This window comes from Streptomyces sp. NPDC058637, assembly GCF_042717325.1.
In the GTDB taxonomy this organism is placed as follows: domain Bacteria; phylum Actinomycetota; class Actinomycetes; order Streptomycetales; family Streptomycetaceae; genus Streptomyces.
Genome location: NZ_JBHXRD010000009.1, coordinates 57,672 through 168,496 on the forward strand (window position 1 = coordinate 57,672; position 110,825 = coordinate 168,496).

101 protein-coding genes, 6 pseudogenes and 1 riboswitch (2 of these 108 cut by a window edge) are annotated in these 110,825 nt (G+C 71.2%); of the genes and pseudogenes, 59 read left to right on the plus strand and 48 right to left on the minus strand.

Annotation, left to right across the window (positions count from 1 at the left end; translation table 11 throughout):
• Together ACFWVP_RS11190 and ACFWVP_RS11195 are read left to right on the plus strand one after the other, a co-directional pair.
• On the plus strand, nt 1-1,123 hold the 3' portion of the coding sequence (locus ACFWVP_RS11190; RefSeq protein ID WP_384495593.1) for a DUF2252 domain-containing protein. Its footprint begins 308 nt before the window's first position; the window shows 1,123 of its 1,431 coding nt (coding positions 309-1,431); the start codon falls outside the window, past its left edge; its stop codon occupies nt 1,121-1,123.
• A 191-nt stretch (nt 1,124-1,314) separates the two neighbouring features.
• Nucleotides 1,315-2,649: a chloride channel protein gene (locus ACFWVP_RS11195; protein WP_384495595.1), complete on the plus strand. Its 1,335-nt coding sequence runs from the start codon at nt 1,315-1,317 to the stop codon at nt 2,647-2,649.
• On the opposite strand, the gene ACFWVP_RS11200 is transcribed toward ACFWVP_RS11195, so the two are convergent.
• Nucleotides 2,603-3,034: a hypothetical protein gene (locus ACFWVP_RS11200; RefSeq protein ID WP_384495597.1), complete on the minus strand. Its 432-nt coding sequence runs from the start codon at nt 3,032-3,034 to the stop codon at nt 2,603-2,605. The genes ACFWVP_RS11195 and ACFWVP_RS11200 overlap by 47 nt on opposite strands.
• 151 nt (nt 3,035-3,185) lie before the next feature.
• Here ACFWVP_RS11200 and ACFWVP_RS11205 point away from each other — a divergent pair, with 151 nt between their 5' ends.
• The 3 genes from ACFWVP_RS11205 to ACFWVP_RS11215 are packed head-to-tail and all read left to right on the plus strand — an operon-like array spanning nt 3,186 to nt 4,851.
• Nucleotides 3,186-3,761, plus strand: a complete 576-nt coding sequence (locus ACFWVP_RS11205; RefSeq protein WP_384495599.1) for a helix-turn-helix domain-containing protein — start codon at nt 3,186-3,188, stop codon at nt 3,759-3,761.
• A gap of 23 nt (nt 3,762-3,784) precedes the next feature.
• Nucleotides 3,785-4,327, plus strand: coding sequence for a GNAT family N-acetyltransferase (locus ACFWVP_RS11210; RefSeq protein ID WP_384495601.1), 543 nt, complete (start codon nt 3,785-3,787; stop codon nt 4,325-4,327).
• A 32-nt stretch (nt 4,328-4,359) separates the two neighbouring features.
• Complete coding sequence (locus ACFWVP_RS11215; RefSeq protein WP_384495603.1) at nt 4,360-4,851, plus strand: glutathione peroxidase; 492 nt, start codon at nt 4,360-4,362, stop codon at nt 4,849-4,851.
• A 48-nt stretch (nt 4,852-4,899) separates the two neighbouring features.
• Here the strand turns inward: ACFWVP_RS11215 and ACFWVP_RS11220 are convergent, their stop codons facing one another.
• A complete protein-coding gene (locus tag ACFWVP_RS11220) occupies nt 4,900-6,126 on the minus strand; it encodes an acyl-CoA dehydrogenase family protein (protein ID WP_384495605.1) in 1,227 nt (408 codons plus the stop codon).
• 176 nt (nt 6,127-6,302) lie between these two features.
• Here ACFWVP_RS11220 and ACFWVP_RS11225 point away from each other — a divergent pair, with 176 nt between their 5' ends.
• On the plus strand, nt 6,303-6,953 hold the full coding sequence (locus ACFWVP_RS11225) for a TetR family transcriptional regulator (protein WP_384495607.1): 651 nt from the start codon (nt 6,303-6,305) through the stop codon (nt 6,951-6,953).
• A gap of 67 nt (nt 6,954-7,020) precedes the next feature.
• Here the strand turns inward: ACFWVP_RS11225 and def are convergent, their stop codons facing one another.
• Nucleotides 7,021-7,566 carry a peptide deformylase gene (gene def, locus ACFWVP_RS11230; RefSeq protein ID WP_384495609.1) on the minus strand — a complete coding sequence of 182 codons (546 nt, stop codon included), beginning with the start codon at nt 7,564-7,566 and terminating at the stop codon, nt 7,021-7,023.
• A gap of 113 nt (nt 7,567-7,679) precedes the next feature.
• Here def and ACFWVP_RS11235 point away from each other — a divergent pair, with 113 nt between their 5' ends.
• From ACFWVP_RS11235 to ACFWVP_RS11265, 7 genes are all read left to right on the plus strand, one after another.
• The gene (locus tag ACFWVP_RS11235) at nt 7,680-8,918 is read left to right on the plus strand and encodes a MurT ligase domain-containing protein (protein WP_384495611.1); all 1,239 of its coding nucleotides are present in this window, start codon (nt 7,680-7,682) and stop codon (nt 8,916-8,918) included.
• Between the two features lie 34 nt (nt 8,919-8,952).
• Complete coding sequence (locus tag ACFWVP_RS11240; RefSeq protein WP_384495613.1) at nt 8,953-9,681, plus strand: type 1 glutamine amidotransferase; 729 nt, start codon at nt 8,953-8,955, stop codon at nt 9,679-9,681.
• A gap of 203 nt (nt 9,682-9,884) precedes the next feature.
• Nucleotides 9,885-10,910, plus strand: a complete 1,026-nt coding sequence (locus ACFWVP_RS11245; protein WP_384495614.1) for a 6-phosphofructokinase — start codon at nt 9,885-9,887, stop codon at nt 10,908-10,910.
• Between the two features lie 111 nt (nt 10,911-11,021).
• Complete coding sequence (locus ACFWVP_RS11250) at nt 11,022-11,972, plus strand: cytochrome c oxidase assembly protein (protein WP_384495615.1); 951 nt, start codon at nt 11,022-11,024, stop codon at nt 11,970-11,972.
• 66 nt (nt 11,973-12,038) lie between these two features.
• Nucleotides 12,039-12,197, plus strand: a complete 159-nt coding sequence (locus tag ACFWVP_RS11255; RefSeq protein ID WP_014157621.1) for a hypothetical protein — start codon at nt 12,039-12,041, stop codon at nt 12,195-12,197.
• A 517-nt stretch (nt 12,198-12,714) separates the two neighbouring features.
• The gene (locus ACFWVP_RS11260; protein WP_384495617.1) at nt 12,715-13,428 is read left to right on the plus strand and encodes a lysophospholipid acyltransferase family protein; all 714 of its coding nucleotides are present in this window, start codon (nt 12,715-12,717) and stop codon (nt 13,426-13,428) included.
• A gap of 65 nt (nt 13,429-13,493) precedes the next feature.
• Complete coding sequence (locus ACFWVP_RS11265) at nt 13,494-14,543, plus strand: NAD-dependent epimerase/dehydratase family protein (RefSeq protein ID WP_384495619.1); 1,050 nt, start codon at nt 13,494-13,496, stop codon at nt 14,541-14,543.
• Between the two features lie 97 nt (nt 14,544-14,640).
• On the opposite strand, the gene ACFWVP_RS11270 is transcribed toward ACFWVP_RS11265, so the two are convergent.
• The 8 genes from ACFWVP_RS11270 to ACFWVP_RS11305 all read right to left on the minus strand — a co-directional run bounded on the left by ACFWVP_RS11270 (nt 14,641) and on the right by ACFWVP_RS11305 (nt 21,732).
• Complete coding sequence (locus tag ACFWVP_RS11270) at nt 14,641-16,218, minus strand: alpha/beta hydrolase (protein WP_384495620.1); 1,578 nt, start codon at nt 16,216-16,218, stop codon at nt 14,641-14,643.
• A gap of 152 nt (nt 16,219-16,370) precedes the next feature.
• Nucleotides 16,371-17,168: an urease accessory protein UreD gene (locus tag ACFWVP_RS11275; protein ID WP_384495622.1), complete on the minus strand. Its 798-nt coding sequence runs from the start codon at nt 17,166-17,168 to the stop codon at nt 16,371-16,373.
• Complete coding sequence (gene ureG / locus ACFWVP_RS11280) at nt 17,165-17,842, minus strand: urease accessory protein UreG (RefSeq protein ID WP_384495624.1); 678 nt, start codon at nt 17,840-17,842, stop codon at nt 17,165-17,167. The genes ACFWVP_RS11275 and ureG overlap by 4 nt, the downstream gene beginning before the upstream one ends.
• Nucleotides 17,843-17,891: 49 nt before the next feature.
• Nucleotides 17,892-18,557, minus strand: a complete 666-nt coding sequence (locus ACFWVP_RS11285) for an urease accessory protein UreF (protein ID WP_384495625.1) — start codon at nt 18,555-18,557, stop codon at nt 17,892-17,894.
• Between the two features lie 76 nt (nt 18,558-18,633).
• Complete coding sequence (locus ACFWVP_RS11290) at nt 18,634-20,355, minus strand: urease subunit alpha (RefSeq protein ID WP_384495627.1); 1,722 nt, start codon at nt 20,353-20,355, stop codon at nt 18,634-18,636.
• On the minus strand, nt 20,348-20,659 hold the full coding sequence (locus ACFWVP_RS11295) for an urease subunit beta (RefSeq protein WP_384495629.1): 312 nt from the start codon (nt 20,657-20,659) through the stop codon (nt 20,348-20,350). The genes ACFWVP_RS11290 and ACFWVP_RS11295 overlap by 8 nt, the downstream gene beginning before the upstream one ends.
• A 12-nt stretch (nt 20,660-20,671) precedes the next feature.
• Nucleotides 20,672-20,974, minus strand: a complete 303-nt coding sequence (locus ACFWVP_RS11300; protein WP_384495631.1) for an urease subunit gamma — start codon at nt 20,972-20,974, stop codon at nt 20,672-20,674.
• A gap of 137 nt (nt 20,975-21,111) precedes the next feature.
• On the minus strand, nt 21,112-21,732 hold the full coding sequence (locus tag ACFWVP_RS11305; protein WP_384495632.1) for a TetR/AcrR family transcriptional regulator: 621 nt from the start codon (nt 21,730-21,732) through the stop codon (nt 21,112-21,114).
• A gap of 140 nt (nt 21,733-21,872) precedes the next feature.
• On the opposite strand from ACFWVP_RS11305, the gene ACFWVP_RS11310 reads away from it, so the two are divergent.
• From ACFWVP_RS11310 to ACFWVP_RS11325, 4 genes and pseudogenes are all read left to right on the plus strand, one after another.
• On the plus strand, nt 21,873-22,868 hold the full coding sequence (locus ACFWVP_RS11310) for an ABC transporter permease (RefSeq protein ID WP_384495634.1): 996 nt from the start codon (nt 21,873-21,875) through the stop codon (nt 22,866-22,868).
• Nucleotides 22,757-23,368: an ATP-dependent Clp protease proteolytic subunit gene (locus ACFWVP_RS11315; protein ID WP_384495873.1), complete on the plus strand. Its 612-nt coding sequence runs from the start codon at nt 22,757-22,759 to the stop codon at nt 23,366-23,368. The genes ACFWVP_RS11310 and ACFWVP_RS11315 overlap by 112 nt, the downstream gene beginning before the upstream one ends.
• 27 nt (nt 23,369-23,395) lie before the next feature.
• Nucleotides 23,396-23,709, plus strand: a pseudogene (locus tag ACFWVP_RS11320) (hypothetical protein).
• Nucleotides 23,710-24,049: 340 nt separating this feature from the next.
• Nucleotides 24,050-24,246, plus strand: a riboswitch (cyclic di-AMP (ydaO/yuaA leader).
• A 3-nt stretch (nt 24,247-24,249) separates the two neighbouring features.
• Entirely contained in the window at nt 24,250-24,720 is a 471-nt protein-coding gene (locus tag ACFWVP_RS11325; protein ID WP_384495635.1) for a C40 family peptidase, read from the plus strand.
• Between the two features lie 18 nt (nt 24,721-24,738).
• Here the strand turns inward: ACFWVP_RS11325 and ACFWVP_RS11330 are convergent, their stop codons facing one another.
• Nucleotides 24,739-25,386 (minus strand): LysE family translocator, encoded by a 648-nt coding sequence (locus ACFWVP_RS11330; protein WP_384495637.1) that lies wholly within the window; start codon nt 25,384-25,386, stop codon nt 24,739-24,741.
• Between the two features lie 72 nt (nt 25,387-25,458).
• On the opposite strand from ACFWVP_RS11330, the gene ACFWVP_RS11335 reads away from it, so the two are divergent.
• A complete protein-coding gene (locus tag ACFWVP_RS11335; protein ID WP_384495638.1) occupies nt 25,459-26,376 on the plus strand; it encodes a LysR family transcriptional regulator in 918 nt (305 codons plus the stop codon).
• 62 nt (nt 26,377-26,438) lie between these two features.
• Here ACFWVP_RS11335 and ACFWVP_RS11340 read toward each other — a convergent pair whose 3' ends face one another.
• On the minus strand, nt 26,439-26,870 hold the full coding sequence (locus ACFWVP_RS11340; protein WP_384495640.1) for an ATP-binding protein: 432 nt from the start codon (nt 26,868-26,870) through the stop codon (nt 26,439-26,441).
• Between the two features lie 230 nt (nt 26,871-27,100).
• On the opposite strand from ACFWVP_RS11340, the gene ACFWVP_RS11345 reads away from it, so the two are divergent.
• Both ACFWVP_RS11345 and ACFWVP_RS11350 read left to right on the plus strand, forming a co-directional pair.
• A complete protein-coding gene (locus ACFWVP_RS11345) occupies nt 27,101-27,958 on the plus strand; it encodes a helix-turn-helix domain-containing protein (protein ID WP_384495641.1) in 858 nt (285 codons plus the stop codon).
• Between the two features lie 31 nt (nt 27,959-27,989).
• Nucleotides 27,990-28,223: a DUF397 domain-containing protein gene (locus ACFWVP_RS11350; protein WP_384495643.1), complete on the plus strand. Its 234-nt coding sequence runs from the start codon at nt 27,990-27,992 to the stop codon at nt 28,221-28,223.
• Nucleotides 28,224-28,229: 6 nt separating this feature from the next.
• On the opposite strand, the gene ACFWVP_RS11355 is transcribed toward ACFWVP_RS11350, so the two are convergent.
• Nucleotides 28,230-29,378 (minus strand): 8-amino-7-oxononanoate synthase, encoded by a 1,149-nt coding sequence (locus ACFWVP_RS11355; protein WP_384495645.1) that lies wholly within the window; start codon nt 29,376-29,378, stop codon nt 28,230-28,232.
• Between the two features lie 143 nt (nt 29,379-29,521).
• Between ACFWVP_RS11355 and bioB the strand changes: the two genes are divergently transcribed.
• The 4 genes from bioB to ACFWVP_RS11375 all read left to right on the plus strand — a co-directional run bounded on the left by bioB (nt 29,522) and on the right by ACFWVP_RS11375 (nt 33,467).
• Nucleotides 29,522-30,733 (plus strand): biotin synthase BioB, encoded by a 1,212-nt coding sequence (bioB, locus tag ACFWVP_RS11360; RefSeq protein WP_384495647.1) that lies wholly within the window; start codon nt 29,522-29,524, stop codon nt 30,731-30,733.
• Nucleotides 30,726-32,030 (plus strand): adenosylmethionine--8-amino-7-oxononanoate transaminase, encoded by a 1,305-nt coding sequence (locus ACFWVP_RS11365; protein WP_384495648.1) that lies wholly within the window; start codon nt 30,726-30,728, stop codon nt 32,028-32,030. Before bioB ends, ACFWVP_RS11365 begins: the two co-directional genes overlap by 8 nt.
• Before the next feature lies 1 nt (nt 32,031).
• Nucleotides 32,032-32,721 (plus strand): dethiobiotin synthase, encoded by a 690-nt coding sequence (gene bioD, locus ACFWVP_RS11370; RefSeq protein ID WP_384495650.1) that lies wholly within the window; start codon nt 32,032-32,034, stop codon nt 32,719-32,721.
• Between the two features lie 68 nt (nt 32,722-32,789).
• On the plus strand, nt 32,790-33,467 hold the full coding sequence (locus tag ACFWVP_RS11375) for a class I SAM-dependent methyltransferase (RefSeq protein WP_384495652.1): 678 nt from the start codon (nt 32,790-32,792) through the stop codon (nt 33,465-33,467).
• 70 nt (nt 33,468-33,537) lie between these two features.
• Here ACFWVP_RS11375 and ACFWVP_RS11380 read toward each other — a convergent pair whose 3' ends face one another.
• Both ACFWVP_RS11380 and ACFWVP_RS11385 read right to left on the minus strand, forming a co-directional pair.
• The gene (locus tag ACFWVP_RS11380; RefSeq protein ID WP_384495654.1) at nt 33,538-33,909 is read right to left on the minus strand and encodes a fic family toxin-antitoxin system, toxin component; all 372 of its coding nucleotides are present in this window, start codon (nt 33,907-33,909) and stop codon (nt 33,538-33,540) included.
• Nucleotides 33,906-34,133, minus strand: coding sequence for a hypothetical protein (locus ACFWVP_RS11385; RefSeq protein WP_014157595.1), 228 nt, complete (start codon nt 34,131-34,133; stop codon nt 33,906-33,908). Before ACFWVP_RS11385 ends, ACFWVP_RS11380 begins: the two co-directional genes overlap by 4 nt.
• 242 nt (nt 34,134-34,375) lie before the next feature.
• Here ACFWVP_RS11385 and ACFWVP_RS11390 point away from each other — a divergent pair, with 242 nt between their 5' ends.
• The 5 genes from ACFWVP_RS11390 (at nt 34,376) to purB (ending at nt 40,099) form a co-directional block, all read left to right on the plus strand.
• Nucleotides 34,376-34,810, plus strand: a complete 435-nt coding sequence (locus ACFWVP_RS11390; RefSeq protein WP_384495655.1) for a GNAT family N-acetyltransferase — start codon at nt 34,376-34,378, stop codon at nt 34,808-34,810.
• Nucleotides 34,811-35,060: 250 nt separating this feature from the next.
• Nucleotides 35,061-36,398 (plus strand): hemolysin family protein, encoded by a 1,338-nt coding sequence (locus tag ACFWVP_RS11395; protein ID WP_384495657.1) that lies wholly within the window; start codon nt 35,061-35,063, stop codon nt 36,396-36,398.
• Nucleotides 36,395-37,414, plus strand: coding sequence for a hemolysin family protein (locus ACFWVP_RS11400; protein WP_384495658.1), 1,020 nt, complete (start codon nt 36,395-36,397; stop codon nt 37,412-37,414). Before ACFWVP_RS11395 ends, ACFWVP_RS11400 begins: the two co-directional genes overlap by 4 nt.
• A 103-nt stretch (nt 37,415-37,517) precedes the next feature.
• Nucleotides 37,518-38,354 carry an SGNH/GDSL hydrolase family protein gene (locus tag ACFWVP_RS11405; RefSeq protein WP_384495660.1) on the plus strand — a complete coding sequence of 279 codons (837 nt, stop codon included), beginning with the start codon at nt 37,518-37,520 and terminating at the stop codon, nt 38,352-38,354.
• 302 nt (nt 38,355-38,656) lie between these two features.
• The gene (gene purB / locus ACFWVP_RS11410; protein ID WP_384495662.1) at nt 38,657-40,099 is read left to right on the plus strand and encodes an adenylosuccinate lyase; all 1,443 of its coding nucleotides are present in this window, start codon (nt 38,657-38,659) and stop codon (nt 40,097-40,099) included.
• 487 nt (nt 40,100-40,586) lie between these two features.
• Here purB and ACFWVP_RS11415 read toward each other — a convergent pair whose 3' ends face one another.
• Nucleotides 40,587-41,330, minus strand: a complete 744-nt coding sequence (locus tag ACFWVP_RS11415; RefSeq protein ID WP_384495664.1) for an ABC transporter permease — start codon at nt 41,328-41,330, stop codon at nt 40,587-40,589.
• Nucleotides 41,331-41,335: 5 nt separating this feature from the next.
• Complete coding sequence (locus ACFWVP_RS11420; RefSeq protein WP_384495666.1) at nt 41,336-42,271, minus strand: ATP-binding cassette domain-containing protein; 936 nt, start codon at nt 42,269-42,271, stop codon at nt 41,336-41,338.
• A gap of 107 nt (nt 42,272-42,378) precedes the next feature.
• Here ACFWVP_RS11420 and ACFWVP_RS11425 point away from each other — a divergent pair, with 107 nt between their 5' ends.
• The 3 genes from ACFWVP_RS11425 (at nt 42,379) to ACFWVP_RS11435 (ending at nt 45,464) form a co-directional block, all read left to right on the plus strand.
• Nucleotides 42,379-43,551, plus strand: coding sequence for a sensor histidine kinase (locus tag ACFWVP_RS11425; RefSeq protein WP_384495668.1), 1,173 nt, complete (start codon nt 42,379-42,381; stop codon nt 43,549-43,551).
• A 4-nt stretch (nt 43,552-43,555) separates the two neighbouring features.
• On the plus strand, nt 43,556-44,206 hold the full coding sequence (locus ACFWVP_RS11430) for a response regulator (protein WP_384495670.1): 651 nt from the start codon (nt 43,556-43,558) through the stop codon (nt 44,204-44,206).
• 100 nt (nt 44,207-44,306) lie between these two features.
• Nucleotides 44,307-45,464, plus strand: coding sequence for an ROK family protein (locus ACFWVP_RS11435; protein WP_384495672.1), 1,158 nt, complete (start codon nt 44,307-44,309; stop codon nt 45,462-45,464).
• An 85-nt stretch (nt 45,465-45,549) separates the two neighbouring features.
• Here ACFWVP_RS11435 and ACFWVP_RS11440 read toward each other — a convergent pair whose 3' ends face one another.
• A complete protein-coding gene (locus tag ACFWVP_RS11440; RefSeq protein ID WP_384495674.1) occupies nt 45,550-46,323 on the minus strand; it encodes a GntR family transcriptional regulator in 774 nt (257 codons plus the stop codon).
• Between the two features lie 343 nt (nt 46,324-46,666).
• Nucleotides 46,667-47,551, minus strand: a complete 885-nt coding sequence (locus ACFWVP_RS11445) for an RNA polymerase sigma-70 factor (protein WP_384495676.1) — start codon at nt 47,549-47,551, stop codon at nt 46,667-46,669.
• Between the two features lie 144 nt (nt 47,552-47,695).
• On the opposite strand from ACFWVP_RS11445, the pseudogene ACFWVP_RS11450 reads away from it, so the two are divergent.
• From ACFWVP_RS11450 to ACFWVP_RS11475, 6 genes and pseudogenes are all read left to right on the plus strand, one after another.
• A pseudogene (locus tag ACFWVP_RS11450) lies at nt 47,696-48,525 on the plus strand (alpha/beta fold hydrolase).
• A gap of 155 nt (nt 48,526-48,680) precedes the next feature.
• Nucleotides 48,681-50,073: pseudogene (locus ACFWVP_RS11455) on the plus strand (PLP-dependent aminotransferase family protein).
• Nucleotides 50,074-50,270: 197 nt separating this feature from the next.
• On the plus strand, nt 50,271-51,863 hold the full coding sequence (locus ACFWVP_RS11460) for an alkaline phosphatase D family protein (protein WP_384495678.1): 1,593 nt from the start codon (nt 50,271-50,273) through the stop codon (nt 51,861-51,863).
• A gap of 72 nt (nt 51,864-51,935) precedes the next feature.
• On the plus strand, nt 51,936-53,309 hold the full coding sequence (locus tag ACFWVP_RS11465) for an SWIM zinc finger family protein (protein WP_384495680.1): 1,374 nt from the start codon (nt 51,936-51,938) through the stop codon (nt 53,307-53,309).
• Entirely contained in the window at nt 53,306-56,170 is a 2,865-nt protein-coding gene (locus tag ACFWVP_RS11470) for a DUF6493 family protein (protein WP_384495682.1), read from the plus strand. Before ACFWVP_RS11465 ends, ACFWVP_RS11470 begins: the two co-directional genes overlap by 4 nt.
• A 65-nt stretch (nt 56,171-56,235) precedes the next feature.
• Nucleotides 56,236-57,633 carry a GNAT family N-acetyltransferase gene (locus tag ACFWVP_RS11475; protein WP_384495874.1) on the plus strand — a complete coding sequence of 466 codons (1,398 nt, stop codon included), beginning with the start codon at nt 56,236-56,238 and terminating at the stop codon, nt 57,631-57,633.
• Here the strand turns inward: ACFWVP_RS11475 and ACFWVP_RS11480 are convergent.
• Nucleotides 57,551-58,783 (minus strand): trans-sulfuration enzyme family protein, encoded by a 1,233-nt coding sequence (locus tag ACFWVP_RS11480; RefSeq protein ID WP_384495684.1) that lies wholly within the window; start codon nt 58,781-58,783, stop codon nt 57,551-57,553. The two genes, ACFWVP_RS11475 and ACFWVP_RS11480, sit on opposite strands and share 83 nt — an antisense overlap.
• A 59-nt stretch (nt 58,784-58,842) precedes the next feature.
• Here ACFWVP_RS11480 and ACFWVP_RS11485 point away from each other — a divergent pair, with 59 nt between their 5' ends.
• The 3 genes from ACFWVP_RS11485 (at nt 58,843) to ACFWVP_RS11495 (ending at nt 62,238) form a co-directional block, all read left to right on the plus strand.
• Nucleotides 58,843-59,400, plus strand: a complete 558-nt coding sequence (locus ACFWVP_RS11485; protein ID WP_384495686.1) for an Lrp/AsnC family transcriptional regulator — start codon at nt 58,843-58,845, stop codon at nt 59,398-59,400.
• 160 nt (nt 59,401-59,560) lie between these two features.
• Nucleotides 59,561-61,246 (plus strand): DUF885 domain-containing protein, encoded by a 1,686-nt coding sequence (locus tag ACFWVP_RS11490; RefSeq protein ID WP_384495688.1) that lies wholly within the window; start codon nt 59,561-59,563, stop codon nt 61,244-61,246.
• A gap of 122 nt (nt 61,247-61,368) precedes the next feature.
• Entirely contained in the window at nt 61,369-62,238 is an 870-nt protein-coding gene (locus ACFWVP_RS11495) for an ATP-grasp domain-containing protein (protein WP_384495690.1), read from the plus strand.
• A 61-nt stretch (nt 62,239-62,299) separates the two neighbouring features.
• Here the strand turns inward: ACFWVP_RS11495 and ACFWVP_RS11500 are convergent, their stop codons facing one another.
• The gene (locus ACFWVP_RS11500; RefSeq protein WP_384495692.1) at nt 62,300-62,785 is read right to left on the minus strand and encodes a rhodanese-like domain-containing protein; all 486 of its coding nucleotides are present in this window, start codon (nt 62,783-62,785) and stop codon (nt 62,300-62,302) included.
• 93 nt (nt 62,786-62,878) lie between these two features.
• Here ACFWVP_RS11500 and ACFWVP_RS11505 point away from each other — a divergent pair, with 93 nt between their 5' ends.
• Nucleotides 62,879-63,325 carry an Lrp/AsnC family transcriptional regulator gene (locus ACFWVP_RS11505; RefSeq protein ID WP_384495694.1) on the plus strand — a complete coding sequence of 149 codons (447 nt, stop codon included), beginning with the start codon at nt 62,879-62,881 and terminating at the stop codon, nt 63,323-63,325.
• A gap of 38 nt (nt 63,326-63,363) precedes the next feature.
• Here ACFWVP_RS11505 and ACFWVP_RS11510 read toward each other — a convergent pair whose 3' ends face one another.
• The 3 genes from ACFWVP_RS11510 to ACFWVP_RS11520 all read right to left on the minus strand — a co-directional run bounded on the left by ACFWVP_RS11510 (nt 63,364) and on the right by ACFWVP_RS11520 (nt 68,392).
• Entirely contained in the window at nt 63,364-66,444 is a 3,081-nt protein-coding gene (locus ACFWVP_RS11510) for an AAA family ATPase (RefSeq protein ID WP_384495696.1), read from the minus strand.
• Entirely contained in the window at nt 66,441-67,607 is a 1,167-nt protein-coding gene (locus ACFWVP_RS11515; protein ID WP_384495698.1) for an exonuclease SbcCD subunit D, read from the minus strand. Before ACFWVP_RS11515 ends, ACFWVP_RS11510 begins: the two co-directional genes overlap by 4 nt.
• Before the next feature lie 149 nt (nt 67,608-67,756).
• Nucleotides 67,757-68,392 carry a YigZ family protein gene (locus ACFWVP_RS11520; RefSeq protein WP_384495700.1) on the minus strand — a complete coding sequence of 212 codons (636 nt, stop codon included), beginning with the start codon at nt 68,390-68,392 and terminating at the stop codon, nt 67,757-67,759.
• 82 nt (nt 68,393-68,474) lie between these two features.
• Here ACFWVP_RS11520 and ACFWVP_RS11525 point away from each other — a divergent pair, with 82 nt between their 5' ends.
• Complete coding sequence (locus ACFWVP_RS11525; RefSeq protein ID WP_384495701.1) at nt 68,475-68,891, plus strand: CoA-binding protein; 417 nt, start codon at nt 68,475-68,477, stop codon at nt 68,889-68,891.
• A 36-nt stretch (nt 68,892-68,927) separates the two neighbouring features.
• Nucleotides 68,928-69,737, plus strand: a complete 810-nt coding sequence (locus tag ACFWVP_RS11530) for an aminoglycoside N(3)-acetyltransferase (protein WP_384495703.1) — start codon at nt 68,928-68,930, stop codon at nt 69,735-69,737.
• A gap of 141 nt (nt 69,738-69,878) precedes the next feature.
• On the opposite strand, the gene ACFWVP_RS11535 is transcribed toward ACFWVP_RS11530, so the two are convergent.
• Nucleotides 69,879-70,433, minus strand: a complete 555-nt coding sequence (locus ACFWVP_RS11535) for a YbaK/EbsC family protein (protein WP_384495705.1) — start codon at nt 70,431-70,433, stop codon at nt 69,879-69,881.
• 31 nt (nt 70,434-70,464) lie between these two features.
• Nucleotides 70,465-71,049, minus strand: coding sequence for a helix-turn-helix domain-containing protein (locus ACFWVP_RS11540; RefSeq protein WP_384495707.1), 585 nt, complete (start codon nt 71,047-71,049; stop codon nt 70,465-70,467).
• Between the two features lie 93 nt (nt 71,050-71,142).
• Between ACFWVP_RS11540 and ACFWVP_RS11545 the strand changes: the two genes are divergently transcribed.
• Nucleotides 71,143-72,009, plus strand: a complete 867-nt coding sequence (locus ACFWVP_RS11545; protein WP_384495709.1) for an EamA family transporter — start codon at nt 71,143-71,145, stop codon at nt 72,007-72,009.
• Between the two features lie 7 nt (nt 72,010-72,016).
• On the opposite strand, the gene ACFWVP_RS11550 is transcribed toward ACFWVP_RS11545, so the two are convergent.
• Nucleotides 72,017-72,769 carry an acyltransferase gene (locus ACFWVP_RS11550; RefSeq protein ID WP_384495876.1) on the minus strand — a complete coding sequence of 251 codons (753 nt, stop codon included), beginning with the start codon at nt 72,767-72,769 and terminating at the stop codon, nt 72,017-72,019.
• Between the two features lie 155 nt (nt 72,770-72,924).
• On the opposite strand from ACFWVP_RS11550, the gene ACFWVP_RS11555 reads away from it, so the two are divergent.
• Nucleotides 72,925-73,455: a gamma carbonic anhydrase family protein gene (locus ACFWVP_RS11555; RefSeq protein WP_384495710.1), complete on the plus strand. Its 531-nt coding sequence runs from the start codon at nt 72,925-72,927 to the stop codon at nt 73,453-73,455.
• Between the two features lie 286 nt (nt 73,456-73,741).
• Here ACFWVP_RS11555 and ACFWVP_RS11560 read toward each other — a convergent pair whose 3' ends face one another.
• The gene (locus ACFWVP_RS11560) at nt 73,742-74,179 is read right to left on the minus strand and encodes a DUF4442 domain-containing protein (protein WP_384495878.1); all 438 of its coding nucleotides are present in this window, start codon (nt 74,177-74,179) and stop codon (nt 73,742-73,744) included.
• A 109-nt stretch (nt 74,180-74,288) separates the two neighbouring features.
• Between ACFWVP_RS11560 and ACFWVP_RS11565 the strand changes: the two genes are divergently transcribed.
• Entirely contained in the window at nt 74,289-75,323 is a 1,035-nt protein-coding gene (locus ACFWVP_RS11565) for a hypothetical protein (protein WP_384495712.1), read from the plus strand.
• A 48-nt stretch (nt 75,324-75,371) separates the two neighbouring features.
• On the plus strand, nt 75,372-76,766 hold the full coding sequence (locus ACFWVP_RS11570) for an MFS transporter (protein ID WP_384495714.1): 1,395 nt from the start codon (nt 75,372-75,374) through the stop codon (nt 76,764-76,766).
• Here ACFWVP_RS11570 and ACFWVP_RS11575 read toward each other — a convergent pair.
• From ACFWVP_RS11575 to ACFWVP_RS11585, 3 genes are all read right to left on the minus strand, one after another.
• Complete coding sequence (locus ACFWVP_RS11575) at nt 76,728-77,573, minus strand: spermidine synthase (RefSeq protein WP_384495716.1); 846 nt, start codon at nt 77,571-77,573, stop codon at nt 76,728-76,730. The genes ACFWVP_RS11570 and ACFWVP_RS11575 overlap by 39 nt on opposite strands.
• Before the next feature lie 89 nt (nt 77,574-77,662).
• The gene (tuf, locus tag ACFWVP_RS11580) at nt 77,663-78,832 is read right to left on the minus strand and encodes an elongation factor Tu (protein ID WP_384495718.1); all 1,170 of its coding nucleotides are present in this window, start codon (nt 78,830-78,832) and stop codon (nt 77,663-77,665) included.
• A 368-nt stretch (nt 78,833-79,200) separates the two neighbouring features.
• Nucleotides 79,201-79,920 (minus strand): DNA alkylation repair protein, encoded by a 720-nt coding sequence (locus ACFWVP_RS11585; protein WP_384495720.1) that lies wholly within the window; start codon nt 79,918-79,920, stop codon nt 79,201-79,203.
• A 78-nt stretch (nt 79,921-79,998) separates the two neighbouring features.
• Here ACFWVP_RS11585 and ACFWVP_RS11590 point away from each other — a divergent pair, with 78 nt between their 5' ends.
• Complete coding sequence (locus ACFWVP_RS11590; RefSeq protein WP_384495722.1) at nt 79,999-80,721, plus strand: TVP38/TMEM64 family protein; 723 nt, start codon at nt 79,999-80,001, stop codon at nt 80,719-80,721.
• 171 nt (nt 80,722-80,892) lie between these two features.
• Nucleotides 80,893-81,765: an undecaprenyl-diphosphate phosphatase gene (locus ACFWVP_RS11595; RefSeq protein WP_384495724.1), complete on the plus strand. Its 873-nt coding sequence runs from the start codon at nt 80,893-80,895 to the stop codon at nt 81,763-81,765.
• Here the strand turns inward: ACFWVP_RS11595 and ACFWVP_RS11600 are convergent.
• Both ACFWVP_RS11600 and ACFWVP_RS11605 read right to left on the minus strand, forming a co-directional pair.
• A complete protein-coding gene (locus tag ACFWVP_RS11600) occupies nt 81,762-82,127 on the minus strand; it encodes a VOC family protein (protein WP_384495725.1) in 366 nt (121 codons plus the stop codon). The genes ACFWVP_RS11595 and ACFWVP_RS11600 overlap by 4 nt on opposite strands.
• Before the next feature lie 127 nt (nt 82,128-82,254).
• Nucleotides 82,255-86,423: pseudogene (locus ACFWVP_RS11605) on the minus strand (molybdopterin-dependent oxidoreductase).
• Between the two features lie 249 nt (nt 86,424-86,672).
• Between ACFWVP_RS11605 and ACFWVP_RS11610 the strand changes: the two are divergent.
• From ACFWVP_RS11610 to lnt, 3 genes are all read left to right on the plus strand, one after another.
• Nucleotides 86,673-87,536, plus strand: coding sequence for a universal stress protein (locus tag ACFWVP_RS11610; RefSeq protein WP_384495727.1), 864 nt, complete (start codon nt 86,673-86,675; stop codon nt 87,534-87,536).
• A gap of 111 nt (nt 87,537-87,647) precedes the next feature.
• Entirely contained in the window at nt 87,648-88,121 is a 474-nt protein-coding gene (locus ACFWVP_RS11615; protein ID WP_384495729.1) for a nuclear transport factor 2 family protein, read from the plus strand.
• Between the two features lie 92 nt (nt 88,122-88,213).
• Nucleotides 88,214-89,806, plus strand: a complete 1,593-nt coding sequence (lnt, locus tag ACFWVP_RS11620; protein ID WP_384495731.1) for an apolipoprotein N-acyltransferase — start codon at nt 88,214-88,216, stop codon at nt 89,804-89,806.
• Here lnt and ACFWVP_RS11625 read toward each other — a convergent pair.
• Entirely contained in the window at nt 89,778-90,683 is a 906-nt protein-coding gene (locus ACFWVP_RS11625; protein WP_384495733.1) for a Gfo/Idh/MocA family protein, read from the minus strand. The genes lnt and ACFWVP_RS11625 overlap by 29 nt on opposite strands.
• A 33-nt stretch (nt 90,684-90,716) precedes the next feature.
• Entirely contained in the window at nt 90,717-91,928 is a 1,212-nt protein-coding gene (locus ACFWVP_RS11630) for an FAD-dependent monooxygenase (RefSeq protein ID WP_384495735.1), read from the minus strand.
• 79 nt (nt 91,929-92,007) lie between these two features.
• Between ACFWVP_RS11630 and ACFWVP_RS11635 the strand changes: the two genes are divergently transcribed.
• The 3 genes and pseudogenes from ACFWVP_RS11635 (at nt 92,008) to ACFWVP_RS11645 (ending at nt 93,760) form a co-directional block, all read left to right on the plus strand.
• A complete protein-coding gene (locus ACFWVP_RS11635; protein ID WP_384495737.1) occupies nt 92,008-92,667 on the plus strand; it encodes a TetR/AcrR family transcriptional regulator in 660 nt (219 codons plus the stop codon).
• A gap of 306 nt (nt 92,668-92,973) precedes the next feature.
• A pseudogene (locus ACFWVP_RS11640) lies at nt 92,974-93,129 on the plus strand (Mini-circle protein); the annotation flags it as partial.
• A gap of 184 nt (nt 93,130-93,313) precedes the next feature.
• The gene (locus ACFWVP_RS11645) at nt 93,314-93,760 is read left to right on the plus strand and encodes a hypothetical protein (RefSeq protein ID WP_384495739.1); all 447 of its coding nucleotides are present in this window, start codon (nt 93,314-93,316) and stop codon (nt 93,758-93,760) included.
• 47 nt (nt 93,761-93,807) lie between these two features.
• Here ACFWVP_RS11645 and ACFWVP_RS11650 read toward each other — a convergent pair whose 3' ends face one another.
• The 7 genes from ACFWVP_RS11650 to ACFWVP_RS11680 form a co-directional block, all read right to left on the minus strand.
• Nucleotides 93,808-94,233, minus strand: a complete 426-nt coding sequence (locus ACFWVP_RS11650; protein WP_384495880.1) for a hypothetical protein — start codon at nt 94,231-94,233, stop codon at nt 93,808-93,810.
• Nucleotides 94,234-94,495: 262 nt separating this feature from the next.
• Nucleotides 94,496-95,179: a uracil-DNA glycosylase gene (locus ACFWVP_RS11655; RefSeq protein ID WP_384495740.1), complete on the minus strand. Its 684-nt coding sequence runs from the start codon at nt 95,177-95,179 to the stop codon at nt 94,496-94,498.
• An 81-nt stretch (nt 95,180-95,260) separates the two neighbouring features.
• Nucleotides 95,261-96,841, minus strand: a complete 1,581-nt coding sequence (locus tag ACFWVP_RS11660; protein ID WP_384495741.1) for an ABC transporter substrate-binding protein — start codon at nt 96,839-96,841, stop codon at nt 95,261-95,263.
• 117 nt (nt 96,842-96,958) lie between these two features.
• On the minus strand, nt 96,959-97,714 hold the full coding sequence (locus tag ACFWVP_RS11665) for an SDR family oxidoreductase (RefSeq protein WP_384495743.1): 756 nt from the start codon (nt 97,712-97,714) through the stop codon (nt 96,959-96,961).
• Between the two features lie 22 nt (nt 97,715-97,736).
• The gene (gene fabG, locus ACFWVP_RS11670; protein ID WP_384495745.1) at nt 97,737-98,498 is read right to left on the minus strand and encodes a 3-oxoacyl-ACP reductase FabG; all 762 of its coding nucleotides are present in this window, start codon (nt 98,496-98,498) and stop codon (nt 97,737-97,739) included.
• A 202-nt stretch (nt 98,499-98,700) separates the two neighbouring features.
• Nucleotides 98,701-99,084, minus strand: coding sequence for a DUF3037 domain-containing protein (locus ACFWVP_RS11675; protein ID WP_384495746.1), 384 nt, complete (start codon nt 99,082-99,084; stop codon nt 98,701-98,703).
• Nucleotides 99,081-99,932, minus strand: a complete 852-nt coding sequence (locus ACFWVP_RS11680; RefSeq protein ID WP_384495748.1) for a HipA family kinase — start codon at nt 99,930-99,932, stop codon at nt 99,081-99,083. Before ACFWVP_RS11680 ends, ACFWVP_RS11675 begins: the two co-directional genes overlap by 4 nt.
• A gap of 295 nt (nt 99,933-100,227) precedes the next feature.
• On the opposite strand from ACFWVP_RS11680, the pseudogene ACFWVP_RS11685 reads away from it, so the two are divergent.
• Nucleotides 100,228-100,641, plus strand: a pseudogene (locus ACFWVP_RS11685) (transposase); the annotation flags it as partial.
• 14 nt (nt 100,642-100,655) lie between these two features.
• On the opposite strand, the gene ACFWVP_RS11690 reads toward ACFWVP_RS11685, so the two are convergent.
• Both ACFWVP_RS11690 and ACFWVP_RS11695 read right to left on the minus strand, forming a co-directional pair.
• On the minus strand, nt 100,656-100,841 hold the full coding sequence (locus ACFWVP_RS11690; RefSeq protein ID WP_384495750.1) for a hypothetical protein: 186 nt from the start codon (nt 100,839-100,841) through the stop codon (nt 100,656-100,658).
• Nucleotides 100,842-100,950: 109 nt separating this feature from the next.
• A complete protein-coding gene (locus ACFWVP_RS11695; RefSeq protein ID WP_384495751.1) occupies nt 100,951-102,417 on the minus strand; it encodes a non-reducing end alpha-L-arabinofuranosidase family hydrolase in 1,467 nt (488 codons plus the stop codon).
• Nucleotides 102,418-102,981: 564 nt separating this feature from the next.
• Between ACFWVP_RS11695 and ACFWVP_RS11700 the strand changes: the two genes are divergently transcribed.
• Both ACFWVP_RS11700 and ACFWVP_RS11705 read left to right on the plus strand, forming a co-directional pair.
• Nucleotides 102,982-104,415 (plus strand): endo-1,4-beta-xylanase, encoded by a 1,434-nt coding sequence (locus ACFWVP_RS11700; protein WP_384495753.1) that lies wholly within the window; start codon nt 102,982-102,984, stop codon nt 104,413-104,415.
• A 743-nt stretch (nt 104,416-105,158) separates the two neighbouring features.
• Complete coding sequence (locus ACFWVP_RS11705) at nt 105,159-106,094, plus strand: DUF3048 domain-containing protein (protein ID WP_384495754.1); 936 nt, start codon at nt 105,159-105,161, stop codon at nt 106,092-106,094.
• Between the two features lie 559 nt (nt 106,095-106,653).
• On the opposite strand, the gene ACFWVP_RS11710 is transcribed toward ACFWVP_RS11705, so the two are convergent.
• The 3 genes from ACFWVP_RS11710 to ACFWVP_RS11720 all read right to left on the minus strand — a co-directional run.
• Nucleotides 106,654-108,930: a catalase gene (locus ACFWVP_RS11710; protein ID WP_384495756.1), complete on the minus strand. Its 2,277-nt coding sequence runs from the start codon at nt 108,928-108,930 to the stop codon at nt 106,654-106,656.
• Nucleotides 108,931-109,249: 319 nt separating this feature from the next.
• Nucleotides 109,250-110,434, minus strand: a complete 1,185-nt coding sequence (locus ACFWVP_RS11715; protein WP_384495757.1) for a zinc-dependent alcohol dehydrogenase — start codon at nt 110,432-110,434, stop codon at nt 109,250-109,252.
• Between the two features lie 76 nt (nt 110,435-110,510).
• Nucleotides 110,511-110,825, minus strand: the final stretch of a protein-coding gene (locus tag ACFWVP_RS11720) for a DUF6766 family protein (RefSeq protein WP_384495758.1). The gene runs 573 nt beyond the window's last position; the window shows 315 of its 888 coding nt (coding positions 574-888); the start codon falls outside the window, past its right edge — the gene reads right to left on this strand; the stop codon is at nt 110,511-110,513.

A 110,825-nucleotide genomic window follows, 5' to 3' on the forward strand; every position in this document is an offset into this window, starting at 1 on the left:
CGGCGACGCCCATCTGATGAACTTCAGGCTGCTCGCCTCCCCCGAGCGCCATCTGCTGTTCGACATCAACGACTTCGACGAGACGCTGCCCGGGCCCTGGGAGTGGGACGTCAAGCGGCTGGCGGCGAGCCTCGTCATCGCGGGGCGGGCGAACGACTTCTCGGACCGGGAGCGGGCGGACATCGTGCGGGCCACGGTGCGTTCGTACCGGGAGTCGATGACCCGGTTCGCCGGCATGCGCAATCTCGAGGTCTGGTACACCCGGACCGACGCGGACCTCCTGCACGGCCTGGCGGCGGAGAAGCTGGCCGCGCGCGGCCGCAGGCGGCTGGCCGAGCTGACCGCGAAGGCCCGCACCCGGGACAGCCTGCAGGCCTTCGCCAGACTCACCGAGACCGCCGAGGGGCGACTCCGCATCGCCCCTGACCCGCCCCTGCTCGTACCGCTGACGGACCTGCTCCCCGAGGCGGAGCGTGGCGCGCTGGAGCAGCGGGTCCACAAGCTGCTGCGGCGCTACGGCCGCAGCCTCCCCCCGGACCGCCGGGCCCTGCTCGCGGACTTCCGCCCGGCGGACATGGCCCGCAAGGTCGTGGGCGTGGGCAGCGTCGGGACCCGTTGCTGGATCATCCTGCTGCTGGGCAGGGACGGCGCGGACCCGCTCTTCCTCCAGGCGAAGGAGGCCGACACCTCGGCGCTCGCCCCGTACGCCGGGCCGAGCGCGTACCGGAACCAGGGCGAGCGGGTGGTCGCGGGCCAGCGCATGATGCAGGCCGCCGGGGACATCTTCCTCGGCTGGGAACGGGTGGACGGTATCGACGGCAGGCGGCGCGACTTCTACGTGCGCCAGCTGCGCGACTGGAAGGGCATCGTCGAGCCGGAGCTGATGGTGCCGCGCGGGATGCGGGCGTTCGGCGAGCTGTGCGGGGCGACCCTGGCCCGCGCCCACGCGCGGTCCGGTGACCGGATCGCCATCGCGGCGTACCTGGGGCGCGGCGACGTGTTCGACCGGGCGCTGGCGACGTTCGCCGAACGGTACGCCGACCGCAACGAGCGGGACCACCGGGCGCTGACCGACGCGGTGGCCACGGGCCGGCTTCCCGCGGCCGGGCAGGACGACCGGTAGGCGGCCGGAACTCCGCACCTCACCGGTAGGCGGCCGGAACTCCGCACCTCGGCAACTGCCGACGCCGCAGGACTCGCCACACCCCAACAGCCAGGACATCGCGGACAGAACACCACATCGTGGTATCACCGTGTGGACCCCGTCGGGACAGCGCGTTCCGGCCGGGGCCCGACACCGAGGAGACCATGACCATGTCGGCCGAACCGGTCGGAACACCCGGCACGGAGTCCCCCGACCCGATGAAGGTCGTCCGCACCCGGGGATACGCGGTTCTCCTGATCATGGTGGCGATCCTCGGAGTCCCCATTTCCGCCGCGGCGTTCGGCTTCCTGGCCCTCGTCCACGAACTGCAGTCGCTGACCTACGAGGACCTGCCCCGGGGCCTGGGCTTCGACGGGACGCCGTCGTGGTGGCCGGTGCCGCTGCTCGCCGTGGCCGGCCTCCTGACCGGGCTGACCATCCGCCACCTGCCGGGCCTGGGCGGACACAGGCCCGCCGAGGGCATGGTGAACACGGGCCCGGCGACCGCGGCGGAGCTCCCGGGGATCACACTGGCCGCGCTGGCCTCCCTCGGGCTCGGCGCGGTGCTCGGCCCGGAGGCTCCGCTGATCGCCCTCGGCGGCGGCCTGGCCGTGTACGCGGTACGCCTGGTCAAACCCGGAATCGAGCCCGGCGGGCGCGCCCTGGTCGCGGCAGCCGGGAGCTTCGCGGCCGTCAGCGCCCTGCTGGGCTCGCCGCTCCTCGGCGCGTTCCTGCTGATGGAGGCGTCAGGCATCGCCGGGACGATGCTCGGCGTGGCGCTCGTGCCGGGGCTGCTCGCCTCGGGCATCGGCTCGCTCATCTTCATCGGACTGGGCTCGTGGACGGGGCTGGGTACGTACTCCCTGACCCTTCCCCACGTGCCGCACACGGGGCAGCCGGGGTTCGCGGAGTTCGGCTGGGCGGTCGCGCTGGGCCTCGCGGCCGCTCTCGTGGGCACGGGGATCAAGCGGCTCTCGCTGTACCTGCAGGAGCGGGTCGAGCGGCGCAGGGTGGCCGCCACCGTGGGAATGGGTGTGATCGTCGGCGTACTCGCGCTCCTGTACGCCGAGAGCACCGGGGAGGATGCCTCCGAGGTGCTCTACTCCGGCCAGGACGCCCTGGGCGGGCTGCTCGGCGACAACGCCGCGTACTCCGCCGGTACGCTCCTGGTGCTCATCGCCTGCAAGGCGCTTGCCTACTGCGCGTCGTTGAGCAGCTTCCGGGGTGGTCCCATCTTCCCCGCGATGTTCGTGGGGGCGGCGGGCGGACTGGCCCTGTCGCATCTGCCGGGACTCGACGTGACGTCCGGTTTCGCGATGGGGATCGGCGCCATGTGTGTGGCGATGCTGAAGCTGCCGATGACATCGGTACTGCTCGCCACACTGCTGCTGGGCTCCGAGGGCATCACGGTGATGCCGCTCGTGATCGTCTCGGTGGTGGTCTCCTACGTCCTGGTGCTCAGACTCGAGCGTCCCGCTGCGGTCCCGCACACAGCGCCCAGATGACGATAATGTTGATGGCGATGAGCACGAGGGACCAGAACGGGTAGTACGGCAGCCACAGGAAGTGGGCGACCACACCGAGTCCGGCGAGCACGACGCCGACGGCACGCGCCCACAGGGCTCCTGTGAACAGGGCGCAGCCGGCCAGGAGGATGACGATGCCCAGAATGAGGTGGATCCATCCCCAGCCGGTCAGGTTGAACTGGAACACGTAGTTGCGGGTGGCGACGAACACGTCGTCCTTGGCGATGGCGGCGATCCCCTCGAGGATCGCCATGGCCCCGCCGAAGATCATCAGCACGGCCGCGAAGACCGTCCAGCCGGACGCGGATGAGCGCGAGCCCACGGTGTCGTGATCCGCTCGCGCACCGCTCACATTTCTGGCCATGTGGGCCTCCTCGGTTCTCCAGCCGCCACCGGCCCGAATGAACCGGTATGCGGCTTATCTTTCGCTTATCAGCCTGACACGGCATCACCCACTCGGCACACCGACCCGGAGGCTCACCCCCATGTCTCTCCTCAGGGATAAGATCCTGGATATGAGAGATAACGACGAGCCGGACTCCGTCGGCGCCCGGCTCGCGGTCCGGCTGGGCCGGCTCCGCACCGAACACGGGTGGTCGCTGGACGAGCTGTCGCGGCGCACCGAGGTGAGCCGTTCGACCCTGTCGCGGCTGGAGCGCGGCGAGCTGAGTCCCACCGCCACCGTGCTGGGACGGCTGTGCACGGCGTACGGGCGGACGATGTCGCGGCTGCTGATGGAGGTGGAGGCCGCACCACCGGCCCTGGTGCCCGCCGACCGGCAGCCGGTGTGGCGGGACGAGCGGTCCGGGTTCGTACGCCGCTCCGTCTCACCGCCGCACAGCGGCCTGCGCGCGGAGATCGTCGAGGGCACGCTCGACGCCGGCGCCGCCCTCTCGTACGAGGAACCACCGGTGCCCGGTGTGGAACAGCACATCTGGGTACTGGAGGGCACGGTCGAGATCACCGTCGACGACACCGTGCACACCGTGCGCCGCGGTGACTGCCTGCGCTTCCGGCTGCGCGGCCCCTCGCGCTTCCACTGCCCGGGCCCGGACCGGGCCCGCTACGCCCTGCTGATCGTCCTGCCGTGAACTCCGTGAGAGGACCCCGCCCCATGACCGAGATCGTCCCCGTGACCGGCCCCGAGCTCGTCACGTACGCCGACGAGCTGGCCGCCCTGCTGATCGAGACCGTGGAGGGCGGCGCCTCGGTGGGATTCCTGAGGCCGCTGGACCGGGCGTCCGCCGCCACCTGGTGGCGGGAGCGGGCCGTCGCGGTCGAGGCGGGGCACCACCAGGTCTGGATCGCCCGCGACGGGGAACGGCTGGCCGGCACGATCGGCCTTGTCATGCCCGCCCTGCCGAACGCCCGCCACCGCGCGGAGGTCGCCAAGCTGATGGTTCGCCCCTCGGCCCGGGGCCGGGGGGTCGGCCGGGCCCTGCTGGCAGCCGTCGAGCGGTCCGCGGCTGCCGAGGGGCTGGCACTGCTGGTCCTGGACACCGAGACGGGCAGTCCGGCCGAACGGCTCTACAGGGCGGCGGGCTGGACGGAGTGCGGATCGATTCCCGCGTACGCGGGCGACCCGGCCGGCGTACTGAGGGCGACCACCTTCTACTACAAGGCGGTCGGCCCCGCGAATCCACTGGCGGCACAATGAACAGCGACGCCACGCAACAGAGGAGACCTTCCATGACGCTGCACGACATCCCGCTCCGCACCCTTACCGGCGAGCCCACCACGCTGGGGGCCTACGAGGGCTCCGCGGTCCTGCTGGTGAACGTCGCGTCGAAGTGCGGCCTCACCCCGCAGTACGCCGGTCTGGAGCGGCTCCAGAAGGAGTACGGGGACCGCGGCTTCACCGTGCTCGGCGTGCCCTGCAACCAGTTCGCGGGCCAGGAGCCGGGCTCCGCGGAGGAGATCCAGACATTCTGCTCGACGACGTACGGGGTCAGTTTCCCGCTCCTGGAGAAGGTCGACGTCAACGGCGAGGACAGGCATCCGTTGTATGCGGAACTGACGAAGCTGGCCGACGCCGAGGGTGCGGCCGGTGACGTCCAGTGGAACTTCGAGAAATTCCTGATCTCCCCGGCCGGCGAGCCGGTCGCCCGGATCCGGCCCCGGACCGAGCCGGAGGCCCCCGAGGTCCTCACCGCCATCGAGGCACACCTGCCGAAGAAGTAGAACGGCCCCGGGGGCCGGGCCGTCGTGCGGTCCGGCCCCTAATGTCCGTCAGCGGATGGGCATCCCCGACAGTGTGCGGGCGATCACCAGGCGCTGGATCTCGCTCGTGCCCTCGAAGATCGTGTAGATCGCGGCGTCCCGGTGCATGCGCTCCACCGGGTACTCCCGGGTGAAGCCGTTGCCGCCGAGGATCTGGACGGCCTGGGCCGTGACCGACTTGGCCGTCTCGCTCGCGTAGAGCTTCGACATCGAGCCCTCGGCCGCGTCGAACGGCTTCCCCGCGCTCGCCATCCAGGAGGCCCGCCAGACCAGCAGCCGGGCGGCGTCGATCTGCGTGCGCATGTCGGCCAGCTGGAACGCGATGCCCTGGTTGTCGATGATGGGGCGGCCGAACTGGGTCCGGGTCTTCGCGTAGTCGAGGGCGACCTCGTAGGCGGCGCGGGCGGTGCCGACCGCCATGGCGCCGACGGCCGGTCGGGACGCCTCGAAGGTGGCCATCGCGGCGTTCTTGACGCGCTCACCGCCGGACCGGGCGCGTTCACGGGCCCGGGCGAGGCGCTCGTCGAGCTTCTCCTTGCCGCCGAGCAGGCAGTGCCCGGGCACCCGGGCGTCCTCCAGGACCACTTCGGCGGTGTGCGAGGCGCGGATGCCGTGCTTCTTGAACTTCTGCCCCTGGGACAGGCCCGGGGTGGCGGGCGGGACGATGAAGGAGGCATGGCCCTTCGAGCCCAGCTCCGGATCGACGACGGCGACGACGACGTGGACGTTGGCGATGCCGCCGTTGGTCGCCCAGGTCTTCGTGCCGTTGAGTATCCACTCGTCCTTGGCCTCGTCGTACACCGCGCGGGTGCGCATCGAGGCGACGTCGGAACCGGCGTCCGGCTCGGAGGAGCAGAAGGCGGCGAGTTTCACGTCGTCGGCGTCGCCGTACATCTGCGGGATCCAGGTGCCGATCTGTTCCTCGGTGCCGTTGGCGAGGACACCGACGGCCGCCAGGCCCGTGCCGACGATCGACAGGGCGATACCCGCGTCACCCCAGAACAGCTCCTCCATGGCCACCGGGATGCCGAGGCCCGTAGGGTCGAAGAACTGCTGGGCGTAGAAGTCGAGGGAGTAGATTCCGACCTTGGCGGCCTCCTGGATGACGGGCCAGGGCGTCTCCTCACGCTCGTCCCACTCCGAAGCGGCCGGTCGGATCACATCCGCGGCGAAGCCGTGAAGCCAGTCACGGACCTGCTTCTGGTCGTCGTTGAGTTCGAGCGTGAACTCGGCCATGTTCCCTCCAAGCACTGCCGGACAACGGTACGTTACTCACGGTAACACCAGTCTGTTACCAGCAAGTAGTCACTGTCAACCGCTCAACCGCGGATCCGCGCACCGCAGGGCATGGTGTTACGTTGCCCGGGCGTCAAGAGATCGCGGGACAGCTTGCGGGGGCGGGGAGAGACGACATGGAGACCACACGAGGGGCCGAGCGACAGCGGACGGCGGCCGAGCGCCGCCGCCGGGAGCTGCTGGAGGCCGCGGACCGCGTGGTCCTCCGGGAAGGCCCGCAGGCGTCGATGAACGCGATCGCCGCGGAGGCCGGGATCACCAAACCCATCCTCTACCGCCACTTCGGCGACAAGGGCGGCCTCTACCGCGCCCTCGCCAAGCGCCACACCGACGCCCTGCTCAGCGCCCTGCGCGCCGCGCTCGACGCCCCGTCCGAGCGCCGCGAGCGGGTCGAGGCGACCCTGGACACGTATCTCGCGGCGATCGAGGCCCGTCCGCAGGTCTACCGCTTCCTGATGCACCCGTCCGACGACGCGGCACCCTCTCCCGAACAGGGCTTCGACGTCGGCCGGCACTCCGCCCCGTTGCTGCGCAGGCTCGGCGAGGAGCTCGGCATGGTGATCTCCGAACGGGTCGATCTCGGACCCGACGGCGATCAGATGGCCCGGATCTGGGGCCACGGCATCGTGGGCATGATGCACGCGGCCGGCGACTGGTGGCTGGGCGACCGCCCCTGCTCGCGCGAGCAGTTGGTACGCAGCCTCGCCGACCTGCTCTGGGGCAGGCTGGCCGAGGCGGGCGACCTGCCGGGCGGCCCCGGCTTCTGAACCGCCGGCCCTCCGGGGGCCGGTCCGCACGCCGGTCCGCACGCCGGGACCGGTCCGTACGCCGGGATCAGTCCGTACGCCTCCACGGCGCCCGCCGGGCCGCGCGCAGCACTCTGGCCCGGCGAAGACCGGTCAGCCGGTCCGTGTAGACCCGGCCGTCGAGGTGGTCGCACTCGTGCTGCAGACACCGGGCGAACCAGCCGGTGCCGGTGACGCGCACCGGTTCACCCGTGACGGTGCGGCCCTCGACCACCGCGCGGTCGAAGCGCGGGGTGCCCGCTTCGAGGCCGGGAAGTGAGAGGCACCCCTCCGGTCCGCGTACGGTGATCCCGTCCGCCTCGACGAGTACCGGATTGACGAGATGGCCGAGATGCCTGACCTCGTCGTCGTCCGGGCAGTCGTAGACGAACACCTTGAGCGGAACCCCGACCTGGTTGGCGGCCAGCCCCACACCCTGCGCCGCGTACATGGTGGCGAAGAGGTCCTCGACCAGCCTCGCGAGCGAGGGCCCGAAGTCGGTGACGTCCTCGCAGGGACTGTGGAGCACCGGGTCGCCGAGCACACTCATGGCGCGGACGAGTCCGGAACTGCCGGGGATCGGGCGGTTTCGCATGGGGAGAAGGGTACGTTCCGGGTGACCTCCACGTTCCGCCCGGTGCCGACGTGCGGTTGCGGTGCCGGACATCGATAGGCTGGGCGCGGACTATGCAAGGAGGATCTAGGACGATGGCAGGCAACACGGAGCCGTTGTCGCCGCGGGCCAAGCTCGCCGTGACGGCGGGCAAAGCCGCGGCGGCGGTGTCGCGCGCTGCGGGGCGCGGCAGCGGATCGGTGATCGGCGGCCGGGTGGCGCTCAAGCTCGACCCCGACCTGCTGGGGCGGCTGGCGCAGCACTTGGACGTGATCCTCGTGTCCGCGACGAACGGCAAGACGACGACCACCAGACTGATCGCCGAGGCCCTGCGGGCCGCCGGCCCGGTCGTGTCGAACGCGCTCGGCGCCAACATGCCCGCGGGGATCACCTCCGCGCTGGCCGGCGGCTCGGACGCGAAGTACGGCGTGATCGAGGTCGACGAGAAGTACCTCGCCGGCGTCGCACGCGACACGACGCCGAAGGTGATCGCGCTGCTCAACCTCTCCCGCGACCAGCTCGACCGCGCGGCGGAGACCCGGATGCTGGCCGAGAAGTGGCGTGAGGGCCTCTCCGGCTCGAAGGCCGTGATCGTGGCCAACGCGGACGACCCGCTGATCGTCTGGGCGGCGTCCTCCTCCCCCAACGTGGTGTGGGTGGCCGCGGGACAGGCGTGGAAGGACGACGCCTGGTCCTGCCCGTCCTGCGGCGGTGTGATGCAGCGCCCCGGCGACGACTGGTTCTGCGGTCAGTGCGGTTTCCGCCGCCCCGCCCCCAGCTGGGCGCTGAACGGCGACTACGTACTGGATCCGCACGGTTCCGCGTGGCCGATCCACCTCCAGCTGCCGGGCCGCGCCAACAAGGCGAACGCCACCAGCTCGGCCGCCGTCGCCGCGGTGTTCGGTGTGCCGCCCCAGGTCGCCCTGGAGCGCATGTACCAGGTGCAGGCCGTGGCGGGCCGCTACGACGTCGTCACCTTCCTCGGCCGTGAGCTGCGGCTCCTGCTGGCGAAGAACCCGGCTGGCTGGCTCGAGACCTTCTCCCTGATCGATCCGCCGCCCACCCCGGTGATCCTCTCCGTGAACGCCCGCGGCGCGGACGGCACGGACACCTCGTGGCTCTGGGACGTCGACTACACCCAGCTCTACGGCCACCCGATCTTCGTGCTCGGTGACCGCAAGCTGGACCTCGCGGTCCGCCTGGAGGTCGCCGGGCTGGACTTCCGTGTCTGCGAGACCCTGGACGAGGCCGTCCAGATGTCTCCGCCCGGCCGCATCGAGGTCATCGCCAACTACACCGCCTTCCAGGATCTGCGCCGTCGTGTCGGCAACTGACCCCGGCGCGGGCCACCCCCGGAGAGGACGAAGCATGAGCAACAACGGCCTGCGGCTGGTGTGGGTCTACCCGGACCTCCTCAGCACCTACGGCGATCAGGGCAACGCCCTCGTGGTGGAGCGCCGGGCACGGCAGCGCGGTCTTGACGTGTCGCGCGTCGACGTGCGCAGCGACCAGCCCATCCCGACCTCGGGCGACATCTACCTGATCGGCGGGGGCGAGGACCGGCCGCAGCGGCTGGCGGCGGAGCGGCTGCGCCGCGACGGCGGGCTGAGCCGGGCCGCTTCCAACGGCGCGATCATCTTCTCGGTCTGCGCGGGCTACCAGATCCTCGGCCACGAGTTCATCAACGACCTCGGCGAGCGCGAGCCCGGCCTCGGGCTGCTCGACGTGATCTCCACGCGGGGTGAGGGTGCCCGGTGCGTCGGTGACGTGCTCGGGGACATCGATCCCAACCTGGGGCTGCCGCCGCTGACCGGATTCGAGAACCACCAGGGCATCACCCACCTCGGCCCGACGGCCAGGCCGTTCGCCCGTACCCGGATCGGGCGGGGCAACGGCACGGGTGACGGCACCGAGGGCGCGTACAACGACACGGTGTTCGGTACGTACATGCACGGTCCGGTGCTGGCACGCAATCCGCTGATCGCCGACCACCTGCTGAAGCTGGCCCTCGATGTGAACGCGCTGCCGCCGTGCGACGACCGCTGGTACGAGGCGCTGCGCGCCGAGCGGATCGCCTCGGCGACGACGCCCGCCTGACGTCCTCCGGCCTGCACGGCCTTCCGTGCGGACACGCCCTCTTGACGGGCCGTCCGCGATCGTGGGGTTTCGTGTACGGCTGGTGTACGTCCAGCAGTCGGACAGTGGGTTCGGTCCCGCCACCTTGCGCCGGTAGGGTGGCGGGGATCCAACCGGACGACGTGGTCCGGTCGTCGGCCCACGTTGCAAAGGTTTCCCGGGCAATGCGAATTGGTGTGCTCACCTCCGGCGGCGACTGCCCCGGCCTCAACGCCGTCATCCGTTCCGTCGTGCACCGCGCGGTGGTCGACCACGGTGACGAGGTCATCGGCTTCCACGACGGTTGGCGGGGCCTCCTCGAGTGCGACTACCGCAAGCTGGACCTCGACGCGGTGGCCGGCATCCTCGCCCGGGGCGGCACGATCCTCGGTTCGTCCCGGGTCCAGCCCGCGCACCTGCGTGACGGTGTGGAGCGGGCCAGGGGCCATGTCGCCGATCTCGGTCTGGACGCGATCATCCCGATCGGCGGTGAAGGCACGCTGAAGGCGGCCAATCTGCTGTCCGAGGCGGGGCTGCCCATCGTCGGTGTGCCCAAGACCATCGACAACGACATCGCCTCCACCGACGTGACCTTCGGGTTCGACACGGCCGTGGGCGTCGCGACAGAGGCCCTCGACCGGCTGAAGACCACGGCCGAGTCGCACCAGCGGGTGCTGATCGTCGAGGTCATGGGCCGGCACACCGGCTGGATCGCCCTGCACTCGGGCATGGCGGCGGGCGCGCACGCGATCGTCGTCCCCGAGCGGCCCTTCGACATCGACGAGCTGACCGCGCTCGTCGGCCGCCGTTTCTCGGACGGCAAGAAGTTCGCGATCGTCGTCGTCGCGGAGGGCGCCAAGCCGCGCGAGGGCTCGATGGACTTCACCCAGGGCACCAAGGACGTCTACGGTCACGAGCGGTTCGCCGGAGTGGCGACGCAGCTCTCGGGCGAGCTGGAGCAGCGCCTCGGCAAGGAGGCCCGCCCGGTGATCCTGGGGCACGTCCAGCGCGGCGGCACACCGACCGCGTACGACCGTGTCCTGGCCACCCGCTTCGGCTGGCACGCGGTGGAGGCCGCTCACCGCGGTGAGTTCGGCATGATGACGGCCCTGCGCGGCACCGACATCACGATGGTTCCGCTGGCGGCGGCCGTGGAGACCCTGAAGACGGTCCCGGCGGAGCGCTACGCCGAGGCCCAGTGCGTGCTCTGATCCGTACGGCGTCCTGTGGACCGCCCCCGGCCGCGACCGCGGCCGGGGGCGGTTCTACTCTGGAGCGGACAACCGGCACGAAACGGGGACGTCCCCAGCGGGAGTGAACAGATGGATCACAGCGGGCACGGCATGAACATGGATCTGCCGCCGTTCACGCTGGGACGTGGGCTCGAATTCTCCGCGGACCCGTTCTTCCTGACCGGCTGCGTCGCGGCGCTCGTCCTGTACGGGTACGCGGTGCTGCGGCTGCGCGGGCGGGGTGACAGCTGGCCGGTCAACCGGATCGCGTTCTTCGTCGTAGGTGTGCTGACCATCGCCCTGGTGACGTGCACCGGACTCAACGACTACGGCATGGTCATGTTCAGCGTCCACATGGTGCAGCACATGGTGATCAGCATGCTGTCGCCGATCCTGCTGCTGCTCGGTGCGCCCGTGACGCTGGCGCTGCGGGCGCTGCCGGTGGCCGGACGAGGCCGCACCGGCCCGCGCGAGGTGCTGCTCATGCTCCTCCACAGCCGCTACATGAAGATCATCACGCATCCCGTGTTCACGATCCCGCTCTTCATCGCGAGCCTGTACGGGCTCTACTTCACCCCGCTGTTCGACTTCCTGATGGGCTCGACGGTCGGCCATCTCGCGATGATGCTGCACTTCCTCGCGGTCGGCCTGGTGTTCTTCTGGCCGATCATGGGGGTGGACCCGGGGCCGCACCGGCCGGGCTACGTGATGCGGATGCTGGAGCTCTTCGCGGGCATGCCGTTCCACGCGTTCTTCGGCATCGCGCTGATGATGGCGAGCCAGCCGATGGTGGAGACGTACACGAACCCTCCGGCCTCGCTCGGGATCGACGCCCTGGGTGACCAGTCCGCCGCGGGCGGTATCGCCTGGGCCTTCAGCGAGATCCCCTCCGTGCTGGTGCTGATCGCGCTGGTCTTCCAGTGGTACCGCTCCGAACAGCGTACGGCCAAGCGTGCCGACCGGGCCGCGGACCGTGACGGTGACAAGGAGCTGAACGCGTACAACGCCTATCTGGCCTCTTTGCAGGCGCGCGGACAGTAGCGCCCGGCACACCTCCGGGGTGACCATGGCTTCAACGGCCGTGCGGCCGGTGAGGAGCGTGCGCCCATGCCCGGATCCACGAAGACCATGGGAGTGCTGACCGTCGGGACGCTGGTCGCGGTGACCGCGTACACGGTGGCGTTGGGGAGCAACGGCTGGCTCTGGTTCGGCTGGGTGGTCCTGGGACTGGCCACTCTGGGAATGCTGGCCACCCGGGACACCTGAGCGCGGGGCGCCGGGCCGGACGGCCGTGCCGCGCGGGCGGCGGGTGGCATCTCGCGGCGTACCGCGGCGGAGGAGGAGCGGGGGACGGTACTTCCACGTGAGGTGGAGGATGCCGCGGCGGCGGCCTCGCCGCTGACCGGTCGGGGCGCTCGGCCTCGTGCGCGGGGCGGCCGCTTCGGCCACGGCGGCCGGCATCCGGGACGCGACCGACGCTCCTGCGGCCGACCGGCCATGTTCGTGCGCCGCGATCGCGCACACCACCCTGGCGGCTCGGGCCATTGGAAACGCCACCGGATCGGCGCCGAGCGGTATTGCGCGCTCGCAGGTCCGTTCAGGGACGTCGGCATCGGGGTACCCGACCGGGAGTGAATGACCGACCGGCCCGGCCCAGGAGAGCGCTCCCGTCCGGACCGGGCGGTGGGCACGGTCGGCGCACGCGGAGTTCGGCGATGTGCGAGGTTGTGTCACGTGACCTGGTGGAACACGGTCACCGGCCGATCTGGAGTGGGGAGAGACAGTGTTCTATTACGTCCTGAAATATGTCGTGCTGGGACCACTGCTGAGGCTGGTGTTCCGGCCCCGTATCGAAGGACTGGAGAACATTCCGGACGACGGCGCCGCCATCGTGGCGGGGAACCACCTGTCGTTCTCCGACCATTTCCTGATGCCCGCGATCATCAAGCGGCGTATCACGTTCCTCGCGAAGGCCGAGTACTTCACCGGTCCGGGCATCAAGGGAAGGCTGACCGCCGCCTTCTTCCACAGCGCCGGGCAGATTCCGGTGGACCGGTCGGGCAAGGACGCGGGGCAGGCTGCGATCCGCGAGGGGCTGGGGGTGCTCGGCAAGGGCGAGCTGCTGGGGATCTACCCGGAAGGGACCCGCTCGCACGACGGACGCCTGTACAAGGGCAAGGTCGGGGTCGCCGTGATGGCGATCAAGGCGGGCGTCCCGGTCGTTCCGTGCGCGATGGTCGGCACCTTTGAGATCCAGCCGCCCGGGAAGGTCGTGCCCCGGATCAAGCGGGTCACGATCCGTTTCGGCGAGCCGCTGGACTTCTCCCGCTACGCGGGTCTGGAGGACCAGAAGGCGGCGATCCGGGCGGTGACCGACGAGATCATGTACGCCGTACTCGGCCTCTCCGGACAGGAGTACGTCGACGAGTACGCGGCCAAGGTGAAGGAGGCGGCACAGGCCGAGCAGCCCAGGAAGTTCCCCCGGCGCCGGAGCTGAGGGCGGAATCTGCTCCTGGCAGACAGCCCTGGCCCGGCGGTGTCGGGGCGCCTAGCGTTTCCCGTATGAGCAGAGGACGAGCGTTCGTACTGGGCGCCACGGGGCAGATCGGCAGGGGCGCGGTGCTGGCTCTGGCCGAGGACGGCTGGGACGTGACTGCGGCGTCGCGTGGGGGCGGCCGGGCCGACGGCTGGCCGGCCGATGTCCGCTGTGTGGCGCTCGACCGTGAGGCGGAGGGCGCGACGGCCGCCGCGCTGGGCGACGGCTGTGACGTCCTGGTCGACATGGTGGCGTTCGACGGGGCCCACGCCCGGCAGCTGACGGGGCTGGCCGGCCGGATCGGATCGGCTGTCGTGATATCCAGCGGCGCGGTCTACGAGGACACCGAGGGGCGCAGCTTCGACACGCAGGAGAAGCCCGGTGGTGCTCCCCGCTATCCGCTGCCGATCCCCGAATCGCAGCGCACCGTCGCGCCCGGGGACACGACGTACGCCACGCGGAAGATCCGGCTGGAGCGGGAGCTGCTCGCGGCCGGTGACACGCTGCCGGTGACGCTGCTGCGGGCGGGGGCGATCCACGGGCCCCACTGCCGCACGCCGCGCGAGCTGTACTTCGTGAAGCGGCTGCTGGACGGACGCGCACGCCGGGTGCTCGCGTACGACGGGGAGTCCCGCTTCCATCCCGTCCATGTCTCCAACCTCGCGGAGCTGATTCGGCTCGCCGCCCTGCGGCCCGCTTCGCGGGTGCTCAACGCCGGGGACCCGCAGGCACCGACGGTCGCCGAGATCGGCGCGGCCGTCGACTGCGTGCTCGGCCGGACGACCGAGACGGTGCTGGTGGCGGGCGCCCCTCCCGGGGGAGGCGTCGGCGAGACACCGTGGACCGCCGCTCATCCCATCGTCTACGACATGACGGCCGCCGGTCGGGAGCTCGGCTACGAGCCGGTGACGGGCTATGCGGAGTCGCTCCCGGAGACCGTCGAGTGGCTCGCCTCCCGGTTGCACGGGCGGCAGTGGACGGAGGCCTTCCCGAAGATGCTGCGGAACTACGGCGAGGGCCTCTTCGACTACGCGGCGGAGGACGCCTGGCTGGAGCGGTACGACCGTACGGTCTGAGGCCGGTGGGACGGGCCGCCGGCCGGGTGGAATCCCGGCCGCCGGCCCGTCACCCGGACCGGGTGGTGCCTACGGCTTCGGCGCGGCGGGAGCAGCGCTACGGCTTCGGCGCGGCGTGCGGTGCGCACGTCACATCGCGGCGGTCGGTCCTCCCCGTGAGCAGGTAGGTGTCCACCCGCTCGTTGACGCAGGGGTTGACCAGGCCGGTGACTCCGTGGGAGCCGGCGTCCTTCTCGGTGATGAGCCGGGATCCCTTGAACCGCTTGTGCAGCTCGACGGCGCCCTCGTAGGGAGTGGCGGCGTCACGCGTGGACTGCACGATCAGCACCGGGGGCAGGCCCTTGCCGGTCCTGACGTCCAGCGGGGTCTGCTGCTCGGCCGACCAGGTCGCACAGGGCAGGTTCAGCCAGGCGTTGGCCCAGGTCATGAACGGGTACTCCTGATGCAGCCGGGTGTTGTCCCGGTCCCACTTCCTCCAGCTGGTGGGCCACTTGGCGTCGGCGCACTCGACGGCCGTGTACACGGCGTTGCTGTTCTCCGAACGGGCGTTGCCCGCGGTGTCCGACAGGTCGGGAGCAGCGGCGTCGATCAGCGCCTGCGTGTCGCCGGCCAGATAGTCGCTCCAGATCCGGGCGGTGGGTGCCCAGGCGGAGTCGTAGTACGGCGCGCCCTGGAAGAACCCGATGAGCTCGGCCGGGCCGAGGACGCCGCCGATCGGGCTCTTCCTGGCCGCCGCGCGCAGGGTCAGCCACGCCTGCTCGACCTCCTCGGGTGTGTCGCCGATGTGGTAGGCGGCGTCGTTCTCCGCGACCCACGCCTTCCAGTCGTCCCAGCGGGTCTGGAAGGCGACGTCCTGGTTGAGGTTGGCCTCGTACCAGATGTTGTCCTGCGCCGGGTTGACCACGCTGTCGACCACCATGCGGCGCACGTGGGTCGGGAAGAGGGTGCCGTAGACCGCGCCCAGGTAGGTGCCGTAGGAGACACCCAGGAAGTTGAGCTTCTTCTCACCGAGTGCGGCGCGGATGACGTCCAGGTCGCGTGCGGTGTTGGGCGTGGTCATGTGCGGCAGCATGTCGCCGCTGCGTTCGACGCAGCCGTCCGCGTACTCGGCGGCCAGCTTGCGCTGCGCGCGTTTGTCGGCCTCGCTGTCGGGCACCGGGTCGGCCTTCGGCGCCTTGACGAACTCCTGCGGGTCGACGCAGGAGATGGGCGCCGAGTGGCCGACACCGCGCGGGTCGAAGCCGACGAAGTCGTAGGCCTTGGCGGTGTTCGCCCAGAGCGGGTTCTTCGTGACGACGCGCTTCGGGAACGCCATGCCCGAACCGCCGGGACCGCCGGGGTTGTAGAGCAGGGCGCCCTGGCGCTCGGCCTTCGTGCCGGTGCTGACGTGCCGGTCGACGGCGAGTTCGATCTGCTTGCCGTGCGGCTCGGCGTAGTCGAGCGGTACGGTCACCCATCCGCACTGGATGGGTACGGCGATCGCCCACTCGGCCGGACAGTCAGCCCAGTCGATGCCCGCCTTCGCCGCCTTAGCGGCGGCGATCTGGACGCCACGCGCCTCGGTACCACCGTGGTGCCGGCCGTCGGCACCGGCGGCCGGCACGGCTATCGCGCCCGCTATGAGCGTGCCCGCGATCAGAGTGCCGGCCGAACCGAGCACTGTTGTGCGTCTCAAGTGGAACCTCCCCCTGTGTGTGGCGCCGCCGGGGCGGCGCACGAGTTCCCGCGTCCAGCGGATCCTTTCGTCTGTGCGGTTGCTGAGGACAGGGCGTGCGCGTGTTTCTTTACCGAACCAATAGCCGGTGCGTACTGTCCCGCTGAGCGGACTCAGGCCCCGCGAGCTGTCCTCAGCCTCTCCGACAGCCCGTCCAGCAGCCCTTCCAACGCGTCGTCCAGGACGACGCGCAGGAGCCGGGCGTCCGGGGCCAGCGCCGTCACCAGAACGGCCGGTCCGGCCAGTGGTGTGAGCACGGCGGTGGGACCGAGCCCCCGGGGTGCGGGCGGAGCGGCCTCGAACGCCGGGTCGACGACGAGCAGTTGCCCGACGGCCCGGTGGCCGCCCAGGACAGCGGCACCGTCCCATCCGCCGGGGGCACCTGGTCCGTACGCCAGCTGCTGGTCGAGCAGCGGACGGCCGGCCCGCCGGACGGTCAGGCGGGTGGTGAGACTGCCGGTGTCCTCGCCGTGCCGGCCCAGGATCTGCTCCTCGCGCAACACCAGCCGTGCGGTGGGCGCGAGTTCGACCCGGGTGGTCTGGTCGAGCTCGCTGCCGCACGCGGAGATGAGCTGCTCGGGGAGCCAGCGGAGCTCGGCGCCCTCCCCCGCGCTCAGGCGCAGGTCGTACGAGGCGCGGCCCGCGTCAGGTCCCGCGCCGGGGAGCGCCACGGTGGCGGCGACGGAGTCCACGGTGAGCAGCGCGCCGTCCTCGGCCCGGGCTTCGATGGCGAGCCGGTCTCCGCCCAGGGGCGCACTCATCGCGCCGACCACGGTGACCCGGGCGTATCCGGGCTCCGGCGATCTCGTGCGGCGCAGGGCGAGCGGCCCTTCGCTCTCCAGCACGGGGAGGGCGGTGCCGCCGCGGCCGTCGGGGACCGCGGTCATCCGCGCGGTGGCCTTGACGCTCATGCGGCCCAGGCGGCGAGCTGCGCCCGTACCCAGTCGGCGACGGGCGCGACCCCCTCGGCGGAGGTGAGGGAGGTGAACACGACGGGGAGGTGGCCGCGTTGCTCTGCGGCGTCGCGGGCCATCCGGTCCAGGTCGGAGCCCACGTACGGGGCGAGGTCGGTCTTGTTGATGACGAGGAGGTCGGCGGTGGTGACTCCCGGGCCTCCCTTGCGCGGGATGTCGTCGCCGCCGGCGACGTCGATGACGAAGACCTGTGCGTCGACGAGCCCCTTGGAGAAGGTGGCCGTGAGGTTGTCGCCGCCGGACTCGACGAGGATGAGGTCGAGGGGCCCCACGGAGTCCTCCAGGTCCTCCACCGCCTCCAGGTTGGCGGAGATGTCGTCGCGGATGGCGGTGTGCGGACAGGCACCGGTCTCGACGGCCTGGATGCGTTCGGGCGGCAGGACGGCGTTGCGGAGGAGGAAGGCGGCGTCCTCACGGGTGTAGATGTCGTTGGTGACGACGGCGATGGACAGCCGGTCGCGCAGGGTGCGGCACAGGGCGGCGACGGTGGCGGTCTTCCCCGAGCCGACCGGTCCGCCGAGACCGATGCGCAGGGCGCGACGGGTCCCGTCGGGACGTGCGGCGTCGGCACTGACGGCTGCGGGCCCGTGGTGGGTGTGGTCGAGGTGCATGGGTGCGGCTCCTGGCGGTGTCGGGGCGGTGGGGGCGGTCTGGCGGGGTTCAGGAGGCGAACAGGCGGACCGGCCAGGCCGCGTGTCCTTCGGCGGTGATGTCGAGCAACGGGGCGGAGGCGGCGGGTAGTGCGTCGATGCCGTCCCGTGCGGCCGCTGCGGCCTGTTCGGCGACCTGGTCGAGCGCGGGTGCGAGGCGGGCGAGGACTGCGGTGGCCTCGAAGGGGTCGAGGGAGAGCAGCCTGACGACCGCGGTGGCCGGACCGCTCACCGCTTCGTAGGCGACGCAGTGTGCGGCGTCCTGCGGGGTCAGGCCGGCGGCGCGTGCGGTGAGGCCGAGGACGACGGGGTGGTGGGCGCCGCGCGGCCGGGCTTCGGCGAGCGCGGCCAGTTCGGGGCTGGGCCAGGTGGCCCGTGCCGCCCGCATGAGCTGGCGACCGAGCTTGCGCCCGACGGCCCGCAGCGCGGGTGACGGGGTGCGGGCGTCGGCGGCCTCGTCGAGCGTGAGCGGGTCGAGGCCGTGGGCCGCAGCCGCGGCGAGGGCTGCGGAGGTGAGGCCGGTGGTGTGGAGTCTGCCCAGGCAGAAGCCGGCCAGGTCCTGGGCGTCGCGGATGTGTCCCGCCTTGACGGCCGGCTCGGCGCCACCGGAGTGGGCGTGGCCACCGGCGGGGAACCGGCCGTCGGCGAGGACGAGCAGGGCGGCGCGCGTGGTCATGGGTGCAGTCCTGCCCTCGGTGAACTCGGTGAACTCGGTGGATGGTGGGGCTGGTGGGGCTGGCGGGATCGAGCGGTCAGAAGAGGAAGTAGCGCTGTGCCATGGGCAGTTCTGCGGCCGGCGCGGGTTCGACCCGCTCACCGTCGATGGTGACGTCGAAGCTGTCGGGATCGACCCGGACGCGGGGCAGGGCGTCGTTCTCCCGCATGTCCGCCTTGGTGACTCCGCGCGTGCTGGTGATCGGCACGAACCGCTTCCCGAGCCCCAGCCGTTCCGGCAGCCCGTCCTCGATGGCCGCCCCGGACACGAAGTTGAGGGAGTTGGCCGCGGGGGCCCGGCCCACGGCGCCGAACATCGGGCGGGGCATGACCGGTTGCGGGGTGGGGATCGAGGCGTTGGCGTCGCCCATCTGCGCGTACGCGATCTGGCCGCCCTTGATCACGGTCTGCGGCTTGACGCCGAAGAAGGCCGGGTCCCACAGCACGAGGTCGGCGAGCTTCCCGGTCTCGACCGAGCCGATCTCACGGTCGAGCCCCTGGGCGACCGCCGGGTTGATGGTGTATTTGGCGACATAGCGACGAGCTCGGTGGTTGTCGGCCGGACCGTCACCGGGCAGGGAGCCCCGTCGCCGCTTCATCACATGGGCGGTCTGCCAGGTGCGCAGGATCACTTCGCCGATGCGCCCCATCGCCTGTGAGTCCGAGGAGATGATCGAGATGGCACCCAGGTCGTGCAGGATGTCCTCGGCCGCGATGGTCGAGGGCCGGATCCGGGACTCCGCGAAGGCGAGGTCCTCCGGCACCGCGGGATTGAGGTGGTGACAGACCATCAGCATGTCGAGGTGTTCCTCGATGGTGTTGACGGTGTGCGGCCGGGTCGGATTGGTGGAGCTGGGAAGGACATAGGGCTCCGAGACCACGCTGATGATGTCGGGGGCGTGCCCACCGCCCGCACCTTCGGTGTGGTAAGCGTGGATGGAGCGCCCGGCGATGGCGGCCAGCGTGTCGGCGACGAAACCGGCCTCGTTGAGTGTGTCCGTGTGGATGGCCAGCTGTGCGCCGGTCTCCTCGCAGACGCCGAGGCAGGCGTCGATGACGGCGGGGGTGGCACCCCAGTCCTCATGGATCTTGAATCCCAGTGCCCCGGCCCGCAGTTGGGAGTGCATGGCCTCACGGGACATGGTGTTGCCCTTGCCGAGCAGGCCTATGTTGACGGGGTAGGCCTCCAGTGCCTCGAACATCCGGGCGAGGTGCCAGGGTCCCGGGGTGATGGTGGTGGCCTTGGTGCCCTCGGCCGGTCCCGTGCCGCCGCCGACGAGCGTGGTGATACCCGACGAGAGCGCCTGGTCGACCAGGGTCGGCGAGATAAAGTGGACATGCGCGTCGATGGCGCCCGCGGTGATGAACTTGCCGTTGCCCGCGATGATCTCGGTCTCGGGCCCGATGACCAGATCGGGGTGGACGCCGTCCATCGTGTCCGGGTTCCCGGCCTTGCCGATGCCGGTGATCCGACCGTCACGGATGCCTATGTCCGCCTTGACCACGCCCCAGTGGTCGATGATGACGGCGCCGGTGACCACGGTGTCGGGTGCGCCCTCGGCGCGGGTGGTGCGCGCCTGCCCCATCGACTCGCGGATCACCTTCCCGCCGCCGAACACGGCCTCGTCACCGGCCCTCCCGGGACCGCCGCAGCGGTCCTCCTCGATCTGGACGACGAGATCGGTGTCGGCGAGCCGGATGCGGTCGCCGGTGGTGGGCCCGAACAGGTCGGCGTACACGGGGCGGCTGAGCTCAGGCATCGAGGGGACCTCCGGTGTCGCCGCGCAGGCCGGGGACGATGCGCAGGCCTGCGATCGGGACGAGTTCGACGTCGACGGGAATGCCGGGTTCGAAGCGCACCGCGGTCCCTGCGGCGATGTTCAGCCGCAGCCCGTGGGCAGCCCCGCGGTCGAAGTCCAGACCGGGGTTGGCCTCGGCGAAGTGGTAGTGCGAGCCGACCTGGACGGGCCGGTCCGCCGCGTTGAGGACGGTGAGGCGGGTGACGGGGCGCCCCTCGTTGAGCGGCACCGGGCCGTCCGCGTACAGGATCTCTCCGGGGATCATCGGCCGCCCCCGTCAGACGATCGGATCGTGGACGGTGACGAGCTTGGTGCCGTCCGGGAAGGTGGCCTCGACCTGTACGTCGTGGATCATCTCCGGGATGCCGTCCATGACGTCCAGGCGGGTGAGCACCTTCCTGCCGGAGGCCATGAGTTCGGCGACGGTCCGGCCGTCGCGCGCTCCTTCCAGGAGGTGCGAGGTGATCAGGGCGATCGCTTCGGGATGATTCAGCCGCAGCCCGCGCGCCCTGCGCCTCTCGGCGACGTCGGCCGCCACGTGGATGAGCAGGCGTTCCTGTTCGTGCGGAGTCAGTTGCACGCTTCCACCTCTTCGTCTTCCGCCCGGTACCGGCCCCGGGCGCAGCGGGACCCTATCCGCCTTCAACGGTCTGTTGAATGACGAACCGGGCCCCGCGGCCAGGTATTGCACGTTAGGGCGGAAGTTTTTCCGGCGCGTTAACTGATCTTTTGCGGATCCATGGACATCAGGCCGCGCAGCCCGTTCTCCAGCACCTCGGGCTCCGTCCCGCCGAACAGCGCTTCCTGCGCCATGAACCCCTGAGCGGTGGCGATCATCGTGCGGGCGACGTCGTCGGCGGGCACGTCGGCGTGCATGAGGCCGGCCGCACGGTAGGCCTCCACCAGCTTCGCCCAGGTGGCACGCATACCCGTGAAGCCGTCCTCGAGGGTCTTCGCCAACCGATCGTCGCGCAGGGTCTCGGCCCACACCTGGACGATGAGCGCGGCACACGCGCGGCGCTCCATCCCGTACACCTGCCCGGTGATCACACGGCGCAGCACCCTGCCCAGCAGCACGTCGGGAGTGGGCGGCGGGGTGAGATCGGCCGCCTCCTCGAACGCCTGCCGGATGCCGCGGAAGGCCTCGTCGGCGATGGCCGCGATCAGGTCCTCCTTGCCCGCGAAGTAGCGGTAGACGGCACCCGCCGACAGCCCGACCTCTTTCAGCACGTCCTGCATCGAGGTGCCGTGGAAGCCGTTGCCCGCGAAGCAGCGCGCGGCCCCGGCGAGGATCTGCCGACGGCGGGCGTCGAGGTGCTCCTGCGATACGCGTGCCATGACCCAAACCTAAAACGAACGTTCCTTCTTGACAAGTGTCACGACGACAGGACAGTGGACTCCGTAAAACGAACGATCCTTCTCTTTAAATATCCCCTGATCGCCCTGAATCACCCCCTCTTCGAATTGAGGCGCTCGCCATGCCGTCTGCACCGAACCACCGTGCGGTGGCGGTCATCCTGCTCGTCCCCCTGATGGTGGCGCTCGCCCTCTGGGCCTTCTCGTGGCCCGCCGCGCGGATCGCGCCGCGCGACCTGCCCGTGGGCGTCGCCGGTTCCGCGGCCGCGGCCGATCAGCTGCACGAGCAGCTCGAACGGCATGAGGGGGCCTTCGAGATCCACCGCTACGACGACGCGTCCGCCGCTCGCGCCGCGATCGAGGACCGGGTCGTATACGGCGCGGTCGTGGCCGGGGACAAGGGGCCGCAACTGCTCACCGCGTCGGCGGCGAGCCCCGTCGTCTCCCAACTGCTGACCGAGGCGGTCGCGGGCGCGGCGCCCGCCGGGACCGCCGTACCGGTGACCGATGTCGTGGCGGCGCCGGCCGCGGACCCCCGCGGCAGCGCGCTCGGCGCGAGCATCCTGCCGCTGGCGCTCGCCGGAGTCGCCTCCGGGGCGGTCGTGACCCTGATGAAGCTGCGCGGCGCCCGGGCAGCGGTGACCCTGGCCGTCACAGCGGCTCTGGTGGGCATCGTGGCGACCGCGGTCGCCCACAGCTGGCTCGGCGTGATCACGGGCGGCTGGTGGGCCGAGGCCGGCGTCATGGGGCTGACCGTGCTGGCGATCGGCTCGGCCGTGGCCGGGCTCGCCGTCCTGATCGGCACGCCGGGCATAGGCCTGGGCGCGCTGCTGATGGTGCTGCTGGGCAATCCGTTCTCCGGCGCCACCAGCGCGCCCGAACTGCTCCCCGAGCCGGTCGGCGTGATCGGGCAGTGGCTGCCGCCGGGCGCGGGCGGCTCACTGCTCCGTTCGGTGGCGTTCTTCGACGGCAGCGCCGCGGGCGGTGCCGCGTCGGTCCTGGCGGCCTGGGCGGCGCTCGGCCTGGTCGCGGTCCTGATCGGCGGGCGCAGGCGCCCGGAGCGGACCGACGGCGCCGATCCCTCCGTACACAGGCCCGATCCAGTCCCGGTGGGCTGAGCGGTCTCGCACCGGAACAGGCCGTGCGTCCTCCGCCGTGTCAGGCGGTTGCTGCACGGCTTTCCGCTGCTCCGGCCTCGTCGACATCGACCCGGGCCATGCCGTACCGGCACGCACGCGCCTCCCGACTCGCCGTGAAGGCGATCTACGACACCATGCCGTACCTCACCTGTGAGGTGGAAGCCTTCTGTCTCGGCCAGGCGGGATCCAGTGCCGCCGTGCTGCTCGCGCCCGGACGCCGACACGCCCTGCCCGGCGCCCGGGCAGTCGTTCGGCAGCCCGCCCCGGACGAACCGGTGCGGGGCCGGCTCTCCGATCTCGGGATCGAGGCACGTGAGTCGGTGCGCGTGCGCGTGCGCGAGACGCTCACCGCCATGCCGGCCCGTCACACGGGGCGTTCCGCACAGGACATCGGTGCCGACATCGAGCGGGACACCATCCTCGACGCACCGGCCGCCCTGGCGTACGGAATCGTGGACCACGTCGTTGAGAATCGCTAGCCGTACCGGCCCACCACTCCCCGCGAGGTGAATCCCCCACGCGCTCGCCCCGGTTTTCGCCCGCTCCCCGCACCGACCCGCACCGAGGCGGAGTTCATCGACCGGTACCTGGAAGCGCTCGGCCAGGTGGGCCGGATCTGGCCGACCCGTATGCGTACGGGGCGCTGCGGGCTGCGCAGGCGCCGGCCTAGCGGGCCGCGGCCTTCCGCGACGCGCTCGCACTCGTGCACGAGCGGGGCGAGGCGTCGATCCACGCGTCCCCACCGGCACGCGCGCCGCGGCTGCCGGACGGGGAGCGGTGCGCCGGGCGGGTCACCATGCCTCCCCGGCCAGCGAGTTGACCGGCGCCCCGCCCGACTCCTGCACGCCACCGGCCTTTCGGCGCCCGTTCACGACACGCCCGACGGGTCGATCGAATTTCCTCGCTCGTTCGGCGTAGACGGCCCCCCGCACGAGGGACAGCTCAACTTGCGCAATCCGCGCGGACACTGAACGGAATACGTCGTTCCGCCGCTGGTACGGGGCTGGTCGACCGACGACGCCGAGGGCCCGGATCCGCCCCGTCCACCCGAATGGATCAGTCGTGATGACTCTCACATAACGCCATTTCAGCTCGGAAATCCGGCGGTGCGTGAGTAAAGATCCCTGAGACGACAAGCCCCCGCCACCGCGGCGGGGCGGTCCGGGCGGACGCCGAGTCCTGCCACTGTCCGGATGCCTGGTCGACAGAAGTGGATCGGCAGGAGTGGAGGACCCGAGCACAACGGGCCGACCGGACACCCGGGCGGTCCTCGGGGTGAAGCCGCCTTGTGCGGCCGGGCAACTTCGCCAGCCCGAACCCGACAGGTCATCCTTCACAGGCGGCTGACGAAGGGTTGCGCATGACTGCGCAGGTTCATGTCCCGTCTCTGATCGCCCGAGCCGGAACGGCCTCGGTTCTCACCATCGCTCTGGGCACCACCATGCTGGCCCCCGGCCTCGTCGACGAAGCCGAGGCCGCGACCCATTCGACGAAGGCGCTCAAGATCGCCGCCTCGAAGAAGGGGTCGCCGTACGGTTACGGCGCCACAGGCCCCCACCGGTTCGACTGCTCGGGCCTCACGCTCTACTCGTTCAAGAAGGCGGGCAAGAAACTCCCCCGCACGGCCCAGCAGCAGTACAACAAGACCCGCCACCTCACCAGGTCGCAGCGGCAACGCGGCGACCTGGTCTTCTTCCACGCGGGCCGGAGTGTCTACCACGTGGGCATCTATGCCGGCGCTGGGAAGATCTGGCACTCGCCGAAGTCCGGGGCCGTGGTCCGGCTGGAGAAGATCTGGTCGAAGAGCGTCTGGTACGGGAGGGTCCGCTGACGGTCGTAGCGATTCGGATCAGTGCAGCAGGGGCCCGCCCACCAGGACGAGCCCCAGCGCGGTGAGCGCCGCGCCGCTGCCGCCCTCGATGGCGCGGGCGGTACGCGGCCGGCGCAGCCACCGGCCGAGCCGGTCCACGAGCAGGGCCACGGCCGGGAACCAGACGAGCGCCAGGAGTACGACCACCGAGGCCAGCAGCAGGGTCCTCGGGAGGGGCGGCTGCCCCTCGGGGACGAACTGGGGCAGCAGACTCAGGAAGAGTACGGGCGCCTTGGGATTCAGGGCGTTGGTGAGGAATCCCTGGCGCAGTGAGCGTCCGGGGCTCATCGGCGCCCTGTACCCGGCCTCGTCCGGCTTCTGGGCCCGTTCGCCCGCCGCTCGCCGGCGCCGTATCGCGTACAGGGCGCTGAGCCCCAGATAGAGCACATAGGCGCCACCGAGCAACTGCACGGCGCGAAAGAGTACGGGCATCGTCACGAGCACCGCGGCGAGTCCGGCGACTGCCAGCGCGGTGTGCACCAGCAGGCCCGCGGCGACGCCGACCGCCGTGGCGACCCCCGATCCGCGCGAGGCGAGCGCGTTGCGTACGACCACGGTGAAGTCGGCGCCGGGCAGCGCGACCATCCCGGCGGCCACCCCGATGAAGGCGAGCAGTTGTGCGTCCATGAGTACACCCTGACCCGGCCGGCCCTTTAGCGTGTACTTGCAATCTTCTGGGTCCACCAAAAGGAACGCTTAATGTACGACCCGACACGCCTGGCCGCGCTGGTGGCGGTGGCCGAGGCCGGTTCGATCACGCGGGCCGCCGCTCGGCTCGGCTACACCGCGCCCGCACTCTCCCAGCAGCTGGCCAAGCTGGAGCGGGAGGCCGGTGCGGCGCTACTGGTGCGCCACCATCGCGGGGCACGGCTGACGGCGGCCGGGGAGCTGCTGGCGGGACGGGCCAGGAGGGTGCTGGACGAGATGGACCAGGCGCGGCACGAGCTGGCCCGGCTCGCGGGGCTGTCGGGAGGGCGGCTGCGCGTCGGTACGTTCACGACGGCCGGGATCCATCTGCTGCCCCCCGTACTCAGCGCGTTCCGGCGCGCGCACCCCGATGTGGAGCTGACCGTCACCGACTACGAGCCGCCCTTCGGAGTCGCCGCCGTGGCCGCCGGCGACGTGGATCTCGCTCTGACCCATGCGTACGAGCCCGCTGCCGCCGATCCGATGCCGGCCGGTGTGTCCGCGGATCCATTGCTCGTGGAGGAGCTGGTACTGGTCACCGCGGTCGGCCATGTGCTGTCGGAGGGCAGCGGCCCGCTGCCCGTGGCCGAGCTGGCGGGCCGCCCGCTGATCAGCAGCGCACCCGCCCATCCGCCTCGCCGTGGGGTGGAACGTGCACTCGCCGAGGCGGGGGCGACTCCCGCCGTGGTGTGCGAATCCCCCGGCTACGCGCTGGTGTGCGCGCTGGTGAGCGCCGGTCTCGGGGTCGCGGTGGTGCCGGAGATGGTCGCGTCGATGTCCTCCACCCCACTCGCCGTACGCCGGCTGGAGCCCGTGGCCTTCCGGCGGACGATCTCCGTGGTGCACCGGGGCGACCGGAACACCGCCGCGGCGACCACTCTGAGGGCCTTGCTCCGAAGCGGTTTCGGCCGGGCGGCGGGTACACAGTGACCGCCGGCGCGTGCCCGGTGCCGGGCATCGGATCCGCGCGGGCATCAGGTCCGTACCGGACGTCAGCTCTGCGCGGGCCCGGACCAGGGAAGGGCGATCGACACGGTCTTGCCGCCGTCCGCGGTGGGGCTGACGCCGAGCCGCCCGCCGCACTCCTTGGCCAGGGCCCGGATGATCACCATGCCGCGGCCGTTGTCCTGCTGCACCGCAGCCGGCAGCCGCTGGGGCCAGCGCGGGTGACTGTCCGTCACGCCGAGGTAGAGCTCCACGTCCCGGTCTAGGCGGAGATCCACCGTGAAGGTGGGTGACTGCCCGAAGGTGTGCAGGACGGCGTTGGTGGCGAGTTCCGAGACGATCAGCCGGATGACGTCGGCGGCTTCGGTGTCATCGGGCAGACCCCATTCGGTGAGCACCCTGGCCACGTGTCTCCGGGCCGCGGACACCGAGGCCGGATCGCTCGGCAGAGTGACGGTTGCTTCCTGATGGTCCGCCATGGCGACGCCGTCCCTTCCCGCCCGGACCGACCCGCGATCGGCCTGGATTGTGCTTCGCGTCAGACTGCCACTGATGCTGCCCTCTGTAACGGCGATCCACCAAGATATGCATATATCTGTCGCTCAATACGGTGAACTCTGCCCCGTAAGCCCCATACGGGCGCAACACTGGCCCCTTTCCGAGCCGTCCCGGTACGGGCCGGCTCTCCGTACAGCGGAAGGAGGCCGGCATGAGGCACGGCCCTGTCGTACGTCGTCGAAAGCTCGGCGAGGAACTGCGCGGTCTGCGTCACAGCTCGGGACTGACGAGCCGTGACGCGGCCCGGCTGCTGGGCTGGCACCAGTCCAAGGTGAGCCGGATCGAGACGGGTGCGAGCGGGGTGAGGCCGGCCGACGTGACCCGGTTACTGGACGCCTACGGGGTGGACGACACGCAGCTCCGCTCCCTGCTGCAGGCACTCGCGGGCTCGGCGGGCGGGGGCGGCAACGGGTGGTGGCACGCCTATCGCGGCCTCATCCCGCCCCAGTACCGCGACTTCATCAGCCTGGAGTCGCAGGCCGGGGCCGCCCGCACCCTGGAGACCTCGGTGGTGCCGGGACTGCTGCAGACCGCCGACTACGCGCGGGCGGTGACCCGGTCCTCCCTGGACGGACTGCCGCCCGCACAGCTGGACTCCCTGGTGGAGGTGCGGCTCGCACGGCAGGGAGTGCTGCACGCGCCCAGCCCTCTCCGGTTGAGTGCCGTACTCGACGAAGCCGTGCTGAGGCGTGGCGTCGGCGGCCCGCAGGTCATGCGGAACCAACTGGACCATCTGGCGACGGTGGCACAACTGCCTCATGTGCAGCTTCAGTTGCTCCCGTTCCGGGCGGGCAGCTACATCGGCCTCACAGGCCCTTTCGTTATCTTCTCTTTCCCAGCCATTTCTGATCTGGATGTGGTCGTTCTTGACCATTTGACAAGTAGTCTCTATCTGGAGCGGAGAGAAGACCTTGAGGCGTACAGCTCGGCCTTCCGCACGATGCAGGCTCACGCGCTGTCGCCGGAGCGTTCGCTGGACCTCATCGCCGCAGTCGGCCGCGGCGGTTGACCGGACCTTCTGACTGCCCGAGGGGGGCACGATGTCCGACCGTCTCGCACAGCCCGTGAAGCCTGTGGAGCCCGCACAGCCCGCACTCCGGTGGCGGCGCAGCAGCCGCAGCACCGGGATGAACAACTGCGTGGAGGCCGCGCCCCTGGGCGGCGGTCGACTCGCCGTACGGGACTCCAAGGACGTGGACCTGCCGCCGTTACGCTTCACCGCGGCGGCCTGGACGTCCTTCGTGTCCCGGCTGCCGGAACACCGGGAGGGCTGACGGGGTTCAGCCGGCGGGGGCGGGAGCCGACGCCACGATCGCGGCCACCGCGGCCGCGATCTCCGTCCGGGTCAAATCGGCCCGTGCGGTCAGCCGCAGCCGGGAGATGCCGTCCGGGACGGACGGCGGCCGGAAGCACCCCACCGCGAGTCCGGCCGAGCGGCAGTCCGCGGCCCAGCGCACCGCCGCCTCCGCCGACGGTGCGCGGACGGACACGACGGCCGCGTCCGGGCGCACGGCGGTCAGCCCGGCCGCCGTCAGCCGGTCGTGCAGTTCGGTGGCGACGGCCCGGGCCCTGCCCGCCCGTTCCGGTTCGCGGCGCAGCAGCCGCAGGCTGCCCAGAGCGCCGCCCGCGGCCGCCGGCGCGAGACCGGTGTCGAAGATGAACGTACGGGCCGTGTTGACCAGGTGCTCGATGACCCGGGCCGGCCCGAGGACCCCCCCGCCCTGACTTCCCAGGGACTTCGACAGGGTGAGTGTGGCCACGATGTCCTCGCCGCCCGCGAGCCCGGCGGCACCGAGCGCGCCGCGTCCGCCCTCGCCCAGGACGCCGAGGCCGTGCGCGTCGTCCACGAGGAGCGCCGCTCCCCCGTCCCGGCAGACCTGGGCGAGCTCCGTCAGCGGGGCGGCGTCGCCGTCCACCGAGAAGACCGAGTCGGTCACGGCCAGCGCCTGTCCGCCGTGGGCACGGAGTTCCTTGCCCACGGCGCCCGGATCCGCGTGCGGGACGACGGCGGTCGCCGCGCGGGAGAGGCGGCAGCCGTCGACGATCGAGGCATGGTTCCCGGCGTCGGAAACGATCAGCGAGCCCTGCCCGGTGAGCGCGGTGAGGGCTGCCAGGTTGGCGGCGTAACCGGACGACAGGACGAGGGCCGCTTCGAAGCCGCAGAAGTCCGCCAGCTCCCGTTCGAGTTCGGCGTGCAGCGCGGTGGACCCGGTGACCAGCCGCGAGCCGGTGGCACCCGCCCCCCACCGGCGGGCCGCCTCGGCCGCGGCGGCCGTGACCTCGGGATGGCGGCTGAGACCGAGGTAGTCGTTGCTCGCGAGGTCCAGCAGTTCCGATTCGGCGGACCTGGGGCGAAGGTTGCGGACGAGTCCGGCCGCGGCACGGCGACGGGCCTCGTCGTCGATCCAGTCGAACGGGGCGAAGGACATGGGGCGGTCCCTTTTGTAGGCAGCTCACAGACCCTAGCGGGGTGCGCAGCAGGTCAGGGTGTGGCAATACACACACCCTCGGCCACCTCTACTGTCCGGTTCCTCCTTGGCCGAAGGCGGTGCCGTACGTCAGGATCGGGGCCATGGACCTGCTGAACACGCTGGTGGACAAGGGGCTGCGGCGCGAACTGCCGACCCGTGAAGAAGCGCTCGCCGTGCTGGCGACCTCCGACGACGAACTGCTCGACGTGGTGGCCGCGGCCGGAAAGGTGCGCCGTCAGTGGTTCGGGCGGCGCGTGAAGCTCAACTATCTGGTGAACCTGAAGTCCGGGCTCTGCCCCGAGGACTGCTCGTACTGTTCGCAGCGGCTCGGTTCCAAGGCGGGAATCCTCAAGTACACCTGGCTGAAGCCGGACGAGGCGACGAAGGCCGCCGCGGCCGGGGTGGCCGGCGGCGCGAAGCGGGTATGCCTGGTGGCGAGCGGGCGTGGGCCGACGGACCGGGACGTCGACCGGGTCTCGCAGACGATCGAGGCCATCAAGGAGCAGCACGAGGACGTCGAGGTGTGCGCCTGCCTCGGCCTGCTCTCGGAGGGACAGGCCGACCGGCTGAGGTCCGCCGGCGCCGACGCGTACAACCACAACCTCAACACCTCGGAGGGGACGTACGGGGAGATCACGACCACCCACACGTACGCCGACCGGGTGGACACCGTGCAGCAGGCCCAGGCCGCCGGCCTCTCGGCGTGCTCCGGGCTGATCGCGGGGATGGGTGAGGCCGACGCCGATCTGGTGGACGTCGTGTTCTCGCTGCGCGCGCTGGACCCGGACTCGGTTCCGGTGAACTTCCTGATCCCGATCGAGGGCACCCCGCTCGCCGAGGAGTGGCACCTCACCCCGCAGCGGTGCCTGCGCATCCTGGCGATGGTCCGGTTCGTCTGCCCGGATGTCGAGGTGCGGCTCGCGGGCGGGCGTGAGGTCCATCTGCGCTCGATGCAGCCGCTCGCCCTGAACCTGGTCAACTCGATCTTCCTGGGCGACTATCTGACCACCGAGGGCCAGTCGGGTCAGTCCGACCTCGACATGATCGCGGACGCCGGCTTCGAGGTGGAGGGGACGGACACGACGACACTTCCCCGGCACCGGGCCGCGGCGGGCGGCGGCTGCGGTTCGCACGACGGCGGCTGCGCTCCCTGCGGCGACGCCCCCGAGGCCGCCGAGGTCCCGGCGGTGCGGACGGAACCGGTGCGGACGGAACCGGTGCGGACAGAGTCGGTGCGTACGGATGCGGCTCGGACGGATCTGGTGGCGGTCAGGCGTCGCGGCGCCGGTACGGACATCGCGCCCAATGCCTGAACCGCTCTCCCCCGCCGAACTCCGTTCCCTGGACCGGGCCCACGTCTGGCATCCGTACGGCCCGATGCCGGGCCGTCAGGAGCCGCTGGTCGTGGAGTCCGCGTCCGGGGTGCGGCTCCGGCTCGCCGAACCGGCCCACGGCCGGCACGAGTTGGTGGACGGCATGTCGTCCTGGTGGTCGGCGGTGCACGGCTACAACCATCCGGTGCTCAACGAGGCGGCCCGCGGACAGCTGGACCGGATGAGCCATGTGATGTTCGGCGGCCTCACCCATGAGCCCGCCGTCCGGCTGGCGACGCGGCTGGTGGAGATCACCCCGGAGCCTTTGCGGCACGTCTTCCTCGCCGACTCCGGATCGGTCTCGGTCGAGGTCGCGGTGAAGATGTGCCTGCAGTACTGGCGCTCGGCCGGGCGACCCGGCAAGCACCGGCTGCTGACGTGGCGCGGCGGATATCACGGGGACACCTGGCAGCCGATGTCGGTGTGCGATCCCGAGGGCGGGATGCACGAGCTGTGGTCGGGTGCGCTGCCCCGGCAGGTCTTCGCGGACGCGCCGCCGGACGGCTTCGACGCGGAGCCGGACGACGCCTACGTCCAACACCTGCGGGAACTGATCGCGGCGCACGCCGACGAACTGGCCGCGGTGATCGTGGAGCCCGTGGTGCAGGGCGCGGGCGGCATGCGGTTCCACTCGCCGGCCTATCTGCGGGTGCTGCGCGAGGCCTGCGACGCGAACGACGTCCTCCTGGTGTTCGACGAGATCGCCACGGGATTCGGCCGTACGGGCAAGCTGTTCGCGGCCGGGCACGCAGGGGTGTCCCCGGACGTCATGTGTGTCGGCAAGGCGCTGACCGGCGGATATCTGACGCTCGCGGCGACGCTGTGCACCACTCGGGTGGCGGAGGGCATTTCGAGCGGGGAGGTGCCGGTGCTGGCGCACGGGCCCACGTTCATGGGCAATCCGCTCGCCTCGGCGGTGGCGTGCGCTTCCGTGGACCTGTTGCTGGGCCAGGACTGGGAGCAGGAGGTGAAGCGGATAGGTGCCGGGCTCCGGCACGGTCTCGCCGAGGCCACCGGTCTGCCGGGCGTGCGGGACGTACGGGTGCTGGGCGCGATCGGTGTCGTACAGCTCGATCACGAGGTGGACATGGCGGCGGCGACCCGGGCGGCCGTCCGCGAGGGCGTATGGCTGCGGCCGTTCCGCGACCTCGTGTACACGATGCCGCCGTACGTGACGGGTGACGACGATGTGGCGCGGATCTGCCGGGCCGTGTGCGCGGCGGCGCGGGAGGGCTGAGATGACCATTCTGGTGGTGTCCGGTACGGGCACCGAAATCGGCAAGACGGTGGTGACCGCCGCTGTGGCGGCGGCCTGCCGTGGCAGACGGGTCGCGGTGCTCAAGCCCGCGCAGACCGGTCTCGCACCCGGTGAGCAGGGAGACGCCGCCGAGGTCGTGCGGCTGGCGGGCGGCCATGTGACGGCGGTGGAACTGGGCCGTTTTCCTGAGCCGTTGGCCCCGGAGACCGCCGCGCGACGGTCCGGTCTGCCGCCCGTACGTCCGTACGAGATCGCCGAGGCGGCGCAGAAACTGGCGACGGAGCACGATCTGGTGCTGGTCGAGGGCGCGGGCGGGCTGCTCGTACGTTTCGACGAGCAGGGCTCCACGCTCGCGGACGCCGCCCGGCTGATGGGCGCGCCCGTGCTGGTGGTGGCACCCGCGGGCCTCGGGACCCTCAATGCCACCGCGCTGACGGCGGAGGCACTGCGGGCCCGTGGCCTCGAATGTCCGGGTGTCGTGGTGGGCAGCATGCCGGCCGATCCGGATCTGGCCTCCCGGTGCAACATCGAGGACCTCCCGGTCGCCGCGGGCGCCCCGCTGCTCGGCGTGGTCCCCGCCGGGGCCGGATCACTGTCGCCCGACGACTTCCGTGCGCGGGCGGCGAGTTGGCTGGCCCCGGAGCTGGGCGGGGACCGGATCGTCCGATGAAGGGCTGAGCGGGCCCGCACGGGGGAGAATCGAAGGAGAGCCGTACCCGTCCGCCGAGGAGGTCCGTCATGCGTCTGCGCAGCACGAAGATCCCGCGGGACGCGGTACACCATCCGGTCTTCGCCCGCTTCTACGCCCGGATGAGCGTGACCGCGGATCTCAGGGGCGGTGTCGCCCGCCTCCGTGACGAGCTGCTGTCCGGGGTCTCGGGCCGGGTCATCGAGATCGGCGCGGGAAACGGCCTCAACTTCGCTCACTACCCGGGGTCCGTGTCCGAGGTGGTGGCGATCGAACCCGAGCGCGGTCTGCGTCAGCTGGCGGCCCGTGCCGGGCTGCGTGCGGAGGTCCCGGTCGATGTCGTACCGGGCACCGCCGAGGCTCTTCCGGTCAAGAGCGAGGCCTTCGACGTGGCGGTGGCGTCGTTGGTGCTGTGCACCGTGCGGGATCTGCCGCGGGCCCTGTCCGAGATCAAGCGGGTGCTCCGGCCGGGCGGTGAACTGCGCTTCTTCGAGCACACACTTGCCCAGGGACGGGCGCTGGCGACGGCCCAGCGGGCGGTGGACCGGACGGTCTGGCCGCTGCTGTTCGGGGGCTGTCACACGTCGCGGGACACACTCGCGGCGATCGAGGCGGCCGGCTTCGAGCTCGGCGTGTACCGCAGGCTCCGGATTCCGGAGAAGGGCGTGCAACTGCCGTCCACACCGTGTGTGCTCGGTGTGGCCCGCAAATCCATGGTCGTGGACTGAGGCTCCCGGGCCCCAACGGCTCACCACATACCCAGAGGCGTCCATGAGTCAGGAGGCCGGGTCACAGGCGTCACAGGCTCCACTGGCGCAGCTCTTCGGCGATCACCCGGACGTCCGCCTTGCCCTCTTTCACCAGCCGGGCGAGATCGCGCACCTGCTCGGGCGACGTGATGACCTTCAGCCCCGAGGCGACGAGGTAGCCGTAGGCGACCGCGGACGCGAACATGGCGTTGGAGTGTTCGAGCGCCGGTACGTGGAGGAGCAGCTGCAGCATGGCTGCCGCCCGGGAGTGCGGGTCGCTGTAGACGGGGCTGCCGAAGATCTCCGCCTCGTGCCGGCTGACGGCCGCTACGAGCGCGCCCCAGTCGACGACCTGCGGATCCCCCGGCGTCTTGTGCTCGGCGACCATGAGCAGCCAGGAAAGATCGATCTGCAGGTTCAACGGGTACCTTCGCGCTCCGGGCCGAACTCCTCGGCGAACACCGACTCGTACTGCTTCATGAAGTCGGCCGCTGCCTCGACGAAGGTGTGTCCGACCTCGCCCGCATCCTGTTTGACGAGTTCCTCTATGTAGCGGTTCACGCTCATCCCCCGCTGCAGGGCGCGTTGCCGCGCCGCTTCGGCTGTCGCCTCGTCCACGCGAACGTTCAGCTGAGTCTTGGGCACGGCATCACGCTAGCGCGTCCGCGCTAGCACCGGCAAGAGGAACCACTTCGTGGCCCGTACATCTGCGCCGCGCGTCTACGGCCGTCCGCATAGGGCCACATGCCTGCGGCCCTATGCGGACATACGTCCGCCGCCATGCGTCTGCGGCCCTCCGCGGCCGTGCGTCCGGGGCCGTCGCCCGCCCGCCGGAGTCCGCCCGCGCACCGGAATCCGCTCGACTCCCGCGTTCCGCCGATGATGGGATGACGGCCATGACTGATCTTGTGATCCGCACAGCGACGGCGGACGACGTCGATACGGTTCTGGCGTTCTGGAGGGTCGCCGCCGAGGGCACCAGCATCAGCGACGACCGTGACGGCGTCCAACGGCTGGTCGCACGTGACCCCGGCGCCCTGATCCTCGCCGAACGGAACGGCATGCCCGTGGGGACGGTCGTCGCCGGCTTCGACGGCTGGCGATGCCATCTGTACCGGCTCGCCGTTCACCCGGACCAGCGGCGTCGCGGTGTCGGCGCGGCGCTGCTCGCCGCCGCGGAGGATCGCTTCACCGCGCTGGGCGGGCGGCGGGGCGACGCGATGGTCCTGGACCGCAACGCGCTCGCGCAGCATGCCTGGCGTGCGGCGGGGTATGTGCGGGAGGCCCACTGGAGCAGATGGGTGAAGCGCCTGACCGTCTGAAGGGCCGGCTCGGTCCGTCCGGGCGGGGCCGGGCCCGGCGACGCGTCCCAGTGGGGACCGGAGGGTGGAGCGGACCGGACGGACAACCGGTACGTCCGCCACTTTGCCGACCCTTTACGATGGATCCCCGAACGTCCCGACTTTTCGAAAGGTGTGAGCGTCCGCCCATGGGCGAGCCTCCCAGTAGTAGACACCGCCGACATCGCGCGAACCTCCTGACCCTGCCCGATCATGGGACGGAGGTGAACCGATGACCGAAGTGCTACTGCTCCTCGTGGCGGTGCTGCTCTCCCTCGCCTGCGGCGCGTTCGTGGCGGCGGAGTTCTCCCTGACCACCGTGGAGCGCGGCGAGCTCGAACGAGCCGTCGAGCGGAAGGAGCGCGGCGCCGCCGGAGCCCTCAAGGCGGTACGCAGTCTCACCTTCCAGCTCTCCGGCGCACAGCTCGGCATCACGGTCACCAATCTGGTGGTCGGCATGCTCTCCGAACCGTCCATCTCCAAGCTGATCCGGGGACCGCTGGAGGCGACGGGCGCCTCTCCGGGTGTGGCCTCCTCGCTGGCACTCGTGATCGGCACCGCGCTGTCCACCGTGGTCCTGATGGTGGTCGGCGAGCTCGTCCCGAAGAACTGGGCGATCTCGTCCCCGCTCGCCGTCGCCAAGGTGGTCGCCACCCCGCAGCGGGTGTTCACCGCCGTGTTCCGACCCTTCATCAGCCACCTCAACAACACCGCCAACCGGATCGTGCGCCGTTTCGGACTCGAACCGACCGAGGAACTGGCCTCCGCGCGCAGCCCGCAGGAGCTGGTGGCCCTGGCCCGTCACTCCGCGAAGGAGGGCGCACTGGAAGCGGACACCGCGGAGCTTTTCGTCCGCACCCTCAATCTGTCCGAGCTCACCGCGGAGAACGTGATGACACCGCGTGTCCAGGTCACCGCCCTCGAGATCCGGGCGACCGCCGAGGACGTCGCGAACGCCACCCGGGCGACCGGCCTGTCCCGCTTCCCCGTCTACCGGGGCAGTCTGGACACGGTCGTCGGCGTCGCGCACATCAAGGACGTGCTGGCCGTCCCGGCGGACCAGCGGCCCCGCAAGCGGGTGGCCGACATGCTGCGCGAGCCCCTGCTCGTACCGGAGACCCTCACCGTGGACCGGCTGCTCGACCGTCTTTCGGGGAAGCTGGCCATGGCCGTCGTCATCGACGAGTACGGCGGCACGGCGGGTGTCGTGACGCTGGAGGACATCGTCGAGGAGGTCGTCGGCGAGGTCCGCGACGAACACGACCCGCACGAGACACCCGACCTGGCCGCCGCCGGTGAGGACGCCGACGGACGCGTCCTGTGGTCCGCCGACGGGGCGGCCCGCACCGACCAGCTCCGGACCATCGGACTGCGGGTGCCCGACGGGCCCTACGAAACGCTGGCGGGTCTGATCGCCACCGATGTCGGCCGCATCCCTGTGGTCGGCGACACCGTCGAGCTCGCCGGCTGGCGGATCGACGTGGTGGACGCCTCGGGGCACCGCGCCGCGCGGGCACTGCTGCACGCACCGCTGCCCGGTACCGGCGAGCCGAAGGAGGACGCCCGATGATCGCCGTCCAGCTCCTCATCGGCCTGCTGACCCTGGTCGTCAACGCGTTCTTCGTCGGCGCGGAGTTCGCGCTGATCTCCGTACGGCGCAGCCAGATCGAACCCGAGGCCGAGGCCGGGAACCGGCGGGCGCGCAGCGTCATCTGGGGCCTGGAGCACGTGTCGGCCCTCCTCGCGGCGGCACAGCTCGGCATCACGCTCTGCACCCTGGTGCTGGGCATCGTCGCCGAACCCGCCATCGCACATCTGCTGGAGCCCGCCTTCGACGCGGTGGGCGTTCCGCACGGGCTGGTGCACCCGATCTCGTTCGTGATCGCCCTGACCGTCGCGACGTACCTGCACATGCTGCTGGGCGAGATGGTGCCGAAGAACATCGCTCTGGCCGAGCCCGCCCGCACGGCGCTCCTGCTCGGGCCGCCACTGGTGGCACTGGCCCGGGCGCTTCGACCGGTCATCTTCACGATCAACGCCTTCGCCAACGCGCTGCTCAAGCTCCTGAGGGTGGAGACCAAGGACGAGGTGTCCGCGACCTTCTCCGACGACGAGCTGGCGCGGCTCGTCAAGGACGCGGGGGACGCGGGTCTCGTCGACGACCGTTCGGCTGAGCGGCTGCGCCATGCGCTGGAGCTGGGTCGCCGCCCGGTCCGGGACGTGCTGATGCCGGTCGACCGGGTGCTGTACACCAGGGTCGGCACGACGCCGGAGGAGTTGGAGCGGCTGTCGTACGAGTCCGGCTTCTCCCGCTTCCCGGTGATGGACAGCGAACAGCGGATCCTCGGATACCTGCACGTGAAGGACGCCCTGGACGCCACGCCTCGCGATGTCCCGTTCCCGGTGACGGCGCTGCGGCCGATCGCCCGGGTGCGGGCGGCGACGCCACTCGACGACGTCCTGACCGCGCTGCGGCGCAGCCGTACGCACCTCGCGGCGGTTCTCGACGAGGACGGCCGGCTGGCGGGCATGGTCACCATGGAGGACGTGCTGCGTGAGCTGGTGGGCAGGCCCCAGGCACGCTGACGCCTGCGGCTGGCTGATCGGGGGCGCGGCCGTTGCCGCGCCCCCTCTCCGTGCGCCGTCGGCCGCCGGTCTCCGGTCGCCGTCACGGTAGAATCTCACCGCCATGGAATTGAATGCCCCCTACACCAGCTTTGTCGCGGTCGGCGACTCCTTCACCGAGGGGATGTCGGACCTGCTGCCGGACGGTACGTACCGCGGCTGGGCCGACATCCTCGCTGCTCGGCTCGCGGCCCGTGCGCCCGGCTTCCGCTACGCCAATCTCGCCGTACGCGGGAAGCTCATCGGCCAGATCGTCGAGGAGCAGGTCGCCATCGCCGCGGCGCTGCAACCGGACGTCATCACACTCGTCGGCGGGCTCAACGACACTTTGCGGCCGAAGTGCGACATGGGCATGGTCCGCGGCCGGATGGAGGAAGCCGTGGAGCGGCTCGCCCCGTCGTGCAAGACGCTGGTGCTGATGCGCAGCCCCGGCCGTAACGGTCCGGTGATGGAACGCTTCCGCCCGCGCATGGAGGAGCTGTTCTCGCTGGTCGACGACCTGGCGAAGCGGCACGGCGCGCTGGTGACCGACCTGTACGGTGCGCCGTCGCTCGGCGATCCGCGGATGTGGGACGTCGACAGGCTGCACCTGACGGCCGAGGGGCACCACCGGGTCGCGGAGGCGGTCTGGCAAGGGCTGGGACTGCCCGCGGAGAGTGACTGGCGGAATCCGATGCCCGTTTCCCCGCCTGCGCGCTGGGCGAGGCGGCGGGTGGACGACGTCCGCTTCGCCCGACAGCATCTGATGCCCTGGATCGGGCGGCGGCTCACCGGGAGGTCGTCCGGTGACGGGCGGGGCGGCGCCCAGTTCGACGGGGCGCTCGGCCAGGCCTTCTGGATCACGCCTGAGGACGGGGCCGTCCCCGGCCCCGTGACGGGGTGGCGCAGGCTCGACGGCTGACCGGCCCGGGCCGGCCGGAGATGCCCGGAACGTGAGACCTGTGGGGGCCGGAGGCCGAGGAGCGGGTCTCTGGGATGCCGCGGCCGAAGGCGCCGGTCGGGGCCGGGAGCCAGCCGGAGGGTGAGGAGAGCCGGCCGCGGGGAGCCGGAAGCCCAGGAGCCGGTCACCGGGCAGGTGTCGTGGCTGCCGTGATCGCCAGGGTCGCCGGGCGGCGGGCCTGGCGAGGTCAGCAGACGTTCGTAGGAAACCACACACCGGACCGCGGCGCGGACCTGCAGAAACCGCCAGTAGAATCCGGACACGTGACTGCTGTGTCTGCGAAGCCTCGCATCCCCAATGTCCTGGCCGGCCGCTATGCCTCTACGGAGCTGGCCGTCCTCTGGTCCCCCGAGCAGAAGGTGAAGCTGGAACGTCAGCTGTGGCTGGCGGTGCTGCGCGCTCAGAAGGACCTCGGGATCGAGGTACCTGACGCGGCCCTGGCCGACTACGAGCGCGTGGTCGACCAGGTCGACCTCGCCTCGATCGCCGAGCGCGAGAAGATCACCCGGCACGACGTGAAGGCCCGGATCGAGGAGTTCAACGCCCTCGCCGGCCATGAGCAGGTCCACAAGGGCATGACCTCCCGGGACCTCACCGAGAACGTCGAGCAGCTGCAGATCCGGCTCTCGCTGGAGCTGATGCGCGACCGTACGGTGGCGGTGCTGGCCCGGCTCGGCAAACTGGCCGCCGAGTACCGCGAGCTGGTCATCGCGGGCCGCTCGCACAACGTCGCCGCGCAGGCGACGACGCTGGGCAAGCGGTTCGCCACGGCCGCCGACGAGCTTCTGGTCGCCTACGGGCGGCTGGAGGACCTGTTGGACCGTTACCCGCTGCGTGGCATCAAGGGCCCTGTCGGCACCGCGCAGGACATGCTGGACCTGCTCGGCGGTGACGCCGGCAAGCTCGCCGACCTGGAACAGCGCATCGCCGGGCACCTCGGCTTCGCGCACGCCTTCACCTCCGTGGGCCAGGTCTACCCCCGTTCTCTGGACTACGACGTGGTGACCGCGCTGGTGCAACTGGCTGCGGCTCCTTCGTCCGTCGCCAAGACCATCCGGCTGATGGCCGGGCACGAGCTGGTGACCGAGGGCTTCAAGCCGGGTCAGGTCGGCTCGTCGGCGATGCCCCACAAGATGAACACCCGCTCCTGCGAACGCGTCAACGGCCTGATGGTGATCCTCCGGGGCTACGCGTCGATGACGGGCGAGCTGGCGGGCGACCAGTGGAACGAGGGCGACGTGTCCTGCTCCGTGGTCCGCCGGGTCGCGCTGCCGGATGCCTTCTTCGCGTTCGACGGTCTGCTGGAGACCTTCCTCACCGTGCTCGACGAGTTCGGCGCGTTCCCGGCGGTCGTCGCGCGCGAGCTGGACCGCTACCTGCCGTTCCTGGCCACGACCAAGGTGCTGATGGGCGCTGTCCGGGCCGGGGTCGGGCGGGAGGTCGCGCACGAGGCCATCAAGGAGAACGCGGTCGCCTCGGCGCTGGCCATGCGGGAACAGGGCGCGGAGCGCAACGAGCTCTTGGACAAGCTGGCCGCCGACGAGCGCATCCCGCTCGACCGCGCACAGCTCGACGCCCTGATGGCGGACAAGCTGTCGTTCACCGGCGCTGCGGGCGACCAGGTCACCGCGCTGGTGTCCCGGATCGAGGAGATCGCCAAGCAGCACCCGGAAGCCGCCGCTTACGCCCCCGGCTCCATTCTCTGAAAGCCCGCTCCCCTGTCGGAGCACATGAGGACTCCAGCCCACCCGCGCCCGTGTCGTCCCGGACTTGGCCGCGGGCGGGCCGCTTTCGGTGATGCGGTCCTCCGGGCCTGTGCTGTGCCCGAGACCGTGGCCGACGCGGTCCGGCGTGGGTCCGGTCCGCGCAGGCGATTCGACCAGGGGCACCCGGTGAGCGGTTGTCGTCCTAGGGTTCCCGCCATGGACTGGCGGGCCTGGCACGACCGAGACGATCTTCCCGGTTCCTGGACAAAACGGCGGCTGCTAGCCGTTCAATCACAGGTCCGAGCTGCACTGGACCGCATTCCGTCCGGTCCTCTGCAGGTGATCAGCCTGTGCTCCGGCCAGGGGCGTGACCTGCTCGGGGTGCTGGCCGACCATCCTCGTCGCGACGATGTCCGTGCCCGTCTGGTCGAGTTGGCCCCGGGAACACGGTGAGGTGACACCCGTACGGCTGCTCCCGTGCCGTTGCTCAGGCGTCCCTGGTCCGCACCGTCCACCAGCCGGCGAGCAGTGCGAGGGTGGCCCATCCGGCGGTGACGGCCAGACCCTCCCATGGCCCCAGGCTTCCTTCCGGATTCTGGTAGAGCACCAACTGCCCGGCCCGGTCCGGCAGGTACTGGGCAACTCCACCGGCTATGTCTCCGACCACGAAGGAGACAATCAGGATGAAGGGAATGAGCAGGCTGAGCACGGCAACCGCACTGCGGAGCACCGCCGTCAGTCCCGCCGCGAACAGGGCGATGAGAGCCAGGTAGACGCCGCCACCGAATGCCGCACGCAGAGCTCCGGGCTCGCCGAGACCGATCGCGTACTCACCCATGAACAGCTGACCCACCAGGAACGTGGTGAAGCTGGTGATCAGTCCCACGACGAGGGCGAGCCCACCGACCACTGCGATCTTCGCTGCGTAGAAGAGGCCGCGACTCGGGACGGCCGTGAGCGATGTCCGCAGGGCACCGTTCAGGAACTCGGACGAAAGAGCGGTCGCACCGAAGCTGATGGCCGCGATCTGGCCGAAGTTCAGGGCGTAGAAAGCGGAAAAGACTACGTCGTTACCCGGGTTGTCCGCCTCTGCCTGCCCGACTGTGGCGAAGGTGAGCACCGTGACCAGGAGGGTGGCGGCGAAGACCGCTATGAGAGAACCGGAGACGGACCGCACCGATCTGATCTTGATCCATTCGGAACGCAGCACCGCGGTCGTAGACATGGTCATGGCGGTCAGTCCTCCTGGCCGGCGGTAGGGGATGCGGTGGCGGCGAATTCCGTTTCGGTCGCCGTGAGATCGAGGTAGGCCTCTTCCAGCGTGGCCTGCTTGTCGATGAGCTCGAGAAGGGGAATACCTTCGAAGGCGGCCAGGGCACCGATCTCCTCGGCCGTGGCTCCGTCCACCGCCCACCGTCCGTCGTCGCCCTGTACGGGGTCATATCCCTTACGGATCAGCGCGTCGCGCAGCCGCGCCGATTCCGTCGCCCGCAGCCGGACACCCGGCCGGCTGCGGGATGCGAGGAACTCCCGCATCGGCATGTCGACAAGGAGCCTGCCCTTGCCGAGGACGACCAGGTGGTCGGCGAACGACGAGGTCTCGTTCATGAGGTGGCTGGAGACCAGGACTGTGCGGCCCTCCCCTGCCAGTCTCCGCATCAGCTCTCGGATCCAGACGATTCCCTCCGGGTCCAGCCCGTTCGACGGCTCGTCCAGCATCACCACCTCAGGGTCACCGAGAAGGGCCGCGGCGATACCGAGCCGCTGGCGCATGCCGAGCGAGAACGTCTTGATCCGCCGCCCTGCGACCGAACCGAGGCCGGCCTCCACCAGCACCTCCTCCACTCTGCTGCCCGCTATGCCGTTGCTGGTGGCGAGTGCCAGCAGATGATTACGGGCGGTTCTCGAACCGTGTGCCGCCTGGGCGTCGAGCAGGGCGCCAACCCGGCGCAGCGGATTTCCCAGCGATGCGTAGGCCCGCCCGCCGATCGTCGCGGTGCCGCCGGTCGCCCGGTGAAGGCCGAGGATCAGGCGCATGGTGGTGGACTTGCCCGCGCCGTTGGGCCCGAGGAATCCCGTCACCCGGCCGGGTCGCACGCTGAACGTGAGGTGGTCCACCGCACGGGTGGGCCCGTAGTCCTTGGTGAGCTCGTGCACGTCGATGCTGGTCATGACCTCAGCCTGGCCGCGGGCCAAGGTCCGTGGCCTCCCCCGCCCGGGTGGATCGTCTCCCTCTCGCGGGGGAGCCGTCCTCCGGTCGGCGCTGGCACGATGGCAGCATGCGCCGCTACCTCGCAAGGCTGGCCAGACCGGCCACGTACAGTCGCTGGCTGCACCTGCTCATTCCGTCCGCGGTGGTCAGCGTGTGGCTGTTCATCTCGCCGAGCAGGCCCTGGATGCCGTTCCTGTTCGCGATACCTGTCGGACTGCTTCCGGTGGTGCGCCTCGGCGAGGGGATCCAGGCGCAGCTACTGCTCACGCCCGACCAGCGGGGCCGCCCCGACGCCGCGATCTCCGCGGGTCCGGCCACGACATGGACCGCCCGCTGGCGCACCGTTGCCTGGCTGGAGGTACGGCTGGTTCTGGCGACGGTGGCGACCTTCGCGACGGTCTGGTTGCCGGCGACGACGGTGGACCTCGTGCGGGGTTCGTTCGGAACGGCTCCGAGCGAGGACTGGCTGGCCCGTGGTGTCGAGCCAGGCTGGTGGTGCGTCCTGCTCGCACCCCTGCCTATTCTCCTGCTGTTCGGTGTGGTCGTGCTGTGCGGTGACATCGTCACAGCTGTTGCCCGTCGGCTGCTCGGCCCGTCACCGGTGGAACGGATGACCGCGCTGGAGGAGCGCACCGAGACGCTCCTGGAACGCAATCGCATAGCGCGCGAGCTCCATGATTCGATCGGGCACGCGCTGACGGTCGCCGTCGTACAGGCGGGTGCGGCCCGGACGGCGGGTGACCCGGAGTTCACCGCGCGGGCACTCGCCGCGATCGAGGAGACGGGCCGCGACGCGTTGGACGATCTGGAGCGGGTCCTGCGGGTGCTGCGCGAGTCGGACACTCCCGCGAGTGGGCGTCCGACCCTGGCGGAGGCGGACAAACTGCTGGACTCGGCTCGTGGCTCCGGAGCGAAGATCGACGCGGAGGTCTCGGGTCCGCTCGATCTGATCCCGGGGCCGGTGTCACGTGAGGGGTATCGGATCCTGCAGGAGTCACTCACCAATGTGCTGCGTCACGCCGGTGCCGTTCCCGTGCGGGTGAGGATCCGCGTCGCGGGTGCCTCGTTGGAGCTGGAGGTGACCAATCCTCTCGAGAGGTCGCCCCGCGGGCAGGGTGGCGGCAGCGGGCTGCGGGGCATCCGGGAGCGGGCCGCTCTGCTGGGCGGAAAGGCCAAGACGGGTCCGTACGACGGGGAGTGGATGGTGCACGCGAGCCTCCCGCTGGAGCACATACGCTGACCGGATGCCGGTTACCGTACTTCTGGTCGACGACGAGCCTCTGGTGCGCGCGGGACTGCGCGCGGTCCTTGAGGCCCAGCCCGATATCGAGGTCGTGGGTGAGGCCTCCGACGGCGCGGCCGTGATTCCTCTCGTACGTCAACTGCGCCCCGATGTGGTGGCGATGGATGTGCGGATGCCCTTGATGGACGGAATCGAGGCGACCCGGGTGGTGCTGCGTACCGTTCTCGAACCTCCGAAGATCCTGGTGGTCACCACGTTCGAGAACGACGAGTACGTCTACGAGGCACTGCGAGCCGGCGCGGACGGGTTTCTGCTCAAGCGGGCCCGGCCCGCGGAGATCGTGCACGCGGTACGGCTGGTGGCCGAGGGGGAGTCACTGCTGTTCCCCGCGGCGGTCAGACAGCTCGCCGCCGAGTACGGCACGACGAAGGCGCGGGTGGTCATGGATCGGGCGGCCCTCACCGACCGTGAGGCGGCGGTGCTCCGTCTGATGGCGCGGGGTCTGTCCAACGCGGAGATCGCGGCCAAGCTCGTGGTCGGGGTGGAGACGGTGAAGTCGCATGTCAGCGCGGTGCTGGCGAAGTTGGGGGCGAGGGACCGCACCCAGGCGGTGATCGCGGCCTACGAGTCCGGCTTCGTGGCTCCGGGCTGACCGGGGTCACCTCTCGGTACCGGCTCCGGGTGGCTGTCGCCGCCGCCTCGGCCAACGAGTACGATCCGGCAGACATGCGCACGACCTGGGAGGACACACCGTGGGCCGGCTGACCGGTGGGGACCCGTCTCTGCTGCGGCGGATCAATTCCGCGGTGGTTCTGCATGCCCTCCGGGGTGCCGAATCGCCGACACTCACGGACCTGACCCGGATCACGGGCCTGTCCCGTCCGACGGTCGAGGGCGTGGTCGAAGGGCTCTTCGCAGCGGGCCTGGTCGTCGAGGCCCTGCCCGACGAGAGCGGGGCGCGCAAGCAGGGACGGCCGGCGAGACGGTTCAGGTTCCGTGCCGAGGCAGGTCACCTGCTGGGCATCGAGATCGGACCTCATCGCGTCTCCGCGCTGCTGTCCGGTTTGGACGGCCGGATCATAGGCGCCGGTTCACGCGAGGTGTCCGAGACCGCGTGTGCGGATGACAGGATCGAACAGGTCAGGGCTGTGATCGCCGATGTTCTGCGGCGCACCGGGGTTGCCCGGAGCAGTCTGCGCGCGGTCGGCGTCGGAAGCCCCGGCATCGTGGAGGCCGACGGCACCGTGCGGCTGGGCACGGCACTTCCCGACTGGACCGGCCTCGCCCTGGGCGAGAAGCTGCGGCGTTCCTTCCGCTGTCCCGTGCTGGTGGAGAACGACGCCAATGCGGCTGCCGTGGCCGAGCACTGGAAGGGTGCGGCCACCGAGTCCGACGACATCGTCTTCGTCCTCGCCGGTCTGAGCCCTGGGGCGGGTTCGCTGATCGGTGGGCGGCTGCACCGCGGGTTCGGTGGTGCGGCGGGCGAGATCGGTGCGCTGCACCTGCTGGGCCGGGACGTCACACCGGAACACCTGCTATCCACGACGGACACCCCGCTGGACCCGCTGGACGAACACGCCGTCGCCGCGGTGTTCGCCGCGGCCAGGCAGGGTGACGCCGGGGCACAGGCAGCCGTCGAGCGGTTCATTCAGAGGCTGGTGCACGATGTCGCCGCCCTGGTGCTCGCCCTCGACCCCGAACTGGTGGTGATCGGCGGCTGGGCCGCCGGCCTGGACGGGGTCCTGGATCCGCTCCGGGACGAGCTGGCTCGCTACTGTCTGCGGCCGCCCCGGGTGACCCTCTCGCTGCTCGGTGAGGCCGCAGTCGCCACCGGCGCCCTGCGGCTGGCCCTGGACCATGTCGAGGAGCAGCTCTTCGCCGTGGAGGGAACGGTGACGGCCCGTCGCTGACTGCGACGGGCCGCACGGGTGTTGCTGGGGCTCCGCCGGAGGGCGGAGCTTCGGCGCCGGGGACAGGAACCTCGGAGCCGTTGGGTCAGGAGGCCTGCCGCTCCTGCTCCTCGTGGCTGATCTCCAGGGCCCCCGAGTCCCCGAAGGTGAGCCGGCAGGTGTCGGCCCGGTAGGTGGCCACAGAAACGGCGGCCGTTCCGGAGGCGGCGAAGTAGCGCGTCGTGACCACGAGAACCGGGGCACCGGGGAGCCGGTCGAGCTCCTTGGCGTCGTCCGCCCGGGCCGATCCCAGCTCTACCGAGCGGTCCTGGCCGTCGAGGCCCAGACGGTGCAGCTCACGCAGGACGCTCCGTGCCCGGGCCGGGCCGGACGGCGCGTCGATCGAGGAGAGTTCGGGCACGGACGACCGCGGGACGTAGAGGAGCTCCGCGGCGACGGACTGCCCGTTGGCCACACGGATACGGCGCACGACGTGCACCTCGTCCTCGGCACCGTTGTCGAGAACGGCGGCCACGGCGGCAGGAGCCTTCGCGGAGGTGCACTCGACGGGCTGCCACGCCTCGTCCGACGAACCTCCTCCGCCGGCCCAGTCGTGCTGCGCCGCGGCGACGGCCACACCTACCCGGGGCGGGGCGACGGTGGTTCCCACGCCCCGGCGACGCTGCAGTCTGCCTTCGAGTTCCAGCTGCTCCAGAGCTTGTCGGAGCGTTGCCCGGGCGACCCCGAAGCGCGCCGCGAGATCACGCTCGTTGGGCAGGATCTCCCCCACCGCGAAGTCCGAGTCGAGTGCCTCACTGAGCACGGTCTTGAGGTGCCAGTACTTCGGCTCCTGTACCGATTCCAGCTGCGTGGTCCCCACCCTGATCCTCCGCAATCGCCCAGCGTCTATTCCGCGACGTTATTTATTAAAGGTTCCTGTCTTAACGTTCAGAACCTTAGGGCGGCGTACCACCTTGGTCAAGACCAATACTCCCCCGGTAACGGAACGGAACGGTCCCCTGCCGTAGAGCGTTCACAGGACGTTCGTGGAGCCGTGGGCTCCGGGCAGCGGAAACCCCACGTCCGGGAGCGCCCGGGAGGCCTGTGGGGATCGCACAACGCGGTGCGCGGCTCAAGCGGTGCGCGGCTGTCGCGCGGGACAGCCGACGACGACCCGGGAGGGCGATCGGCCGGCCAAGGGTGATCGGCCGGCTGCCGGAGACCTAACCTCTGCGCAAACCGGCCAGCTTGTCCGGATTGCGAATGATGTAGGCGCACTGGATGACGCCTCCCCTGGCCTCCACCTGGAAGACCGTGTCCGGCTTCCCGTCGACGGTCACCACGAGGGCCGGGCCGCCGTTGAGCTCCACGATCGTGGCCTCCATCCCCGGCGCCCCGTCCCGCCCCACGGCGAAGAGGAAGCGGCCGACCTTGTCCGCCGTCTCGATGATCCGGCGCGGCGCCCTCGACTTGCCTCCGCTGTCGCTGACCAGCCGCACGTCGGGGGCCAGCAGGGCGAGCAGCTGCTCCAGGTCTCCGCCCGACGCGGCGGCGAGGAAGCGCTCGGTGAGATCCCGGCGCACGGCCGGATCGACGTCGTACCGCGGCTTGCGTTCCTCCACATGCCGTTTCGCGCGGCCGGCGAGCTGGCGTACCGCCGCTTCGGACCGTTCGAGAGTGGCCGCGATCTCCGCGTACGGGAAGCCGAAGGCCTCGCGCAGGACGAAGACCGCGCGCTCCAGCGGGGAGAGCGACTCGAGGACGACCAGCACGGCCAGCGAGACGGAATCGGCGAGGACCGCCTGTTCCGCGGTGTCGGGGACGGCGGGCCCGAAGCCGGTGGCAACGGGTTCGGGGAGCCACGGCCCCACGTACGACTCGCGCCTGGACCGCAGGTGGCGCAGACGGTCGATGGCCAGCCGGGTGGTGATCCGGACAAGGAAGGCCCTCGGCTCCCGCACACCCTCGCGCTCCGCGGAGGACCAGCGCAGCCACGCCTCCTGCACCACGTCCTCGGCATCGGCCACACGGCCGAGCATCCGGTAGGCGACCCCGGTGAGGACGGGCCGGTTTTCTTCGAACTGATCGGTCGCGGTGTCGGCGGTCACGTCTCCATCCCAGCCGACACGTCGGACGGTGTCCAGCAGCTTCTACCCCGCCCCTTGAACTGCTGACTACTCGACGGTAATTATTGGTGACAAGGCGTCTACCACCGTCCCGCCCAGTCGGGCCGGACCGTCCCGAGGAGCGGCATGGCCCCATCGGTCTCGTTCGCAGTCGATTCGTCCGTCGGACCTCGGAGCGTGTCCTTGGCGTACGAGCGAAGCGGCTCGGGCGAGCCGTTGCTCCTGCTCCACGGCATCGGCCACCACCGTCAGGCCTGGGACCGGTCGTGCGGATCCTGGCCGCCGAGCGGGATGTCATAGCCGTGGACCTGCCCGGCTTCGGTGCCTCGCCCGCGCTGCCCGGCGGTCTCGCGTACGACCCGCGGACCGTGGCCACCTTGCTCGCCTCGTTCTGCCGGACGATCGGTGTGGTGCGTCCGCACGTCGCGGGGAACTCTCTCGGGGGTCTACTCGCCCTGGAGTTGGGCCGGGAGAAGCTCGTGCGCTCGGTGACGGCCCTGTCCCCCGCCGGATTCTGGACGGAGGGCGAACGCCGCTACGCCTTCGGTGTCCTGCACACGATGCGCAGGGCCGCGCTGACCATGCCGATGCCTCTGATCGTGCGGCTCTCACGGAGCGCGGCCGGCCGTGCGGTGTTGACGAGTTCCATCTACGCCCGGCCCGGCCGGCGTTCAGCCGACGCCGTCGTGGCGGAGACTGTCGCGTTGCGTACGGCCACCGGTTTCCACGCGACTCTGGCCGTCAGCCGGGGCGTCGCCTTCACCGACGATGTCCCGGGCCTCCCGGTGACCGTCGCGTGGGGAAGCCAGGACCGTCTGCTGCCGCGCCGTCAGGGCGTCCGGGCCAAGCACGTCATCCAGGGTGCCCGGCTTGTACGGCTCCCCGGTCGCGGCCATGTTCCGATGAACGACGACCCTGCCGCCGTGGCGCGGATCATTCTCGACACGAGCCGCTGACACACCGTCCCGGCCGTCGGCCTGCGTCGGACGACGTCGCAGGAGGCCGAGCCGAGCGCCACCCCGACCATCAGACTCCCGGCCGCCTGCCCCGCGCCGCAGGGCCTGACCCCCGGCGTACGGGTAGTCGCCGAGGACGCTGGGGCCGGACCGACCTGACCGGCACCGAGCTGCTGTCCGCCGTCTCCGCTCCCGCACGCCGGCGAGGGCGGGCCCTTCAGGAGGCTCTGCGCCAGGCCGTGCGTTCGGGCCGCCTCGCGGCGGGCACCCGTCCCCCGGCGAGCCGTGAGCTCGCGCGGACCTGGGTGTCTCACGCGGGCTGGTGACCGAGGCGTACGAGCAGTTGACGGCGGAGAGTCACCTGCGCAGCGGCCGGGGCGCCGGCACCTGGGTGAGCGGTGCGGTGCGGCCCGCCGACCCGGGGGCGCGGGGCCTGTCACCGCGCGCGCCCGGCGCATCGGTGGATTTCCGACCGGGCACTCCTGATCTGTCGATGTTCCCGCGGAGCGCCTGGTCCGCCACCCAGCGTGCGGTTCTCGGCAGGCTGCCGCACAGCTCCCTCGGCTATCCGGACCCGCGAGGGCTGCCGGAGCTGCGCGGTGCGTGGGCCGCCCTGCTGACCCGGCGCCGTGGGGTGGTCGCCGATCCGGAACGGCTGGTGGTGTGTTCGGGTGTGGCGCAGGCGACCACGCTGCTCGGGTTCGTGCTGCGCGGCCGGGGCATCACGAAGGTCGGCGTCGAGGACCCGGGCAGTCCCGAGCACTCCGCGCTGTTCGCCTCGACCGGGCTGACGACGGTCCCGCTCCCGCTCGACGACGACGGCCTCGCCCTCGCACCGCTGCTGCGCTCCGGCGTACGCGCCGTGGTCACCACCCCCGCCCATCAGTTCCCCACCGGAATCGCCTACTCCGCGGAGCGCAGAAGCAAGCTGCTCGAATGGGCCCGCAGCACTTCGGGCGTGCTCATGGAGGACGATTACGACGGCGACTTCCGCTACGACCGGGCACCGGTCGGAGCCCTGCAGGGACCGGATCCGGAGCATGTCGTATACACCGGATCGGTCAGCAAGTCGTTGGCTCCCGGGCTGCGCCTGGCTGGCTGGTCGCCCCCGCGTCCCTGACCGACGAGATCGTCGAGGACCTCGGCAACCCCTCGGTCGACCATGCGGTCCTCGCGGACCTCGTCACCGGGGGAGGCTACGACCGCCAGCTGCGCCACTGTCAGCGCGCCTGCCGGGAGGGCTGGGATGCCGTGACCGCGGCGCTCGCCGAGCACTTTCCGGGGGCCGAGGTCAGCGGAATCGCCGCAGGCCTGCACATCATCGCCCGACTGCCCGAGCGCTTCGGCCCGCAGCCGGAGTTCCTGCGAAGGGCGGACGCGGCCGGCATCGCACTGCGTCCGCTGAGCGACTACGGGACGGCGGACGCCGACGGCCTCACCGTCCGGCTGGTGCTCGGGTACGCGCATCTGACCCCGGCCGAGATCGCACGCGGAATCCGCTTGCTGTCCGAGGCGGTCGGAGCAGCGGACGGATCAGGTGCCGTGTGAGGGAGACGGGGAGGCGTCATGGGTCGCAGTGCGGACAGGGCCGCCACCACGGCGTCGAGTTGACGGTACGGCCACGCTGTTCATCTGGGGTTGGCGTGCCCGCCGCCGCCGGGCACTAGGCATGACTCGGCACTCAGCCGAGTCCGTCCCGTCGTCACGGCAGTCCGCCTGCCCCCGTCGCCCCTGGAGGCGCATCGATGTCGAACCGTCCCCGCATTCCGGCCCCGGACCGCCGCACCGTGCTGCGCGGCTCGCTCGTCGCATCGGCCGCCTTCGCCGTTCCTTCCGCCGTCACAGCCGCCCCCGCCTTCGCTCTCTCGGGCAGGCCGAGTGCCGTGTGGGGCGTGCAGGTGGGTGATGTGACGGCGTCGTCGGCGCTGGTCTGGGTGCGATCGGACCGTCCGGCACGGATGCTGGTCGAGACCTCGGCGACCGAGTCCTTCCGCCGGGCCCGCAGGTGGCACGGCCCGCTCATCGGAGCGCGCACGGACTTCACCGGAACGACGCCCCTGTACGGGCTGCCGGCCGGCGAGCAGGTGCACTACCGCGTGACGCTCGCGGACCCGCACGACCCGCGCCGTACCGGCAGGCCGGTGTACGGAACCTTCCGTACCGCCCCCGCCGGGCGCCGTGACGGGGTGCGTTTCCTGTGGTCCGGTGACATCGCCGGCCAGGGCTGGGGCATCAATCCCGACATCGGCGGCTACCTGGTGTACGACGAGATGCGCCGCCTCGACCCGGACTTCTTCCTGTGCAGCGGCGACAACATCTACGCGGACGGGGTGCTGGAGCCCAGTGTGACGCTTCCGGACGGGCGGATCTGGCGCAACATCACGACCCCGGAGAAGTCTAAGGTCGCCGAGACCCTCGACGAGTACCGTGGCAACTTCCGGTACAACCTGCTCGACGACAACCTGCGCGCGTTCAACGCGCAGGTTCCCTCCATCATCCAGTGGGACGACCACGAGGTGCGCAACAACTGGTACCCGGGGCAGATCCTCGACGACGCCCGTTACACCGAGAAGAACGTGGATCTCCTGGCGGCGCGTTCGATGCGGGCGTTCCGCGAGTACTTCCCGGTGTCGTCGCACGGCTCCTCGCTGCGCCCCTCGTCCCCCGAGGGGCGCATGCACCGCGTCGTGCGCCACGGTCCACTGCTCGATGTGTTCGTCCTGGACATGCGGTCGTTCCGCAACGCGAACTCCCCCGGCCGGCAGCCCGACGACACGACGGGCATCCTCGGCGCCGAACAGCTGGCCTGGCTCAAGCGCGAACTGTCGCAGTCGCGGGCGGTGTGGAAGGTCATCGCGGCCGACATGCCGCTGGGCCTGGTCGTCCCGGACGGCGCCACGGACTTCGAGGCCATCGCCCAGGGGGATCCGGGCGCACCGCTCGGCCGGGAACTGCAGATCGCCGAGCTGCTGCGCTTCGTCAAGCACCGCCGGATCACGGGCACCGTCTGGCTGACGGCCGATGTGCACTACACCTCGGCGCAGCACTACTCCCCCGAGCGCGCCGCGTTCAAGGACTTCGCCCCCTTCTGGGAGTTCGTGTCGGGGCCGCTGGCAGCCGGAGGGTTCCCGGCCAACGCGCTCGACGGCACGTTCGGACCCGACCGGGTCTTCGTCCAGGCACCGGAGCGGGCGAACGTGTCGCCGATGGAGTCGCCGCAGTTCTTCGGTGAGGTCGACATCGACGGCGGGAGCGGGGAGTTGACGGTGCGGTTGCGGGCTCAGGGCGGCACGGTCCTGTTCAGCAAGGTGTTGCAGCCGGGGCGTACGGGGCAGTGAGCGGGCGCCGTTGAGGGCGGCCCCGGACTCGTGCCCGGGGCCGTTGTCAGTGGTGGGTCCTACGGTTTTCCCATGACCCGATCCGTTCAGGCCCTGGCCTACTCACGCCCGTCCGTCCTGGAGTCCTCGCAGGCGGGGCAGTTGCTCGGCCTGGAGACCGCAGGCGGTCTCACGCCGCGCGGCGCCGAGGCTCACCCGCGATTCTTCTCGGGTTTCCTGACGTCGCCGAAGATCGCCGCGCGGGGGCTGCTGGCCGTCGCCGACGTGGCGTCCGCCCGCTATTACCAGCGAACGCTGCTCTCGTCCCTCGACCCGGTGGTCACGGGCAACGGCGACCGGCTGCGCTTCGAGTCGTTCTCCGGCTGCTGCGGGGTGTACGCGCGTCTCGATGTGCTGCAGGGCGGGCTGGACGGGGCGGAGACCGGGCACGGGACGACGAACGTGGATGTCAACCATCCGTTGCGGGAGGCTCTGTCGCGGATAACGGCGGATGATCCGCTGCATCTGCGGGTCGGGCCCGACGAGATGGCGGTCTCCACCATGGACGGCCCTGTGGTGGAGAAGAAGGTGCCGCTGCCGGACCGCTGGCTGCGCGGCTTCGCCGAGGCACAGGTGGTGTCCGCCGGTTTCGATCTGCGGGCCGAGCTTCCGGCGGCGGAGGCTGTCAGGTTTCTCCGTTCGCTGCCGCGGTCCTCGGGGAACGCCTCACGGGGAGCCCGGTGGGTCGTCCCGGCCGGGAAAACCCTGCGGCCGACGACCCGTCCTGTCCCCGGTGCGGTCTGCCTGCCGGGTCCGGAGCGGCTGGTCGCCCTGCAGCGGGTGTTGCGGGATGCGACGGCTCTGAGGATCTACGGTCCGGTGGCCGACGACGCGGCGACGGCGAGTGCCTGGGAGGTGGTGCTGCCGGGTATGCGGCTGACGCTGACCCTGTCGCCCGACGCGTCACGCGGATTCTCGGGTGAGGGTGGTGTGCTGGAGGCGCTGGCCACGGATGACGCCGCGGCGGACGCCGAGCTGGTGTCCGTGCTGCTGGCGTGGGAGCCCAGGATCGAGCCGGCCGATCTGGCCGAGCAGTCGGGGCTGACGGTGGAGCGGGTGCGGGCTGCGCTCACCCGGCTGGGCACGGCGGGTCGTGTGGGGTACGACCTCTCGGACGCGGCGTACTTCCACCGGGAGCTCCCGTATGACGCGCGCCGGGCCGAGCGGCACAATCCGCGTCTGGTCGCGGCCCGGCAGCTGGCCGGTTCGGGGGCGGTCGTCATGGACGGTGAGCTGGCGGCCGTCTCCTCCGGCGAGCGCCGTTACAAGGTGCGGGAGCAGGACGGGGTACTGAGCTGCACCTGCCAGTGGTGGGCGGACTACCGAGGACGCCGGGGCCCCTGCAAACACGCGTTGGCCGTCCGCATGGTCCGCCGCGGTGCGACGGTTGCGGGCGGTGTGCGATGAAGGAGCTCCTCGCTGCCGTCCGGGACGGCCGCAAGCAGGCGGTGCCCGCACTCGTGGCCGGTCTCGACCGTGCGGAACGCAAAGCGGCCTTGGCGGAGTTGAAGTCCCTGCGCAAGGAGGCCCGGGGGTGGGACTGGCAGCGGCAGGCGGCCGTCCGCACCACCCTGCTGGTCGCGGGTGCGGGGTGTCACACCGGCGCAGCGGCTTGCGCGGCCTGGATCGGCAGCCGTGATCTGCGCGACTGGTCGGGCACTCCGTACCACCTGGTGCTGAAGGTGCTGGCGGACCGTGATCCCGCCTGGCTCGCCGACGTCGCCCATCGGCTGGCGGCACGTCCGTCGATGGCCTCGGCGGAAGCGGACTACTGGTTCGTCGCCGAGCTGGTGCGTATCGCGCAGTGCCCGATGCCGGTCACGGACACCATGGTGGAGGCCTGGGTGTCGTACGTCGCTTCCCGGCGGTACCACGGCAACAGACGGAACCCCCTGATCGAGGTCCTGCGCACCGAGCCGCATCTCACGGCCTTCGTCCCGAGGCTGTTCGAGGGGCCCGAACCGCCCTCCTCCCTGTCCTGGTACGACGATCCGGATTCCGGCGATCACTGGCCGGCCGTACTGGCGACGCTGGCGGCCGAAGGGGTGCTGGACCGGGCGGTGCTGGTCGACGGTGCCGTGAAGCGGCTGCTGCGCGGCGGAAAGCCGGGGAGTCTGCGGTTCTACCTGGCCGTGGTGCGTGCGCTCGGCCTCACCGAGGAGGAGGAGGCGGCTCGTGTCCCGGACTGGTCGGGGATGGCCGGGGACGGCATTCCGGTCGTCGCGGGACACGCGCAGGAGGTGCTCTCCCGGCTGGACGCCCGCGGGGAGCTGACCACGCGCGTGCTCGCCGAGGTCTCGGGCTCGGTGCTGTTCCGCACGGAGAAGAAGCTGGTGCGGGCCCAGTTGGTGACGATCGGCAAGGCGCTGCGCCGGGACGCGTCCACCGCCGACGAACTGCTTCCCGTCGTCGCCGAGGCCTTCGGGCACGAGGACATCGACATCCAGGAGCGGGCACTCAAGCTGACGGCGCGCCACCTCCGCGCGGCGGGCGACGCCGTGCGTATCGATCTCGCTATGGCCGCGGCACAGCTGGGACCGATGCACCGGGCCGCCGCCCATGAGGTGTTCGGGGACCTGCCGGCCGAGGGAGCTGCCGAGGAGCCCTACGAGGAGGCGCTGCCTCCGGTACCGGCCGCACGTCTCCTCGGGCCCGCCCCGGGGACGGTGGCCGAGCTCGTCGAGGAGGTGGCCGCCCTGGTGAATTCCGGTTCGAGGGAGGTCGGTTCGTTCGAGCGCGCGCTCGACGGACTGATCCGTCACGCCCGGACCGACCGTACGGCGCTGACGGAGGCGCTGCGCGAGGCGATGGCCGGACAGTGGTGGCTCGACGACCCGCGTCAGGAGCAGGTGGACCGGTGGTTCACCAGGAATCCCGGCGGTCTCGATCTCGTCGCGGCATCGCTGCTCGGCCGGATCTCGTTCCGGTCCGCGCGGGACGGACGCCATCGGTGGACGGCCACCGGTACCTGCCCGCATGCCGCGCTGGACGGGGTGATGTACGCGAGGCTGTGGGAGGCCGCTGCCGTCGCGACGACGGGGCAGGTGCCGTTCCTGCTGGCCACACCGACCTGGCACACCGGGTCACTGGACGCCGGTGAACTCGTGGAGCGGTTGGGGGCCTACCGACGGCTCGGCGTCCATCCGGGGCCCGTCGACTTCGCGCAGGCACTCCTCCGCGTACGCCGGACCGACAGCCTGCGGGCCGCGGCCGGCGCCGCGCTGCTCGGCACCGCGGAGGGTGACCGCCTCGCCTCGTGGCTGCGGGCGGACACGCCGGTCGCGCCCGTACTGCGGCACGGGTCCGACAGTGACCGTCCGACCTCCGGCACCTGGTGGCAGAGGTCCGCGACCGGGACCCGACGGGTGCTGCTCGCCACGAAGGAACGTCTCGACATACAGCAGGAGTTCCCGCGCGCGTTCCACTGGCTCGGCCGCCCGCATTACCCCGATCAGAGCCCGTGCTACCACTGGGCCGCCGCACGCTCGGAGCACTGGCTCGCGGCTCTCCCGGAGGACGGCGAGGCCCTGGCGGCCTGGCTGATACCCACACTGATGAACGGCGCGGCCGACGGACCGGACGGTGGGGCGTGGGTCCTTCCGGGAATCGCCGAGGCGGGGGGACCCGCCGCCGACGCCATCCATCTCGCCCTGGCGTACGGGCTGGGGGCACGCCATGCGGAGGACCGTCTCTCGGCGGTGGACGCCCTGCTGGTGATCGCCGCCCGGGGACGCTTGGACGCGAGGCTGCTCGGCAGGGAGCTGGCCGTGCTCGTCGATCACGATCTCGTGAAGCTGAACCGGCTCGCGGACTCGGTCCGTACGGCCGCGGCCACCGGCGCGTACCGGACGGTCCTGTCGGTGCTGACCGCGGCGCTGCCGAGCCTTCTCGCCTACGACAAGGCGCCGCACGGGCTGGGCGAGATCCTGGCCGTGGCCGCCGCGTGCGCGGAGCGCTGCGGCCCGGTGGCCACGGAACCGGTCGCCGGCCTCGCCGCGACGGCCGGCCGACGGGGCTCCTCGCAGTTGGTACGGCAGGCCGCCCGGCTGCTGGCGGCCTCCGGGCCCGGGTGCGGCGGAGAGACCGACGGTGGAGGGACCGAGAACGGCGAGACCATCGACGGGGAGACCGCCGCCGAGGAGACGAGGGGCAGGGAGACGAGGGGCAGCAGGGAGACCGCGGACAGGGAGACCGTCAGGGGGCCGCAGGCAGGAAACCATCGACGAGATGGGCAAAAGGTACTGATAGGCGACCAGATCCACACGTAACCCATCAGTCACAATGCGTTCGCGGTCAGGCAACACCGGTCGGTCACAGTGAGGACATGACTGATGTGACATCCGCGAAGAGTGCCCGCCGTCCGCACCACTGGCGGCGGGACCTGATCGAACTGGCCGCTCTCTTCACGGCGGTTGCCGTGGCCGACGCGATCGCCAACCTGATCGGGCACCAGCCGGACGGCCCGTACCTGCTCATCGCCTCGGCCGTGGCCCTGGTGGCCACGGCCGCGTTCCACACGTGGTGGGCGCGGCGGCACAGCCACGCCCCGCCCCCGGATACTGCCGTGTCCTTCGCCGGAACGGACGCGGAGCCCGCCTCCGTCGGCGCCGAAGAGGTCACGGAAACGGTGCTGTGGCGCATGCGGACGACGGTGCAGGACGCCCCCGGCACCCTGGCCGCCCTCTGCATCGCCCTGGCCCGGCACCGGATCGACATCCTCACCCTGCAGACGCATCCGCTGGCGGAGGGCACCGTCGACGAGTTCCTGCTCCGGGCGCCCGCGGCGCTTCCCGCCCAGCAGCTCAGCCGGGAGATCGCCACCGCCGGGGGCACCTCCACCTGGATCGAGCGCGCCGACGCCCACGATCTGGTGGACACCCCCACCCGGGTCATCGGCCTCGCCACCCGAACGGCACTGGACGCGGCCGAACTCCCGCTGGCGCTCCGCCAACTCCTCGGCCGGTGCACCATCCACTCGCTGCCCGCCCTGTCGATCACCGGGCGCCCCACCGGGGAGAACGCGCCCGTGGAGGGTGTCCTGGAGGACACCGTGATGAGGCTGCGCGACCCTTCGGGCGGAGTCATCACGGTCGAGCGCCCGTATCTCCCGTTCACCCCGACGGAATTCGCCCGTGCCCGCGCCCTCGTAGAGCTCGACGCCCGGCTCGGCCCGCGCGTACCTCGCAGCGAGGACGTCCTCACCCTTCCCGAGGGCAACGAGATCACCGTGCGGCGCGCGGACCGCAGCGACCTCGCCGCCGCCCGCGCCATGCACGACCGCTGCTCCGAGCACACTCTCGGCCTGCGCTACCACGGCCCGGTCCGTGACGCCGACCGTTATCTGGACCACCTCCTGAGCCCCCGCTTCGGCCGCACACTCGCCGTACAGACGGCCTCCGGCAGGCTGGTGGCACTCGGCCACCTGCTCTGGGACGGGGACGAGACCGAGGTCGCCCTCCTGGTGGAGGACGACTGGCAGCGCCGCGGCATCGGATCCGAGCTCCTCAGCCGACTGGTGGCCCTGGCCGTCGAGGCCCGCTGCGAGAGCGTGTACGCCGTCACCCAGGCCCACAACACGGGCATGGTCGCGGCCATGCGCGCACTCGCACTGCCCCTGGACTACCAGATCGAGGAGGGCACCCTGGTGATCACCGCCCGGCTGGCTGCGTCTCCCGTCCGGCCGGTCCCTGCGCACGAGCAGACGGAACGGCACCCGCAGATCCGTCGCTGAGCGCCTGGCACAGATCGGCCCACAGGTCCTCGACGTCCTCGAGACCGACCGACATGCGGAGCAGGCGGTCACTGACCCCGGCGGCCTGCCGGTCTCCCTCATCCACAATGCGGTGGCTGATGGAGGCCGGATGCTGGATCAGCGTGTCCACACTGCCGAGACTCACCGCCGGCGTGACGAGCCGGACTCCCGCGATCACCAGGTGCGGATCCCCGTACACCTCGAAGGCCACCATCGCCCCGCCCAGCTCCGGGTAGTGCACCCGCGCGACACGCGGGTCGGCGGAGAGCCTGCGGGTGAGTTCGGCCGCGCTCGCCGAGGCGGCCAGGACCCGCACGGAGAGTGTGGACAGCCCGCGCAGCAGCAGGTATCCGGCGAGCGGATGCAGCACGCCGCCGGTGGCGAAGCGCACCTGCCGCAGCGTCGCGGCGAACTCCTCGTCGCAGGCGACGACTCCGCCCATCACGTCCCCGTGCCCGCCGAGGTACTTGGTGGCGCTGTGCAGCACGATCCGCGCGCCGTGCTCCAGGGGACGCTGCAGGACGGGCGTGGCGAAGGTGTTGTCGACGAGCAGCGGTACGGACCCGCAGGAGTGCGCCACGGCCTTGATGTCGACCTCGGCCAGCGTCGGGTTGGCGGGGGTCTCGACCATCACCAGGCCGGTGTCCGGACGGATCGCGTCGGCGATGCCCGCCGGGTCGGTCCAGGTCACCTCGGTGCCGAGGAGCCCGGCGCCCAGCAGGTGGTCACTGCAGCCGTAGAGCGGCCGTACTGCGACCACATGCCGCAGTCCCTTGCTCGCGCGGGCCAGCAGCACTGCGGTGAGCGCGGCCATTCCGCTGGCGAAGGCGACGGCGCTGTCGGCACCTTCCAGACGGGCCAGTGCCGTCTCGAACCGGGCCGTCGTCGGGTTGTCGAGCCTGGCGTAGACGGGCGGCCCGTCGGGCCTCGCCCCGGTGGCGGCGAAGGCGTCGATGCGCTCGGCCTCGCCCCTGGAGTCGTACGACGGATAGGTGGTGGACAGGTCGATCGGTGCGGCGTGCAGACCGAGAGAGGCGAGATCGTCGCGTCCGGCGTGCACGGCTTCGGTGGCGAGCGCCCTGGACCGGATGGGTGCCGGGGCTGTCAGCGCGGAGGATTCGGTGTCCATGTCACCACTCTGAACAGTGAACGGGGGGATGTGGGATAGTCCCGTGCTACGTTCGGCCGATGGCTGAATCCGTCGCTCTCGACCCGGTGGATCTGCATATTCTGCGACTCCTGCAGAACGATGCACGGATGACGTACCGGGAGCTCGCCGCCGAAGTCGGGGTGGCCCCTTCCACCTGCCTGGACCGGGTGGCACGGCTGCGCCGTTCCGGTGTGATCCTGGGGCACCAGCTGCGGCTCGACCCGGCGCGGCTCGGCCGTGGTCTGGAGGCGCTGCTCCTCGTACAGGTCCGGCCGCACCGCCGCGAGCTCATCGGCCCGTTCGTCGACCGGATCCGGGCGCTGCCGGAGTCCCGCGCACTGTTCCATCTCACCGGCCCCGACGACTACCTGGTGCATGTGGCCGTCGCCGGCACCGCGGATCTGCAGCGGCTGGTCCTGGACGAGTTCACCTCACGCCGTGAGGTCGCACGGGTGGAGACGCGGCTGATCTTCCAGCAGTGGGAGTGCGGTCCGCTCCTGCCTCCCGCCACGGACGCACAGGAGTCACGCACGGAGCGCACGGAACGCACGGAGCACCTGAAGAACCAGGAAAGCCCGGACACCACCACCCCGTGACGGACCACCCCGTAGCGGACCACCCCGGACCGCGCGGGTGCCCAACTCCCCCGGGCCATGACCGGTGCGGGCGTCGGATCCGGGCCACCTCGACGCCCGCACCGGGTTCGAACGACGTATACCGGTGACGAGGAGCCCTCCGCCGTACGAAGATGTCCACATGTCAGACACATCGAGCAGCGCACTGCCGCGCCAGGTCGCCGACGCCTACGTCGACGCATATATCGCACTCGACCCGATCACGGGTACCTATCTCGGTGTCGCAGAAAGCTCTCGCAGACTGCCCGATCTCTCGCCCGCCGGGCAGGCCGCCACGGCCGAGCTGATCCGCGGGACGCTCGTGGAACTGGACGCCGCCGAACGGGTACCGGGCGCGGACACCGAGTCCGAACAGCGCTGTGCCCGGCTGCTGCGCGAGCGCCTGACGGCCGATCTCGCCATCCATGAGGCCGAGGAAGGCCTGCGGGCCGTCTCCAACATCCACTCGCCGGTCCACAGCATCCGCGAAGTGTTCACGGCGACTCCGACCGCGACGGACGAGGACTGGGCCGCGGTGGTGGACCGTCTGCTGGCCGTCCCCGCCGCACTGGACGGGTATCGCGCCTCGCTGGCGCTCGGCCTGGAGCGGAAGCTGTACGGCGGCCCGCGCCCCACAGCCACCTTCATCGAACAGCTCGGCACCTGGGCCGGGGGTGAAGGGCCCGGATTCTTCCAGGACTTCGTGTCCTCGGGGCCGGACTCGCTGCGCGGCGAGCTGGACGAGGCCGCGGGGAAGGCCGCCGAGGGGCTGCTCGCGCTGCGGAAGTGGATGCGCGAGGTGTACGCCCCCGCGATCGAGGGCGCCCCCGACACCGTGGGCCGCGAGCGCTACGCCCGCTGGGCCCGCCAGTTCAACGGCACGGACCTGGATCTCGACGAGGCGTACGCCTACGGCTGGTCCGAATACCACCGGCTGCTCGCCGAGATGAAGACCGAAGCCGAGAAGATCCTTCCCGGTGCCGGGCCCTGGGAAGCGCTCGCCCACCTCGATGTGCACGGGAAACACATCGAGGGCGTGGAAGAGGTCCGGGTGTGGCTGCAGGAGCTGATGGACGAGGCCATCGAGGCGCTCGACGGGACCCACTTCGAACTCGCCGAGCGGGTACGGAAGGTGGAGTCCCGGATCGCTCCTCCGGGCGGCGCCGCCGCTCCGTACTACTCCGGCCCCTCCGAGGACTTCTCGCGCCCCGGCCGGACCTGGCTGCCCACCATGGGCGAGACCCGTTTCCCGGTGTACGACCTGGTGTCCACCTGGTACCACGAGGGTGTGCCGGGCCACCACCTGCAGATCGCGCAGTGGACGCACGTCGCGGACAGCCTCTCCCGCTACCAGGCCTCGATCGGCCACGTCAGTGCCAACGCCGAGGGCTGGGCGCTGTACGCGGAGCGGCTGATGGACGAGCTGGGCTTCCTGCCCGACGCGGAGCGCCGGATCGGTTACCTGGACGCGCAGATGATGCGTGCCTGCCGGGTGATCGTGGACATCGGCATGCACCTGGAACTGGAGATCCCGGCGGACTCGCCGTTCCACCCGGGCGAGCGGTGGACGCCGGATTTGGCCCAGGAGTTCTTCGGCAGCCACAGCGGCCGGCCGGCCGACTTCGTGGAGAGCGAGCTGACCCGCTATCTGTCGATGCCGGGGCAGGCCATCGGCTACAAGCTGGGCGAGCGCGCCTGGCTGCTGGGCCGGGAGAACGCCCGCAAGGCGCACGGTGACGCGTTCGACCTCAAGGCCTGGCACATGGCCGCCCTCTCGCAGGGTTCGCTCGGCCTTGACGACCTGGTGGACGAGCTGTCCAGGCTCTGATCCCGGGCGGGAGCGGGGCCTGCACACCGGCCCCGCTCCCCACGCCGTCCCGCCCTTCCCCTCCCCCACGCCGTTCCCTCCCCTTCACCCCCCTCCCCGACGGCCCGAAGAGTGAGTTCCGCATGGCACCGGCCTCTTTCCTGTTCTGTTCCGACCCGCTGCGGCCGGGACGCCCCGACCCCGGGTTCGCCCAGGAGGCGGAGGCGGCGCGGCGTGCGGGTGCCCGGGTCGTCACGGTCGATCACGACGCCCTGCTCGGCGGGGACGCGAAGGCGGCCGTCGGCCGGGTACCGCGGGACTCCGGTACATACCTCTATCGCGGCTGGATGATTCCCGCCGCCCGGTACGAGGCGTTGGAACAGGCCCTCGCCGCGCGCGGCTGCTCGCTCCGCACGACAGCCACCGCGTACCGCACCGCCCACGAGCTCCCCGGCTGGTACGGCGTGTTCGGCGGTCTCACGCCGCGCAGCGTCTGGTGCGCGCTGCCCGTGTCCGGCGGTCCGCCGGATGCCGCGTCCCTGTCACGCCTCGCGGAACCCCTCGGCCCGGGGCCGGGGATCGTGAAGGACTTCGTGAAGTCCCGCAAGCACGAGTGGCACGAGGCGTGCTTCGTGCCGGAGCTGTCGGACGCGGAGGGGCTCGCGCGTGTCGTCGGCCGGTTCGTCGAACTGCAGGGCGACTTCCTGGCCGGCGGGGTTGTGCTGCGGGCGTACGAACCGTTCATTGCGGGCGGGGAGGCCCGGGTGTGGTGGGTGGACGGGGAGCCGGTGCGGGTGACCGCTCATCCGGACACTCCCGGCCGGGTTCCGGCGCCCGGGCTCGACGCCGTCGGTGCGGCCGTGCGCCGTCTCGGCCGCGGTTGGGTGACGACCGATCTCGCGCTCCGGGAGGACGGGGTGTGGCGGGTGGTGGAGGTGGGCGACGGACAGGTCAGCGGCCTGCCCGCCGGGGACGACGGGGAGGCCCTGTTCGCGGCGCTCCTCGCCCTCTGATCCCCCTCCGGATCCGGTCCGGATCCCCGTGGATCCCCTCCGCGGGCGGTGAGGCCGGGTGTCAGCAACCGCAGGCGTCGGTGCCGGCCGGCGCGGTGAGCGGGTCGGCGGTGCGCCGCTCGCGCCCCTGCCAGGTGTCGAACTCGAAGCCTTCGCGCACCCAGTACTCGAACCCGCCGAGCATCTCCTTCACCTGATAACCGAGTTCGGCGAGCGCCAGGGCGGCACGGGTCGCACCGTTGCAGCCGGGTCCCCAGCAGTACGTGACCACCGGGACGGCCGGGTCGAGGAGTGTGGCCGCCTGTTCCGCGATCTGGGCGGTCGGCAGGTGCACGGCGCCGGGCACGTGTCCTTGGTCCCAGGCCGCGGTCGACCGGGAGTCCAGTACGACGAACCCGGGGTCGCCGTCGGCACCGAGGGCCGCTGCCACGTCGGAGACGTCCGCGTGGAAGGCGAGCGAGGCGCCGAAGTACGCGACGGCCGCTGCCGGGGAGGCCGGCGGTACGCGCAGGACGGGGTGGGCGGCGGCGGGAAGCGGTGAGTTCATGTCCAGAAACCTACGACCGGGAGCGTCCGACCGGAAGGAGAGATTCCCCGCACATCAGTTGATCTCCCGATGATTTCCCTGTTGTCTCTGCTCATGACCGACTATTCCCCGGACGCGACGGACTGGCACATCCTCGATGTCCTGCAACGCGACGGACGCGCCACCTTCGCCGAGCTGGCCCGCGCCGTCGCGATGTCCCCGAGCGCCGTCACGGAACGGGTACGCCGCCTCGAGGAGGCGGGAATCATCAGCGGATACGCCGCGGTGGTGGACCCGGAACGGCTCGGGATGCCGATCCTCGCCCTCGTACGGCTGCGCTATCCCAACGGCAACTACAAGCCGTTCCATGATCTGACCGACACGACGCCGGAGATCGTGGAGGCCCACCATGTGACCGGGGACGACTGTTTCGTACTGAAGGTGACCGCGAGGTCGATGCGTCACCTGGAGGAGGTCACGGGGAGGATCGGCGCCCTCGGTTCCGTGACCACCAGCATCGTGTACTCCTCGCCCCTGCCCCACCGGCCCATCAGCCGCTGACCGGCACCGGGCGGCGGACACCGCGGCGTGCCGGGCGGTCAGCCGCCGAGGGTGCCCGTCACCCGGTGGCGCACCGCCGATCCGTGCCGGTCCTTCACCACTTCCAGCTGTGCGGGGATCCGGCGGCGCAGGTCGGCCACGTGGCTCACGATGCCGACGCTGCGGTCCCGCTCGCGCAGTGAGTCCAGGACGTCGAGCACCTCGTCCAGGGTCTGTTCGTCCAGGCTGCCGAAACCCTCGTCGATGAAGAGGGTGTCCAGCCGCACGCCGCCCGCCTCGTCCGTGACGACATCGGCGAGACCGAGCGCCAGGGCGAGCGAGGCGAAGAACGTCTCGCCGCCCGAAAGGGTCGCGGTGTCGCGCTCCCGGCCCGTCCAGGAGTCCACCACGTGCAGGCCGAGGCCCGCTCTCCGGCCGCCGCTGCGCGCGTCGGAGTGGACCAGGGTATAGCGGCCCGAGGACATCTTCCGCAGACGTGCGGTCGCCGCGGCGGCCACCTGTTCGAGCCTGGCCGCGAGGACGTACGCCTCCAGCCGCATCCTGCGCTCGTTGTCGGCGGAGGTGCCCGCGGTCAGCCCGGCGAGGCGCGCCACCCGCTCGTACTCGGTACGCAGCGGCCCCAGCCCGCGTACCTCGTCCTCGGCCCGCCGGGAGAGCCGGCCGAGCTCTGTGCGGCGCTCCTGCGCGGCGGCGAGCGCCGTCGCACGGTCGCGCACGTGCCGTGCGGTCAGGTCGTACGCCGCCTGCGCGGCGTCGGGCGTCGCGGGCGGGTGCTCCGATGCCGCCCGGGCGTCCTCCTCGGCCAGCCGTTCCGCGACGGCGGCGGACTCCGCCTGCCAGGCGTCGATCCGGTGCTGCAGCTCGCGTTGCGCGGTCTGGCCCAGTAGTTTCGCGGCTGCGGCCTGCGGGGTGTCGAAGCCCGCGCGGAAGGCGGCGTCGGCGACCCGGCCGTCGGCTTCCTTCCGCTGCCGTGCGGCGCTCTGTTCGGCGCGGAGGGCTTCCGCGGCCTCTGCGAGCAGCACGGCCCTGCGTCCCAGCAGGGCGGCGTGCTCGGCGACGGACGCCGATTCGCCGCGCGCCTTCACCAACTCGGCCTGCAGCGCCGCCTGTTCGCGGTCGAGTGCTTCCCGCTGCGAGGTACGGGCCGCGGCCCGCCGCTCGGCCTGTTGCCGGTCGTCGAGGCGTCCGAGGTGTTCCCGTTCGGCTGCGGCGAGGGCTTCTCTGGCCCCGTGCGTCCCGGCGGCCAGCCGGTGGGCGTCCGCGTGCTCCCGGGTCAGCCGGTCGACGAAGGCGGTGAGCTCGGCCACGGAGGCGGGAGAGGAGCCCGCGTCGTCGGTGCCCGCTGCGTGGGCCCTGTCCCCGGTGTCCGTGGGTCCGCCCGTGGTACCCGCAGCCTCGGCGCCTGCCGCGGCCAGGCGTTCGCGGAGGACTTCCAGTTCGCGTTCCGCGTCCCCGCGGGTCACATCGGCGCGCCGATGGACGGCGAGTGCCGCCTCCTCCGTCGCCCGGTCCACATGGCCGTCGCCCGCGAGGGCGGGCCGCGGGTGGTCGGCGGACCCGCACACGGCGCAGTCGGCGCCGTCGACGAGTTGGGCGGCCAGTTCCGCGGCGATGCCCCGCAGCCGCTGTTCGCGCAGCCGCAGCCAGGTCTCGTGTGCGGCCACCGCGTGCTCGCGGGCCGTCGTCAGCCGGCCTCGGGCGGTCTCCTCCTGCACGGCGAGCGCGTCGCGCCGGTGCGCCGCGTCCAGGCGTCTGCGCGCGGGGGCCAGGTGCCCGGCCAGTTGTTCCGCCCGGGTCGCGGCTTCCTGGGCCGTCTCGATGCGCTCCTGGAGGTCCCGGTGGACGCCGTCCCATCCGGCCAGCCAGTCGGCCGCCTCCCGGATCGTCTCGTCGTCGGCGCGGGACTGCCGTTCCAGCCCGGCTCGTTCGGCGTCGATCTCCCGGCTGCGCTGTTCGGCGCGGCGCGCGGCTTCGAGTGCGCCGAGTTCCGCGCGGATTCCCCGCTCCAGGTCCGCGAGCTGCTCGGCGCCCGCGTCGGCCAGCTCGCGGGGCAGTCCGCTCCTCGACCGTTCGCGGGCCTCGCTCGCTGTGCGGTGGGCCCGTTCGGCCTCGTCCCGCAGCTCCAGCGCGGGGGCGACCAGATCCGCCTTGCGCGCACGGGACAGCTGTTCGTGGCACCGGTCGTGTTCGGAGCGGCGCTCCTCGAGTCCGGCGGAGCGGCGGCGGGTCTCCTCGTAGCGCTGCTGGAGCCGGGCGAGCTCGCGCTCGGAGTCGAGAGCGTGGCGGGCGGCGGTGTGCCGGCTATCGGCCGTGGCGAGGGCCGACCGCTCGATGTCGGACCGTTCGTGTGCGCCGCTGCGTGCGACGGCGGCCCATTCCAGTACTCCTTCGGCGAGTCCGGGCTCGCCGGGCCGGTCCTCGGGCAGCGTCGCCTCGTCGGCCGCGGGTCCGGCGGCCTGGGCGATCCGCTGGGCGAGGGCGAGGATCTGCTCGTCGCCCGCCCGGACCCGGGCCTCGGCCGTGCGGCGGAGCTCGGCCAGCCGCTCCTCGACCGCGGCGAACCTGCGGGTGTCGAAGAGCCTGCCGAGGAGCTTGCCGCGCGCCTCCGCGTCCGCGCGCAGGAACCGCGCGAAGTCGCCCTGGGGCAGGAGCACCACCTGGCAGAACTGCTCCCGGCTCATGCCGACGAGCCGGCCGATCTCCTCGCCGATCTCCTGGTGCGAGCGGCTGAGGGCCTGCCAGCCCTTCGCGGGGTCGTACTCGCGCAGCAGGCTCTGCGCCTTCTCCGTGGTGAAGCCGCCGCCCCTGCGCTTGGGGCGGGGCTGGGCGGGGCTCCGGGTGATCTCCAGCCGGCGTCCGCCGACGGTCAGCTCCAGGCGGACCTCGGTCGGGAGATCGACCGGGGCGTGGTCGCTGCGCAGGGAGGTGCCGGGACTCTGCCGTGCGCCCGGGACCGCTCCGTAGAGTCCGTAACAGACGGCGTCCAGGACGGAGGTCTTCCCCGCGCCGGTCGGGCCGTGGAGCAGGAAGAGCCCTGCCGAGGAGAGCGCGTCGAAGTCGACCTCCTGCGTGGTGCCGAAGGGGCCGAAGGCGGTGAGGGCGAGCGTGTGCAGTCTCAACGGGCCACCTCCGTCACGCCGTCGTTCACCCGTACGTCGTCGAAGGCGGCGTGCAGCACCGTGCGCTCCTGTTCGCTGGGGCCGCTGCCGCCGCGCACGTGGGCCACGAAGTCCTCGGCGATCTGGTGGTCGTCGCGTCCCCTGAGCCGCTGGGCGTACGAGGCGAGCGGGTCATCCGGGGCCCGTTCGGGTTCGAAGACCAGGCTGAGGGTGTGCGGAAAGCGTTCGAGGAGGCGGGCCATCGGCTCGTCGGGCCGGGCGGGGTCGGTGAGGGTGGCTTCCACCCAGGAATCCTGGTGACGCTCCAGGGCGGGGTCGTCCAGCAGGGTGTCGATGCGCCCACGGAGCCGGGCGAGGGGGCGCGGGACCGGACAGTCGACGCGTTCGGCGGTGAACTGTTCGTCACCGCCCAGGTCGATGAGCCACATCGTCTTGCGGTGGGCGTGCTCGGAGAAGGAGTAGGCGAGCGGGGAGCCCGAGTAGCGCACACGGTCGGTGACGGTCTGGCTGCCGTGCAGGTGCCCGAGTGCGACGTAGTCGACGCCGTCGAAGACTTCGGCGGGAACCGCGGCGACGCCGCCGACCGTGATGTCGCGTTCGCTGTCGCTGGGCTCGCCGCCGGCCACGAAGGCGTGCGCGAGGACCACGGCGCGGGTACCGGCCGGCCGGGAGGCGAGGTCGGCCCGTACCCGGTCCATCGCCGCGGAGAGGACGGCTTCGTGCCCGGCCTTCGTGGCGCCCAGCGTGTCCCTGACGAGGGCGGGCTCCAGGTAGGGCAGCCCGTAGAAGGCGACCTCGCCCCAGAGGTCGGGCAGTACGACGGGAGTGGCGCAGTCGGCCGGGTCGGTGCGCAGATGGATGCCGGCCCGTGCGATCAGCCCGGCGCCCACGCCGAGCCTTCGGGCGGAGTCGTGGTTGCCGGAGATCATGACCGTCGGTATCCCGGCGGCGGCGAGCCGGTGCAGCGTGTCGTCGAACAGCTGGACCGCGGCGAGGGAGGGCACGGCCCGGTCGTAGACGTCACCGGCCACGACGACGGCGTCGACCGCCTGCTCCCGCACGGTCTCCACCAGATGGTCGAGGTAGGCGGCCTGGGCTTCGAGCATCGGGACGCGGTGGAAGGACCGCCCCAGGTGCCAGTCCGAGGTGTGCAGAATCCTCACGACATCACTCCGACGGCACCGACGGCTCCGACCTGCATGTTCCGCTTCCTCCACCCCGGGTCCACACCGGCCCCGCACGTCGCCCGCCGCGGGTTTCCGTGGCCTGCCCGACCACGCTAATGCCACGGGCCTCCCGACCCCTCATCCGGTCATCCGGTCGGGACGTCTCCGTACGCCTCGCCACCCAGTTCGAGCGTCGCCGTGCCGGCCGTGGCGTCGGCCAACCAGGCCCTGAACCCTTCGACGTCGGCGTTCGGCAGACCGATCTCGATCGTCACGGCCTCCGCGTACCGCACCTCGCGCACGGCCTTGCCGGTGGCACGCAGATCGTTCTCCAGCTTGCCCGCCCGCTGGTGGTCGACGGTGACCGATGCCAGCCGGAACCGCTGCCGGGTGATCGTGCCCAGCGCGTCGAGGGCCTCCCCTACCGATCCCCCGTACGCCCGGATCAGCCCTCCGGCACCGAGCTTGACACCGCCGTAGTAGCGGGTGACGACGGCGACGGCGTACCGCACCTCCCGGCGCATGAGCATCTGCAGCATGGGCACCCCCGCGGTTCCGCCGGGCTCCCCGTCGTCACTGGCCTTCTGCACGGAGGCGTCGGCGCCGATCACGTAGGCGAAGCAGTTGTGGGTGGCGGTGGGGTGCTCCTTGCGGACGCGTGCGACGAACTCCTGCGCCTCCTGCTCGGTGGCGGCGGGGGCGAGCGCGCAGAGGAAGCGCGATCGGTTGATCTCGGTCTCGTGCACGCCCGCGCGGGCGACTGTCCGGTACTGCTCCTGCATCAGCCCACCCTATGTGCCGGTCCGTGGGCCACGTTCACCCTTCCGTGGGGAATGGTCCGGGCGGGCCGTCCGTTGTCCGGGCATGTACGCAGACGACGAGACGGTTCGCAGGATTCTTCAGGACACGGGTGACACCTGGGCGGTGGTCGGCCTGTCCGGCAACCGCTCGCGGGCGGCCTACGGGGTGGCCGAGGTCCTCCGGCTCTTCGGCAAGAGGGTGGTCCCGGTGCACCCCAAGGCCGAGTCGGTCCACGGCGAGCAGGGGTACGCCTCACTGGCGGACGTCCCGTTCCCCGTCGACGTGGTGGACGTCTTCGTCAACAGCGACCTCGCGGGCCGGGTGGCGGACGAGGCGGTGGCCGCCGGAGCGAAGGCGGTCTGGTTCCAGCTCGGCGTGATCGACGAGGCGGCGTACGAGCGGACACGCGCGGCGGGTATCGACATGATCATGGATCGCTGCCCCGCGATCGAGATACCCCGCCTGGGCCGCCGCTCCTGACAGGCGTGGTGTCGCCCCCGGCTTCTGGGCGGGAGAATGTCCGCCGTGACACAGCACCTCGTCAGCGGTGAACGAACTGTCGCGCAGCTGGCCGGACTCGGCGTGGAGCGGGGTGGCGTCCTGCTCGTGCACGCGTCGATGCGCGCTGCGGGAGGGGAGGCCGGGGCCATGGCCGAGTCCCTGCGGACGGCCCTCGGACCGGAGGGGACGCTGGTCGTGCCCTCCTTCACCCCCGAGAATTCCGACACCTCTCCCTCGTATCTGAACCGTGTCCGCGGGCTGAGCGACGAGGCGCGTGCGGCCGTGCGTGCGGCGATGCCGCCCTTCGACCTGGCGACCACACCCGCGCCCGGCATGGGCCGGCTCGCCGAGACGGTGCGCCGGACCCCCGGTGCAGAGCGCAGCGCCCATCCGCAGACGTCGTTCACCGCGATCGGGCCGGCGGCCGGGAAGCTGCTCGCCCGGCACCGCCCTGACTGCCATCTGGGCGAGGACTCCCCCCTCGCCCGGCTGTACGAGGCCGATGCGCGGATCCTGCTGCTGGGCACGGATTTCGGCACCTGCACCGCGTTCCACCTCGCCGAGTACCGGCTGCCCGCCCCGCCGCGCCGCCTCTACCGCTGCGTGGTGGCACCGGAGGGCAGGCGCCGGTGGTGGGAGTACGAGGACGTCGCGCTGGACGACGGCGACTTCTCGATGCTGGGGCATGCCTTCGAGCACGCGGGTACGGCCGGGGATGTACGCACGGGGCCTGTGGGTTCGGCCCGCAGCCGCCTGGTCCGTCTCCGCGCGGCTGTGGACTTCGCCGTCGGCTGGCTCGGGGAGCATCGCACCGGCGGTGACTGAGCGGCCCTCCCTGGACGTGCCTCGCTGGACGCGTTCCTCCCTGGGCGTGTCCCCGCGACTGTCCGCGGCGCCTGCCTCCCTGCGGGCAGGACAGGTCAGGGAAAAGGCGAACTGAGGGCACGGGGACTTCAGGACCTGGGGTCAGATACCCAGGCCCTCGACCAGTACCGCGCCGGGCAGTGCCGCCAGCGCCTTGCCGGGAACGATCAGTTTGCCGCGACGGCGCCCGCTGCCGATCAGGACCCATTCCTCGTCGGCCACGGCGGGGTCGAGCAGGACGGGCCAGGCGGCGGGAAGTCCGATCGGGGTGATGCCGCCGTACTCCATGCCGGTCTCGTCGACCGCCGTGTCCATCGGGGCGAAGGACGCCTTGCGGGCCCCGAGGTGTCTGCGTACCGCGCCGTTGACGTCGACGCGCGTGCGCGAGAGGACCACGCACGCGGCCAGGGTGACCTCGCCGCCCCGCTTGCCCGCGACGACCACACAGTTCGCCGACCGGTCGAGCAGCCCGGGGCCGTGGTGCTCGACGAAGACGGCGGTGTCGGCGATGGCCGGGTCCGTGTCGACGTAGACGATCCGGTCGGCGGCGAATCCGCCCCAGCCGCCCGCGACCGCTTCGGCCACGGGCGGTGTGAGCAGGTCGAGCCGCTCGGCCGCGGGAGCGGCGTCGTCGAAGGTACCCAGGGGTGCGCGCATGCGTGCCACGCTAACAGCCGTGGGAGCGTGCTCACTTACCGTCCCGGCGGACCGGCGGGATCGAGACCGCCATGGTCAGTTCGGCAGGCTCGGTGCCGTCGTTGCGGTAGCTGTGCGGGACGTGTGCCTCGAAGGTCGCCGAGCTGCCGGCGGGTACGGCATGCGCCTCGCCGTCGACGACGAGGGTCAGTTCACCCGCCGTGACGTGGAGGAGTTCCACTGTTCCTTCGGGGTGCGGGTCGGAGGCGCTGCTGTCGCCGGGCATCAGGTGCCAGGACCAGAGCTCGATGGGCCCCCTGGCCTCCGTACCCACCAGCAGCGTCGTCGAACTCCCGGCCTCCGTGGACCACATGCGGACGGCCTGGCTCTCGGGCACCAGTCGAACCTGGGAACCCTGCTCGTAGTCGAGCAGGGTGGTGATGCTGACGCCCAGGGCGTCCGCGAGCTTGACCGTGGTGCCGACGCTCGGGTTCGTCCGGGCCTGCTCGATCTGGATGATCATGCCGCGGCTGACACCGGCCCGGGCCGCGAGGGCGTCCAGCGTGAAGCCGCGCTCGCCCCGCCAGCGCTTGAGATTACGTGCGAGCGACTGGGTGAGCTGATCGAGGTCAGACACATTCCGTCCAATATTCTGGATGACAGGGTCGAAAATACTGCACTACGGTGTGGTGCACCCACCCGACCACCGCACTGTACTGCGAGGCGCCCGATGACAGCACTGTTCGCCCTGGCCACGAGCCTTCTGTGGGGACTGGCCGATTTCGGCGGCGGACTGCTCACCCGGCGTACGCCCGCCCTAACGGTCGTGGTGGTCTCGCAGTGCATCGCTGCCCTCGTGCTGGGCGTCGTGGTGATCGCGACGGGCGCCTGGAGCGAGGCCGGGGGCCGTCTCTGGTTCGCGGTGGCGGCGGGCGCCGTCGGTCCGGTCGCGATGCTCAGCTTCTACAAGGCCCTGGCCCTGGGGCCGATGGGCGTGGTCTCCCCGCTCGGGTCCCTGGGCGTCGCCGTGCCGGTGGGGGTCGGGCTGATCGTCGGCGAGCGGCCGGGGCTGCCGCAGTTCGCGGGGATCGCCGTGGCCGTCGCGGGCGTCGTCCTGGCCGGTGGCCCGCAGTTGCGCGGGGCGCCTGTGCAGCGTCGGGCGGTCGCCCTGACCCTGCTGGCCGCGTTCGGCTTCGGCGCGGTCATGGCCCTGATCGCGGAGGCGTCGACCACGGTGACCGGGCTCTTTCTGGCGCTTTTCGTCCAGCGCGTCACGAACATCGCGGTCGGCGGCACGGCACTGTACGTGTCGGTACGCCGTGGGGGCCGCGCCCTGCCCGAGGAGGGCGGCCGGACCGTGGTGCTCGCCGCGCTGCCGGCCCTGGCCTTCGTCGGCCTCGCCGATGTCGCGGCCAACGGTACGTACGCGATCGCCGCCCAGAACGGCCCGGTCACCGTCGCCGCCGTACTGGCCTCGCTCTACCCCGTGGTGACGGCCCTGGCCGCACGGGGAGTGCTGGGCGAGCGGTTGCGCGGGGTCCAGGCGGCCGGCGCGGGCCTGGCCCTGGTGGGTACGGTCCTGCTGGCCGCCGGATAGCCGCCGGTCAGGGTTGCGGGGTGTCCTCCAGCAGGTGCGCCACGGCCTGGAGCTGTTCGGGGGTGACCCCTTCGGGGATCGGGACCGGTGCGGGCGTACGCAGGGGCGGCTGCCAGCCCTTCCCCGGGTCCCAGCTCCGCACTACGCGGGCCGGCGCCCCCGCCACCACCGCGTGGTCGGGCACCTCTCCCCGTACGACGGCTCCCGCCGCGACCACGACATTGCGGCCGAGGCTGGCCCCGGGAAGGATCACCGCTCCGGTGCCGATCCAGCAGCCCGGGCCGATCACGACCGGCTCCATGCGCGGCCACTGCTTGCCGACCGGTTGGTCCGGGTCGTCGTAGCTGTGGTTGGTGGACGTGATGTAGACGTACGGCCCGCAGTACGTGTCCGAGCCGATCGTCACCGTGGTGTCCGCGACGACATGGCTGCCACGCCCGAGCACCACTCCGTTGCCCAGGGTCAGGATGGGCTCCGTACCGAGGTCCAGATCGGGCATCAGTCCGGCTGTGAGTGTCACCCGCTCCCCGATGACGCAGTGGTCGCCGAGCTCGATCCACGGCTCGCCGAACACGGTTCCCTGCGGGAAGGCGAGCCGGGTTCCCGTGCCGATCCGGCCGAACCTGAGCCGGCCCGGATGCTGCGCGGTGACCGCACCCGTCTCCCGTACCCAGTCCCAGCCCCGGTGGACCGCCCGGGACAGGACACGACGCCGCCAGCGGACCAGCGGCAAGGAGAACGTGTTTCTGCTCTTCGGCACCCGCTCACGGTAGTCGGCCATGACGAGCGGATACCCGGGAGCGGCTGTGATGTTCGACCCACCCCCCTCCGGGACGAGGAACGCGTCGCCTACCGTTCACCGGAGGACACCCGAAGGCGCGCGACCGCACCACCCCCGCAGCGGAGGAGCAGGCGATGGCAGAGCAGGCGTTGGTCACCGGCATCGGTGGCAAGGAGCCGGACGTCGACCCGGACGCCTTCGTGGCGCCCACCTCCGTCGTCCTGGGTGAGGTGTCACTGGCCGCCGGTTCCAGCGTCTGGTACCAGACCGTGCTGCGCGCCGACTGCGGTCCGATCTCGATCGGCCCCCGGAGCAACATCCAGGACAACTGCAGCGTGCACACGGACCCCGGTTTCCCGTTGGTCGTGGGCGCCCGGGTCTCCGTCGGCCACAACGCCGTGCTGCACGGCTGCGTCATCGAGGACGACGTCCTGATCGGGATGGGCGCGACCGTGCTCAACGGGGCGCACATCGGTGCCGGTTCACTCGTCGCCGCCCAGGCACTGGTCCCGCAGGGGATGCGGGTCCCGCCCGGCTCCCTCGTCGCGGGTGTCCCGGCGAAGGTCAAGCGGGAGGTGACGGCCGAGGAGCGAGAGGGCATCGCCTTCAACGCGGCCGGATACGTGGAGCTGGCGAAGGCGCACCGCGCCGCGCACGAGGCCTGACCGCCGGGGGAACGGGCTCCCAGGCGGCCCACCGGCTTCCCCGGAACCGGCCTCCGGCGCCCACCGACGGTGCGACCGGCCTGCCCAGACCGTGCGACGGGTGCCCGCACCTCAGCCGTGCAACCGCCCTGCTCGCACCCCGGAGGGCCCCCGCGACAGAGCCTCCCGCACCCCCGGACGCATCCGGATTCAGTCCGCGACGCCCACCGCGTCCGGCTCGGGCACCCGCTGCGGCCCCTCCGCCGACTGCTGCTCCGCCTTCTCGGACGCCGGGCCGGATGCCGGGTCAGCGGTTCGGACGGAGGGTCCAGACCACACTCATCTCGCTCGTCACCGCACCGTCCGCCCGCCGGATCTCGACGGCCACGGGGAACTCCGGCCGCTTGCCCTCGTCCAGCTCGGCGACGACCTCGGCCGCCGGGCGGCCCAGTGTGGCCGTAGCGGTGAGACGGCCCATGGCCACCTTCTTGAACGCCATCTCCGTAGTGACGGGCAGGGGAACGGCCCGCGCCATCTGGTCACCGAACGCGGCGACGACGATCGCGCCGCTCGCCGACTCGGCCAGTGTGAACATCGCTCCGGCGTGGGGTCCGCCGAGGTGGTTGTGGTATTCGGGCTGGTCCGGCAGCGAGAGCACGGCACGCTCCGCGGTCGTCTCCAGGTACTCGAGGTTGAGGGTCCGCACCATCGGAACGCTCGCGGACAGCATGGCGCCGACTGTCATCTCATCTGTGCTCATGGCCGTTATGTTACTAGCGGGTAGCACTCTTTGACCATCCCCTCACAGGGGCGGCCGTAGCAGTGGGGCCCGCACCCCTCTATGGTTACTGGCCATGTGGCCAGGACAGCAGCCGCCCGGGGGCGAGCAGAACCCGCAGGACCAGAATCAGAACCCGTACCAGCAGCCGGGGTACCAGCAGCCGAATCCCTATCAGCAGCCGGGATACCAGCAGCAGGGCTACCCGCAGGGCCAGCCCGGCTACCCGCAGCCCAATCCGTACCAGCAGCCCACCGTGCCGCAGTACGCGGTGCCGGGCGGTCAGCCCGGCGGTCCGAAGCCGGACGACAAGAAGAGGACGACGATCGTCGCGATCGTCGCCGTCACCGCGGTCGTCGTGGCGGCAGTCGTCACCGGCGTCGTCGTCTTGAACAAGGACGACGACAAGGGCAGCACGACCGTCACCGGAGGTGACAAGGCGTCGCCTTCCGCGAAGCCCTCCGACACTCCCTCCTCCCCCGCGGCCAATCCGCGGGGCGGTGAGGACGCCGCGCCGACCGTTCCCGGCTGGAAGGTCGTGACCAACCCCAAGTGGGGTACGCAGTTCGACGTGCCCGGTGACTGGGAGGTCGCGGGCAGCAGCATGATCTCCGGCTTCGAGGACGTCAAGGACCCCACCGGCAAGCCGGCCGTCGCCTTCTCCGCACCGGCCTACTACAAGAGCAAGTGGTGCGTCGACGACTCCGACAAGGACGGCCGCGACGAGGACACCGGTCTGGCGGGCGTCGGCACCAAGGGCGCCCAGGGCGCGACGAGCCAGGACACGCAGAGCGCCGGCGAGGCCTCCAACTGGGTGTGGGCCGCGTACGCCCAGGAGGACCCCAAGGAGAAGGTCAAGACCAGCAAGGCCAAGCCGTACACGACCAAGTCCGGTCTCTCCGGCAGCGTCGTGACGGCGACCGCCACGGGGCTGGCCAACAAGAACAAGTGCGACACCGACGGCAAGTCGATCGCGTTCACCTTCAAGAACGCCAAGGGCGAGTACGCGTCCTGGATCCTCTACGCCAACGCCGGAGTCGACGACGAACTGCCGGACACCACCATCCAGAAGATCCTCAGCACCGTCCGGCTGGCCGAGAGCGCGTCCTGACGGTCGATCCATTTGGCGGTACGGGGCCGCGGCGGCGATAGTCCTTCGGTGACTTCCGCCGCCGCCTCCCCGCCCCCCGCGCTCCGCCCCCCGCGAGCCGGCCGCAACTACGGACTGCTGACCGCCGCCGCGATCATCACGAGCCTGGGTACCCATGGCGCGCTGATCGCGGCGGCCTTCGCGGTCCTGGAGTCGGGTGGTGACGGTGGCGACGTGGGCCTGGTCGCCGCCGCACGCACCGCGCCGCTGGTGCTCTTCCTGCTGATCGGCGGCGCGATCGCGGACCGGCTGCCGCGGCACCGGGTGATGGTGGCGGCGAACGCGCTCAACTGCGGCTCCCAGGCGGTGTTCGCCTGGCTTGTGCTGGCCGGCGACCCCCAGCTGTGGCAGATGATGCTGCTGACGGCGCTGTGCGGTACCGGGCAGGCCTTCTTCAACCCGGCGGCCGAGGGCATGCTGATGTCCAGCGTCAGCGGTGACCAGGCGGCCCGCGCCTTCGCCTTCTTCCGGATGTCCATGCACGGTGCGGCCATCGGCGGCGCCGCGCTCGGCGGTGCGATGATCGCGGCCATGGATCCGGGCTGGGTCCTGGCGGTCGACGCGGCCGCGTTCGCCGTCGCCGGCACGCTCCGGGCCTTCCTCGACGTGAGCCACATCCCCGCACGCGAACCGGGCGGAGGGCTGCTCGCCGATCTGCGCGACGGCTGGCGGGAGGTCGCGGGGCGCCCGTGGCTCTGGGCCATCGTGCTGCAGTTCTCCGTGGTCGTGGCCGTCGTCGGGGCCGCCGAGGCGGTGTACGGCCCGCTGGTGGCACGGGACGAGCTCGGGGGCGCGCGCCCGTGGGGGTTCGCGCTCGCCGCGTTCGGGGTCGGCACACTGGGCGGGGCGGTGCTGATGATGCGCTGGAAGCCCCGGAGGCTGCTGCTGGCCGGAACGCTCTGCGTGTTCCCCATGGCCCTGCCGTCGGCCGGCCTCGCGATCCCCCTGCCGGTGACGGCGCTGTGCGGCGTGATGTTCGTGACCGGGGTCTCCATCGAGGTGTTCGGCGTCTCCTGGATGACGGCCCTCCACCAGGAGATCCCGGAGGAGAAGCTGTCCCGGGTCTCGGCGTACGACTGGTTCGGATCGGTCGCGATGGTGCCGCTCGCGACGGCGGCGGCCGGTCCGGTGGAGACGTTGGTGGGACGCGGCGAGGCCCTGTGGGGCTGCGCCGTCCTGATCGTGGTGGTCACGGTGGGGGTGCTGTTCGTCCCGGACGTACGGAACCTGACGCGGCGGGACACCGGCACCATGAGAACGGCCGGGACCATGAAGACGGCCGGGACCATGAAGACGGCCGGGACCGTGAAAACGGCCGGGACCACGGTCCCTTCGCCGATGCCCGCCCAGGTGCCCGCGCAGGCGTCAGCCGATGCCGAAGGCTCCGTCGGGGGGCTCGGGTGACGCGACGGCCTCGTCGTCCCGTACCGGCCGGGCACCGCCGATGAGCCGCCTCAGCGCCTCCCCGTGGGCGACCCGTGCGGGGAACGCGTCGGCGGCGCACAGCCTCGTCAGCGGTGCGATGTCGAGCGGGCTCCGCGAAGCGAGGAGCACGACGTTGCCGAAGCGCCGGCCGCGCAGCACGGCCGGCTCGGCGATCAGCGCGAGTTCACCGAATACCTCGGCGAAGTTGGCGAGCTGCGGGCGCAGGAAGCCGAAGGGCGCGCTGTCGGCCAGGTTGGCCGCGTAGATTCCGTCCGCGCGCAGGACCCGCCCGGCAGCCCGTGCGTACTCGACGGAGGTGAGCTGGGCAGGGACCCGCGCGCCGCCGAAGACGTCGGCGATCAGGAGGTCGGCGGAATCCTCCGGTGCCTGTTCCAGCCAGGTTCGGGCGTCGGTGCCGTGCACGGTGACCCCGGCCCCCTCGGGCAGCGGGAGATGGTCGTGGACCAGCTCGATCAGGCCCCGGTCCGTCTCGGCGACGTCCTGCCGGGAGCCGGGGCGGGTCGCCGCGACGTAGCGGGGCAGGGTGAGCGCGCCGCCGCCGAGGTGCACGGTGTCCAACGCCGCACCGGGCTCGCCCGCCCGGTCCACGACATGGGCGAGCCGTCGTACGTACTCGAATTCGAGGTACTCCGGGTCGTCGAGGTCCACGTACGACTGCGGGGCGCCGTCGACCGTGAGCAGCCAGGCCCGGTCCCGGTCCACATCGGGCAGCAGCCGGGCGGTGCCGCAGTCGGTGGTGCGGATGACGGGTATCGGCTCGTTCACGCGCCCATTGTTCCCCCTTCCCGAGGCGTGGCGGACACACGGAACCCGCCCCCCGTGAAGGGTGGGAGGCGGGTTCCGCGGTTCCTGGGTCAGAGCAGGCCGGTGACCGTACCGGCGCCGACCGTCCTGCCGCCCTCGCGGATCGCGAAGCCGAGACCGCACTCCAGCGGGACGTCGCGGCCGAGCTCGACGGTCATGGTGACCGTGTCGCCCGGCCGTGCCACGGCCGCGTCACCGAGGTCGACGTCGCCGACCACGTCAGCCGTACGGATGTAGAACTGCGGCCGGTACCCGGTGGTGACCGGCGTCGTACGGCCTCCTTCCCCGGCCGACAGGACGTACACCTGCGCGGTGAAGCGCCGGCTCGGACTGACGCTGCCGGGAGCGGCCACCACGTGGCCGCGGCGCACCCGGTCGCGCTCCACCCCGCGCAGCAGCAGCGCGACGTTGTCCCCGGCCTCGGCGGACTCCATCGGCTTGCCGAAGGTCTCCAGGCCGGTCACGACCGTCTCGATGTCCGCGCCGAGCACCGACACCCGGTCCCCGACGCGCACCGTGCCGCGCTCCACGGCACCGGTGACGACGGTGCCGCGGCCCGTGATGGTGAGCACGTTCTCCACGGACAGCAGGAACGGCGCGTCGGTGTAGCGCACCGGCATCGGTACGTACGTGTCGATCGCGTCCAGCAGCCCGTCGATGGCCGCCGTCCAGCGCGGGTCCCCCTCCAGCGCCTTGAGCCCCGACACCCGTACGACGGGGACCGTGTCGCCGCCGTAGCCGTGCGCGGAGAGCAGCTCGCGGACCTCCAGCTCGACCAGGTCGGTCAGCTCGGGGTCGCCCGCGTCGGCCTTGTTGAGGGCCACGACGATGTGGTCGACGCCGACCTGACGGGCCAGCAGGACGTGCTCCGCGGTCTGCGGCATGATCCCGTCGAGCGCGGACACGACGAGGATCGCCCCGTCGAGCTGCGCCGCTCCGGTGACCATGTTCTTGATGTAGTCGGCGTGGCCCGGCATGTCGACGTGCGCGTAGTGACGGGTGTCCGTCTCGTACTCGACGTGCGAGATGTTGATGGTGATGCCGCGCTGCGCCTCCTCGGGCGCCCGGTCGATCCGGTCGAACGGCACGAAGGTGCCGGTCCCCCGGTCGCTCAGGACCTTGGTGATGGCGGCGGTCAGGGTGGTCTTGCCGTGGTCGACGTGGCCCATGGTGCCGATGTTCAGGTGCGGCTTGGTGCGCACGTATGCCGTCTTGGGCATGGCTCGTTCCTTGGAATTCGAAGCTGAGAGGAGAAGACCCCAGGGCCCTGCCGACCCTCCCCTTGCGGGGTCCGCCGGACTGTCGGGGGAGGGTCAGCTTCGGGCGCCGCCGAGGGGCGCTGCCGCAGCGGTGAACGCTGCGGCGACTGCTGCTGCGGCTGCCGCGCTTGCGGCCGTGGGGTTCACGGCAGCCTTCGGCGTGTCCGCGACTGCGGACTGCGCTGCGAGGAAGGCGTACCGGAACATGTCCTGATCATGGCTCAGCCGCCCACTCGCGTCGAGCGGTTTTCGGGCGGGCACGAGCTGTGGGGCGGGCAGGACGGCGTTCTGCCTTGGCGGAGCCCCGCGGACGGATCCGCCGCCGGGTCTCAGCCGGTGTTCTTCAGTGCCTCACGCGCGGACAGCGGGGACAGCCGGTCCCGCGCTCCGTCGACGAAGCCGCGTACGGCGTCCGGGTCGGTCTTGGCGTACTCACGCAGGCACCAGCCGATCGCCTTGCGGATGAAGAAGTCGGGGTGGTCGGCGCGGGCGAGACAGTAGCCGAACAGCCGGTTCGTGTCGGTCCGTTCCCTGTACCGCAGTTGGTGGAGGAGAGCCGTCCGGGCGATCCAGAGGTCGTCGTCCTCGATCCACCGGTCCATCACGCGTCCGAGCCGCGGATCGGCCGCCACGAGCGGTCCCGCGACGTGGACGGCGAGCACGTCGACGGTGTCCCACCAGGGGACGGTCGACACGAGATGGCGCAGGACGGGCAGGAACCCGGAGGAGCACCGCGCCACGTGGCGGCGCAGGAAGTCGGCGGCGAAGTACTGGTACTCACGTTCCGGCAACTCCCAGCAGCGCAGAGCGATCGCCGTACAGTCCGCCTCGTCCGGCCGTCCGGTGTCTGCCAGGACGGTCCGGGACAGCGCTCGGCGCTGCGGGGTGGCGACGCCGAGGAAGGGGGCGACGTGCTTCATGTACGCGGCTGCCGAGGCGGCCCGTTCCGGGTCGGCCGCCCGGGGGTACAGGGTGGTGAGCCGCTCCAGCACCGTGTCGGCCCGCTCGCTGTCCGGCACGGTGGGGACGGTGTGCGCCGAAGGACTCATGCCGTGGTGTGCGCCGAGGAGGGACTCATGCCGTGCACATTACGACGATCACACCTCTGTTTCGGTTAGTCTCCCCAGATGTTCGACCCCGTCCCCGCCGCCCGGCCCGCCGGCGGTCTCGCAGTGCGCTGCACGAGGGTGCTGCTCTCCCCCTGGTCCCGGCTCTCCCTGCTCGTGGCGGTGTTGCTGGCTGCCGCCACCACGATGTTGCTGTTCGAACCACAGAGGCTGCTGGCCTCGGGCTGGCCACCCCAGCTGACGGGTTCGGCCGCGGCGATGCTGTTCGGCGTCGCGTACGGCGTGTGCACGGTGGCGTTCGTGCCGCGTCCGCTGCTCAACCTCGCCGCCGGTGCGCTCTTCGGCGCGCAGACCGGTCTCGCCGCCGCCCTGGCCGGTACCGTGCTCGGGGCCGGGGTCTCGTTCACGCTGGGCCGGGTGCTGGGGCAGGACGCGCTGCGCACGCTGGTGCGCGGCAAGTGGCTCAAGGCCGCGGACGGGCTGCTGAGCCGGCACGGATTCCGCTCGATGCTGGCGCTGCGGCTCTTCCCCGGGGTGCCGTTCGCGGCGGCCAACTACTGCGCGGCCACCTCACGGATGGGGTATCCGCCGTTCCTGCTGGCGACCGGGCTCGGCTCGATCCCCAACACGGCGGCCTACGTCATCGCGGGCAGTGAGGCGTCCTCTCCGACGTCGCCGGCGTTCCTCGCGGCGATGGGCTTCATCGTGCTCTCCGGTGCGGGCGCGGCCGTGCTGGCGTGGCGCAGGCGCCACCGGCTGGGCGAGGCGGGCGACGTCTCGTAACCGGGGGCACCGGGGAGTCCGTTCACCTACAGGCGATACGCTGCGCGCAACCGACAGAGGATGTCCGGGGCCGTGGCGTCCCGTCCCCTTTTCTGACCACATCCGCACGTTGCCGACGGCCTTCCTGGCCGTCGGCCGTTGCATGAACACCTCCGGGATGGCCAAAGCCCCATGAGCTGGTTCGAATCATTCGTCCTGGGCCTCGTTCAGGGACTGACCGAGTTCCTGCCGATCTCCTCCAGCGCGCACCTGCGGCTGACCGCGGCGTTCGCGGGCTGGCACGACCCGGGGGCGGCGTTCACCGCCATCACGCAGATCGGCACCGAGACCGCGGTCCTCATCTACTTCCGTAAGGACATCGTCCGGATCGTCTCGGCCTGGTTCCGGTCGCTGAGGGACTCCTCGATGCGCGGCGACCACGACGCCCAGATGGGCTGGCTGGTCATCATCGGATCGATTCCCATCGGTGTGCTCGGCATCACGCTCAAGGACCAGATCGAGGGTCCCTTCCGTGATCTCCGCCTGATCGCCACGACGCTGATCGTCATGGGCATCGTCCTCGGTATCGCGGACCGGCTCGCGGCCCGCGACGAGACCGGTGGCAAGCACCGTGCGATCAAGGAGCGCAAGTCCCTGCGGGAGCTCGGCGTCCGGGACGGTCTTATCTTCGGCGTCTGCCAGGCGATGGCTCTGATCCCCGGCGTCTCCCGCTCGGGCGCCACGATCAGCGGCGGCCTGCTCATGGGCTACACCCGCGAGGCGGCGGCACGCTACTCGTTCCTGCTGGCCATTCCGGCGGTGCTGGCCTCGGGCGCGTACGAGCTGAAGGACGCGGGCGAGGGACACGTCTCCTGGGGGCCGACGGTCTTCGCGACGATCATCGCGTTCGTGGTCGGCTACGCGGTCATCGCGTGGTTCATGAAGTTCATCACGACGAAGAGCTTCATGCCGTTCGTCATCTACCGCGTGATCCTGGGCATCGTGCTGTTCATCCTGATCGGCGCGGGCGTGCTGAGTCCGCACGCGGGTGAGTCCGCCGGCTAGGAGCTCCGGTCCGGCGGCTGGTGCAGCCCGAAGGGTGAGCCCTGGTCGTCGTGGCAGAGCTGGAAGCGCCCGAACCGGGCGGCCGAGGCCTCGTCGTCCCCCAGGTCGGTGTCGTCGGCCGTCCCGCCCAGTTCGCGGACTCGTGCGACGGCGGACTCCAGGTCGTCGACGGCGAAGAACAGGTAGGGCCCCGATCCGGGGTCACCCCCGTGCAGTCCGCCGGGAACATCGGGCGTACCGATCGCGAACCCGCCGCCGCCCGGTCCCGGCTCGAAGGTCCAGCCGAACAGGCCGCCGTAGAACGTCCGCGCCTGTTCGGCGTCGCCCGCGCCCAGCTCGAAGAAGGACACTTCACCGGCCATCGCGGGTACCTGCCGTCCGTTCGCCCAAGGACTCGCTCGGGATTTCCGCTCGGAGACTGTCCGCCCACGCTACGGCCGGCTCCGCCCCGGCGCACCCCGCAGGCGCTCCCACGCGCGAGGGGGCCGCTCAGTACACGTCGCGCACGTACCGCCTGTCGGCGGCGAGCTGCTTGACGTACGCGGCTGCCGCGTCCTGTGCCAGGCCGCCGTGGGCGACGGCGATGTCGCGCAGAGCGCGGTCCACGTCCTTCGCCATCCGGGAGGCGTCGCCGCAGACGTAGAAGTGGGCGCCGTCCTGGAGCCAGGACCACAGGTGGGCGCCGTGTTCACGCATCCGGTCCTGTACGTAGGTCTTCGCCCGCTGGTCGCGGGAGAAGGCGGTGTCCAGCCTTGTCAGGGTGCCGTCGGCGCGCAGCGAGTCGAGTTCGTCCCGGTAGTAGAAGTCGGTGGCCCGGCGCTGCTCGCCGAAGAAGAGCCAGTTCGGGGCCCGGTGCCCGAGGGCGCGTCGTTCGTCGAGGAAGCCGACGAAGGGGGCGACCCCGGTGCCGGGGCCGACCATCACCATGGGGGTGGCCGGGTCGGCCGGCGGGCGGAAGTGCGGGGCGCGCTGGACGAAGACGGGGACGGGGCTGCCGGATTCCGCGTCGGCGAGGAAGGTGGACGCCACGCCCTTGCGTGAGCGGCCGTGCCGGTTCTCGTAGCGGACGACGGAGACGGTGAGGCTGACCAGTCGGGGGTCGGTCAGCGGGCTGGAGGATATGGAGTAGAGGCGTGGCCGCAGACGCCTGAGCGCCTCGGTCCACTCGGCCGCGGTGGCGCGGGCGGAGTGTTCGGCGATGACGTCGACGGCCTGCCGGCCGTAGGTCCACTGGGCGAGCTCGCCCTTGTTGTCCGGGCGCAGCAGCTTCTTGAGGGTGCGGTCGTGGGTGCGGTCGCCGACCAGGCGCAGGAGGTCGGGGGTGACCTGAGCGATGTCGAGGTGGCGGTGGAGCGCCTCGCCGAGCGGTACGGGGCCGAGGCCGGAGATGTCGACCGGCTCCGAGGCGTCGAGGCCCGTGACGGCGAGCCATTCCGCCACGAGGTCGGGGCAGTTGACCGGTACGACACCGAGCGCGTCGCCCGCCTCGTACGCGAGGGGGGCCGGGCTGTCCTGGGTGTCGAAGGTGAACCGGCGCACTTCCTTCGTCGCGCCGGGGAGGCTGAGCAGCCTGTTGCCGGTGAGACGGGCACCGGGGCGGTCTTCGAGGGGCGGGCCGGAGCGGGGGCGGCCGGGGCGGCAGCCCCCGGGGCGGGGCCGGGCGCGGGGCCGGTGGTGGCCGTGGCGGGCTCCGTCGGAGTGCCCAGGGCGGCGAACACCTGGTCGAGCCACTGCCCCGCCGGCTCCTCGTAGTCCGGTTCGCAGTCGGCGCGCGGGAGGAGCCGCACGGCCCCCAGCTCGTCGAACCGTTCGTCGAGCCGTCTGCCGTGCCCGCAGAAGTCGTCGTACGAGGAGTCCCCGAGTGCGAGCACGGCGTAGCGCACGCCCTCCAGGCGCGGGGTGTCGGGCGCGTTGAGGGACTCCCAGAAGCCGGAGCCGTTGTCCGGGGCGTCGCCGTCACCGAAGGTGCTGGTGACGACCAGCAGATCGGCGGGCCGCGGCAGGCTCTCCAGCGGGCTGTCGTCCATCCCGAGGAGCGTCGCCGTGCGCCCCTCGTCGGTCAGCCGTCGCGCCGCCGCGGCCGCGACCTCCTCGGCGTTCCCGGTCTGCGAGGCCCACAGGACCACGATCTCCCGGCCGCCGGGAGCGTCCCGCGCGGGCACGGCGTGCGCCCCGCTCCCGGGCTCGTCGCCGGGCAGCCGGGAGAACATCCCCGCCAGCACTCCGTTGACCCACAGGGCGTGCTCCGGCTCGAACGGCGCGTGCGCCGGCAGCACCGGTGTACCGGCGGGCCGCGGACCGAGGCCCGCGAGGAATCCGGCCAGATAGCGGCGCTCGTGGCCGGCCAGTACGGGGGGCGCGGCGTCGGCGATCCCGAACACCCCGGCGAGCGCGGAAACCGGTCCGGCGCCCTGGGCGGGAAAGGGATCGGGGGCGGGGACGGGGACAGCGGTGGGGGCGACGGCGGCCACCTTCGCCAGCGTCACGGCGCACACCTTGAACTCGGGCTGGAAGGAGAGCGGGTCGACCGCGTCGTTGGTCACGGCGTTGACGCTGAGGTACTCGCCGAACAGGTCGTTCCAGTGGAACGGCGCGAAGCAGTCCCCGGACCGCACCCGGTCGGTCACGACGGCCGGCAGCACGGCCCGGCCGCGCCGTGAGGCGACCTCGACCGAATCGCCCTCCCCGATACCGAGTGCCCGGGCGTCCTGGGGGTTGATCTCCACGAAGGGGCCCGGGTTCAGCTTGTTGAGTCTGGCGACCTTTCCGGTCTTCGTCAGGGTGTGCCACTGGTGCTGCAGACGGCCGGTGTTGAGCACGTACGGGAAGTCGTCGTCGGGCATCTCGGCCGGGGGCAGGTGCGGGCGGGCGAAGAACACCGCCCGTCCGCTCGCCGTGGGGAAGGCCAGCCGGGGCACGGTTCCGTCGGGGCGCACGGTCAGGGTCTGGCTGACCCCGTCGTTGAGGTAGCGGACGGGGTTGCGGTCGGGGCCGTCCGCGGTGGCGCTCGGCCACTGGACGGGGGTGTCGAGCAGCCGTGCGTACGAGACACCGCGCAGGTCGTACCCGGTCCTCGGGTTGTGGGCCTGTTTGATCTCCTCGAAAATCTCCTCGGCGCTGCTGTAGCCGAAGGCGTCCTCGTACCCCATCTCGCAGGCGATCCGCGCGATGATCCGCCAGTCCGGCCAGGCCTCCCCCGGCGGTTCGACGGCCGGACGACCGAGTGTGAGGTTGCGCTCGGAGTTGATCATGACGCCCTCTGCCTCCGCCCACAGTGCGGCGGGCAGGGCGACATCGGCGTAGGCGTTGGTCTCGGTGTCGGCGAACACGTCCTGGGTGACGACGAATTCCGCTGCTTCGAGCCCTTCGATGACGGTCCTGCGGTTGGCCACGGACGCGACGGGATTGGTGCAGATGATCCAGCAGGCCTTGATCTCGCCGTCCGCCATCCGCCGGAACATGTCGACCGTACCGGCGCCCGCCGCGTCTGTGCGCAGGGTCCCGGGGTCGATGTCCCACAGGTCCTCGACGAAGGCGCGTTCGTCGTCGGCCAGGAGGCTGCGCTGTCCGGGCAGGCCCGGTCCCATGTATCCCATCTCGCGGCCGCCCATGGCGTTGGGCTGGCCGGTGAGCGAGAAGGGCCCGCTGCCGGGGCGGCAGAGGGCGCCGGTCGCCAGGTGCAGATTGATCAGGGCGTTGGTGTTCCAGGTGCCGTGGGTGCTCTGGTTGAGGCCCATGGTCCAGCAGCTCATCCAGTCGCCGGCCTCACCGATCCAGCGGGCGGCCCGGCGGATGTCCGCCTCCGGGATGCCCGTGGTCTCCGCGACCGCGGCGGGGGTGTAGTCCCGCAGGAAGTCCGGCATCGCCTCCCAGCCCTCGGTGTGCTCGGCGATGAACTCCGGGTCGGTGTGGCCGTTCTCGACAAGAAGGTGCATGAGGCCGTTGAGCAGCGCCAGATCCGTGCCCGGGCGGATCTGCAGGAACAGGTCCGCCTTGTCGGCGGTGGCGTTGCGCCGGGGGTCGACCACGATGAGTTTCGCGCCGGCCTTCACCCGCTCCATGAGACGGAGGAAGAGGATGGGGTGGCAGTCCGCCATGTTCGCGCCGATGACGAGGAACGTGTCGGCGTGCTCGAAGTCCCGGTAGGAGCCGGGCGGGCCGTCCGCGCCCAGGGAGAGCTTGTAGCCGCTGCCCGCGCTGGCCATGCAGAGCCGGGAGTTGGACTCGATCCAGCTGGTGCGGACGAAGCCCTTGGCCAGTTTGTTGGCCAGGTACTGCGCCTCCAGTGTCATCTGCCCGGAGACGTAGAGCGCGAGCGCGTCCGGTCCGTGCTCGTCGACGATCGCGCGCAGCCGCCGCGCGGTCTCCTTGACGGCGGCGTCCATGGCCAGCGGAGCCGGTTCCTCGCTGCGGTCCGCCCGCACCAGCGCCGTGGACAGTCGTCCGGGCGCCGCGAGCATCTCCGCGCTCGTCGCCCCCTTGGTGCAGAGCCTCCCCCTGTTCGCGGGGTGTGCCTTGTCGCCGGAGGCCTTCAGGACGGTACGCCGCCCGTCGGGCCCCATGCCGAGATCGAGGACGATCCCGCAGCCGACACCGCAGTACGAGCAGACCGTCCGCACCTGGGTGGGGGTGTCCGGCTGCGGGTTCGGCTCGGTCATGGACGGCCTCTCGTGGGGGACGCTGGTCCCACCACGGTACGAAACGTCCGTTTCCCGGGTGTCACACCGGACGATCAAGCGTGGTTACGTCCCGTGCACAGTCGGGCGCGCCCGTGCGTGAGGCCCCGGGCTGAGCCCGGACACCCGGCGGACGTACCGTGAGGAGCGGGTCCCCGCGGGGCCTTGCAGAAGCCCCGGCGGACGGCCCTCGGAATCGACCGCGCCCGCCGGCGCGACCAGGAGGTAGTCATGACCGCCAACGACCTTCCCGTGATCGCCGCGGTCGACGGTTCCCCCCACAGCTGGGAGGCGCTGGACTGGGCCGCTCAGGAGGCCGTGCGCCGGGGACTGCCGCTGCTGATCGTCCATGTCAGGCCGCCCACCCGTCGTACGGACGAGGAGAGCGGCCTGCGGGAGTCCGAGGAACTGCTCGACCGGGCGGTGCTGCGGACCTCCACGTCGGCTCCCGGGCTGCCCACCTCGACGCTGGCCCCGCTGGACTTTCCCTCGGCCGCGCTGATCTCGCTCAGCCGTGACGCGTCGATGGTGGTCGTCGGCTCGCGCGGCCTGGGCGGCTTCCGGTCGCTCATGATCGGCTCGAACAGCCTGGCCACGGCGTCGATGGCCCGGTGCCCGGTCGTCGTCGTCCACAGCGGGCGGACCGACGAGGACGATGCGGAAGCGGCGAAGACCTTCCCGGACGTCGTCGCGGGGGTGGCCGCCGACGAGAGCAGCGAGGAGGTGCTGGACTTCGCCTTCGCCGCCGCCGCGTCCCGGCCGGGCGCACGGCTGCGGCTCGTGCACGGCTGGACGATGTTCTCGTCGATGCTGTCCGGCGGACCGGTCTTCGACCGGGAGGCCGCGGCGGAGGCCGCGGAGCGCACCCTCACCGAGCTGACGGCGGGCCGTCTGGAGGAGTACCCGCTGGTGGAGGTCGTACGTGAACCGGTCAACGGATCGGCGTCCCGCACCCTGGTCACGGCGTCGGCCACCGCGGCGCTGACCGTGGTCGGGAGGCGCAGGGGCGGCGAGTCCCTGGGGCTGGGGCTGTCCCCCGTCGCGCAGACGACGGTAACGCACGCCCTCGGCCCGGTGGCGGTCGTGCCCTGCTGACGCCGCGGGGACGCTGAGCCCTCGGCCCGCGCGCTCCCCGTGAGCCGTGCGGGCCCCCTCGGACCGTGCAGGCCCCTTGGACTTCCGGGCCCGCGGGCAGAGACTTGCACGATGACACAGCGCGTGGCTCTCGCGACGGTAATGGACCGGCTCTCGATCGATGCGGTGATCACGGGCTACGCCGCGGCGGTGGATGACGGTGCCTGGGAGGACTACGGCGCCCTGTTCACCGCGGACGGCCGGGCGGACTACCGCGGTGCGGGCGGGTCCGAGGGCCCGGCCGCAGGAGCCGCGCGGTGGCTCGCGGAGACACTGCGGCCCTTCCCGGTCCGCCAGCACCTGATCGTCAACCGTCGGATCGATCTCCAGGATCTGGGCGGCTACCCCGGCGACCATGCGCAGGTCCGGGCCGACTACCTGAACCCGATGGGCCCGGAGGCCGGAGCCACGACCACGGCCCCGGCCTTCCTCTCCGGCGGCCGGTACGCCTTCGGCCTGCTGCGTACGGAGCCGGGCTGGCTGATCCGTACGGTCGAGGCGCACGAGAAGTGGCGGTGCGTGCCGGGCAGGCCGACGGCCGGCTGACCGGCACGGGGGGCGCGGCACGCCCCCTGTGCGTTGCCGATCTTCTGCCGCACACTGGGACCGAGCGGGGGACCCGGCGAGGAGGACACGGCATGCCGATGCGCGGCGGGCGGCTTCCTGCGGGTCGGACTCCGGGCGGCGCGGCCGGCGGCGGCGCCGGGGCGCGCCCGGACCTGCTGCGCGCCCCCCTGTGGCGCGGTGCCGCGGCCCTGTGCGCGGGCGCACTGCCCGCCCTGACGTTCCCCGCCCCGTCGCTCTGGTGGCTCGCCCCGGTCGTCCTCGTGCCGTGGCTGCTGCTGATCCGGTCGGCCGGCACCGGGCGGCGCGCGGCCCTCGACGGCTGGCTCGGCGGCATGGGATTCATGCTCGCGGTGCACCACTGGCTGATGCCGAGCCTGCATGTGTTCCTCGTGGTGCTCGCGGCCCTGCTCGGCCTGTTCTGGGCTCCCTGGGGTCTGCTGGTGTCCCGGCTGCTCGGCGGATCACCGTCGGTCCGAGGCGCGGTGGCCGCCGTCGCGGTGCTGCCCTCCGGGTGGCTGATGATCGAGTTGGTCCGCTCCTGGGAGGGGCTCGGAGGCCCCTGGGGCCTGCTCGGCGCCAGTCTGTGGGAGTTCGCACCCGCGCTGCGGACCGCTTCGGTGGGGGGCGTGTGGCTGGTCAGCCTGCTCGTGGTGGCGGTGAACACCGCGGTCGCGCTGCTCCTGGTCGTATCGGCGGCCCGTACCGCGGCCGCCGCGTGTCTGGTGGTGTGCGCGGCGGGCGTGACCGCCGTAGGGGTGTGGGCACCGCAGCCGGAGCGCTCGGGTACCGCCCGGATCGCCGTCGTGCAGCCGGGCGTCGTCGACGGCCCGGGCAGCGTCCAACGCCGTTTCGCCCGCAGCGAGGCGCTGACCCGTTCCCTCGCCGGCCGTGACGTCGACCTGGTGGTGTGGGGCGAGAGCAGTGTGGCCGTGGACCTGACGCGCAGCCCCGGGACCGCGGACCGGATCGCCGCGCTCTCCCGGCTGGTCGGGGCCGAGGTGCTGGTCAACATGGACGCCCGGCGGACCGACGGTCCGGACCGTACCGGGATCTACAAGTCCGCGGTGCTGGTGGGCCCGGACGGGCCGACCGGGGACCGCTACGACAAGATGCGCCTGGTGCCGTTCGGCGAGTACGTCCCGGCCCGTGCGGTGCTCGGCTGGGCGACCTCGGTGGGCAAGGCGGCGGGTGAGGACCGGCTGCGCGGCAGCGGCCCCGTGGTGATGGACCTGCCGGACGGGCTGCGGATCGGCCCGCTGGTGTGCTTCGAGTCCGCGTTCCCCGACATGAGCAGGCGGCTGGCCGCCGACGGCGCACAGCTGCTGGTCGCCCAGTCGTCCACCTCGACGTTCCAGCACAGCTGGGCGCCCGCGCAGCACGCCTCGCTCGGTGCGCTGCGGGCGGCCGAGACCGGGCGGCCGATGGTGCACGCCACCCTGACGGGTGTGAGCGCCGTGTACGGCCCACGGGGCGAACGGGTGGGTACTCCACTCCGTACGGACACGAGCGCGGCAGCCGTGTACGACGTCCCGCTCGCCCACGGCACCACGCTCTACGTCCGGCTGGGCGTCTGGCCCGTGTACGGGGCGCTGGCGGTGCTGGCCGTCTTCTTCGGTACGGCGGGGCTGCGCGCTCTCAGGACGCCTGCTCCAGAGCGTCCCTGAGCACCCTCTCGCAGAGCCGGTGGGTCTCCAGTGCGTCCTGGGCGCCGAGCACCTGACCGGCCCGCACCGCGTCCAGGAAGGACAGCACGCTCTGTTCGATGCCGCGCTGACGGGCGACCGGCACCCAGTCACCGCGCCGGCGCAGGGTGGGCTGCCCCTTGTGGTCGACGACGTCCGCGAGGTTGAGCACCTGGCGTTTGCTGTCCTGGCCGGAGACCTCCAGGATCTCCTCGGTCGATCCGTTGAGCCGGTTCATCGTGCCGATGGCCGTGAATCCGTCGCCGGACAGCTGGAGCACCACGTGGTGCATGAGCCCGTCCACGATCCGTGCCCGCACGACGACGTCGGAGACCGGCCCCGGCACCAGGAAGCGCAGGGTGTCGACGACGTGGATGAAGTCGTCGAGCACCATGGTGCGCGGGTCCTCGGGCAGCCCCACCCGGTTCTTCTGCATCAGGATCAGCTCACGCGGGTGCCCGGCGCACTGCGCGTAGGACGGGGCCAGGCGGCGGTTGAAGCCGACGGCGAGGCCGACGCGACGCTCCTCGGCGAGCGCCACCAGCCGCTCGGACTCGGCGAGCTCGTAGGCGAGCGGCTTGTCGATGTACGTGGGGACGCCCGCTTCGAGCAGCCGCCGGGCGATCTCCGGGTGCGCGGACGTGGGCGCGTGCACGAAGGCGGCGTCCAGGCCCTGGGCGAGGAGTGAGTCGAGATCCGTGTGGCACTGCCGGTCGGGGATCCGGTGGGTCCCCGCGACGGCCGCGAGCGTGGCCGGCGTACGCGTCTGCAGATGCAGTTCGACCCCGGGAAGCGTCGTCAGCACCGGCAGGTACGCCTTCTGCGCGATGTCGCCGAGCCCGATGCAACCGACCTTCACGGAATTCTCCCTGTCGCCTTCACCACGGCCGTGTCACGACCGCGTCCTGTGCCCGTCCTCGGCCCCGGCAGCATACGTGCGCTGCGGCGGGTGCCAGTCGGGGATGCCGTCGAACGTGCGCAGGACGAGCCCCGGGCCGAGGCGCGAGACGGTGGCGATCAGCCCGTTCCGTACGGCGACGGCCGGACCGCCGGACAGTCGCGTCAGCCGGGCGGCCTGTACGGACCTGCGCGCGATCCCGGTCGTACGGGGCAGCCGGGCGGCGCTGTAGGCGGCGAGACCCTCGCCCGGGTCGCGGTCCGCCGGAAGGTGGTGGGCGAGCACGACGGCGTCCTCGATGGCCTGGTTGCCGCCCTGGCCGAGCGTGGGCGGCATGGCGTGCGCGGCGTCGCCGACGAGCACCGCACGGCCCTGGTGGAAGGCGGGCAGCGGTTCCGCCAGCTGGTACACGTCGTGGCGCAGCACCTGGCCGGGCCCGACGGAGGCGATGATCGCGGGAACCGGGTCGTGCCAGTCGCCGAACCTGCGCAGCAGCTCCGCCTTCTCGTCGTCGGAGGCCCGGCCCCCGGCCGGGGCGGTGGCGGCGGCGTACCCGTAGATCCGGCCGTCCTTCATCGGGTGGCTGCCCCACAGGGCTCCGCGTCCCCAGGTCTCGTGCGAGCTGAAGGGTCGGCCCACCCCGGGCGACACCACGCGCCAGGTGGTGAAGCCGCTGTACGTGGGGCCGGGATGACGTGGGAAGAGCGTGGCACGCACGGTCGAGCCGATGCCGTCCGCCCCGATCACCAGGTCGGCCTCGATGTCTCCCGAGGAGGTCCTGACGACCGCCTTGCGGCCGCCCGCCCGCCCCGGACCGACGAGCTCGGCCGGCGTGCCGGTGTGCAGTGCTGAATCGGGCAGTTTGGAACGGAGCAGGTCGACGAGGGCGGAGCGGTGCAGCAGGACCAGTGGCCCGCCGAACCGCTCGGCAGCGGCGGCGCTGCTGGTGCGGGAGAGCCAGCGGCCGGCCGGCGTGCGCAGGCCGCCGTCGCCCTGCCAGGCGGCGAGTGACCTGACCGCGTCGCCGAGCCCGATGACGTCCAGCGCGCGCTGGGAGTTGGGCGCGAGGCTGATGCCCGCCCCGACGGGCTCCAGCGACGCGGCGCGCTCGAGCACGGTGACGTGCCAGCCGCGCCGGTGCAGCGCGGTGGCGGCGGTGAGCCCGCCGATTCCGCTGCCGATGACCACTGCGTGGGACGTTGCCATGACCGGACCTCCTCGAACTACAGCTGTAGTAGGCGAATTCACCGTACTACAGCTGTAGTTCCGGCGGTAGATTGACCCCATGCCCACACGCACCGCCCGGACGCCCGGCACCTCCCGTGCCGACCTGATCGCCGACACCGCTCTCGCCCTGCTCGCCGAGCGCGGGATGCGAGGGCTGACCCATCGCGCGGTGGACGAGCGGGCCGGACTCCCCCAGGGGTCGACGTCGAACCACGCCCGCACCCGGCAGGCACTGCTGGAGGCCGCGGTGCGCCGGCTCGCCGAGCTGGAGTCCCGGACGCTCGCCCCGGGAAGCCTTCCCGGGGCCTCCGGTCCGCCGGAGCCCTCACAACCGCCGGGGCCGGGCTCCGGCGGACCGGCCGGTGGTCCGGACCGGCTGGCCGCCGGACTGGCCCGGGCGCTGCACCGCTACCTGACGGGCCGCACCGAACTGCTGATCTGCCGGTACGAGCTGGCCCTGGAGGCCACCAGGCGCCCCGAGCTCCGCGCGTACTACGACGCGGCGGGCCGGCAGTTCCGCGAACCGCTGGTGGCCCTGATGACCGCCGCGGGATCCGCCGAGCCGGAACGCCACGCCCTGTCGTTGGTGGCCTGGTCGGAGGGGATGATGTTCGCCTGTGCCGCGGGGTCGTACAACCGGTCCGTACCGACCGAGGAGGAACTGCGCACCGGCTGCGCCGAGCTGCTGCGCGGGATGCTCGGCGGCGGGGGTGGCTGAGCAGTGACCTCTCGGATATCTCTGCGGCGACCGATGTCCGGCATGCCGACGAACGAACGCGGCGCGGAAGTACGCGGGCCTCACCGACACCCAGCCGCGTGAGACGCCCGGGCCCCGTCGTGATTCGCCCTCCTCGGGCTCGTGCGGCACCTGGCACCTGGCGGAGCGCGGGCGCGGCTGGTTCCGCGAGGTGCCGGACGGTGAGGACCTTCCGCCGGTCCACGGCACGGACGAGGACCCGGACGGGGAGTTCCATACACGGATACGGACGCCCGGGACGAGACCCGGACGGTCCGGTTCGCGGAGATCGAGCCGGCCCGGGCCCACGCCGCGAAGCTCGGCCTGGGCGCCCTGTCGCCCGGCCGGAGCGAGCGGGGTGAGTCGTTCAACCGGTGCTGGCTCTACACGCACATGATCGAGGAGTACGCCCGGCCCGACGGACGCGCGGACCTGGTACAGGAGCGTATCGACGGGGTGACCGGCACCTGCCGCCCCGGCGCCCACGCCTGTCGCCGGGCGCTACCGGCACCTGAGCCCCGGTGCCCGGAAGACATGCCGCGCCGGCCGGCCACCGGCGTCACTCGTGCGGGCCAATCCTGGCCCAGTGGCTGTCCCGCGACGGGATCGGCCCGGCAGAGTGAGCCGGGTGCATCGAACCGGAATCACAGCAACGCTCCTGGTGGGAATCGCCGTCACCGCGGTCTCGGGCTGCGTCTCGGTGGAGCCGCCCCGGAAGACCGTGGCGCCGCGTCCCGGCACCAGCAGACCCGTGCAGGAAGTGGAGCCGCAGATCGTGCAGCCACCGGCTCGCGACTCCCTGGAGGCGCTGCCGGATCCCGCCGCGTCCGCGACAGCCTCTCCCGGCACCCGGAAGGACGTGCCCCGCACGCCGCCTCGGCGTGAGCGGGCGGACCTCGCGCGGCCTCAGGCGCCGCGCCTGCCCCCTCGGATTCCGGGCCTCGCACGGCCGGCCGGCCCGGGCTCCTCCGTGCCCGTCACCGGGAAGGACGTCTGCGCGCTGGGCCGGGGTTACGGGCGCTGGCCGGCGGGCAGCCCGCAGTCCAGGATCTGCGACGCGACGTACGGCCGCTGAACCCGGCGGGGCGGCGGCCCGGTGTCACCCGGCGGCGCCGCCCCGGCTCACTCCCCCGCCCCGTGCTCCCGCATCCGCTGCTCCAGTCGGCCGATCGCCGCCCGGACCCCTCCGCCGTAACCGTCGTCCCCCAGGACGCCGACGGTGTCCCACGCCCGGTCCAGGTGGAGCCGTGCGGCCCCGAAGCGCTGCAGCTTCAGGTAGTCCGCCGCGAGATTGAGGTGCAGGGAGGGGAAGAAGGACCGCACCGCGGAAGCGTCCCGGTGTTCGGCCACGGCTGTGCCGGTCAGCCCCTCCGCCGCCGCCAAGGCCCGGAGGTCCCAGGCGAGTTCGTCGCCGGGATCGTCCTGGGTATCGGCCATGTAGTGCGCGAGGGTGCAGCGGTGCAGGGCATCGCCGTCCTCGCCGATCTCCGCCCAGAGGGCACCGAAACGATTGCGGGCCTCTTCCCTGTCCCCGCCGTGGAGCAGCATGACCGCCTGGCCGATCCTGGTCACGACAGCGTCCCTCGACGCTTCCTGCTGCTCCACGACAGAGGTCTCCTGATCACCGTCCGGCCTGTTCCCGTCGAGCCGACGCTAGCCGCAGCCGCGGGCGATCGCGCTCAGGCGCGGGGCCGGATGGCCGGTTGCACCGGAGGTCGCCAACCGCTCGGAACGAGGGCGCCGGCTGGGGTCGTCCGCCGCTCAGGGAGGGGAGACCGGCCGGGTCCGGGACCGGCGGGCCGGGCCGCTCTCAGCCCAGGTCCGGGATCCGCCAGTCGATGGCCCCGTGGCCCTGGGCGGCGACGGCCTCGTTGATCTGGGTGAAGGGACGGGAGCCGAACCACTTCTTCGCGGAGAGCGGCGAGGGGTGCGCGCCCTTCACGATGACGTGGCGCTCCGGGTCGATCAGCGGGATCTTCTTCTGCGCGTAGTTGCCCCAGAGGACGAAGACCGCCGGGTCGGGCCGCTCGGCCACCGCGCGGATCACCGCGTCGGTGACCTTCTCCCAGCCCTTGGACTTGTGCGAGTTCGCCTCGCCGCCCCGGACCGTCAGCACCGCGTTGAGCAGGAGGACGCCCTGCTCGGCCCACGGCATCAGATATCCGTTGTCCGGGACCGGCAGGCCGAGCTCGTCGTTCATCTCCTTGTAGATGTTGCGCAGCGAGGGGGGTGTCCTGACCCCCGGCCGGACCGAGAAGCAGAGCCCGTGGCCCTGCCCCTCGCCGTGGTACGGGTCCTGGCCGAGGATGAGCACCTTCACCCGGTCGTACGGCGTGGCGTCCAGCGCGGCGAACACCTGCTCACGCGGCGGGTACACCGGCCCGTCGGCCCGCTCCTTCTCGACGAAGTCGGTGAGCTCCTTGAAGTAGGGCTTCTGCAGCTCTTCGCCGAGAACGCCGCGCCAGGACTCGGGCAGCAGGTCGGTGTCGGTCACGTCCACAACCTCCGGTAAGCATTTGGTTCTTGACCACAGAACCTACCGGGGGCCACTGACAACCGACCCGCCGAGCCCTTCCTACCAGCTCGCCTTGCGGTACAGCTCCCACATCTGCATGACCGTCTGCGGGTCCAGGGCGCGCTCGCTGCCGCCGATGTCCTCGCCCGCCGCCACGTACAGCTTGCCCTGCCACAGCGGCAGCAGCCGCACGTCCTCGACGAGGATCTCCTGGGCCCGCCTGAACTGCTTGGAGACGGCTCCGCGGTCGCTCTCCTGGCGGGAGGTGGGGAGCAGCTCCTGGGTGATCTCCTTCGCCAGGTAGGGCGTGCCGGTGACGCTCTGCTCGCCCACGAAGGGGGCGATGAAGTTGTCCGGGTCCGGGAAGTCCGGGAACCAGCCGCGCCCGAAGGCCGGGTAGTCGCCCTTGGTGAAGCCTTCCTGGAAGGTCTTCCACGGCGCGCTCTTCAGCGTGATCTTGAAAAGGCCGGACGCTTCGAGCTGGCGCTTCAGCTCCGCGAACTCGGGAGCGGTGGAGGATCCGTAGCGGTCCGTGGTGAACCAGAGGGTCATCTCGACCGGCTCGTTGATCCCCGCCTCGCTGAGGATCGCCTTGGCCTTGCCCTTGTCGGGTTCGCCGAAGGTGTCGAAGAAGCTCGTGGTGTGGCCGGCGATGCCCTTGGGAACCATGGAGTACAGGGGCTCGGCGGTGCCCTGGTAGACCTTGGCGACGAGCGCGTCGCGGTTCACCACCTGGGCGATGGCCCGCCGGACGGCGAGCTTGCCGGAGGCCGGGTCCTTGGGGTTGAAGACCAGGAAGCGGATGTCGGCGCCGACCGTCTCGGTGATCTGCAGGCCCTCGTTGTCGTCCTTGTTGTCCTCGAGGCTGACGACCTCCTCGGCGGTCAGACCGCGGTAGGTGGCGTCGATCTCCTTCTTCTTCAGCGCCTCCACCATGGGGGCGGAGCCTTCGAAGTAGTGGATCGTGACCGCGTCGTTCTTCCTGTCGGCGAATCCCTTGTAGTCGGGGTTCTTGGTCAGCTCGGCCTTCTTACCCGCCTCGAAGGACTTCAGGACGTACGGTCCGGAGCCGGTGACCTTGCCGTCGTCGCGGATGCTGTCCGTGGGGTACTCGCTGGGCGGGACGAGCGACATCGCGGGGGTCGCCAGGATGAACGGGAAGGTGGCGTCCGCCTTGCTGAGGTGGAAGACGACCGTGTCGTCGCCCTTGGTCTCCACCCGGTCGAGGGAACCGAGGAGGCTGGCCGGGCCGCCCTTGAACTTGATCTTCAGGATGCGGTCGATCGAGTACTTCACGGCCTCGGCGTCGATCTTCTCGCCGTTGGAGAACTTCAGGCCGCCACGCAGGGTGCACCGGTAGGCCATGCTCGTGGCATCGGTGAACAGGCACGACTCGGCCGCGTCGGGCTCCGGGCTCGTAGTGCCTGTCGGGAAGCTCACCAGCGTCTGGAAGACGTTCCTCATCAGCTCCCAGGAGCCGTCGTAGGCCGCAGCGGGATCGAGTGTCGAGGGAGTGCTCGTCGTTCCGACCGCTATCTGCTGGTTCGTTTCCGAACCACTGTCGGACAGCAGTCCGCAGCCGGCCAGCAGAGAAAGGGAAGCAAGGGCTGCAGCAGCCTGCAGACTGGCCCGGTAGAACACGTGCACGCTCCTCGATCAGCCTTGGGTCGGCAGACCATACCGCAGCGCCCTGCCGGGTCAATCCGCTGGCCCGGCAGGGCACTTGTGTCAATCAGGTCAAACCGGTTCAGGACACTCTCAAGCCACGCCGGCATTCAGGAAAATACCGCCGTCGACCACGAGCGTCTGCCCCGTGATCCAATCCGACTGCGAGGAGGTGAGAAACGCCGCCGCACCGCCGATGTCCTCGGGAACTCCGAGCCGGCCGAGCGGATACGCGGCGGCGGCCTCGGCCTCACGGCCCTCGTACAGCGCTTCCGCGAACTTCGTCTTCACCACGGCGGGCGCGATGGCGTTGACCCGGACCACGGGCGCGAACTCGTGCGCCAGCTGGAGAGTCAGGTTCACCATGGCCGCCTTGCTCATGCCGTAGGCACCGATGAACGGTGACGCGGAGACCCCCGCGACGGACGCGATGTTCACGATCGCACCGCCGTTCTCCTTCTGCCAGGCCTTCCAGGTCTGCTGGGCGAAGCCGAGCGCCGAGATCACGTTGGTCTCGTAGACCTTGCGGGCCACGTTGAGGTCCAGCTCGGCCATCGGCCCGAAGACCGGATTCGTGCCGGCGTTGTTGATCAGGAAGTCGACCCGGCCGAACGCCTCCATGGCACGCTCGACGGCCGTCGCCTGATGGGCCTCGTCGTGCGCCTTGCCCGCGACACCGATCGCCCGGTCGGAGCCGAGCCTCTCGACGGCCTCCTTGAGGGCGTCCTCGCCGCGCCCGGTGATGACGACCCGGTCCCCCCGGGCCACGAGCGCCTCGGCGATGCCGTAGCCGATGCCCCGGCTCGCCCCCGTGATGAGCGCGACCTTGCCACTGTCCTGCACAGTCATGATGTCCGTTGCCCTTCCGGGATCAGTTGAGCGGTCCGCCGGCGACGTACATGACCTGCCCGGAGACGAAGCCCGCGTCGTCACCCGTGAAGAAGGCGATGGCGTTGGCGATGTCCTCGGGGCGGCCCACTCGCTGCACGGGGATCTGGGTGGCGGCGGCGGCCTGGAACTCCTCGAAGCCCATCCCGACGCGGGCCGCGGTCTGGGCGGTCATCTCGGTGACGATGAAGCCCGGGGCGACGGCGTTGGCGGTCACGCCGAACTTGCCGAGCTCCTTGGCCAGCGTCTTGGTGAAGCCCTGCAGACCGGCCTTGACCGCGGAGTAGTTGGCCTGGCCGCGGTTGCCCAGCGCCGACGAGGAGGACAGCGAGACGATACGGCCGAACTTGGCCTCCACCATGTGCGCCTGGACGGCCTTCGCCATCAGGAACGCGCCCTTGAGGTGCACGTTCATCACGAGGTCCCAGTCGGACTCGCTCATCTTGAAGAGCAGGTTGTCGCGGAGCACGCCCGCGTTGTTGACGAGGATCGTCGGAGCACCGAGCTCGGCGGCGACGCGCGCGACGGCGGTCTCCACCTGGGCGCTGTCCGACACATCGCAGCCGACGGCGAGGGCGGTGCCCCCCGCGGCGGTGATCTTCTCAACCGTGTCCTTGCACGCCGCCTCGTCGAGGTCGAGTACGGCGACGGCGCGGCCCTCGGCCGCCAGGCGTACGGCGGTGGCGGCGCCGATGCCCCGTGCCGCTCCCGTCACGATGGCGACGCGCTGCTCGGTGGTGGACATGCTTGGTTCTCCTCGCCCTTGGATCGCGGCTCAGCGGACGTCAGGAAGTTCCCGATAACTGAGCAACCGCTTAGTACCTTCAGCAGACGAGACGCTAGAAGCCCTGGCACCCGGTGTCAACGGCCCACGGGGGCACGGGCGCATGTCACACCCGACGGCACCGCGACCGCGTATGTCGCGGGCGGCGCCGCCGGTGCGGTAATCAGCGCACCAGCAGGTCGAGCAGTCGTTCGAGCTCGGCCTCGGGGTCCTCGGTGAGTCCGCTGTGCACGACGCCCGGCTGGACGACCGTGGAGCGCGGTGCGATCAGCCAGCGGAAGCGCCGTCCCGGTTCGTCACCGGCCGCCTTGCCCGCCGCCTCGCCGCCGCAGCAGACGCCCTCGACCGCACGCAGGGCGGCCCGTACGCCCACCACGTCGGCATGCGGGTCCAGCGCCTTGAGCTTGCCCTCGTCCAGGTGCGTGCGCGCCGCGACGAAGGACTTCGCCCGGCAGTAGACAAGTACGCCCGCGTTGAAGCACTCGCCACGCTCGACCCGGGGCACGACGCGCAGGACCGCGTACTCGAAGACATCGCGCTTGTTCATCGGCCGCCGTCCTTGGTGTTCTTCGTCGGGCGCGGCAACGGAGCCAGGCGCTCGCTGAGCCAGCCGGGCGCCTGGGAGGGCCGCGTCTTCGTGGGCTCCCCCATCGAGATCCGCTCGTGGATCGTGCCGGCACGCGCCAGCAGCGGCTCGACGTACGCCCGCCGCAGCAGGTCCGTCGTCCCGAAGCCGGGCTCGTCGGCCAGCCACTCGTCCGGCACGTCGGCCGCCACCTCCGTGAGCAGTTCCTCGGTGACGAGCGGGGCGAGCTCCGCGGCGGCAGCGGCGATGTCGGGGCCGAACGGCGCGAGGACATGATCGGAGGCGTTGTACGGCTTCGCCGCCGAGGCCTGGGCGCCCGGCCAGTTGTGGTGCCAGATCATGGTGGCCCCGTGGTCGATCAGCCAGAGGTCACCGTGCCAGACCAGCATGTTGGGGTTCCGCCATGAGCGGTCCACGTTGTTGATCAGCGCGTCGAACCAGACGACCTTCCCGGCCTCCGCCGGATCCACCTCGTAGGCCAGCGGATCGAACCCGAGTGACCCTGGCAGGTAGTCCATGCCGAGGTTCAGTCCGCCGCTCGCCTTGAGGAGCTCCTGCACCTCCTGGTCCGGCTCCGCGAGCCCGATGACGGGATCGAGCTGCATGGTCACCAGCTCGGGCACCCGCAGCCCCAGCCGCCTGCCCAGCTCCCCGCAGATGACCTCGGCGACGAGGGTCTTGCGACCCTGTCCCGCACCGGTGAACTTCATGACGTACGTGCCCAGGTCGTCGGCCTCGACGATCCCGGGGAGCGAACCACCCTCCCGCAGGGGCGTGACATAGCGGGTCGCGACAACCTTTTTTAGCACTTTCCCAGGCCACCCATCTCTTCAGGCTTACATTCAACGGAGGGCCTTTTCGGGGCGCAGGGGCGATGATCGCCAGTCGACGGCGCTGGGGAGAATCTGGGGAGTTTCGGCCAGCAAGCTGATCCCCCGCGCTCCCCGAGCAGGCCGTCGATGGTGCCGCGCCCCTCGCTGCCAGCCTCCGGCATGAAGTGAGCATAGTAACCGAGGGTGATCGCCGGCGAGGGGTGTCCGAGCCACCGCGCCAAGGTCACGACGGACTCCCCGGCTTCCAACATGATCGAGGCGTAGGTGGCCGATGGCCTTCCCGGTCACGCCCGGCCAGTGGGGCGACGCGCCGCAGATGATCGAGGTCCTCGGACGGATCCGCGTTCCCCGCACCCAGGGCGGTCGCCCCCGCACCCGGCCGGACCACTCGGGCGGCGACAAGGCATACAGCTCATGTCGGAACCGGCGCTACCTGCGAAGACGCCAGATCAAACACACCATCTCCGGACCGAAGGACCAGCGGGCCAACCGCAAACGCCGCGGCAGTGGGGGCGGTCGGCCCACCGGCTTCGGCAACGAGCTCTGCAAACGCCGCAACGAGGTCGAGCGGACAATCAACCGGCTCAAGAACGTCCGGGCCGTCGCCACCCGCCACGACAAGAGGGCCTTTGTCTTCCGCGGCACTGTCACCACCGCGGCCGTCCGGCTATGGCTCCGGGGCTGAGCCGGCCTGCAGCCTCAGTCCCCGAGGAACCACAGGTACAGGCCCTGTCCGTCAAGAACTACCTGACCCAGCTCGATCAACTCGCGCGCGAACTCGTTGGTCAGCACGCCTGCAGGCAACCGGGACACCTCCTCCAACAGGGTCGACGCCTGCCGGTGGTTGAAAGCGGTGTCCGCGTACGGCAGGAGGTGCCCCAGCATGGGAAACATTGACTGGTCAAGACCAGCCAGCGCGTCGGTCTGGGCCGAGCAGCCCCGGTACGAGCCCGCCGCGACGGCCCCGTACCGGAGCCGGAGATGTGTCACGTCGTCAGCGCTGCAGTGTCAGCAGACCAGGACGGTAGGGCAGGAGGCCGTAGTCGCCGCCGGAGTTGGGGCTGCGCCCCTGGTAGAGAAACCGCAGATTGCAGGGATCGACGGTCATGGTCTGGTCGGGGCTTGAGCGGATCAGTTCGCCGTGGCTGATGTCGTTGGTCCAGGCGGCGCCACTGTTGGCCTTGCCGGCGAAGGAGTTGCTCTCGGTCGCGGCCTGGGGTGTCCACGCGCCGTTCAGACTGGTTGCCGTGAACGAGCGGAAGTAGCGACCCTGCGAGCCGATCGCCTCGACGATCATGAGGTAGCGGTTCTGGCCCTGCAACTTGTAGACCTGCGGGGCTTCGAACAGGTTGTTCGTCGTATCGCTCATGATCACTGTCGAGGTCGCGCCGAAGCTGCCCGGGAAGTTCCCGATCGGCATACTGGCCCGGTAGATCTTGCCGTTGTCGCCGGCGAAGAACAGGTACATGTTCGTCCCGTCACCGATGAGCGTCTGGTCGATGGGTCCCGTTCCGGAGTCGGGGATGCTTCCGGAGAAGAGCACCTGCGGGGATGACCAGCCATTCGGGTTGGTGGGATCGCTCGACGTCCGGTAGGAGAAGGCGGACCCGCCCCACTGGTAGGCGAGCACCCAGATACCCTTCGGCGCGAAGTAGAAGAGCGTAGGCGCGACGGTGGAAGCTGACATCGCGTTCTGGCCGGCCGAGGCCATCTCCGACCAATCGGAGAACAGGCCGAAGTTCATCGAACCCCAACTCGTCCCCGTGTCGTGCGTCGTCGCATAGACGAGCTGTTTGCCCTCGTAGGGGACGACGGTGAAGTCCTTCAACGAGACCCACCCGGGCTTGGGCTGCGCCAACGGGCCCGATGATGTCCAGCGGTATGCCCCCGGAAGATCGCACGGGCCGGTGTTGCCGCCGCCGACCTTGACGAGCTGCCACTGCTGGTTGGTGCCGCCCCAGTCGTCGTACTGGACGGTGTTCGCGTTGTCGGCGGTGGAGGCACCTTGTACCTCGAGGGCCTTGCCACTGTGGCGCGAGATGAACCTTACGTAGCCGTCCGAGCTGTCGGCCAGTCGCCATTGCTGGTTGGAGGCGTTCAGGTCGGCCCACTGGACTATCGACCCGCCGTTCGCGGTGGACCAGTTGTAGACGTCCAGCACCTTGCCCGAGTGGCGGGACTTGATGCGGTAGTAGCCGCCCCCGGAGTCGACGAACTGCCACTGCTGCTGGCTCTGATCGTTCCTGGTCCACTGAGTGATGCGGGCGCCGTCGGCGGTCGCCATGTTGTAGACGTCCAGGGCCTTCCCGCTGTTGCGATTGACCAGCACGTACGAGGCGTTGGGGTCCACGGTGGCCGCCTCGGCGGGCTGGGCGCCGAGGAAGGTGGCCACGAGTAACAAGGGTGCAAGGACCGCGAGCAGGCGTCTTGGCCGGGCCGGGGACGAGTGGCGGTACCACATGAGCTGCGCCTCCTAGGGGCTGGGTTGAGGTGACCCTGATGAACAGCGGAGCGGAAGTGCCGCGGGTCCGGGACGGTTTCGAAAGTTTCGAGGATTCCCGGATGCTTTGACGCCACAAACTAGGGATGCGGGGTTCTCCGGTCAAGGCTCGCCACTGATCTGTCCACAAACAGCACCTCCCCTTCGGGCCTGACAAGTGATCGCGCCGACCGGACCTCTCCCGAGTGCGCGCGAATACAGTTCGCCAGCCCAAGGCGCATGCGCGGCGGAGGAAAGCCGAGCAAGCAGCGTCCGCGCGATCGCCCCGACCGCGGCCCTACGGCGTTCGCCGGCGGCGCCGCCGGGGCTGCATTCCACTCGCAGGGTGTCGGAAAGTTTCGAATGACCAATCGAAACTTCTCCTGCGGGGAGTATTGACGGCCCATCACCGATGCCTCAATCATCCCTGTCTGAGGAACTGGCCGTGGTCCGGGATACCGAACGTCGGCCTCGGCATTCTGTACTGCACGACAGATCCGCGCACCGCATCAGTCCTTTCGTGATTTCCACCTTGGAGGCACAGTCATGGGCTCCTACGCCCTTCCCAGACCCGTTGTCCGCCGGAAAACTCGCAGCCTGCTGTTGGCGCTGGTCGTCGGCGTCCTCGGTGCGTCCGCCGCGCTGGTCGCGCCACCGGGAGCACACGCCGCCGAGAGCACGCTGGGCGCCGCGGCGGCGCAGAGCAGCCGCTATTTCGGCACCGCCATCGCCTCAGGCAGGCTGGGCGACTCGACGTACACGTCGATCGCGAACCGTGAGTTCAACATGGTGACGGCCGAGAACGAGATGAAGATCGACGCCACCGAACCGCAGCGGGGCCAGTTCAACTTCAGCTCCGCCGACCGCGTCTACAACTGGGCGGTGCAGAACGGCAAGGAGGTGCGTGGCCACACCCTGGCCTGGCACTCCCAGCAGCCCGGCTGGATGCAGAGCCTCAGCGGCAACGATCTGCGCCAGGCAATGATCGGCCACATCAACGGCGTGATGGCCCACTACAAGGGCAAGATCGTCCAGTGGGACGTCGTGAACGAGGCCTTCGCCGACGGAAGTTCGGGAGCCCGACGCGACTCCAACCTGCAGCGCAGCGGCAACGACTGGATCGAGCTCGCCTTCCGCACCGCGCGCGCCGCCGACCCGTCCGCCAAGCTCTGCTACAACGACTACAACGTCGAGAACTGGACCTGGGCCAAGACCCAGGCCATGTACTCCATGGTCCGGGACTTCAAGCAGCGCGGCGTGCCGATCGACTGCGTCGGCTTCCAGTCGCACTTCAACAGCGGCAGCCCCTACAACAGCAACTTCCGCACCACGCTGCAGAACTTCGCCGCCCTCGGCGTCGACGTGGCCGTCACCGAGCTGGACATCCAGGGCGCCTCGCCCACGACCTACGCCAACGTGACCAACGACTGCCTGGCCGTCGAGCGCTGCCTCGGCATCACCGTCTGGGGTGTGCGCGACAGCGACTCCTGGCGAGCGGAGCACACACCGCTGCTGTTCAACAACGACGGCAGCAAGAAAGCCGCCTACTCCGCCGTCCTCAACGCACTCAATGCCGGCGGCACCACCGAGCCCCCGGCGGGTTCCGGACAGATCAAGGGCGTCGGTTCGAGCCGCTGCCTGGATGTGCCCAACGCCAGCACCAACGACGGCACCCAGCTCCAGCTGTGGGACTGCGGCAGCAGCACCAACCAGCAGTGGGTGGCCACCGACTCGGGTGAGTTCCGGGTATATGGCGACAAATGCCTGGACGCCGCCGGCACGAGCAACGGCAGCAAGGTCCAGATCTACAGCTGCTGGGGCGGCGACAACCAGAAGTGGCGCGTCAACTCCGACGGATCCATCGTCGGCGTCCAGTCCGGCCTCTGCCTCGACGCCGTCGGGACCGGCACCGCCAACGGCACCCAGATCCAGCTCTACTCCTGCTCGAACGGCAGCAACCAGCGTTGGACCCTCACCTGACGGGACCTGCCACAGACGAAGGGGCGAACCGATGACGGCCTGCGGTGCGGTTTCTCCCGCCCCCCAGGAAGACATCGTTGACGGTCCCGGGTCGCCACCGTGAATCCGGGGTCCGCCGAGGCGACGACGGTGGGTAGGACGCTCGGCCTACGCCCCGAGAGGCATCCCCCTCGGTGGTACGGCTGATCAGCACCTCCCACCCTCGTGGTCCTGGCCCGGCCGAGGGGATGGCACGGGCGACAAGTCCTGCCAGTTCGCGGGTGGCGCACACAACTTCGCCGCCCACCTCATCCGGCGGGGACGCCGAAAACGCCTTCGCCCCTGTCCGAGCAGGACAGGGGCGAAGGCACCTTTGTGCCGCGATCGTGAGCGGGGTCTCCATCCGCTCCCAGGCTCCGAGACGGCCTTGGGCGAATCCGGCTGCAGGTGGGCGTAGCGCTGGGTGGTCCGGGAGCTTTCGTGGCCGAGGAAGTGCTGGACCCCGTAGAGCGAAGCTCCTTCTGGACCAGCCATGAGGCGCAGGTTCGGCGTATGGAATGGGGCGGTGGTGCGGGACCAGCTGCTGCTCGCCGTCGTCATCGAAGGAGGCGGTTAACCGGCGCCGGGCGGCACCGGAGGGGTTGCGACGCCGCGCCTGAGGCGCTCCAACCGGTCTTCTGCGTAATGATTGACGGGAGAGTCATCGCCGCAGCAGACGTGGGCCGGGACCGTTCCGCAGAGCCGGCTCGAAAAGGACGGCAGCCATGCCCACCTCCGTGACGAAGAGACCGGCCGCCGCCGCGCTCGCCGTGCTCACTCTGCTCATCACCGCGGCCTGCGGCAGCTCGGGCGGAGGGACTGCAGGTCCCACGACGGCATCCGCGGCACGCGCCGACGTCCTCGCCGTGAAGATCGACAACGTGGCCGCGGCCCGGCCGCCGACCGGACTGGAGGAGGCCGACATCGTCTACGTGGAGCAGGTGGAGGCAGGTCTCAGCCGCATACTCGCCGTCTACTCCTCCGAAGTGCCGTCCGTCATCGGCCCCGTACGCAGCGCTCGCGAGACGGATCTGGAGCTCCTCCGGCAGTTCGACGAGCCCACGCTCGCGTACTCGGGCGCCCAGTCCGCCCTCCGGCCGTCGATCGCAGCGGCCCCTCTCGACGCGTTGCCGCCGTCGAAGGCACCGCACGCCTACTTCCGCGACGGGGACCGCGCCGCACCGCACAATCTGTACCTGCGCCCGGAAGACGTCCACGCCGCCACCGGGATGGACGCGGCCGAGGACCTGGGGCTCCGCTTCGCTGCGCCGCCCCCGGGCGGCACTCCCGTCAGTGGGCGCACGGTGTCGTACCCGTCGGCACGGTTCACCTTCACCTGGTCCCCGGACGGGGGCCAGTGGCTGGTGAGCATGGACGGCACCCCGGCCCGCGCTGCCTCCGGCGACCGGCTCGGAGCGGCCACGGTGGTCCTGCAGGAAGTGGACGTACAGGATTCGCGCTTCCGCGACCGAGGGGGAAACACCTCGCCCTTCAGCGCGACGGTGGGGTCCGGCTCGGCGGCCGTCCTGCGCGACGGCAGGTCGTACGACGTGGCATGGGAGCGGAACACCGCCGGGTCGGCGACCGGTTTCACCACCGAGGACGGCGAGCCGATGACGTTCGCGACCGGCCAGGTCTGGATCGTGCTCGTCCCGAAGTGACGCGGGGCCGCCGGAGTCCGCACACCCGCCTGTCCGCGCACGGGCATGTCAGCACCTCGCAGTCGCAGCGGCGACCCTTCGGCGTCGTGCGGTGCCCGGCCTCGTACGTGGCCGGGCACCGGCGCCTTGGCCGCGCGGGGAGGCGCTATCGAGCGCAGGAACACCGGGCGCCCGTTCGGCACCGGGGAATGCCGAGGGATACGGGGCGGCCGGCATCGAGGCCCGTCGTTGGAGTGCCCGGGCGGACCATCAGGAGGCGACGATGGAGACCTCGATCGACCGGATCGGTGATCCCTGGGGCAGCCGCGTCCCCCATGGACGGCACGAGAGCTGGTCCGCCCCGGGTGGCTACTGACACCAGCGAATCGGCCGCCGGCCGCGTCCCTCGCTGCGTATCGCGCGTGAGGGTGGCCGGGCCGACGGAGCCACGTACCCATCCGATACGCAGTACTCCGCCACACGGCTCGGGGCGGCAGAGATGCCTCACGGCTTCTGCCGCCCTTCCACCACGGACTCGGAATGAATGGGCCATGAGCTCGGATCAGCTCCTGGCCCTCCGTCACAGAGCGGGCGTGAAGCGGTCCCAGACCCGGTGCCCCGCGAGGAGAGCGGTCACGCCGTCGAGGGTTGCTGACGCGGTCTCACCGCTCACCACGCCTGCCGAGCCCGCCGACAGACCTGCCGCCTCCAGGACACTCGCTCCGTCGCGCCACGCGCCGATGGCCTTGCCGTGGCGGTACGCCTCGGTGACCATCAGCAGCAGTCGGGGGTCCACGCCGGTGGCCGTGACAGCACTGTCGTCAACCTTGGCATCACGGGCACCGTAGGCGTCCGCCGCCGGCCCCGGCGCCCCGGCCAGCAGGATCGCGTCGAACTCGACGGACCGGGCGGTGGTGAAGGTGCGCTGCACGGTGATGGGATCGCTGTCCGGGCCCAGCGTGCCGCCTGCCGGGGCGATGACCAGCGGGACCATCCCGGCGTCGAGAACTGCCCTGCGCACCTGGCGCACGCCGTCCAGGTCGGATGTGCTGTCGGTGACGATGCCGACGATCCGGCCGTCGACCGGCCAGTCCTCACCGAGCTGGGAAAGCGCGGGACTAGGCTCGACCACCGCCGAGGGCAGACTCGCCTTCGGTGCCGGAAGGCCCAGTCCGGCCGCGACCTGCCCACAGAGTTCCGGGTCGATGTTGGCGAGCGCCTTCAGTGCCCGTTCCTTGACGGCCTGATCCCAGCACTTGGCGAGTTCGAAGGTGTAGGCGGCGACGATGTGTTCGCGCTCCGTGGGAGTCATGCTCACCCAGAACAGCCGGGGCTGACTGAAGTGGTCGTCGAAGGAGGCCGCCGCGTCACGGATCTTGCCGGTGGCGGGAATCCGGGCGGGTACCTCGATATAGGCCCCGGTGTCCGCACCCGCCAGGAACGGGCAGCCGCCGTCCAGGGAGTTGGGCCGGTACGGTGCGACACCGCGGTGCACCGCGGTCTGGTGCATGCCGTCCCGGAGCATGTCGTTGACGGGCGCGTGCGTGCGGTTGATCGGCAGCTGTCCGAAGTTGGGCCCGCCGAGTCGGCTGATCTGGGTGTCGAGGTAGGAGAAGAGGCGCCCCTGCAGCAGCGGGTCGTCGGTGACGTCGATGCCGGGAACCAGGTGGCCGACGTGGAAGGCTACCTGTTCGGTCTCGGCGAAGAAGTTCGACGGATTGGCGTTGAGGGTCATCAGGCCGATCGGGCGAACGGGGGCCAGCTCCTCGGGGACGATCTTCGTCGGGTCCAGCAGATCGATGCCCTCGAACATCTGGTCCTCGCTGTCCGGGAAGGTCTGCACACCCAGCTCCCACTGGGGGAAGGCACCCGCCTCGATCGCGTCCGCGAGGTCACGGCGGTGGAAGTCAGGGTCCATACCCGCGGTGATCTGCGCTTCTTCCCACACCAGCGAGTGCACACCCAGCTTCGGCTTCCAGTGGAACTTCACCAGCGTGGTCTCCCCCTCGCTGTTGACCAGCCGGAAGGTGTGGACGCCGAAGCCCTCCATCATCCGGTAGGAGCGCGGGATACCGCGGTCCGACATGTTCCACAGTGTGTGGTGGGTCGCCTCGGTGTGGAGGGTGACAAAATCCCAGAAGGTGTCGTGGGCGCTCTGTGCCTGGGGGATCTCTCGGTCCGGATGCGGCTTGCCGGCGTGGATCACGTCGGGGAACTTGATCGCGTCCTGGATGAAGAAGACCGGGATGTTGTTGCCGACCAGGTCGAAGACACCCTCTTCCGTGTAGAACTTCGTCGCGAAGCCCCGGGTGTCCCGGACGGTGTCCGCCGAGCCGCGCGACCCGAGCACGGTGGAGAAGCGGACGAACACGGGAGTTTCGACACCCTCGGCAAGGAAGGCGGCCTTGGTGATCCCCGCAGCGGCGCCATAGCCGCGGAAGACGCCGTGCGCGGCCGCGCCGCGGGCGTGCACCACGCGCTCAGGAATCCGTTCGTGATCGAAGTGGGTGATCTTCTCGCGCAGGTGGTGGTCCTGGAGCAGCACCGGGCCGCGAGGGCCGGCCTTGAGGGAGTGGTCGGTGTCGTACAGGCGCGCACCCTGGGCGGTGGTGAGGTACGCACCGTCCTGGGCCAGGTGGCTCTGCCGGGCGCCGGTGGGCTGGCCGGTCGGGCTGTACGTGTCCGGTCCGTGCTGGTCACTCTTGGGCGGGAGCGGCCCGCGCGCCTTCGTAGGCTCCTCGACCGAGGCCGGTTCCGGCCCCGGGGCCCCCGGGATCTCGTTGCCGGGGCGAACCGCCTCCTGGAGCTTCTCCACGACCTTCTCGGCGGCAGCCGCCATGGGGTTCTTCTCGCTCACTGTCTTCCGATCTGTTGACGGGCAGCGCCACGCGCAGAGGAATCAGCACTCGGGCGAGGCGAACATCGACTGGCCACGGGTACCCCTGGGCCCGTCGGCCGACACATGCACTGGGCCATCCGGCGTCACCACCCGGCCGAGCCGCCGCGGAGAGCCCGTCCAGTACACGCCGAGCATCCGGTGCCGGGGCCCCGCTCGTTCATTCCTGCGAGGCGCGGGGTCGGGCGCGCCACAGGATGGGCTGCCCGCAACAACGCGACACCGTCTGGGCCCTGGGGACGTCACCGGATCGGCCCGTCACCCGACCTGCTGTCCGCGCTCAGGGGATCAGCAGTGTTTTGATCATGCCGTCCTGCTTGTCCTGGAAGGTCTTGTACGCCTGCGGCCCCTCCTCGAGCGGCAGCCTGTGCGTGGCGAACTCGTCCACACCGAGCGGGTCCTCGTCGGTGAGCAGCGGGAGGATGTCGTCGACCCAGCGCTTGACGTTGGCCTGTCCCATCCTGAGCTGGATCTGCTTGTCGAACATGGTCAGCATCGGCAGGGGGTCGGCCGCACCGCCGTACACGCCGGACACCGAGATCGTTCCGCCCCTGCGCACCAAGTCGATCGCTGCCCGGAAGGCGGTCAGACGGTCGAATCCCGCTGTTTCCATGAGCCGCTGCCCCAGGGCGTCGGGCAGCAGCCCCACGGCCCCGTGAGCGGCCTTCGCCACCGGGGCGCCGTGTGCCTCCATGCCGACAGCGTCGATCACCGCGTCGGTGCCTCGTCCATGGGTGAGATCGCGGACGGCGTCGCCGAGATCCTTGCCGTGCCGACGCAGGTCGAGGCACGTCACTCCGTCCGCGGTGGCGCGGGCCAGACGTTCGGGTACGAGGTCGACGCCCACCACCAGCTTGGCCCCCCGGTGCCGGGCGATCCTGGCCGCCATGGCACCGATCGGTCCCAGGCCCAGGACGGTTACCGTCCCGCCGGGCGGAATCGCCGCGTACTCCACTGCCTGCCAGGCGGTCGGCAGTACGTCGGAGAGGTAGACGAACCGGTCGTCCGCCGGCCCGTGCGGAACCTTGATCGGCAGGCTGTCGCCGAACGGTACGCGCAGCAACTCCGCCTGGCCACCGGGCACCTGGCCGTACAGTTTCGTGTAGCCGAAGAGGGAGGCGCCCGTGCCGTGTTCACGGACCTGGGTGGTCTCGCATTGGGACTGCAGCCCCCGGTCGCACATGTAACAGTGCCCGCACGAGACGTTGAAGGGGACGACGACCCGGTCCCCGGGGGCGAGCGACGTCACCTGGGCGCCGACCTCCTCCACAATGCCCATGGGCTCGTGGCCGAGGATGTCTCCCGGGTCGAGATAGGGGCCGAGGAGCTCGTAGAGATGCAGGTCCGAGCCACAGATGCCGGTGGACGTGATCCTGACGATGATGTCCGTCGGCTCCTCGATCCGCGGATCCGGGACGGTCTCCACCCGGACGTCCCTCTTTCCCTGCCAGGTCAGTGCGCGCATGAGGCGACCTTTCGATAGGTAATGCGGAGATTCGAGCGCCGACGGTCCGGCCTGCCGCGTCGGCACGTTCCGTGATCTACTTTTTCTCCTTCCCGGGACCGAGTTCCCCATAACGGTCTCCCGAGGCGAGATCGCATGGGTCGAGCCCCTGCTTTCGACCCAGTTCCGTACTCCGCCGCCGCCACACTCCCCTGCCCGCCGTGAGCCCTCCATCACCTTTTTTCGCGGCTCCGCGATGGGGCCTCCCGATAGGGGGCTTGGGGATCGGCTCACCCGAGCCGGAAAGGGGCTCTCCGTGACGCCGACGCCGGTAGCAGTGGCCGTGGCACGGCTGTTCGGAAGGGCGCCGGCCAGGCGTCAGCCCTCCGAATTCCCGGCATCGTGCGGCCGG

What these genes read in the sequence shown, in the direction of transcription:
- ACFWVP_RS11335 (WP_384495638.1), top strand. Translation starts at nt 25,459, where the DNA reads ATGTACGACCCGACACGCCTGGCCGCGCTGGTGGCGGTGGCCGAGGCC.
- ACFWVP_RS11565 (WP_384495712.1), top strand. Translation starts at nt 74,289, where the DNA reads ATGTGGCCAGGACAGCAGCCGCCCGGGGGCGAGCAGAACCCGCAGGAC.
- ACFWVP_RS11275 (WP_384495622.1), bottom strand. Translation starts at nt 17,168, where the DNA reads ATGAGCGTCAAGGCCACCGCGCGGATGACCGCGGTCCCCGACGGCCGC.
- ACFWVP_RS11525 (WP_384495701.1), top strand. Translation starts at nt 68,475, where the DNA reads ATGTACGCAGACGACGAGACGGTTCGCAGGATTCTTCAGGACACGGGT.
- ACFWVP_RS11265 (WP_384495619.1), top strand. Translation starts at nt 13,494, where the DNA reads ATGAGCAGAGGACGAGCGTTCGTACTGGGCGCCACGGGGCAGATCGGC.
- ACFWVP_RS11520 (WP_384495700.1), bottom strand. Translation starts at nt 68,392, where the DNA reads ATGCAGGAGCAGTACCGGACAGTCGCCCGCGCGGGCGTGCACGAGACC.
- ACFWVP_RS11205 (WP_384495599.1), top strand. Translation starts at nt 3,186, where the DNA reads ATGAGAGATAACGACGAGCCGGACTCCGTCGGCGCCCGGCTCGCGGTC.
- lnt (WP_384495731.1), top strand. Translation starts at nt 88,214, where the DNA reads ATGCCGATGCGCGGCGGGCGGCTTCCTGCGGGTCGGACTCCGGGCGGC.
- ACFWVP_RS11665 (WP_384495743.1), bottom strand. Translation starts at nt 97,714, where the DNA reads ATGACTGTGCAGGACAGTGGCAAGGTCGCGCTCATCACGGGGGCGAGC.
- ACFWVP_RS11480 (WP_384495684.1), bottom strand. Translation starts at nt 58,783, where the DNA reads ATGGACACCGAATCCTCCGCGCTGACAGCCCCGGCACCCATCCGGTCC.
- ACFWVP_RS11350 (WP_384495643.1), top strand. Translation starts at nt 27,990, where the DNA reads ATGTCCGACCGTCTCGCACAGCCCGTGAAGCCTGTGGAGCCCGCACAG.
- ACFWVP_RS11240 (WP_384495613.1), top strand. Translation starts at nt 8,953, where the DNA reads ATGAGCAACAACGGCCTGCGGCTGGTGTGGGTCTACCCGGACCTCCTC.
- ACFWVP_RS11400 (WP_384495658.1), top strand. Translation starts at nt 36,395, where the DNA reads ATGATCGCCGTCCAGCTCCTCATCGGCCTGCTGACCCTGGTCGTCAAC.
- ACFWVP_RS11215 (WP_384495603.1), top strand. Translation starts at nt 4,360, where the DNA reads ATGACGCTGCACGACATCCCGCTCCGCACCCTTACCGGCGAGCCCACC.
- ACFWVP_RS11295 (WP_384495629.1), bottom strand. Translation starts at nt 20,659, where the DNA reads ATGATCCCCGGAGAGATCCTGTACGCGGACGGCCCGGTGCCGCTCAAC.
- ACFWVP_RS11390 (WP_384495655.1), top strand. Translation starts at nt 34,376, where the DNA reads ATGACGGCCATGACTGATCTTGTGATCCGCACAGCGACGGCGGACGAC.
- ACFWVP_RS11610 (WP_384495727.1), top strand. Translation starts at nt 86,673, where the DNA reads ATGACCGCCAACGACCTTCCCGTGATCGCCGCGGTCGACGGTTCCCCC.
- ACFWVP_RS11505 (WP_384495694.1), top strand. Translation starts at nt 62,879, where the DNA reads ATGACCGACTATTCCCCGGACGCGACGGACTGGCACATCCTCGATGTC.
- ACFWVP_RS11490 (WP_384495688.1), top strand. Translation starts at nt 59,561, where the DNA reads ATGTCAGACACATCGAGCAGCGCACTGCCGCGCCAGGTCGCCGACGCC.
- ACFWVP_RS11305 (WP_384495632.1), bottom strand. Translation starts at nt 21,732, where the DNA reads ATGGCACGCGTATCGCAGGAGCACCTCGACGCCCGCCGTCGGCAGATC.
- tuf (WP_384495718.1), bottom strand. Translation starts at nt 78,832, where the DNA reads ATGCCCAAGACGGCATACGTGCGCACCAAGCCGCACCTGAACATCGGC.
- bioD (WP_384495650.1), top strand. Translation starts at nt 32,032, where the DNA reads ATGACCATTCTGGTGGTGTCCGGTACGGGCACCGAAATCGGCAAGACG.
- def (WP_384495609.1), bottom strand. Translation starts at nt 7,566, where the DNA reads ATGCGAAACCGCCCGATCCCCGGCAGTTCCGGACTCGTCCGCGCCATG.
- ACFWVP_RS11485 (WP_384495686.1), top strand. Translation starts at nt 58,843, where the DNA reads ATGGCTGAATCCGTCGCTCTCGACCCGGTGGATCTGCATATTCTGCGA.
- ACFWVP_RS11600 (WP_384495725.1), bottom strand. Translation starts at nt 82,127, where the DNA reads ATGGCCGGTGAAGTGTCCTTCTTCGAGCTGGGCGCGGGCGACGCCGAA.
- ACFWVP_RS11635 (WP_384495737.1), top strand. Translation starts at nt 92,008, where the DNA reads ATGCCCACACGCACCGCCCGGACGCCCGGCACCTCCCGTGCCGACCTG.
- ACFWVP_RS11535 (WP_384495705.1), bottom strand. Translation starts at nt 70,433, where the DNA reads ATGCGCGCACCCCTGGGTACCTTCGACGACGCCGCTCCCGCGGCCGAG.
- ACFWVP_RS11460 (WP_384495678.1), top strand. Translation starts at nt 50,271, where the DNA reads ATGTCGAACCGTCCCCGCATTCCGGCCCCGGACCGCCGCACCGTGCTG.
- ACFWVP_RS11700 (WP_384495753.1), top strand. Translation starts at nt 102,982, where the DNA reads ATGGGCTCCTACGCCCTTCCCAGACCCGTTGTCCGCCGGAAAACTCGC.
- ACFWVP_RS11340 (WP_384495640.1), bottom strand. Translation starts at nt 26,870, where the DNA reads ATGGCGGACCATCAGGAAGCAACCGTCACTCTGCCGAGCGATCCGGCC.
- bioB (WP_384495647.1), top strand. Translation starts at nt 29,522, where the DNA reads ATGGACCTGCTGAACACGCTGGTGGACAAGGGGCTGCGGCGCGAACTG.
- ACFWVP_RS11355 (WP_384495645.1), bottom strand. Translation starts at nt 29,378, where the DNA reads ATGTCCTTCGCCCCGTTCGACTGGATCGACGACGAGGCCCGTCGCCGT.
- ACFWVP_RS11585 (WP_384495720.1), bottom strand. Translation starts at nt 79,920, where the DNA reads ATGAGTCCTTCGGCGCACACCGTCCCCACCGTGCCGGACAGCGAGCGG.
- ACFWVP_RS11590 (WP_384495722.1), top strand. Translation starts at nt 79,999, where the DNA reads ATGTTCGACCCCGTCCCCGCCGCCCGGCCCGCCGGCGGTCTCGCAGTG.
- ACFWVP_RS11310 (WP_384495634.1), top strand. Translation starts at nt 21,873, where the DNA reads ATGCCGTCTGCACCGAACCACCGTGCGGTGGCGGTCATCCTGCTCGTC.
- ACFWVP_RS11690 (WP_384495750.1), bottom strand. Translation starts at nt 100,841, where the DNA reads ATGCTGGGGCACCTCCTGCCGTACGCGGACACCGCTTTCAACCACCGG.
- ACFWVP_RS11330 (WP_384495637.1), bottom strand. Translation starts at nt 25,386, where the DNA reads ATGGACGCACAACTGCTCGCCTTCATCGGGGTGGCCGCCGGGATGGTC.
- ACFWVP_RS11545 (WP_384495709.1), top strand. Translation starts at nt 71,143, where the DNA reads ATGACAGCACTGTTCGCCCTGGCCACGAGCCTTCTGTGGGGACTGGCC.
- ACFWVP_RS11210 (WP_384495601.1), top strand. Translation starts at nt 3,785, where the DNA reads ATGACCGAGATCGTCCCCGTGACCGGCCCCGAGCTCGTCACGTACGCC.
- ACFWVP_RS11405 (WP_384495660.1), top strand. Translation starts at nt 37,518, where the DNA reads ATGGAATTGAATGCCCCCTACACCAGCTTTGTCGCGGTCGGCGACTCC.
- ACFWVP_RS11345 (WP_384495641.1), top strand. Translation starts at nt 27,101, where the DNA reads ATGAGGCACGGCCCTGTCGTACGTCGTCGAAAGCTCGGCGAGGAACTG.
- ACFWVP_RS11325 (WP_384495635.1), top strand. Translation starts at nt 24,250, where the DNA reads ATGACTGCGCAGGTTCATGTCCCGTCTCTGATCGCCCGAGCCGGAACG.
- ACFWVP_RS11250 (WP_384495615.1), top strand. Translation starts at nt 11,022, where the DNA reads ATGGATCACAGCGGGCACGGCATGAACATGGATCTGCCGCCGTTCACG.
- ACFWVP_RS11220 (WP_384495605.1), bottom strand. Translation starts at nt 6,126, where the DNA reads ATGGCCGAGTTCACGCTCGAACTCAACGACGACCAGAAGCAGGTCCGT.
- ACFWVP_RS11705 (WP_384495754.1), top strand. Translation starts at nt 105,159, where the DNA reads ATGCCCACCTCCGTGACGAAGAGACCGGCCGCCGCCGCGCTCGCCGTG.
- ACFWVP_RS11465 (WP_384495680.1), top strand. Translation starts at nt 51,936, where the DNA reads ATGACCCGATCCGTTCAGGCCCTGGCCTACTCACGCCCGTCCGTCCTG.
- fabG (WP_384495745.1), bottom strand. Translation starts at nt 98,498, where the DNA reads ATGTCCACCACCGAGCAGCGCGTCGCCATCGTGACGGGAGCGGCACGG.
- ACFWVP_RS11615 (WP_384495729.1), top strand. Translation starts at nt 87,648, where the DNA reads ATGACACAGCGCGTGGCTCTCGCGACGGTAATGGACCGGCTCTCGATC.
- ACFWVP_RS11650 (WP_384495880.1), bottom strand. Translation starts at nt 94,233, where the DNA reads ATGCTGCTCCACGGCGGGGACAGGGAAGAGGCCCGCAATCGTTTCGGT.
- ACFWVP_RS11595 (WP_384495724.1), top strand. Translation starts at nt 80,893, where the DNA reads ATGAGCTGGTTCGAATCATTCGTCCTGGGCCTCGTTCAGGGACTGACC.
- ACFWVP_RS11235 (WP_384495611.1), top strand. Translation starts at nt 7,680, where the DNA reads ATGGCAGGCAACACGGAGCCGTTGTCGCCGCGGGCCAAGCTCGCCGTG.
- ACFWVP_RS11420 (WP_384495666.1), bottom strand. Translation starts at nt 42,271, where the DNA reads ATGACCAGCATCGACGTGCACGAGCTCACCAAGGACTACGGGCCCACC.
- ACFWVP_RS11285 (WP_384495625.1), bottom strand. Translation starts at nt 18,557, where the DNA reads ATGACCACGCGCGCCGCCCTGCTCGTCCTCGCCGACGGCCGGTTCCCC.
- ACFWVP_RS11395 (WP_384495657.1), top strand. Translation starts at nt 35,061, where the DNA reads ATGACCGAAGTGCTACTGCTCCTCGTGGCGGTGCTGCTCTCCCTCGCC.
- ACFWVP_RS11430 (WP_384495670.1), top strand. Translation starts at nt 43,556, where the DNA reads ATGCCGGTTACCGTACTTCTGGTCGACGACGAGCCTCTGGTGCGCGCG.
- ACFWVP_RS11560 (WP_384495878.1), bottom strand. Translation starts at nt 74,179, where the DNA reads ATGACAGTCGGCGCCATGCTGTCCGCGAGCGTTCCGATGGTGCGGACC.
- ACFWVP_RS11415 (WP_384495664.1), bottom strand. Translation starts at nt 41,330, where the DNA reads ATGACCATGTCTACGACCGCGGTGCTGCGTTCCGAATGGATCAAGATC.
- ACFWVP_RS11195 (WP_384495595.1), top strand. Translation starts at nt 1,315, where the DNA reads ATGTCGGCCGAACCGGTCGGAACACCCGGCACGGAGTCCCCCGACCCG.
- ACFWVP_RS11495 (WP_384495690.1), top strand. Translation starts at nt 61,369, where the DNA reads ATGGCACCGGCCTCTTTCCTGTTCTGTTCCGACCCGCTGCGGCCGGGA.
- ACFWVP_RS11365 (WP_384495648.1), top strand. Translation starts at nt 30,726, where the DNA reads ATGCCTGAACCGCTCTCCCCCGCCGAACTCCGTTCCCTGGACCGGGCC.
- ACFWVP_RS11375 (WP_384495652.1), top strand. Translation starts at nt 32,790, where the DNA reads ATGCGTCTGCGCAGCACGAAGATCCCGCGGGACGCGGTACACCATCCG.
- ACFWVP_RS11225 (WP_384495607.1), top strand. Translation starts at nt 6,303, where the DNA reads ATGGAGACCACACGAGGGGCCGAGCGACAGCGGACGGCGGCCGAGCGC.
- ACFWVP_RS11470 (WP_384495682.1), top strand. Translation starts at nt 53,306, where the DNA reads ATGAAGGAGCTCCTCGCTGCCGTCCGGGACGGCCGCAAGCAGGCGGTG.
- ACFWVP_RS11695 (WP_384495751.1), bottom strand. Translation starts at nt 102,417, where the DNA reads ATGTGGTACCGCCACTCGTCCCCGGCCCGGCCAAGACGCCTGCTCGCG.
- ACFWVP_RS11290 (WP_384495627.1), bottom strand. Translation starts at nt 20,355, where the DNA reads ATGCCTGAGCTCAGCCGCCCCGTGTACGCCGACCTGTTCGGGCCCACC.
- ACFWVP_RS11425 (WP_384495668.1), top strand. Translation starts at nt 42,379, where the DNA reads ATGCGCCGCTACCTCGCAAGGCTGGCCAGACCGGCCACGTACAGTCGC.
- ACFWVP_RS11630 (WP_384495735.1), bottom strand. Translation starts at nt 91,928, where the DNA reads ATGGCAACGTCCCACGCAGTGGTCATCGGCAGCGGAATCGGCGGGCTC.
- ACFWVP_RS11715 (WP_384495757.1), bottom strand. Translation starts at nt 110,434, where the DNA reads ATGCGCGCACTGACCTGGCAGGGAAAGAGGGACGTCCGGGTGGAGACC.
- ACFWVP_RS11255 (WP_014157621.1), top strand. Translation starts at nt 12,039, where the DNA reads ATGCCCGGATCCACGAAGACCATGGGAGTGCTGACCGTCGGGACGCTG.
- ACFWVP_RS11675 (WP_384495746.1), bottom strand. Translation starts at nt 99,084, where the DNA reads ATGAACAAGCGCGATGTCTTCGAGTACGCGGTCCTGCGCGTCGTGCCC.
- ACFWVP_RS11200 (WP_384495597.1), bottom strand. Translation starts at nt 3,034, where the DNA reads ATGGCCAGAAATGTGAGCGGTGCGCGAGCGGATCACGACACCGTGGGC.
- ACFWVP_RS11245 (WP_384495614.1), top strand. Translation starts at nt 9,885, where the DNA reads ATGCGAATTGGTGTGCTCACCTCCGGCGGCGACTGCCCCGGCCTCAAC.
- ACFWVP_RS11500 (WP_384495692.1), bottom strand. Translation starts at nt 62,785, where the DNA reads ATGAACTCACCGCTTCCCGCCGCCGCCCACCCCGTCCTGCGCGTACCG.
- ureG (WP_384495624.1), bottom strand. Translation starts at nt 17,842, where the DNA reads ATGCACCTCGACCACACCCACCACGGGCCCGCAGCCGTCAGTGCCGAC.
- ACFWVP_RS11555 (WP_384495710.1), top strand. Translation starts at nt 72,925, where the DNA reads ATGGCAGAGCAGGCGTTGGTCACCGGCATCGGTGGCAAGGAGCCGGAC.
- ACFWVP_RS11530 (WP_384495703.1), top strand. Translation starts at nt 68,928, where the DNA reads ATGTCCGCCGTGACACAGCACCTCGTCAGCGGTGAACGAACTGTCGCG.